This window comes from Ruegeria sp. HKCCD7251, assembly GCF_013031165.1.
Lineage (GTDB): Bacteria > Pseudomonadota > Alphaproteobacteria > Rhodobacterales > Rhodobacteraceae > Ruegeria.
Genome location: NZ_WPZC01000010.1, coordinates 1 through 115,343 on the forward strand (window position 1 = coordinate 1; position 115,343 = coordinate 115,343).

The 115,343-nt window shown below is 56.1% G+C and carries 105 protein-coding genes, 1 tRNA gene and 2 pseudogenes (1 of these 108 running past the window's edge); 56 read left to right on the forward strand and 52 right to left on the reverse strand.

Annotated features, from left to right (window positions below; genetic code table 11):
* Positions 1-292: 292 nt before the first annotated feature.
* Positions 293-535, forward strand: coding sequence for a glycine zipper 2TM domain-containing protein (locus GOX75_RS18285; protein ID WP_171125516.1), 243 nt, complete (start codon positions 293-295; stop codon positions 533-535).
* A 138-nt stretch (positions 536-673) separates the two neighbouring features.
* Here the strand turns inward: GOX75_RS18285 and GOX75_RS18290 are convergent, their stop codons facing one another.
* The 8 genes from GOX75_RS18290 to GOX75_RS18325 are packed head-to-tail and all read right to left on the reverse strand — an operon-like array spanning position 674 to position 7,962.
* Entirely contained in the window at positions 674-1,516 is an 843-nt protein-coding gene (locus GOX75_RS18290; RefSeq protein ID WP_171125519.1) for a fumarylacetoacetate hydrolase family protein, read from the reverse strand.
* An 18-nt stretch (positions 1,517-1,534) separates the two neighbouring features.
* Entirely contained in the window at positions 1,535-2,290 is a 756-nt protein-coding gene (locus tag GOX75_RS18295; protein WP_171125521.1) for an SDR family oxidoreductase, read from the reverse strand.
* 10 nt (positions 2,291-2,300) lie between these two features.
* Positions 2,301-3,803 carry an aldehyde dehydrogenase (NADP(+)) gene (locus tag GOX75_RS18300; protein WP_171125742.1) on the reverse strand — a complete coding sequence of 501 codons (1,503 nt, stop codon included), beginning with the start codon at positions 3,801-3,803 and terminating at the stop codon, positions 2,301-2,303.
* 13 nt (positions 3,804-3,816) lie between these two features.
* Complete coding sequence (locus tag GOX75_RS18305) at positions 3,817-4,929, reverse strand: fumarylacetoacetate hydrolase family protein (protein ID WP_171125524.1); 1,113 nt, start codon at positions 4,927-4,929, stop codon at positions 3,817-3,819.
* Position 4,930: 1 nt separating this feature from the next.
* On the reverse strand, positions 4,931-5,761 hold the full coding sequence (locus GOX75_RS18310; RefSeq protein WP_171125526.1) for an amidohydrolase: 831 nt from the start codon (positions 5,759-5,761) through the stop codon (positions 4,931-4,933).
* Complete coding sequence (locus GOX75_RS18315; RefSeq protein ID WP_171125527.1) at positions 5,758-6,186, reverse strand: RbsD/FucU family protein; 429 nt, start codon at positions 6,184-6,186, stop codon at positions 5,758-5,760. Before GOX75_RS18315 ends, GOX75_RS18310 begins: the two co-directional genes overlap by 4 nt.
* Complete coding sequence (locus GOX75_RS18320; RefSeq protein WP_171125530.1) at positions 6,176-7,228, reverse strand: aldo/keto reductase; 1,053 nt, start codon at positions 7,226-7,228, stop codon at positions 6,176-6,178. The genes GOX75_RS18315 and GOX75_RS18320 overlap by 11 nt, the downstream gene beginning before the upstream one ends.
* The gene (locus tag GOX75_RS18325; protein WP_254428843.1) at positions 7,225-7,962 is read right to left on the reverse strand and encodes a GntR family transcriptional regulator; all 738 of its coding nucleotides are present in this window, start codon (positions 7,960-7,962) and stop codon (positions 7,225-7,227) included. Before GOX75_RS18325 ends, GOX75_RS18320 begins: the two co-directional genes overlap by 4 nt.
* A gap of 84 nt (positions 7,963-8,046) precedes the next feature.
* Between GOX75_RS18325 and GOX75_RS18330 the strand changes: the two genes are divergently transcribed.
* The 4 genes from GOX75_RS18330 to GOX75_RS18345 are packed head-to-tail and all read left to right on the forward strand — an operon-like array spanning position 8,047 to position 13,157.
* Positions 8,047-9,600 carry a UxaA family hydrolase gene (locus tag GOX75_RS18330; RefSeq protein ID WP_171125536.1) on the forward strand — a complete coding sequence of 518 codons (1,554 nt, stop codon included), beginning with the start codon at positions 8,047-8,049 and terminating at the stop codon, positions 9,598-9,600.
* Between the two features lie 40 nt (positions 9,601-9,640).
* Positions 9,641-11,167 (forward strand): sugar ABC transporter ATP-binding protein, encoded by a 1,527-nt coding sequence (locus tag GOX75_RS18335; protein WP_171125537.1) that lies wholly within the window; start codon positions 9,641-9,643, stop codon positions 11,165-11,167.
* Positions 11,164-12,171, forward strand: coding sequence for an ABC transporter permease (locus GOX75_RS18340; RefSeq protein ID WP_171125539.1), 1,008 nt, complete (start codon positions 11,164-11,166; stop codon positions 12,169-12,171). The genes GOX75_RS18335 and GOX75_RS18340 overlap by 4 nt, the downstream gene beginning before the upstream one ends.
* 41 nt (positions 12,172-12,212) lie before the next feature.
* A complete protein-coding gene (locus GOX75_RS18345) occupies positions 12,213-13,157 on the forward strand; it encodes an ABC transporter substrate-binding protein (protein ID WP_171125541.1) in 945 nt (314 codons plus the stop codon).
* Between the two features lie 66 nt (positions 13,158-13,223).
* On the opposite strand, the gene GOX75_RS18350 is transcribed toward GOX75_RS18345, so the two are convergent.
* The 7 genes from GOX75_RS18350 to GOX75_RS18380 form a co-directional block, all read right to left on the reverse strand.
* A complete protein-coding gene (locus GOX75_RS18350; RefSeq protein ID WP_171125543.1) occupies positions 13,224-14,036 on the reverse strand; it encodes an IclR family transcriptional regulator in 813 nt (270 codons plus the stop codon).
* Positions 14,037-14,147: 111 nt separating this feature from the next.
* Entirely contained in the window at positions 14,148-15,104 is a 957-nt protein-coding gene (locus tag GOX75_RS18355; RefSeq protein ID WP_171125545.1) for a substrate-binding domain-containing protein, read from the reverse strand.
* An 82-nt stretch (positions 15,105-15,186) separates the two neighbouring features.
* On the reverse strand, positions 15,187-16,473 hold the full coding sequence (locus GOX75_RS18360) for an ABC transporter permease (protein ID WP_217354452.1): 1,287 nt from the start codon (positions 16,471-16,473) through the stop codon (positions 15,187-15,189).
* A gap of 28 nt (positions 16,474-16,501) precedes the next feature.
* Positions 16,502-18,052, reverse strand: coding sequence for a sugar ABC transporter ATP-binding protein (locus GOX75_RS18365; protein WP_171125547.1), 1,551 nt, complete (start codon positions 18,050-18,052; stop codon positions 16,502-16,504).
* A gap of 523 nt (positions 18,053-18,575) precedes the next feature.
* Positions 18,576-19,556: a GTP-binding protein gene (locus GOX75_RS18370; protein WP_171125548.1), complete on the reverse strand. Its 981-nt coding sequence runs from the start codon at positions 19,554-19,556 to the stop codon at positions 18,576-18,578.
* A 4-nt stretch (positions 19,557-19,560) separates the two neighbouring features.
* A complete protein-coding gene (gene gntH / locus GOX75_RS18375) occupies positions 19,561-21,033 on the reverse strand; it encodes a guanitoxin biosynthesis MBL fold metallo-hydrolase GntH (protein ID WP_171125551.1) in 1,473 nt (490 codons plus the stop codon).
* A 10-nt stretch (positions 21,034-21,043) separates the two neighbouring features.
* On the reverse strand, positions 21,044-21,277 hold the full coding sequence (locus tag GOX75_RS18380) for a hypothetical protein (protein ID WP_171125552.1): 234 nt from the start codon (positions 21,275-21,277) through the stop codon (positions 21,044-21,046).
* A 99-nt stretch (positions 21,278-21,376) separates the two neighbouring features.
* On the opposite strand from GOX75_RS18380, the gene GOX75_RS18385 reads away from it, so the two are divergent.
* From GOX75_RS18385 to GOX75_RS20630, 6 genes are all read left to right on the forward strand, one after another.
* Entirely contained in the window at positions 21,377-22,771 is a 1,395-nt protein-coding gene (locus GOX75_RS18385) for a hypothetical protein (protein ID WP_171125555.1), read from the forward strand.
* Between the two features lie 108 nt (positions 22,772-22,879).
* Positions 22,880-23,128, forward strand: a complete 249-nt coding sequence (locus GOX75_RS18390) for a hypothetical protein (RefSeq protein ID WP_171125556.1) — start codon at positions 22,880-22,882, stop codon at positions 23,126-23,128.
* A gap of 70 nt (positions 23,129-23,198) precedes the next feature.
* On the forward strand, positions 23,199-24,077 hold the full coding sequence (locus tag GOX75_RS18395) for a LysR family transcriptional regulator (RefSeq protein WP_171125558.1): 879 nt from the start codon (positions 23,199-23,201) through the stop codon (positions 24,075-24,077).
* A 92-nt stretch (positions 24,078-24,169) separates the two neighbouring features.
* Positions 24,170-25,132 carry an agmatinase gene (gene speB, locus GOX75_RS18400; RefSeq protein ID WP_171125560.1) on the forward strand — a complete coding sequence of 321 codons (963 nt, stop codon included), beginning with the start codon at positions 24,170-24,172 and terminating at the stop codon, positions 25,130-25,132.
* Positions 25,102-25,485, forward strand: a complete 384-nt coding sequence (locus GOX75_RS18405; RefSeq protein ID WP_171172830.1) for a hypothetical protein — start codon at positions 25,102-25,104, stop codon at positions 25,483-25,485. Before speB ends, GOX75_RS18405 begins: the two co-directional genes overlap by 31 nt.
* Before the next feature lie 237 nt (positions 25,486-25,722).
* Positions 25,723-26,034, forward strand: a complete 312-nt coding sequence (locus tag GOX75_RS20630; RefSeq protein WP_371808193.1) for a hypothetical protein — start codon at positions 25,723-25,725, stop codon at positions 26,032-26,034.
* Here GOX75_RS20630 and GOX75_RS18415 read toward each other — a convergent pair.
* The 3 genes and pseudogenes from GOX75_RS18415 to ccoG all read right to left on the reverse strand — a co-directional run.
* Positions 25,935-27,350, reverse strand: a complete 1,416-nt coding sequence (locus GOX75_RS18415; RefSeq protein WP_217351017.1) for a tetratricopeptide repeat protein — start codon at positions 27,348-27,350, stop codon at positions 25,935-25,937. The two genes, GOX75_RS20630 and GOX75_RS18415, sit on opposite strands and share 100 nt — an antisense overlap.
* Positions 27,351-27,995: 645 nt before the next feature.
* Positions 27,996-28,241 (reverse strand): HAD hydrolase-like protein, encoded by a 246-nt coding sequence (locus GOX75_RS18420; RefSeq protein WP_171125513.1) that lies wholly within the window; start codon positions 28,239-28,241, stop codon positions 27,996-27,998.
* Positions 28,187-29,065: pseudogene (ccoG, locus tag GOX75_RS18425) on the reverse strand (cytochrome c oxidase accessory protein CcoG); the annotation flags it as partial. The pseudogene ccoG and the gene GOX75_RS18420, both read right to left, overlap by 55 nt.
* 252 nt (positions 29,066-29,317) lie before the next feature.
* On the opposite strand from ccoG, the gene GOX75_RS18430 reads away from it, so the two are divergent.
* Positions 29,318-30,718 (forward strand): PLP-dependent aminotransferase family protein, encoded by a 1,401-nt coding sequence (locus GOX75_RS18430; RefSeq protein WP_171125566.1) that lies wholly within the window; start codon positions 29,318-29,320, stop codon positions 30,716-30,718.
* Positions 30,719-30,978: 260 nt separating this feature from the next.
* On the opposite strand, the gene GOX75_RS18435 is transcribed toward GOX75_RS18430, so the two are convergent.
* Together GOX75_RS18435 and GOX75_RS18440 are read right to left on the reverse strand one after the other, a co-directional pair.
* Positions 30,979-31,335 (reverse strand): DUF983 domain-containing protein, encoded by a 357-nt coding sequence (locus tag GOX75_RS18435; protein WP_171125568.1) that lies wholly within the window; start codon positions 31,333-31,335, stop codon positions 30,979-30,981.
* Positions 31,336-31,617: 282 nt separating this feature from the next.
* Positions 31,618-32,082 carry a phosphate-starvation-inducible PsiE family protein gene (locus GOX75_RS18440; protein WP_217354453.1) on the reverse strand — a complete coding sequence of 155 codons (465 nt, stop codon included), beginning with the start codon at positions 32,080-32,082 and terminating at the stop codon, positions 31,618-31,620.
* A gap of 402 nt (positions 32,083-32,484) precedes the next feature.
* Between GOX75_RS18440 and GOX75_RS18445 the strand changes: the two genes are divergently transcribed.
* Genes GOX75_RS18445 through GOX75_RS18470 form a run of 6 tightly spaced genes read left to right on the forward strand, consistent with a single transcriptional unit; the run spans position 32,485 to position 39,537 of the window.
* On the forward strand, positions 32,485-33,672 hold the full coding sequence (locus GOX75_RS18445) for an acetyl-CoA C-acyltransferase (protein WP_171125570.1): 1,188 nt from the start codon (positions 32,485-32,487) through the stop codon (positions 33,670-33,672).
* A 6-nt stretch (positions 33,673-33,678) separates the two neighbouring features.
* Positions 33,679-34,404: an IclR family transcriptional regulator gene (locus tag GOX75_RS18450; protein ID WP_171125572.1), complete on the forward strand. Its 726-nt coding sequence runs from the start codon at positions 33,679-33,681 to the stop codon at positions 34,402-34,404.
* A 19-nt stretch (positions 34,405-34,423) separates the two neighbouring features.
* Positions 34,424-36,484: a 3-hydroxyacyl-CoA dehydrogenase NAD-binding domain-containing protein gene (locus tag GOX75_RS18455; RefSeq protein WP_171125574.1), complete on the forward strand. Its 2,061-nt coding sequence runs from the start codon at positions 34,424-34,426 to the stop codon at positions 36,482-36,484.
* Positions 36,485-36,486: 2 nt separating this feature from the next.
* Positions 36,487-37,674, forward strand: a complete 1,188-nt coding sequence (locus GOX75_RS18460; RefSeq protein WP_171125576.1) for an acyl-CoA dehydrogenase family protein — start codon at positions 36,487-36,489, stop codon at positions 37,672-37,674.
* A gap of 3 nt (positions 37,675-37,677) precedes the next feature.
* Entirely contained in the window at positions 37,678-38,736 is a 1,059-nt protein-coding gene (locus GOX75_RS18465) for an acyl-CoA dehydrogenase family protein (RefSeq protein WP_171125578.1), read from the forward strand.
* A 3-nt stretch (positions 38,737-38,739) separates the two neighbouring features.
* Positions 38,740-39,537 carry an oxepin-CoA hydrolase, alternative type gene (locus GOX75_RS18470; protein ID WP_171125580.1) on the forward strand — a complete coding sequence of 266 codons (798 nt, stop codon included), beginning with the start codon at positions 38,740-38,742 and terminating at the stop codon, positions 39,535-39,537.
* Positions 39,538-39,739: 202 nt separating this feature from the next.
* Here the strand turns inward: GOX75_RS18470 and GOX75_RS18475 are convergent, their stop codons facing one another.
* The 12 genes from GOX75_RS18475 to GOX75_RS18530 all read right to left on the reverse strand — a co-directional run bounded on the left by GOX75_RS18475 (position 39,740) and on the right by GOX75_RS18530 (position 50,629).
* Positions 39,740-40,426 carry a hypothetical protein gene (locus GOX75_RS18475; protein ID WP_171125582.1) on the reverse strand — a complete coding sequence of 229 codons (687 nt, stop codon included), beginning with the start codon at positions 40,424-40,426 and terminating at the stop codon, positions 39,740-39,742.
* Positions 40,427-40,821: 395 nt separating this feature from the next.
* Positions 40,822-41,307, reverse strand: a complete 486-nt coding sequence (gene bfr / locus GOX75_RS18480; protein ID WP_171125584.1) for a bacterioferritin — start codon at positions 41,305-41,307, stop codon at positions 40,822-40,824.
* Positions 41,308-41,505: 198 nt separating this feature from the next.
* Complete coding sequence (locus tag GOX75_RS18485; RefSeq protein WP_171125586.1) at positions 41,506-41,763, reverse strand: hypothetical protein; 258 nt, start codon at positions 41,761-41,763, stop codon at positions 41,506-41,508.
* Between the two features lie 13 nt (positions 41,764-41,776).
* Entirely contained in the window at positions 41,777-42,478 is a 702-nt protein-coding gene (locus tag GOX75_RS18490; RefSeq protein WP_171125588.1) for a NapC/NirT family cytochrome c, read from the reverse strand.
* A gap of 29 nt (positions 42,479-42,507) precedes the next feature.
* Positions 42,508-42,936 (reverse strand): nitrate reductase cytochrome c-type subunit, encoded by a 429-nt coding sequence (locus GOX75_RS18495; RefSeq protein ID WP_171125590.1) that lies wholly within the window; start codon positions 42,934-42,936, stop codon positions 42,508-42,510.
* Between the two features lie 56 nt (positions 42,937-42,992).
* Positions 42,993-45,485, reverse strand: coding sequence for a nitrate reductase catalytic subunit NapA (napA, locus tag GOX75_RS18500; RefSeq protein WP_171125592.1), 2,493 nt, complete (start codon positions 45,483-45,485; stop codon positions 42,993-42,995).
* A 2-nt stretch (positions 45,486-45,487) separates the two neighbouring features.
* A complete protein-coding gene (locus GOX75_RS18505) occupies positions 45,488-45,775 on the reverse strand; it encodes a chaperone NapD (protein ID WP_171125594.1) in 288 nt (95 codons plus the stop codon).
* Complete coding sequence (napF, locus tag GOX75_RS18510; protein ID WP_171125597.1) at positions 45,772-46,287, reverse strand: ferredoxin-type protein NapF; 516 nt, start codon at positions 46,285-46,287, stop codon at positions 45,772-45,774. The genes GOX75_RS18505 and napF overlap by 4 nt, the downstream gene beginning before the upstream one ends.
* A gap of 160 nt (positions 46,288-46,447) precedes the next feature.
* Positions 46,448-47,371, reverse strand: a complete 924-nt coding sequence (locus tag GOX75_RS18515; protein ID WP_171125598.1) for a hypothetical protein — start codon at positions 47,369-47,371, stop codon at positions 46,448-46,450.
* A gap of 8 nt (positions 47,372-47,379) precedes the next feature.
* Positions 47,380-48,135: a class I SAM-dependent methyltransferase gene (locus GOX75_RS18520; RefSeq protein WP_171125600.1), complete on the reverse strand. Its 756-nt coding sequence runs from the start codon at positions 48,133-48,135 to the stop codon at positions 47,380-47,382.
* Positions 48,132-49,661: a hypothetical protein gene (locus GOX75_RS18525; RefSeq protein ID WP_171125602.1), complete on the reverse strand. Its 1,530-nt coding sequence runs from the start codon at positions 49,659-49,661 to the stop codon at positions 48,132-48,134. The genes GOX75_RS18520 and GOX75_RS18525 overlap by 4 nt, the downstream gene beginning before the upstream one ends.
* Positions 49,658-50,629 (reverse strand): glycosyltransferase family 2 protein, encoded by a 972-nt coding sequence (locus GOX75_RS18530; protein WP_171125604.1) that lies wholly within the window; start codon positions 50,627-50,629, stop codon positions 49,658-49,660. The genes GOX75_RS18525 and GOX75_RS18530 overlap by 4 nt, the downstream gene beginning before the upstream one ends.
* Before the next feature lie 684 nt (positions 50,630-51,313).
* Between GOX75_RS18530 and GOX75_RS18535 the strand changes: the two genes are divergently transcribed.
* On the forward strand, positions 51,314-52,711 hold the full coding sequence (locus GOX75_RS18535) for a pyridoxal-dependent decarboxylase (RefSeq protein WP_171125606.1): 1,398 nt from the start codon (positions 51,314-51,316) through the stop codon (positions 52,709-52,711).
* A 249-nt stretch (positions 52,712-52,960) separates the two neighbouring features.
* Here the strand turns inward: GOX75_RS18535 and GOX75_RS18540 are convergent, their stop codons facing one another.
* Entirely contained in the window at positions 52,961-53,929 is a 969-nt protein-coding gene (locus GOX75_RS18540; RefSeq protein ID WP_171125608.1) for a DUF3137 domain-containing protein, read from the reverse strand.
* A 339-nt stretch (positions 53,930-54,268) separates the two neighbouring features.
* Here GOX75_RS18540 and GOX75_RS18545 point away from each other — a divergent pair, with 339 nt between their 5' ends.
* The 8 genes from GOX75_RS18545 to GOX75_RS18580 all read left to right on the forward strand — a co-directional run bounded on the left by GOX75_RS18545 (position 54,269) and on the right by GOX75_RS18580 (position 64,151).
* A complete protein-coding gene (locus tag GOX75_RS18545; RefSeq protein WP_171125609.1) occupies positions 54,269-56,089 on the forward strand; it encodes a hypothetical protein in 1,821 nt (606 codons plus the stop codon).
* 10 nt (positions 56,090-56,099) lie between these two features.
* Complete coding sequence (locus GOX75_RS18550) at positions 56,100-57,233, forward strand: hypothetical protein (protein WP_171125611.1); 1,134 nt, start codon at positions 56,100-56,102, stop codon at positions 57,231-57,233.
* A 2-nt stretch (positions 57,234-57,235) separates the two neighbouring features.
* Positions 57,236-57,790: an RNA polymerase sigma factor gene (locus GOX75_RS18555; RefSeq protein ID WP_171125613.1), complete on the forward strand. Its 555-nt coding sequence runs from the start codon at positions 57,236-57,238 to the stop codon at positions 57,788-57,790.
* Positions 57,787-58,395 (forward strand): hypothetical protein, encoded by a 609-nt coding sequence (locus GOX75_RS18560; protein ID WP_171125615.1) that lies wholly within the window; start codon positions 57,787-57,789, stop codon positions 58,393-58,395. The genes GOX75_RS18555 and GOX75_RS18560 overlap by 4 nt, the downstream gene beginning before the upstream one ends.
* 2 nt (positions 58,396-58,397) lie before the next feature.
* Entirely contained in the window at positions 58,398-59,813 is a 1,416-nt protein-coding gene (locus tag GOX75_RS18565; RefSeq protein WP_171125617.1) for a S8 family serine peptidase, read from the forward strand.
* Positions 59,814-59,997: 184 nt separating this feature from the next.
* Positions 59,998-61,017 (forward strand): hypothetical protein, encoded by a 1,020-nt coding sequence (locus GOX75_RS18570; RefSeq protein WP_171125619.1) that lies wholly within the window; start codon positions 59,998-60,000, stop codon positions 61,015-61,017.
* A 171-nt stretch (positions 61,018-61,188) separates the two neighbouring features.
* Positions 61,189-63,432: an ATP-binding protein gene (locus GOX75_RS18575; protein ID WP_171125621.1), complete on the forward strand. Its 2,244-nt coding sequence runs from the start codon at positions 61,189-61,191 to the stop codon at positions 63,430-63,432.
* Positions 63,429-64,151: a response regulator gene (locus tag GOX75_RS18580; RefSeq protein WP_171125623.1), complete on the forward strand. Its 723-nt coding sequence runs from the start codon at positions 63,429-63,431 to the stop codon at positions 64,149-64,151. Before GOX75_RS18575 ends, GOX75_RS18580 begins: the two co-directional genes overlap by 4 nt.
* 13 nt (positions 64,152-64,164) lie before the next feature.
* Here GOX75_RS18580 and GOX75_RS20420 read toward each other — a convergent pair whose 3' ends face one another.
* Positions 64,165-65,052 carry a transporter gene (locus GOX75_RS20420; protein ID WP_371808194.1) on the reverse strand — a complete coding sequence of 296 codons (888 nt, stop codon included), beginning with the start codon at positions 65,050-65,052 and terminating at the stop codon, positions 64,165-64,167.
* Between the two features lie 56 nt (positions 65,053-65,108).
* The gene (locus GOX75_RS18590) at positions 65,109-65,426 is read right to left on the reverse strand and encodes an antibiotic biosynthesis monooxygenase (RefSeq protein WP_171125625.1); all 318 of its coding nucleotides are present in this window, start codon (positions 65,424-65,426) and stop codon (positions 65,109-65,111) included.
* A 210-nt stretch (positions 65,427-65,636) separates the two neighbouring features.
* Between GOX75_RS18590 and GOX75_RS18595 the strand changes: the two genes are divergently transcribed.
* The 7 genes and pseudogenes from GOX75_RS18595 to GOX75_RS18625 all read left to right on the forward strand — a co-directional run bounded on the left by GOX75_RS18595 (position 65,637) and on the right by GOX75_RS18625 (position 73,122).
* Entirely contained in the window at positions 65,637-67,565 is a 1,929-nt protein-coding gene (locus GOX75_RS18595) for an amidohydrolase (protein ID WP_171125627.1), read from the forward strand.
* A gap of 8 nt (positions 67,566-67,573) precedes the next feature.
* Positions 67,574-68,023, forward strand: coding sequence for a GNAT family N-acetyltransferase (locus GOX75_RS18600; protein WP_171125629.1), 450 nt, complete (start codon positions 67,574-67,576; stop codon positions 68,021-68,023).
* 35 nt (positions 68,024-68,058) lie between these two features.
* Positions 68,059-68,577: a DUF3299 domain-containing protein gene (locus GOX75_RS18605; protein ID WP_171125630.1), complete on the forward strand. Its 519-nt coding sequence runs from the start codon at positions 68,059-68,061 to the stop codon at positions 68,575-68,577.
* Between the two features lie 138 nt (positions 68,578-68,715).
* The gene (locus tag GOX75_RS18610; protein WP_217354454.1) at positions 68,716-70,644 is read left to right on the forward strand and encodes an amidohydrolase family protein; all 1,929 of its coding nucleotides are present in this window, start codon (positions 68,716-68,718) and stop codon (positions 70,642-70,644) included.
* A 188-nt stretch (positions 70,645-70,832) separates the two neighbouring features.
* Entirely contained in the window at positions 70,833-72,374 is a 1,542-nt protein-coding gene (locus tag GOX75_RS18620) for a phospholipase D family protein (protein WP_171125632.1), read from the forward strand.
* Between the two features lie 182 nt (positions 72,375-72,556).
* Positions 72,557-72,745 (forward strand): annotated as a pseudogene (locus GOX75_RS20425) (transposase); the annotation flags it as partial.
* Positions 72,746-72,828: 83 nt separating this feature from the next.
* Entirely contained in the window at positions 72,829-73,122 is a 294-nt protein-coding gene (locus GOX75_RS18625; protein ID WP_171125634.1) for an antibiotic biosynthesis monooxygenase, read from the forward strand.
* A 202-nt stretch (positions 73,123-73,324) separates the two neighbouring features.
* On the opposite strand, the gene GOX75_RS18630 is transcribed toward GOX75_RS18625, so the two are convergent.
* Both GOX75_RS18630 and GOX75_RS18635 read right to left on the reverse strand, forming a co-directional pair.
* Positions 73,325-73,401, reverse strand: a tRNA-Pro gene (locus GOX75_RS18630).
* 107 nt (positions 73,402-73,508) lie between these two features.
* Positions 73,509-74,624, reverse strand: a complete 1,116-nt coding sequence (locus GOX75_RS18635) for a class I SAM-dependent RNA methyltransferase (RefSeq protein WP_171125636.1) — start codon at positions 74,622-74,624, stop codon at positions 73,509-73,511.
* Positions 74,625-74,914: 290 nt separating this feature from the next.
* On the opposite strand from GOX75_RS18635, the gene GOX75_RS18640 reads away from it, so the two are divergent.
* The 6 genes from GOX75_RS18640 to nqrF are packed head-to-tail and all read left to right on the forward strand — an operon-like array spanning position 74,915 to position 80,775.
* Complete coding sequence (locus GOX75_RS18640) at positions 74,915-76,258, forward strand: Na(+)-translocating NADH-quinone reductase subunit A (RefSeq protein WP_171125638.1); 1,344 nt, start codon at positions 74,915-74,917, stop codon at positions 76,256-76,258.
* 5 nt (positions 76,259-76,263) lie between these two features.
* Positions 76,264-77,472: an NADH:ubiquinone reductase (Na(+)-transporting) subunit B gene (locus GOX75_RS18645; protein ID WP_171125640.1), complete on the forward strand. Its 1,209-nt coding sequence runs from the start codon at positions 76,264-76,266 to the stop codon at positions 77,470-77,472.
* Positions 77,465-78,280 (forward strand): Na(+)-translocating NADH-quinone reductase subunit C, encoded by an 816-nt coding sequence (locus GOX75_RS18650; protein ID WP_171125641.1) that lies wholly within the window; start codon positions 77,465-77,467, stop codon positions 78,278-78,280. Before GOX75_RS18645 ends, GOX75_RS18650 begins: the two co-directional genes overlap by 8 nt.
* Positions 78,280-78,933, forward strand: a complete 654-nt coding sequence (locus tag GOX75_RS18655) for an NADH:ubiquinone reductase (Na(+)-transporting) subunit D (protein WP_171125643.1) — start codon at positions 78,280-78,282, stop codon at positions 78,931-78,933. Before GOX75_RS18650 ends, GOX75_RS18655 begins: the two co-directional genes overlap by 1 nt.
* Entirely contained in the window at positions 78,933-79,541 is a 609-nt protein-coding gene (nqrE, locus tag GOX75_RS18660) for an NADH:ubiquinone reductase (Na(+)-transporting) subunit E (protein WP_050603817.1), read from the forward strand. The genes GOX75_RS18655 and nqrE overlap by 1 nt, the downstream gene beginning before the upstream one ends.
* A gap of 10 nt (positions 79,542-79,551) precedes the next feature.
* On the forward strand, positions 79,552-80,775 hold the full coding sequence (gene nqrF, locus GOX75_RS18665) for an NADH:ubiquinone reductase (Na(+)-transporting) subunit F (RefSeq protein ID WP_171125645.1): 1,224 nt from the start codon (positions 79,552-79,554) through the stop codon (positions 80,773-80,775).
* Between the two features lie 35 nt (positions 80,776-80,810).
* Here nqrF and tviB read toward each other — a convergent pair whose 3' ends face one another.
* From tviB to GOX75_RS18680, 3 genes are all read right to left on the reverse strand, one after another.
* Positions 80,811-82,094 carry a Vi polysaccharide biosynthesis UDP-N-acetylglucosamine C-6 dehydrogenase TviB gene (gene tviB, locus GOX75_RS18670; protein WP_171125647.1) on the reverse strand — a complete coding sequence of 428 codons (1,284 nt, stop codon included), beginning with the start codon at positions 82,092-82,094 and terminating at the stop codon, positions 80,811-80,813.
* A 5-nt stretch (positions 82,095-82,099) separates the two neighbouring features.
* On the reverse strand, positions 82,100-83,113 hold the full coding sequence (locus GOX75_RS18675) for an NAD-dependent epimerase/dehydratase family protein (RefSeq protein WP_171125649.1): 1,014 nt from the start codon (positions 83,111-83,113) through the stop codon (positions 82,100-82,102).
* 71 nt (positions 83,114-83,184) lie between these two features.
* Positions 83,185-83,709, reverse strand: a complete 525-nt coding sequence (locus GOX75_RS18680) for a CBS domain-containing protein (protein WP_171125651.1) — start codon at positions 83,707-83,709, stop codon at positions 83,185-83,187.
* Between the two features lie 110 nt (positions 83,710-83,819).
* Between GOX75_RS18680 and GOX75_RS18685 the strand changes: the two genes are divergently transcribed.
* The 7 genes from GOX75_RS18685 (at position 83,820) to GOX75_RS18715 (ending at position 91,188) form a co-directional block, all read left to right on the forward strand.
* Positions 83,820-84,005 (forward strand): hypothetical protein, encoded by a 186-nt coding sequence (locus GOX75_RS18685; RefSeq protein WP_171125653.1) that lies wholly within the window; start codon positions 83,820-83,822, stop codon positions 84,003-84,005.
* A 67-nt stretch (positions 84,006-84,072) separates the two neighbouring features.
* Positions 84,073-85,098: an FAD:protein FMN transferase gene (locus GOX75_RS18690; RefSeq protein WP_171125655.1), complete on the forward strand. Its 1,026-nt coding sequence runs from the start codon at positions 84,073-84,075 to the stop codon at positions 85,096-85,098.
* Between the two features lie 14 nt (positions 85,099-85,112).
* Positions 85,113-85,355 (forward strand): (Na+)-NQR maturation NqrM, encoded by a 243-nt coding sequence (gene nqrM, locus GOX75_RS18695; protein WP_170356551.1) that lies wholly within the window; start codon positions 85,113-85,115, stop codon positions 85,353-85,355.
* A gap of 65 nt (positions 85,356-85,420) precedes the next feature.
* Complete coding sequence (locus GOX75_RS18700) at positions 85,421-87,094, forward strand: sulfatase-like hydrolase/transferase (protein ID WP_171125657.1); 1,674 nt, start codon at positions 85,421-85,423, stop codon at positions 87,092-87,094.
* Positions 87,095-87,196: 102 nt separating this feature from the next.
* A complete protein-coding gene (gene gpmI / locus GOX75_RS18705; protein WP_171125659.1) occupies positions 87,197-88,714 on the forward strand; it encodes a 2,3-bisphosphoglycerate-independent phosphoglycerate mutase in 1,518 nt (505 codons plus the stop codon).
* Entirely contained in the window at positions 88,711-89,841 is a 1,131-nt protein-coding gene (locus GOX75_RS18710) for a murein hydrolase activator EnvC (RefSeq protein ID WP_171125661.1), read from the forward strand. Before gpmI ends, GOX75_RS18710 begins: the two co-directional genes overlap by 4 nt.
* A gap of 6 nt (positions 89,842-89,847) precedes the next feature.
* Positions 89,848-91,188, forward strand: a complete 1,341-nt coding sequence (locus GOX75_RS18715) for a S41 family peptidase (RefSeq protein ID WP_171125663.1) — start codon at positions 89,848-89,850, stop codon at positions 91,186-91,188.
* Positions 91,189-91,227: 39 nt separating this feature from the next.
* Here the strand turns inward: GOX75_RS18715 and GOX75_RS18720 are convergent, their stop codons facing one another.
* The 3 genes from GOX75_RS18720 to GOX75_RS18730 all read right to left on the reverse strand — a co-directional run bounded on the left by GOX75_RS18720 (position 91,228) and on the right by GOX75_RS18730 (position 93,975).
* On the reverse strand, positions 91,228-92,754 hold the full coding sequence (locus GOX75_RS18720) for an MFS transporter (RefSeq protein ID WP_171125665.1): 1,527 nt from the start codon (positions 92,752-92,754) through the stop codon (positions 91,228-91,230).
* Positions 92,755-92,842: 88 nt separating this feature from the next.
* Entirely contained in the window at positions 92,843-93,202 is a 360-nt protein-coding gene (locus GOX75_RS18725) for a hypothetical protein (RefSeq protein ID WP_171125667.1), read from the reverse strand.
* An 11-nt stretch (positions 93,203-93,213) separates the two neighbouring features.
* On the reverse strand, positions 93,214-93,975 hold the full coding sequence (locus GOX75_RS18730; protein WP_171125669.1) for a DUF6478 family protein: 762 nt from the start codon (positions 93,973-93,975) through the stop codon (positions 93,214-93,216).
* A 242-nt stretch (positions 93,976-94,217) separates the two neighbouring features.
* Between GOX75_RS18730 and GOX75_RS18735 the strand changes: the two genes are divergently transcribed.
* From GOX75_RS18735 to GOX75_RS18750, 4 genes are read left to right on the forward strand one after another with little or no spacing between them, the layout of a single operon-like run.
* A complete protein-coding gene (locus GOX75_RS18735; protein WP_171125671.1) occupies positions 94,218-97,316 on the forward strand; it encodes an ABC transporter transmembrane domain-containing protein in 3,099 nt (1,032 codons plus the stop codon).
* Positions 97,309-98,205, forward strand: coding sequence for a type II CAAX endopeptidase family protein (locus GOX75_RS18740; RefSeq protein WP_171125673.1), 897 nt, complete (start codon positions 97,309-97,311; stop codon positions 98,203-98,205). The genes GOX75_RS18735 and GOX75_RS18740 overlap by 8 nt, the downstream gene beginning before the upstream one ends.
* A gap of 59 nt (positions 98,206-98,264) precedes the next feature.
* A complete protein-coding gene (gene accD, locus GOX75_RS18745; protein WP_171125675.1) occupies positions 98,265-99,197 on the forward strand; it encodes an acetyl-CoA carboxylase, carboxyltransferase subunit beta in 933 nt (310 codons plus the stop codon).
* Complete coding sequence (locus GOX75_RS18750; protein WP_171125676.1) at positions 99,194-100,468, forward strand: folylpolyglutamate synthase/dihydrofolate synthase family protein; 1,275 nt, start codon at positions 99,194-99,196, stop codon at positions 100,466-100,468. Before accD ends, GOX75_RS18750 begins: the two co-directional genes overlap by 4 nt.
* A 64-nt stretch (positions 100,469-100,532) precedes the next feature.
* On the opposite strand, the gene zapE is transcribed toward GOX75_RS18750, so the two are convergent.
* Positions 100,533-101,591, reverse strand: coding sequence for a cell division protein ZapE (gene zapE, locus GOX75_RS18755; protein WP_171125678.1), 1,059 nt, complete (start codon positions 101,589-101,591; stop codon positions 100,533-100,535).
* A 146-nt stretch (positions 101,592-101,737) separates the two neighbouring features.
* Between zapE and GOX75_RS18760 the strand changes: the two genes are divergently transcribed.
* Entirely contained in the window at positions 101,738-102,973 is a 1,236-nt protein-coding gene (locus tag GOX75_RS18760) for an MFS transporter (protein ID WP_171125680.1), read from the forward strand.
* 1 nt (position 102,974) lies between these two features.
* On the opposite strand, the gene GOX75_RS18765 is transcribed toward GOX75_RS18760, so the two are convergent.
* The 5 genes from GOX75_RS18765 to GOX75_RS18785 all read right to left on the reverse strand — a co-directional run bounded on the left by GOX75_RS18765 (position 102,975) and on the right by GOX75_RS18785 (position 107,469).
* Positions 102,975-103,595: an HAD-IA family hydrolase gene (locus GOX75_RS18765; protein WP_171125682.1), complete on the reverse strand. Its 621-nt coding sequence runs from the start codon at positions 103,593-103,595 to the stop codon at positions 102,975-102,977.
* Between the two features lie 102 nt (positions 103,596-103,697).
* Positions 103,698-104,153: a YaiI/YqxD family protein gene (locus GOX75_RS18770; protein WP_171125684.1), complete on the reverse strand. Its 456-nt coding sequence runs from the start codon at positions 104,151-104,153 to the stop codon at positions 103,698-103,700.
* Complete coding sequence (gene sthA / locus GOX75_RS18775; RefSeq protein ID WP_171125686.1) at positions 104,150-105,598, reverse strand: Si-specific NAD(P)(+) transhydrogenase; 1,449 nt, start codon at positions 105,596-105,598, stop codon at positions 104,150-104,152. Before sthA ends, GOX75_RS18770 begins: the two co-directional genes overlap by 4 nt.
* Before the next feature lie 3 nt (positions 105,599-105,601).
* Complete coding sequence (gene fghA / locus GOX75_RS18780) at positions 105,602-106,435, reverse strand: S-formylglutathione hydrolase (protein ID WP_171125688.1); 834 nt, start codon at positions 106,433-106,435, stop codon at positions 105,602-105,604.
* 104 nt (positions 106,436-106,539) lie between these two features.
* Complete coding sequence (locus GOX75_RS18785) at positions 106,540-107,469, reverse strand: AEC family transporter (protein ID WP_171125755.1); 930 nt, start codon at positions 107,467-107,469, stop codon at positions 106,540-106,542.
* Between the two features lie 146 nt (positions 107,470-107,615).
* Between GOX75_RS18785 and GOX75_RS18790 the strand changes: the two genes are divergently transcribed.
* Both GOX75_RS18790 and GOX75_RS18795 read left to right on the forward strand, forming a co-directional pair.
* The gene (locus GOX75_RS18790; protein ID WP_171125690.1) at positions 107,616-108,233 is read left to right on the forward strand and encodes a TetR/AcrR family transcriptional regulator; all 618 of its coding nucleotides are present in this window, start codon (positions 107,616-107,618) and stop codon (positions 108,231-108,233) included.
* Between the two features lie 133 nt (positions 108,234-108,366).
* The gene (locus GOX75_RS18795; RefSeq protein ID WP_171125692.1) at positions 108,367-110,112 is read left to right on the forward strand and encodes a sugar phosphorylase; all 1,746 of its coding nucleotides are present in this window, start codon (positions 108,367-108,369) and stop codon (positions 110,110-110,112) included.
* Here the strand turns inward: GOX75_RS18795 and GOX75_RS18800 are convergent.
* Both GOX75_RS18800 and GOX75_RS18805 read right to left on the reverse strand, forming a co-directional pair.
* Positions 110,096-111,325: a glycosyl transferase gene (locus GOX75_RS18800; RefSeq protein WP_171125694.1), complete on the reverse strand. Its 1,230-nt coding sequence runs from the start codon at positions 111,323-111,325 to the stop codon at positions 110,096-110,098. The genes GOX75_RS18795 and GOX75_RS18800 overlap by 17 nt on opposite strands.
* 19 nt (positions 111,326-111,344) lie before the next feature.
* Positions 111,345-112,106: a mannosyl-3-phosphoglycerate phosphatase gene (locus tag GOX75_RS18805; protein WP_171125696.1), complete on the reverse strand. Its 762-nt coding sequence runs from the start codon at positions 112,104-112,106 to the stop codon at positions 111,345-111,347.
* 345 nt (positions 112,107-112,451) lie between these two features.
* Here GOX75_RS18805 and GOX75_RS18810 point away from each other — a divergent pair, with 345 nt between their 5' ends.
* Entirely contained in the window at positions 112,452-113,507 is a 1,056-nt protein-coding gene (locus GOX75_RS18810; RefSeq protein WP_254428844.1) for a Xaa-Pro peptidase family protein, read from the forward strand.
* 82 nt (positions 113,508-113,589) lie between these two features.
* Here the strand turns inward: GOX75_RS18810 and GOX75_RS18815 are convergent, their stop codons facing one another.
* Positions 113,590-114,267, reverse strand: coding sequence for a GntR family transcriptional regulator (locus GOX75_RS18815; RefSeq protein WP_171125757.1), 678 nt, complete (start codon positions 114,265-114,267; stop codon positions 113,590-113,592).
* Positions 114,268-114,610: 343 nt separating this feature from the next.
* Between GOX75_RS18815 and GOX75_RS18820 the strand changes: the two genes are divergently transcribed.
* Positions 114,611-115,343: the 5' portion of an SGNH/GDSL hydrolase family protein gene (locus tag GOX75_RS18820; RefSeq protein WP_171125699.1), read on the forward strand. The gene runs 131 nt beyond the window's last position; the window shows 733 of its 864 coding nt (coding positions 1-733); its start codon is at positions 114,611-114,613; its stop codon lies beyond the right edge, outside the window.

Below are 115,343 nucleotides of genomic sequence, written 5' to 3' on the forward strand. Positions count from 1 at the left end.
GAATCGCTGGGCGAGGTCGCCGAATACGCTGGGGCTTCGATCCTGAAGCGGTGAAATCCAGTCGGGGTGCGACCTTGATCCAAACTCTGTGAGAGGGGTCGCACACGCAGGACGAAAATGACGAATACCCTGAATCCTCACCCTTGCGCGCATTGAGTGAGAAGCTCAGCGCCAAGTGAGTACATTAAGATAAGATTACGGTTGCTTAATATTGCGGTTGGAGCCTTGCAGGGAAACCGCTCACGGACCACCTAATCGGGTATCCCATTGGACAAAATCAGAGGCGATCAGGATGAAAAAGGTGGTGTTGACCAGCATTGTTGGCGGATCGTTGTTCTTGGCGGCATGTGGGGCCCCAACAACGCCAACTCAGGCCCAACTACAGCATGACGCGCGCTGCGCTGCGGGTGTTCTGGGCGGTGCCGCACTTGGTGGAGTGGTTGGGAACCGGTTCGGTGGTGGAACAGGCAAGGCTTTGTCTACCGCAGCCGGCGCGGGTCTGGGGATGTATGCAGGTCAAGCGGCCTGCCACTGACCACATTTAGTCGGATGCGCCGTCTTGCTTGAATTTCCTATTTTGATTTAATCTGTGGGAACACTTGCTGGAAGGATTGCCCCGAACACATGGTTTGCGGCTCGGATGCAAAGGTGTTTTCCGGGTTCGAAAGCCGGTTTATCCGGCTGCAACGTTCTGCCGTTGAATGCCCAGCCCTTCGATCCCTAGTTCCATCTTGTCACCGGGTTTCAGATAAGTCGCAGGGTCTTGACCCATGCCAACACCCGGCGGTGTTCCGGTTGAGATGACATCCCCCGACTGCAGGGACATGAACTGCGACAGATGCGAAATAACGGTCGCGACGCCGAAATGCATCGTCTTTGTCGACCCGTCCTGATACCGATGCCCGTTGACCTCTAGGTACATCGGCAGGTTCTGCGGGTCTGGTACTTCGTCGCGTGTGACCAGCCAAGGGCCGATCGGGCCGAAAGTGTCTGCGGACTTCCCTTTGACCCACTGACCTGAACGATGCAACTGAAAGTCCCTTTCGGATAGATCATTGATCACACAATATCCGGCCACGTAATCCAGAGCTTCGGCCTCTGAGACATATTTTGCCTCTTTCCCGATGACGACGCCCAATTCCACTTCCCAATCGGTCTTGACTGAATTGCGCGGGATTTCCACGGTGTCGTTGGGTCCGATGATAGCCGATGTCGCCTTGAAAAAGATTACGGGTTCATCCGGCAATGCCATTCCGCTTTCAGCGGCGTGGTCGGCATAATTCAAGCCAATGCAGATAAACTTGCCCACGTGTCCGACGCAGGACCCGATACGTGTGTCTGCCGCAACAAGCGGCAAGTTGGCGACGTCTACAGCCCGTAAGCGGTTCAGGCTTTCGTCGATTAGAACCGGACCTGAGATATCGTCAACGATGCCTGATAGGTCGCGGATATTGCCGTCCTCGTCCAGAATGCCGGGTTTTTCTGCCCCCACAGTTCCGTGCCTCAGCAGTTTCATTTCATGGTCCCTTTCCGTTCAGATGGTCCAACCGCCGTCGACTGCGAATGGTTGTCCCGAGGTATATCTACTGGCGTCACTTGCGAGATACAGTGCAAGTTCGGCTATTTCTTCCGGTTTGCCGATCCGGCCCATCGGTTGCCGCGCGATAAAGTCAGCCATTGCTTGGTCGTAGTCACCCGACGCGCGCAAACGGTCGTGCAGGCTTGGGCTGTCGACCGTCCCCGGACAAATCGCGTTACACCGGATTTTTTGGGTTACGAAATCGGCAGCGACGGACTTGGTCAGGCCGATCACGGCCGCTTTTGATGCGCAATAGGCAAACCTGTTCGGTACGCCCTTCATGGATGATGCGACGGACGACATATTGATGATCGACCCGCCACCTTCTTTGAGCATTCCGGGCAGGGTTAGCTGGATCAGCCTGAACATTGCTTTGACGTTGAGGTCAAAACTGAAGTCCCAGTCCTTTTCGCTGCATTCCAGAATTGATCCGCTGGCAACAAAGCCTGCGCAATTAAACAGAACGTCCAGATTTGGCAGGTTGGCCGCAGCTGTTGCCACGGCTTCATTGTCCGTTACGTCCAGCTTAAGCGGCTCGATACCGGGAATGGTGCCCAATTCGGCCAGTGAAGCCTCATTGATGTCGCTGGCGATTACACGTGCCCCTTCGACCGCAAACAATTCGGCAGTTGCCCGGCCAATGCCCTGGCCCGCGGCGGTGATCAGGGCAGTTTTACCCGCAAGACGAAGGGAGGGTTGTCTGGATGTCATGCGCGGTTCCTTATAGTTGCTCGGGTAGAAGGGACGTCGGGATGTCCTGATAGCAGACGGGCCGCAAAAAGCGCCGGATGGACAACGTGCCAACCGAAGTCGCGCCAAAATTGGTTGAGGCCGGGTAGGGGCCGCCGTGAACCATGCTATCGCAAACCTCAACACCCGTGGGAAAGCTGTTGGCCAGAAGGCGTCCCGCCTTGCGTTCCAGCAAAGGCAACAGGGCACGAGCGTCCGCCATGTCGTCTTCGTCGAGGTGCAGCGTGCAGGTCAGTTGCCCTTCGATAGAGCGTGCAATCTGTTGCATTTGCGCGGTGCCCTTTACGCGCACGATAATTCCCAGTGGACCAAAGACCTCTTCCTGCAACTTGTGGTCGGATAGCCAATCCTCGCCCGAAACGGTGAACAGATAAGGGGCCGCATCGCGGGTTTCGCACGCAGTCCCGATGATTTTGGAAACCCCGGTCCCTGCCGCGACGCGGGATACACCGTCCCGGTAGGCGGCGGCGATCCCGTCGGTCAGCATGGTTTGCTCGGCCACTGCGGACAGGCCGGTTTTGGCAGCGGCCTGAAACGCATCAGCATCAGGGCCATCGACGATGACGGCAATGCCGGGATTGGTGCAGAACTGGCCGGCCCCCATGGTCAGAGACCCTGACCATGCGGTGCCGATCTCTGCCCCTCTGGCGGTGGCGGCTTGCGGCAGCACGAACATTGGATTGACCGACCCCAATTCTCCGAAGAACGGGATGGGCTCGTCACGCTGCGCACATAGATCAAACAGGGCGCGCCCTCCGGCCAGACTTCCGGTAAAGCCAACCGCACGGATCAATGGATGTTGTACCAGGCGATTGCCCACATCGCGTTTGCCGCCCTGAACCAAAGAGAACACGCCGGGATGAACGCCGGTCGCCTTGATCGCGGCGTCGATGGCCTGCGCGACGATTTCGCCGGTGCCGGGATGGGCCGAGTGTCCTTTGACGACGACGGGGCATCCTGCGGCCAACGCCGCGGCCGTGTCGCCCCCGGCAACCGAAAAGGCCAACGGAAAGTTCGACGCTCCAAATACCGCCACCGGACCCAACGGGCGCTGGATCATCCGCAGGTCCGGTCGGGGCAGGGGGGCACGGTCGGGCATCGCGGGGTCATGGCGATGGTCTAGATAATCTCCGGCCTCGATGTGATCGGCAAACAGGCGCAATTGCCCAACGGTGCGGCCACGTTCGCCCTGCAGCCGTGCTTCGGGCAGACCGGTTTCCTGTGTGCCGATTTCGGTGATGGCATCTCCGCGCGCGTCAATCTCATCTGCGATCTTGCGCAAAAGCGTGGCGCGCTCGGTGCGAGAGGACCAGCCAAAGGTGGCAAATGCGGTCTCTGCCGCTTCGACTGCGGTATCGACAAGTGCTGCCGTGCCCACAGAAAAATCATGGCTCGGCCCATGCGCGGGTTCAGAGGCAAAAGTCGTGTCTGCACTGACCCATTCGCCAGCGATCAGGTGTTTTCCGGTCAACATCATGAATTCTTTCTTACAACAGGCCGCGATGGGCCAGGTTTCGCATCAGGTGTGACGCCCCAAAAGTCCATTCGGGGCAGTCTGTCGACAGGCGCACGGTGTTCGTCAGCGCGCCCAGTTGGTCATTGGCAATGGTGACGACATCGCCAAGTTTGTGCGTGAATCCACTGCCAGGCGTGTCCCTGTCTTGGGTCGGAGCGAAGAGCGTACCGAGAAACAGCATCAGCCCATCGGGATATTGGTGGTGGCGTCCAATCGTCTGCTTCACAAGATCGGCGGGATCGCGACTGATCTGTGACATCGAGGAGCTGCCATTCAGTACAAACCCGTCCGGTCCGGTGACAGTCAGCGTCAATTCAGCCTGACGAACGTCATCCAAGGTGAATCCGTTATCAAACAACCGGATCATTGGACCGATCGCGCAAGATGCATTGTTGTCTTTGGCTTTGCTTAGCAACAGGGCCGAGCGACCTTCAACGTCACGCAGGTTGACGTCGTTACCCAAGGTCGCCCCTCTGATTTCACCGCGCGAGGTCACCGCCAGAACGACCTCTGGCTCGGGGTTGTTCCAGGTTGAAATCGGGTGGAGGCCAACATCCGCGCCATGCCCAACCGAGGACAGAACCTGCGCCTTGGAAAACACTTCTGCATCGGGGCCGATCCCAACTTCAAGATACTGGCTCCAGAGACCTTCGGCGATTAGTGCTTGCTTGACTTGTTCCGCGGCATCTGACCCGGGTACGATGTTGGACAGGCTGTCTCCGATCCGGTCTCCGATGCGCGATCTGATCGCCTCGGCCTTGGCCGGATCACCGGCGGCCTGTTCCTCGATCACGCGCTCGACCATCGACCCGGCAAATGTGACCCCGCACGCCTTTACCGCCTGCAAGTCGCATGGGGCGAGCCATTGGTGGCCTGCGTCCAGCGGGCCGACATCTTCGCCTCGAACAGTGCGCACATAATCGGCTGCATCGTCGCGTTCCAGAATATCCCGGACAGTTGGGGCGGCTTTCGACGTGATGTCGACCACATTCCCATCACGCAGAGTGACGACACAGGGGCCAATCCCGGCACGCTCGATCCGCCCGAGCCAAAGCCCGTCTAAATCCAAATTCGGTACAGTCATGTCATTCCCTGAGGTTATAGGCGCGGGCGGCATTTCCGCCCAATATTGCTTCGCGTTCTGAATCGCTGAGTTGGTTCAGCAGTACATCGGTTGTCTCAAGCCAGCGCTCATAGCTACTGGCCAAGGTGCATACCGGCCAGTCACTGCCCCAGATCAGACGCGAGGGCCCGAAAGTGTTCAGCAGGTGATCCACGTAGGGGCGCAGGTCTTCGACAGACCAGTCTGCGGCGGCTTCGGTCACAAGGCCGGACAGCTTGCACCAAGCGGCGGTCTCTTTGGCCAACGCTGCCATGTTGTCAGCCCAATCGCTTATGATTGCATCCTTGATCAACGGTTTCGACCCATGATCGATAACCACGCGCATGTTGGGCAGAAATTCAAGAAGCGTCCTGAGCGGCCCAAGGTGCTGAGGCAATGTCAGGGCGTCGAATGTCAGATCATGATGTTGCACCGCCTCAAAAGCTGGGGCCAGCGTGTCACCAAGCATCCAAAGGGGATCGTCGATATCCTGTATCATAGGGCGAAGGCCGACCAGAGCGGGGTGGGCCGCCAGTTCAGCGATCCGCGCGGGTGCTTCGGCTGCTTCAAAGTCGACCCAACCAACAACGCCTTTGATGAATGCATTCTGATCGGCCAGCGATAGAATGTATTCGGTCTCGGCCACGGTCGGCGCGGCCTGGACAAGGACAGTACCTTCGATCTTGGCGGCCTTAAGCAAGGGCAAAAGGTCGTCCGGTGCGAAGTCCCGGTAGATCGGGCCCAGTTCAGCGGTCAGCCAGCCATAGTCGCCCCGCGCCAAAGCCCAGAAATGCTGGTGCGCGTCGATCCTCATCCGATCACACCCTTTTTCAGGATGATGTTGCCATAGAGCCTGCGCTCGCCTGTCTGCACGACGGCAAAAGCTTTGGCAGCACGGTCGTAGAATGCAAACCGTTCCAAGCCCTGCACCTTGACCTGGTTATCGGCGGTCGTATCGATGATGCGCTGAAAGTCCGCGACTGCGTCAGGAACTGCTTGCGGATTACCTACAACCTGCATGGTCAACGCCGGGTCAGGAACGAAGGTGTCCAACGGCATTACGGACAACACAGCTTGCAACACTTCACTGGCCGAAGATCCATCCGCCCGAATGCAGTCAGGACCGCTGCTCGAGCCCGGGAAATTCGCATCAGCGATAACGATCTCGTCCCCGTGGCCCATAGCCCTGAGAGTATACAGCAATTCTGGTGACAGGATGGGGTCGATGTTACGCAGCATTTGCGGCCTCGCTTGGTAGCGGAGCGTCCGGCCGGATCAGACCCTCGGACCTGAGATCAGACCACAGACCCGGAGGAATCTCGCGCTCCATCAAGGCAACGTTGGATTGTACTTCGGACGCGCTGACGGCGCCGGGCACGACAGTTTTGACGCATGGATGGCCAAGTACGAATTGTAGGGCTGCAGCAATCAGCGGCGTATTGTGCGCTGTGCAGACGGCTTCGATCTTGCGAACCCGATCCAGAATGTCCTCGGGTGCGTCCGCGTAGTTGTACTTGGCACCGGGTACCGCCCCTGTGGCCAGAATGCCCGAATTATAAGGCCCCCCAAGAATGATGCCGACATCGCGCTGCGCGCAAAGCGGCAGAAAACTGTCAAGGGCTTCCTGTTCCAGCAAGGTATAGCGGCCTGCCAAAAGGAACCCGTCAAAATCCCCCAATCCAAGCAGCTTTTCGCAAACCTGCCATTCGTTTACGCCCGCGCCAATTGCTGCGATCTCACCGGCATCGCGCAGTTCTACGAGGGCTTTGTATCCGCCGCCATCGAACAGTTCGCGTACCTTTGCGTCCGACATTTCCTGGCTGCCCTGGCTGAATACACAGACATCATGAACCAACAGGATATCTGCATTTGCGACGCCGATCCGTTCGCGGCTGGCTTCATACGACCGCATTACCCCATCGTAGGTATAGTCGAACACAATCCGCTTCTGCGGCACATCGACAAAGGCTTCGGGCGTTACCTCATGTGGTTCGCAATCCAGCAGCAGGCGTCCAATTTTGGTCGAAAGCTGAATGTTCTCGCGCCCAAATCGGCCAATTGCCTCTCCAAACCGGTGTTCTGACCGGCCTAGCCCGTATTGTGGTGCGGTGTCGAAAAACCGGATGCCTGCGTCATAGGCTGCCTGCAAAGCCGCCTGTGCGTCTTCGTCCGAAACTTTGCGGTACAGATTGCCCAACGGTGCGCCGCCAAAACCCATTTGGGTCAGGGGAACGGGCCGTGTGGTGCGATTGTTCAGAAGTTCTGTCTGAGAAACGGTCATCCTGCCTCGCGATTGAGTTGTGTTGGAAGGTTAAACAAGTGTGGTTTTTGCTGTTGCAACTGCTCGATACGCGGCATCAGTTGCCCAAGATGGGCCCGCATGGCGTCTTGCGCTGCTTGCTCGTCGCGATTGCTGATCGCATCGAAAATTGCTCGGTGTTCTGCCATCGTTTCCGCGATCCGGCCCGGCGAGGGCAGCAACAGCATTCGGGCGCGACTGACCTGCAGGGACACTGTCTGCGCGACGTCCGCAAGGCGGCGGAAGCCGGTGAATTCCATCAACAGGCCGTGGAATTCTTCGTCTGCCTGATAAAACCCGGGGATATCTTCATCCTCGATCAACAGCTCTTGCAGACGCATGTTGCGGCTAATGAGTTTACGTTGTTCTTCGGTTAGGTCGCGTGCAACCTTGGCCACCGTTGCAAGCTCAAGCGCTTCACGCAGGAAGACGCCTTCGCGGATTTCGTCCATCGAAAGATACGATATGCGGGTTCCCGATTGCGGCACCACATCCACCAGCCCTTCCGAGGCCAGCCGCGCTATCGCATCGGCAACCGGCGCACGTGAAACACCCAGCCTTTCGCACACAGGTGCCTTTCTGAGGTTTGCTCCGGGCGGGAAATCCAGCGTCAGAATCGCCTGCTTCAATGAATGGTGAACCCGCTGCGTCAGCGATCCTTCGGTTGTCGTGATCTCGGGCAGCAGCGCGGCATCTATGTCTTGATGTTTATTCATGCTTGGCAAATTAACATTCTAACATGTTAGTTGACAAGTACAGATTTGGAGCTTAGCAACATTGCCCAAGCAAGCGGGGAAAAGATGCAAGCACATAGCGGCACAAATGTTTTGGAAGGGGCGACGCGTGATGTCGTGAAGCTCAACCCTCAAGACAATATCGTCATTGCTTTGCGGGACTTGGAAGCGGGTGAACAACCCGCACCTGTTCCTGTGCCGCTCGTCGCGTCAGTCGCTCGGGGCCACAAGATTGCCGTGAGTCGAATCCTAGCCGGACAGAATATCATCCGTTATGGTCAAGTCATCGGGCAGGCCAAATGCGATATCGTGCCCGGCGAGCATGTCCATGTGCACAACCTAGGCATGGGGGCGCATCAGCAGGACTATGCGTATGCCAGTGCCAATGCGCCCTTGCCGGCGTTGACTGAGGAGCGAACCTTCGACGGCTATCATCGGACCGACGGCAAGGTGGGCACCCGGAACTATATCGGCATTCTGACGACCGTGAATTGCTCGGGTTCCGTCGCGCGGTTCATCGCCGAGGCTGCGGAAAAATCCGGGCTGCTGGACAATTTCCCTAATGTTGACGGCGTGGTTCCGATCGTGCACGGGACCGGCTGTGGAATGTCTGGTAAGGACGAAGGCTATGCCACCCTGTTCAGGACGCTGGCCGGTTACGCGCAGCATCCGAATTTCGGGGGTATCCTGCTGATTGGCCTGGGATGCGAAGTCATGCAGGTGGCTGACCTTGTCGGCGGTCGCCCAATTCGCGCTGACGGTGCCTTGCGATACATGACCATTCAGAATGAGGGTGGAACGCGCCGCACTATCGAGCGGGGATTGGAAGAGCTTCGAGGAATTGCAGAGCTGGCCAATCAGGTTGAACGCGCACCAGCGCCGATCAGTGCCATCACGGTTGGAATGCAGTGCGGCGGATCGGACGGGTATTCAGGGATCACTGCGAATCCAGCATTGGGATATGCGTCAGACCTGCTTGTGCGCCATGGCGGTACGACGATCTTGTCGGAAACGTCCGAAGTCTACGGCGCGGAACATCTGCTCACTCGACGTGCAGAGACGGTCGAAGTTGGCGAAAAGCTGATCGAACGCATCCACTGGTGGGAAGATTACACCGCGCGCAACGGCGGCGAGATGGATAATAACCCAAGCCCCGGCAACAAGCGCGGCGGGCTGACGACCATTCTGGAAAAGTCGCTTGGGGCCGTTGCCAAAGGGGGTACTGCGCCTCTGCGCGATGTCTATAAATTTGGCGAGATAGTCGACAAAAACGGGTTCGTCTTCATGGATAGCCCAGGTTTTGATCCGTGTTCGGTGACTGGGCAAGTGGCCTCGGGGTCCAACCTGATTGTGTTCACGACCGGCCGTGGATCGGTGTCCGGATATCAGCCGACGCCCTGTATCAAGCTGGCAACCAATTCGGAAATGTATGTGCGCATGGCCGATGACATGGACCTGAATTGCGGCGACATCGTCACCGACGGGGTCAGTATCGAAACCAAGGGCGAGGAATTGTTCGAGATGCTGATCCGGGTTGCCTCGGGCGAGAAAACCAAAAGTGAGGAACTTGGCTTTGGGGGCGTTGAATTTGTCCCCTGGCAAATCGGCGCGGTGATGTAGTCGCGTTGGGCCCAAGGGAGAGGGTCACATGGGAGGGAAAATGAATAAACTGGTCGAAATGACGGGGATTGATAAATTCTTCCCTGGTGTGCACGCGCTGAAATCCGTGCAGTTCGATCTTGAACCGGGCGAAGTCCATGCGTTGATGGGTGAGAACGGCGCCGGAAAGAGCACGTTGATGAAGATCCTGTCAGGGATCTATCAGCGCGACGGCGGAACCCTAAAGATTGAAGGGCGTGACGTTAGTCCGACAACCCCGCGTGAGGCACAGGATCTGGGCATCGGGATAATCCATCAGGAACTGAGCCTGATGAACGACCTGACTGTCGCGCAGAATATCTTTATTGGGCGAGAACCACGCAAGAGCTTTGGCCGATTGGACGAAGCGGCTTTGAATGCGCAAACAGCCGAAATCTTCGCCTCGATGAACCTGAACCTTGATCCGAAGGCTTTGGTCGGCAGCCTGACGATTGCAAAGCAACAGATGGTCGAGATCGCCAAGGCGCTGTCGTTTCGGTCCAAGGCGCTGATCATGGACGAGCCAACGGCCGCGTTGAATGACGCCGAGATCGCTGAGTTGTTTGTGATCATCCGTCGCCTCAAAGCTGAAGGCGTGGGTGTCGTTTACATCAGTCACAAGATGGACGAGCTAAAACAGATTTCGGATCGCGTAACGGTTATGCGCGATGGCGAATACGTCGGAACGGTTGATGCTGCCGAAACCCCGATCAGTCGGATCATCGCCATGATGGTGGGGCGCGAGGTCAAGGAAGAACCGCTGGACGTCCCTGATCTGGGTGATGCCGAGATCTCCTTGCAGGTCACCGGCCTGAGCCGGGACACTGAGATTCAGGACGTCAGTTTCTCGGTCCAAAAGGGCGAGATTTTGGGTTTCGCCGGGTTGATGGGCGCAGGACGTACCGAAGTCGCGCGTGCTATTTTCGGGGCTGACGCCAAGGAAAAAGGTGAAATACGGGTACATGGTCAAGTGGTGTCGATCAAATCACCAACTGACGCCGTCAAAGCCGGGATTGGATACCTGTCAGAGGATCGAAAACACTTCGGCCTCGCCACGGGTATGAACGTGCGTGACAACATTGCGCTTGCCTCGATGGATCTGTTCACAGGCGCAGGTGGGGTTCTGAACGACAGCGAAATCGGCGACACCGCCAAAAGCTATATTCAGCAACTGGGCATTCGAACCCCCTCGGATGTTCAGGAAGTTCGCCTACTGTCGGGCGGCAACCAGCAGAAGGTGGTCATCGCCAAATGGCTGCTGCGGGACTGCGATATCCTGATCTTTGACGAACCAACACGCGGTATCGACGTCGGTGCGAAATCCGAAATTTATAAACTGCTGGAAGAATTGGCGGAACAGGGCAAGACGATCATCGTGATCTCATCGGAACTACCCGAGATCATGCGCCTCAGCCATCGCATCGCAGTGATGTGCGAAGGGCGACTGACCGGGATTCTGCCCGGCGGCAAAGACACCACTCAAGAAGACATCATGCATCTGGCGACGCAGCGCGCGGCGGCGATGCAGGTAACAGGGACAGTCCAATGACTACCGCAACAGACATAGAAAAGAAAAAACCACTCGCAGGGCTGTCCGACAGCGGCGCCTATCAAAAACTGCTCGCGTTCGCCAGCTTGATTGTCCTGCTAATCGGCTTTTCCATTGCATCGCCCAACTTCATGCAGACATCGAACATGATCGCCATTCTCCAGGCGACTTCGGTCAACGGGGTGCTGGCCGTGGCGGCTACGCTGGTCATTATCACTGGCGGGATTGACCTGTCGGTTGGCACGCTGATGACGTTTTGCGCTGTGATCGCCGGGGTGGTCCTGACCTATCTGGGCATGCCATTGCTGCTGGGGGTTGCCGCAGCCATTGCGGCAGGGGCATTCTGCGGGCTTTGTTCAGGCACTTTCGTTGCCAAGATGAAAATTCCGCCATTCATCGCCACGCTTGGGATGATGCTGATCCTCAAGGGTCTGTCGCTGGTAATTTCGGGCACGCGGCCAATCTATTTCAACGACACACCGGGCTTTGACTTGATCTCGCGCGGGTCGCTGATCGGAGAGGTCTTCCCGGCGTTACCCATCCCCAACGGCGTGCTGATCCTGTTTTTGGTGGCGATTGCAGCGTCGTACATTCTTGGGCGCACGGTTCTGGGCCGTTACACTTTTGCGCTTGGCTCGAACGAAGAAGCAGTTCGGCTTTCTGGTGTGAACACCGATATGTGGAAGATGCGCATTTATGCCCTTGCCGGGGCGATCTGCGGTATTGCCGGCATCCTGATCGCCTCACGCCTGAACTCGGCCCAACCCGCACTGGGTCTGGGATACGAACTTGAGGCCATCGCGGCCGTGGTCATCGGTGGTACATCGCTGTCGGGTGGGCGCGGCACCATCTTGGGTACGCTGATCGGCGCACTGATCATGGCAGTGCTGACCAACGGGCTGCGGGTGCTGTCCGTGGCTCAGGAATGGCAGACCGTTGTCACCGGCGCGATCATCATTCTGGCCGTCTATGCCGACATGGCGCGGCGCAAGAAATCCGGTTGAACAAGACAATGACAAAACGACAAACAGTGGAGGAGAAAAACATGTTTACACGTCGTTTCCTATTGGGTGCGCTAAGCGCGGCCACGATTGCAGGCCCGGCCTCGATGGCTGTCGCTGAGGATATCTATATCCCGCTGGTATCCAAAGGTTTCCAGCATCAGTTCTGGCAGGCGGTGAAGTCCGGTGCGGAACAGGCCGCGGACGAGTTTGACGTCACCATCACATTTGAAGGTCCGGACAATGAAACGATGGTGGACCGTCAAATCGACATGCTGGCGGCTGCGTTGGCCAACAACCCCAAGGCCATTGGCTTTGCCGCACTGGACAGCCAGGCTGCAATTCCGCTGCTGAAGCAGGCCAACGAAAAGGGTATTCCGATCATCGCTTTCGACAGTGGTGTCGACAGCGACATTCCACTTTCAACTGCGACGACGGACAACCTTGCGGCTGCCGGGCTTGCGGCTGACAAAATGGCCGAGAAAATCGGCGGCAAAGGGAAAGTCGCAGTCGTAGCACACGACCAGACAAGCCGGACAGGTATCGACCGTCGCGATGGCTTTGTGAACCGGATAGCGGAAAAATACCCGGATATCGAAGTTGTCACGGTGCAGTACGGTCAGGGTGACCACCTGAAATCGACCGAGGTGACCAAGGCGATTCTGACAGCAAACCCTGATCTGAACGGCATCTTTGGCACAAATGAAGGCTCTGCCATCGGCGTTGTAAACGGCGTTCAGGAGTTGGGCACCGAAGGTTTGGTCATTATCGGCTATGACAGCGGCAAAGCCCAGAAAGACGCAATCAAAAGCGGACTGATGGCTGGCGCAATTACTCAAAACCCAGTGGGTATCGGGTATGAGACCGTCAAAGCGGCAGTATCTGCCCTTAAAGGGGAAGAAGTACCTGCCCTGATTGATACCGGGTTTTACTACTACGATGCGTCTAACATCGACGATCCCAAGATCGCCGCTGTTCTGTACGATTAAAGACTACCACTCACGAAAATTGTCCGGCCTGCCTCTTGGGTGGGCCGGATAGCTTTTGATCCAAGGTCAAGCGAATTGATGCCAGGGGGTACGGGGCAGCGGCATTCGTGTCGCGACACTTGCCTGTAGCTGCGCCGCGGTTTGCTTGAGAGCCTCAATGACAAATTCCCGCCGGTTGTCGATCAGGGCTGATGCGAAATGGGGGATTGTCAGGGACGCGATCACCGTTTCGCCCGAGCCATGCCGGATTGGGGTCGAAATTTCATGGATAGCGTTGCTTTCAACACTTCCGAGCGAGATGTAATTCTGGTCCGCACAGACTGCAGCTTGATCGGAAAACTCCTGCAAAGCATCAGGATTTTCGTCGCCTGCTATCCGTCGGAGGTATGCCAGCCGATCTTCGTCAGAAGCCAACTCTGAAAGAAAGCACGCCCCGGCGGATGTTGAAAACACGGGCGTTGTGTAGCCGACTTGTACAGTGACGCCGTAGTTTTGAGAGGATGAAACACTGTTGATCACAATCAGATCGTCTTTGCCATTGGGCACCCAAAGGTGATTTGACAGCTCAATTTCTTCGGCTAGGCGATGCATGTAAGGTTCAGCTAGTTCAGCCAGCTTGCTGTTGTCTGTCCTGTCTCCACCCAAAAGGGCAAGCTTTCCAGTCAGCTTGAACAGATCACCCTCCTGACGGTCGATATACCCGCGTTCTTCGAGCACGATCATCATGCGGAAGATTTCATTCTTTGATCGACCAATTCCCTGCGCAAGCTGAGACAGCGTAGGGGCGGTGTCCGACAGAGACAGAAACTCAAGAATATCCAGACCTTTCTCCAGAGCAGGAGCGGAGTATTTTTGGAGTTTTGTCTTTTGTTCGGACATTCGTACCACCTTTTTTTAAGCTTTCTCAAAAAAGACAGCAGGGGCGCAAGCCCCTGCGTGTCCGACCGGCCACCCCGACAGGGAGGAGAAAGGAAACCGGTCTGATCGGTTTTAAAGCCCGTTCTTCTTCAGGACCTCACCTGCGTTATCGGCAGTGATTGCTTCGGTGCCCATGACGACCGACTTCGGTACTTCTTCGCCTTTCAGGTGTTTCAGTGCCTGACGCAGCCCTTCGGCACCGGGGGTCGGGTACAGGAAGGTGGCCGACAGCTCGCCATTGGCGACCCAGGTCACACCTTCGCCCGGCAGCGCGTCAACACCAATGAAGATGATGTCATCCGCACGACCTGCGTCTTTGGCGGCCAGATATGCACCATAGGCCATCGGGTCGTTGTGGCCGTAGACCATGGTGATGTCTTCATAGTTGCGCAGGGCGGTCGACATGATGTCATAGGCCTGATCCTGCTTCCAGTCGCCCGACTGTTGATCCAGCAGGAAGGTCACGCCGTCCTCGCCGTCGAAGGCTTCGTGGAAGCCGTTGGCGCGGTCATGCGCGGCTTGTGTTCCCAGACCACCCCAGATCTCGACGATGGTGCCTTTGGCTGCACCTGCACCGCCCAACTGGTCCAGCGCGAACTTGCCTGCCTCGCGGCCGATCAGTTCGTTGTCGCCGCCAACCCACTGAACGAATTTGTCGGTATCCACGTTGCGATCCAACACAAAGACAGGGATGCCCGCATCGGTTGCCTGCTCGACCACGCCGGTCAGACCGGCGGATTCCTTGGGCGAGATCAGGATCGCGTCCACTTCCTGACGGATAAAGTTCTCAACATCCGCAACCTGCTTTTCGGTGCGGTCATTGGCGTCTGCAATGATCAGCTCGACATTTTCGTGCAGATCCGCTTCGGCGCGTAGATCTTTGTTAAACTGAACCCGCCATGGTTCGACCGTGGTCACCTGCGAGAAGCCGATCACATAGTTATCAGCCGCCAGTACCATTGATGCCGAAAATGAAGTCGCGAGCGCGGTAGCGGCCATCAGGCCCTTGCCAAATGTTCTTCTTTTCATAGTCTACTCCTTAGTCATGATGCGGGTTTCTCCAAATTCCCGCGTTCTGATTGCTCTGACCTTGGTCCGCCAAGATTTGAGGTCAGAGCCTCCTCCCTCTGCCCAGGCGCTCTTTCGCCATGACAAAGATCTCTTCAAATCGCCCTTCCTGAAGCAGGACGGCGACCACGATAATGATGCCTTTCAGCACCAGCTGCGTGTTGCTGTCTATGTTGTTGAGTTGCAGGATGTTGCTGAGGAAACCGAAGATCAGCACGCCCACGAAGGTGCCCATGATGGCCCCACGACCACCCATCAGGCTGGTGCCACCGATCACAACGGCTGCGATTGCGTCCAGTTCCAAACCAAGCCCGGCATCGGGTTTGCCCTGGCGGAACTGAGCCACATACAGCACCCCGGCCAGCGCCGACAGACCACCCGCCAGCGCATAGGTGATGATCTTGTTGCGGCCCACATTGATGCCTGCCAGGCGCGCGGCCTCTTCATTGCCGCCGATGGCCATCAGATAGCTGCCGAAGGTTGTGAACCGCGTGATCAGGAAAAATATCAGCAGCACCGCCAGAAAGAACAAGCCCGGCACAGGCAGAACCCCCCACAACAGTTCACGCAGCACTTCGAAATTCTCGGTTGCGTTGCTGCCGGTATAGACTGGATAGACAGCGGTATCTTGCCCCGCGATCACGCGCGCCAGACCCAGCGCGCCCACCATCATCGCCAGCGTTACGATAAAGGGCTGCAGGCGACCATAGACGATCAGCGCGCCGTTCACCGTGCCCATGACGGCGCCAATACAAGGCACCACGATCAGCACAGCCAGCACTCCGAACTTTGGCATCACTTGCCCCGCCAACCAAACCATTACGCCGATGGCAATTGCAGCGGCGACCAGACGGCTCAGCATCCGCGAAGGCGCGCTTGTTGTCGCTGCGGTTTCAGAAGTGCGGTTCAGGTTGCTTTGGACGAAATAGATCAGGGCCGCGATCGTCACGAAAAGGACGATCCCCGTGGCGGGAACGCCGAAATAGCTGGCTGCTGTCCAGCCTTCCTGCGTCAGCAGCATGGCGCAGATCACCGTGCCCAAAGCCATGACAGACCCCACAGATAGATCAATGCCAGCGATGAAGATCACCATCGTCATGCCGACTGCGACAATCCCGGTGACTGACACCTGCCGCAGGATGTCTGTCAGGTTGCCCAGTGACAGAAAGATGTTGTTGCCCTTGGAAGAAAGGGGTGAGGTCAGCGCACCAAAAAGGATCAGGGCGAACAGTCCCCAATATAGTTTGGTCTTGCTCAGTAGCTGCATGAACATCGCCGCACTAGGGCGGTCTTGTTTCACTGTCGGGCTGTTGGGTTCCATAACGGTCATGTCTTTTCTCTTTTGTGGGCCGGGGCAGTTAGCGGAACTGCATCGCCAGGGCCTTGATTGAATCCACGGACATTTCTTTTCGGGAAAGCTCTCCCGCCATCTGGCCTTCGCACAGCACAATCATACGGTCACAGACGGCCATGAACTCAGACAGCTCGGAACTTGCGAACAAAACCGAGATACCCTGATCTGCCAGTCGTCCGACCAGGTCATAAATTTCGTCCTTGGCACCGATGTCGATACCGCGTGTGGGCTCATCCAGCAGGAGGACACGGGGCTGCGTTGCCAGCCATTTGCCCAGAACCACCTTCTGCTGATTGCCCCCGCTGAGTTTTCCAACCGGATGCTCGGGGCCAGTAGCCGCAACCTTGAGTGTTTCGATTGCCTGGAGGGCTTGCTTTCGCTGCTCGGCCTCGGAAAACCGCCCAAATCGGGACTGTAAAGGCATCAACGGCAATGCCACGTTTGATGAGATCGAGCGATCAAGGATCAGACCGTTGCCTTTGCGATCTTCTGTGATCAGGGCCAACCCGTTGCGCACCCCATCCTGCGGTTTAACGGGTCGAAGCTTTTGGCCTTCCAGCGTAATTTCGCCCTGGTAACTGGCGCCCCTTGCGCCGAACAATGTCTCAAGCAACTCTGTCCGACCCGCCCCCAAAAGGCCGCCGATACCCAGAATCTCTCCGCGCTTGAGATCAAATGAAACATCGTCCAGCACCTTGCGTTTTCCGTCCCAGGCCGAAAGGTTGGCAACCTGCAATACGGTTTCATCCGTTGCCGGTTTCTGGCGTTCAACTGCGTTAATCTCAACCGTGCGACCGACCATCATGCGAATTAGTTCAGCCGAGGTCGTCTCTGAGGCCAGCCGTGTTCCGATCAGGTCCCCGTCACGCAATACAGTGACCCGATCTGAGATTTCAAATACCTCATCCATACGGTGTGAGATGTAGACAACGGCAACACCTTGCAGGGCAAGGTCACGCACAACCTCCATCAGAATATCTGCCTCGGCCTGCGACAGGGCCGAGGTCGGCTCATCCATGATCAGCAACCGCGCATTCATCAGCAAGGCGCGGGCGATCTCGACAAGTTGCTGCTCGCCCACGCGCAAATCTTTGACCGGCGTGTCGATGTCCAGCGTAAAGCCAAATCGGGCCAACGCTTTCTTTGCCTTCTCTCTCAGCGCTTTGCGGTTGATGAACGCGCCGAACTTCCGGGGCTCATGCCCAAGCAGGACATTTTCGGCCACTGTCATTTCCGGAATCAGGCTCAGCTCCTGATGCATGATGACGATGCCGTGTTTTTCGGCATCGCGTGGGGCGTCGAGTTCTACCGTCTCACCATCAATCTGGAATTTTCCAAATGTTGGTTTTTGTACGCCGGAAATGATTTTGACCAGCGTGCTTTTTCCCGCGCCATTCTCACCCATGAGTGTGTGGATTTCACCGCCGTCGAAAACCAAGTCGACATCTCGAAGAACGGACACGCCCGAAAACGACATGCCAATCCCGTTGAGGGACACGGTGATCTGGCTTTCGGTTCCTTGTTGCGCACGCAGAGCAGATTCTTGCTTCGTCATCACAGCGCCTCCCTTCGCTGATCAAAACGGTTCACCGTAAAACGGTTTCATATACGAAACCACATAAGCCAGTGAAGCGTCAAGAGTTATTTCGTTCCCGGCAGGAACGCGTAAAAAAGGCCCGAACATCTTTCGATTTTCCAAGTGGGTTCAGGCTTGCTTCTTGGCCAAAACCCGACGGCGTAAATCCCCAAAAGATAAAGATTATGGCTTGGGTTTTAGCGCCAGCCATTGAGGCGTGAGCGGGATGAACCTGCGTTGACGCGCGCGCAAGCATCGACGAAACGCACCCCCTTCAAATCATCTTAAACCGTTCGATAGTGCGCGTCGGCCGACGGATTAAACTCAGACCTGTGGGCAAGAATGGTGCATGCGGCTTGGGTGTAGAGATCGTTAGGGGAGCCCCGGTGAAGGGGCTGACCCAGGAGGCGGCATTTGCTGCTGACGCATAAGCCATTTTGTCAAAAACTCAGGAACAAAGCTTTCAGCAGATGCGCGAATCGGAAGGTGCCTTCACGTGCCGCTATGCGGTTTCCAACAACGCATCGGAAAGCGCGTGTTCCGAAAGGGCGCCCGGTGCGCCAATTGCGACGAGCCTTGTCTCGGGTTTTCGGCTGCCCCACGCCCCATCCCGTGCGATGTCCATACGCTTTCCGACGACTTGTACAAGGATGCGATGATCCGGATCCTCTTGGCTGAAGACAAAACCCTTCAGGCGATAGACGTTGCCGGGAAGCTTTCGAATAGCACTTCGAAGAGATGACAGGCTTATCGGGTTTTCAACTTTCATCATGATCGTCGAAAAGCTGTCTGAATGATCAGTGTGACGACAGTCGCAGTCGGGGCCATGTTCATGATGATCAGGTATCTCTGCTTCAAGTTGTTCTGCCGCAAAGCGGCCAACGGAAAGAAGTATGTCCAGTGGGACGTTCGCATTGACGGCTTCGACAAGACGATATCGCCTGAAACGAGAGCCAAGCCAATCATGCACCTTCTGAACTGTGGCCCTGTCGACAAGATCGACCTTGTTCAAAATAACCATGTCGGAAAATGCGATCTGACGAAGCTTGAGTTCCATCTGTTCCGGCGCGGCAAATAATTGTTCCGCATCAACAAGACACATGAGGCTGTCCAGGCGGATCATGTCCTGGAACCGCTGATCCGTAAACGTCATTGCGATTGACGACGGGTCCGATACGCCACTTGCTTCAAGAACGATGTATTCCGGTTTCTCAGGCTGGGCGAGAACGGATTCCACAGTCTCAATCAGATCATCCCGGATCGAGCAGCAAACGCAGCCATTCGCCAGACTCATCACATCATCTTCAAGGCCAACAACGAGATCAGCATCGACGTTGATGGATCCAAAGTCATTCACCAGAACCGCGACCCGCAGCCCGTGATTGCCTGTCAGGATACGGTTCAAAAGTGTTGTCTTACCGGCCCCAAGAAAGCCGGTAAGGATTGTAACAGGGATTGCGGATGCCGAGCCGAATTCGATCATGTAGTTACTCCGCCTTTTTCTTGCGGTTCGGGATGACGTCATCGACCTTGATGACGAAATCGCTGGGCCATTCTGGATTGGGGGCCCGGAACACGTCGGCTGGATAGTACTCCTTGGGATCAATCTCCATATCGCGGTATTTCTGGTCCTGCTGTTCCGCCCGTGATGACCGGGGTGCCGGTGGCTTGATTTCGTCCGGCAAGGTGATCCTGCCTTCGGCTTCCATTTTGCCCAATTCGCGGAATGGCGCGACCGAGCCGGATTTTCCCGGAAGCGTTGCCTTCCGATACCAGATTGCATCCTTTGTGACGTTTACGACGGCGACATCCAACCCCCAAGCGAATAGCCCGTCATAGTGGGCTCGGATTCCCGCCAGCATCTCGGCATCAATGTCCTCGTCCTGCGTATAGTGCGTTACCATTGCAAGCCGTGGGCGCGCCTCAGCCATCATCTTACCGACCGCATAGTGCGAGGTGTGGTGGGTATCGATTGTGTAGTTGAACAGTTCTTGCGGCAGGCCGTATTTGTAGGTCATCAACTGACCGATATCCTGACCGGACATTTCGGTGACAAACACGTCGACGCCTTTGCCGTACTCAAGGCTCAGTTCATCGGGACGGCCATCGCCGGTCCAAACAAAGCTCAGGCCGTTCCAATCCAAACGATAGCCAACAGCGCCGTCCTTGGCATGACTGCGCGGCCAGGACCGAACCGTGACGCCGTCTTCGTCATAGACAATGCCGCCTTCTTGACGGAAATCGAATTCATTTACGTCGATCTCGTACCCGTCCCCGATTGGGAAAACGTCAAATGCCTCCAGATGCCATTTGAGCATCTGTTGCATGCCTTTTACCATTCCGGCAGTACCAAGTTCGGGCGTCCGACCAGAGGGGCCGTGAATGCGCAGAGGTGTGTATCCACCTGACCACGCCCGGAATGGGTAGATGTAAGGAATATCGGCGTAGTGATCGACATGCAGGTGTGTGATGAAGATGTCATTGATCAACTGACCCGGAACCTGCATCCCGATGATATTGCGAACGCAGCCCGATCCGAAATCGAAGAAGAACCGTTTTCCATTGCCCAATTCCACCATGATACATGTCCCGGCCTGATCTTCACGGGGTGGAAATGGAGTTGAACCACAGAATGAAATCCGCATCTCGTCAGGCCCGAGTTCCTCGGACAGCGGGAAATAGTTCGCGTTCGAGCCTGTCATGTATTTCGTGGGGCGAAAATACTCTGGCAAAGTGATGCCCCCGGCAGGCCTGCCGCCGTAAGGGTTCTTAAGGGTTTCACCCAGTGGTCCATTGCCTTGGTGCGCTTGCGCTTCGCCTGTACCGTAACTGACCGCTCCGGTTGCGACTGCACCTGCGGCCAACCCCTGAATAACGTGCCGCCGTGAAGGGTTTTCGATTTCGTCAGATTGCTGGTTCGGATTGTTCTTAATATCTTTGCTGTTGTCTTCTTTTGTCATGGCCATGCCCTCAATTGGAAATGCTACGAGGATCGCGCTTCACCATCCGGCGAAGCTCGTTCACGAGTTCAGATTTGATGTGGGCCCATTCCGCGCGCTCTGAGGCTGTGATGGATACGTCATCCAATTGCGTCGAAACCTTCCGTAGGTCTTCGATGACTTCTTTCAGCAACGCATCCGCTTTGATACGCCCTGAAAGCACTTCGGAAAGTTCTGGTATCTCTTCAATCAGATCCACCGCCACTGGATAAATCCCGGTTCCCACTATCTATTCTCACATCCAGATGAGTGTGGTTGACCGCATCGGCCAAGTGAGTCACCGTGAGTTGGGGGTGAGTTTGCCTTGAACACAGTCAATGATTTGCAGATAGATCAAGATGTTGGGCAGCCGTCGCCGGATCTTGTCCGCGAAGCACTCGCGCGTGTTGTATCAAGCGAAGAGTTTCAGGCTTCGCCCCGCCTCCAGCAGTTTCTTACCTACGTTGTCGAGGAAACTATCGCGGGTCGCGGCCCCCAGATTCGGGGTAAAGCAATCGCTGTCGAGGTCTATGGGCGCCGCATTGACGGTTCTGGCGGTCAAAACCTTGTTCGTGTCGAAGCCAGACGGCTGCGTCGATTACTGCGTGAGTACTATGACGACCACTGGGATGGTACCGGCGTTCAGATATTTGTCGATCCTGGCGGCTACAAACCTCGATTTTCGTACGAGGCCCCGCCTGAAGATCGCACCGAAAATGTTAGAACGCACAAAGGTGCTGCGCGGCGTTCCTGGCGCGCATTGCTTTTCGGATTTGGGGCTCTCGCTTCTGTCGCTGGCCTTGGGATTTGGCTCGGCTTGGAACGCAACGAGTCTATGCCAACATCCAATTTCAGAGAGCAAGCGGAACGAGCCGCACTTGGCGAGCAGTCTTTGACGCGATTGCAGGCGTCTAACCTTGCGGATCAGGCGCGCGGCATGTTTTTCCCCGTCTTTGACGCTGAACGTCAGCGGATCGCACTAGGAATGTTCCAGCACGCGACCGAACTCGACCCTGCGCTGTCCGACGGCTACGCCGGATCGGCGCAGGTTTTGGCGACTCTGGCATTGTTGTCACCGGATGAAGCGCAGAGAGAAGAGCTTATTGGCCAAGCTTCGAAAATGTCAGGGAAGGCGCTTGAATTATCCCCAACTGATGCGTGGGCGAATGCTGCAAATGGATGGGTATTGGCTGTAAGCGGTCAGTCAAACGACGCTTTGAAATTTGCGAAGATTTCGATCGAACTGACCCCATCGGACGGCCATGTTTTGGATCTTGTTGGAATAACGGCCATTGTTGCCAATGCACCCGAGCTTGCAGCCCAAGTCAGCAACCCCGAGAGACCCCGAACGGGATCTGGCCGATTTGGCGCAAGAAACATCTGGGGGGTCTCGCAGCTTATGCTCGGGAATTACGAAAGTGTTGTCGAAGCCTTTCAAGGCGCTCCAGCCGCCGGCGCCCCTGTCAGCGCCCCTTCATTGCTGTTTCAAGCTGTTGCGCAAAACAAATTAGGAAACTCAGAGTCTGCGCGACAACTTGTTACTGAAATGCGAAAGACGTGGCCCGAGTTTCCTTACGAACTTCTCACCAACAGAATCTTTCCAAATGCTGGTGCGACCCGAAATTCAATATTCGAAACACTAGAAGTGTATGATCAATTGGGTTGCAAGAATCCGTGTCACGGGCGCGTAAGGTCAAGCGTTAGCGTGTCCGACGAATAAGGATTGTCTGAACGGGACTTTTCATATCTGGCCGGATCTATCTGCGCCGAGATCAGCGCACCAATTGCTGCAGTTTTTGTACCCAGGGCTCGTCCTTTGGCTGCGCCAATGTCCCCAGTTCTGCCTCGCGCCATATCCGGAAATGGCCAACTCGGGCGCGACGAGCAGATCGGAGCCCTCTGCCTTGGCATCGCGCATGGCCCGTTCCAACCGGGTCTAACGGTCTTGGGGGGTGCCGCCCGCCTGCATCTGAAATGCGGTGATTTTCATGTTCGACCCCTTGTCGTGGTGCAGTTGGATCAAAAATTCAGCGTTTCCTTTCGCGACCGTATTCAGAATGCCGGATTCAACAAATAGTGCGTTGCAAACGGATACATTTCTCAGGCTCAATGAAAAGATGAAAATAACTGGCTCAGACATCCATCTTTTGACCGTATTTAACAGTGTGGTGCGCAATCGGGGTTTTTCGGCTGCGCAGGTTGAGCTTGGCATCAGCCAGCCGACGATCTCAAACCATATTACTGCGTTAGAGGAGCGTTTGGGCGTGCGCCTGTGTCAACGCGGGCGCCGCGGGTTCCTGCTGACCGAAAAGGGTCAGATGGTGCATGAGATAGGCATGGCTCTGCTTGGGTCTTTGGACGAACACTCGACCCATCTGGCCGAGTTGAAAGGCAATATGGTGGGCCGTCTGAAGCTGGCGGTGGTTGACGCCACCACAAGCGACAAAAATTTCAAGCTGCCGCAAGCTATAAAACGGTTCACCGAAGCCGCGCCCGCAGTTCGGATTGATCTTTCGATTTCCGAGCCGCAGGAGATTCTACAAGGTATTCTGGACGGTAGTTACCACATTGGGATTGGGAGTTTTGATAATGTTGGTAACGGGTTAAGTCTGACCGATTTATACGATGAAAACCACGCGCTCTATTGTGCGGGTACACATCCTCTTTTTGGCGCCCTCGCAGAAGAGATCACCGAGGATGTGATCGCACGTCAGGCCTGGGTGCATCGCGGATACTGGAATCAGCAAAGGCGGAAGACCCTGAAACCGTCCGAAAGGGACCTGTTTGTGCAGAAAATCGAAGCTCAGCTCATCTTGGTTCTGAGCGGAGCCTATGTCGGTCTGTTGCCCCTGCATCTGGCAACCCCACTGGAGCGCGAGGGCCGTGTCCGGCGTCTGCCCAATAGCCACGGCGACTTTACCTGCACCATGCAGATTGTCACCCGCTCCGGGAGCCTGCCTAACGTCAATGAGCTGTTCATTTCAATTCTCGAAGGGGTTTATAGGCCAAATTACATTGGGAAATGAAAATGTAAGAGTTTGCGCAACGGTATTTTTCGAGCGCCCGCCTCTGGTTAAGGTCTGGCGATAGTCGAAAAAACAGCGCGACGGGAACCACAATGCCAGACACCGCAAGGCCGCATTTCAATCAACCTTTGGGCGGAAATGAGATGCCGCGTTTCGGGGGTGGAACCACGATGATGCGGCTTCCGGCTCAGGATACAGCGCAGGGGCTGGATGCTTGTTTCGTTGGGATTCCAATGGATATCGGTACGTCGAACAGAACCGGTACACGTTACGGCCCACGGGCAATTCGCGCTGAAAGCTGCATGTTGCGGCCCTTTAATATGGCCACCGGCGCGGCACCTTTTGCCAATATGCAGGTGGCGGATATCGGGGACGTAGCGATCAACACCTTTGATCTGAAAAAATCCGTGGACATCATCACCGACGCCTATGATCAGATCCTCAGCCACAACACCGTGCCGATCACGCTGGGCGGTGATCACACGCTGACCTATCCTGTGCTACGCGCGATTGCCCGCAAGCACGGCCCGGTGGCCTTGATCCATGTCGATGCGCATTCAGACACGAATGACGAGATGTTCGGCGAAAAGATCGCCCATGGCACCCCCTTCCGGCGCGCGGTCGAAGATGGGTTGCTGCAAAATGAAAAAGTTTTTCAGATCGGGTTGCGCGGCACGGGTTACGCGCCCGATGATTTTGACTGGGGCCGCAAACAGGGTTTTATCGTCATTCAGGCCGAAGAATGCTGGCACAAGTCTCTAATCCCCTTGATGCAAGATATCCGTGCAAATATCGGAGATACGCCCACTTATCTGACCTTTGATATCGACAGTCTGGATCCGGCCTATGCCCCCGGCACTGGCACGGTTGAAATGGGCGGGCTGACCAATATCCAAGCGCTTGAGATCGTGCGTGGTTGTGCCGGGCTCAACCTTGTCGGAACCGATTTGGTCGAGGTCTCGCCGCAATACGATGTCAGCGGCTGCACCGCGCTGATCGGGGCCAACCTGGCCTATGAAATGCTATGTGTTTTGCCCGGAAACCAGGCCAATTAACGGCACTAATAGGAGACCGCAATGCCACAATCACCTTTCCGCGCCGCCGCTTTCTGGGTACTGCCGCCGCCCTTTCCGTGCCTACGATCGTCAGCGCCGCACAGCCGCTGAAGGTCGGAACCTATGGCGGGTTCTTCAAGGACAGCTTCAAGCAGTTCATCTTTTCTGAGTTCACCAAGGCCACAGAGATCGAGGTGAACTCGGCCGCCGTTCCCACGGGCGAAACTTGGCTGGTGCAGATCAAGAACGTCGCCCGCGCCAAGACCGCGCCTGCGGACGTCTCGCTGATGGCTGGTATTCCGCGAAGCAACGGGGCCGCCCACCGAAATCGCCCAAACTTGTGTCGGCCATGATTGGGTCGCATCCCTATATCCTGATCGCGAACTCCGAACATTCTTTGGCGGGGTTAAGCGCAGTGTCGTCCTAAGCGATTTTGCAGGGAACGTTCATCGCCCGAGAAGAGGGATTGGGCACCCGGATGCTGATGGCGCGCTATCTGGACGACATGGGAGCAGGGCAAAGCTATCGGGTTTCGGTTATGGGGTAACGAAACCATCAAACAGGCCGTGAATGCAGGGCTGGGTATTGCTATGCTGTTCAAACATACGGTTATGGAAGAGCTGAAAACCGGGCGTCTGGTCAGCCTGAACCTGAACGTTCTGCCGCTGCAGCGGCATTGGCATCTTATTCAGCCACTCAATATACCGGGCGCGCCCGCAGCAAAAACAATCTGGGGCGAGATTTGTGAAATGGAAGGTAGTTTCCTGCCCCGACAGATCAGGGGCAGGGGTCTGCCGGCTTGTCAGGCCGAGGCAAGCACGTCGGCCTTCGACGTGGCCCGAGCTGCGCCGCTGTTATCGCCTAATCCTTTCAACGCGCGCGCGACGGCTCGCCAGTTTTGAACAGACGTTGGCTTTAATCCGGCGCGCTCATTGGCCAACCCCAGCGCCAGATCATAGCGTTTGTCGCGCAAGGCGGCCTCCAGCAAGGTCCAGCCGATGATGTCCCGCTGGGCAAAGCTGCCGCCCAAGCGGTGGGTCATATAACGGACCGGCAACAAGCGTTCGACGCAAGCGGAATAATCTTCGCGCTTAAAGTCCTGAATTGCCATGCAAAAAGGCATTCCTATTTCGCGGCTCATTGCAGCGTTCGCGTCCGAGGCGCTTTCGAGATAGCGTTTGTTGGCGTGGATCAACAGGTCTTGTGCCTCTAACCGGTCGTCAGACGCAAATGTCATCATCGCGTGCACATCATTGAATGCATAAAGCGTGTCCTGGGCCGCCGGTTCCCATTTGTTGGCCAGATGCACCCAGCGGTCGCCCGAATCCTGACCGGCCAGATTCATACGCCACAGCAGGGCCGCCGCATCCAGCTCTTCGTATTTGTTGCCATCCTTCTGGCGGGAATCCAGGTGGTGATCAAAGATATCGTAGACCTGATCATATTGCTCCAGATCGAGGTGATATAGCGAGGTGTGCCACCATAGGTGGTTTGCGAAATTAGACGTGCCCCAGACGTCAGCGCGATCTTTCATGAACTTGATGCCGCAGGATTGCTGTCCGCGCATCTCCATCACATGGCTTACTGCGTGAATCGCATAGGGGTTGTCAGGCCGGATATCCAATGCCTGTCGTGCCAGATCTTCGGCATGGGTAAAGTCGCGGTTTTCTTCCAACCCAAAAGCGTAGAAGCCCAGAACAAACTCATAGCCCGGAATATCGGGATCCCACAGGTTGAAGACACGGGCGGCCACGTCGCGCTGCCCCGGGACATCGCCAAGCAAAACCATGGTGTAGTGGATCAGACCAAGCGCAAACAGATCCTTAGGGTATTGCGTCAGAACGGCCTCCCACTTCTGTAAGGCCCCAAAAAAATCACCAGCCGCCCAGGCTTTGACAGCCGCCAGGTGACCCTGCTCGCGTGTGTTGGCCTGGTCTGACAGTTGTTCCGCGCGCGTGATCGCTTCGATGAACTGCGGGTACACGCGCGTTTCCATGAACTGTGTCAGCCATCCAGCCTTGAACAGCCACCCCATGACAAAGCGGGGATGCTCGGCCAAAATCGCTTCAATGCCGGCAATTGCGTCTCCGCGGAAGGACAAGGATTGTTCAATCGCCCGTTCCAACCCCTCGATGGCCGATGCGTCGCCATAAGAAACCGGTACCCCGCGAATATCCTTTGAGGACCGCGGAGTGCCTTGCATTTGATCGAGAGCCATTTTGTCGTCCTTAGCCGCTGTCAATAAACATATCTCTTATTCGAACCGCTCGCGCTTATTGGGCAAGCGTTGTCTGCACCATTTCGGGCTGGCCTTGTCCTCGTTTATGCCACAGGCGGTACCTGACCGAGTATGAGCTTCGCTGATTTGTGAAGGGGAGTGTTAGTTTCGTGTTCAGATTGGGTCAGCGAGCGCAGATTATTGCATCACAAAAGGAATTTCGGCAGGAATCGGTTAAAATTTGAAACATGTGCCAAAAAGTCTGAAATAATTCTGAAATAATATTGACGAGAAAACACACCCCTTGGACCGCCAATAATTGACTTTGGCGGTTCAAGGGGTGAATCGACTCTGGGTGTATCAGGGCGACCGGGCGTTTTCGGAGTCGGCTAATAGTGCGTCCACAAAACCCGGCATGCCGTCGTGGTGGGAAAAGGATTGGGTATGCGGAATCAACCCGACCGGTTTCTTGCGATATCCTTCGGTGAACAGCAAAAACGGAACCTACGCACGCATTTCGGCCTCGGCATCAACCCCGCTGTCGCCGACAAAAATCTCAGGCCCCGGTGGCAGGTCTGCATAGGCCGAATACAGGGGAGCCAGGTCGGGGTTATGTACAGACGGTCTGTCCCCGGCGCACACGACCTAAAAATATTCTTCAAGATCAAGATGCTTAACGACGTCCATGCAGGGGACCGTTGGCTTGTATTTGCAAATTCCCAGGTTGTGACCTCCCTGAACCAGCGCATCCAGCGCCTGTTTGACGCCCGGATATATTAGCGTCAAATGAACGGCTTCCTGATAGCGTTCTTTGAACTTGCCCAATATCCGGTCATGATCCGCGTCATCACGTCGTTGCAGGCGTCGATGTACAAAGCGCAGGTGATGCATTCCATCTGTGATCCGTTCCTGATGTCGATTCCTTTCGGGCAGACATTCACTCAGCCCTTGCAGTCAATGCAATTGCCGGCATCCAATGTGTTGGCTTTGCCTCGCGGCTCTCCCCGCCAGTCACGATAGCCTACAACCAGAGTGTGTTCATCGATCATGGCAGCCTGAATGCGCGGCCCCGGGCAGGCATAAATGCAAATGTGCTCACGCATGAAGTCGACAAAGATGAACGTTGACAGCGTCACGAAACCGATGGTGCCGTAGGCGGCCGGGTGGGCAAAAAATGCGACCAGATCAGCCAGAAACGTTGGCGCGTTGGCGAAATAGATAATCCAAGCTCCGCCAGGCCCGACACTGATTAGCTGCCAGATGGTCCGTTTGGTCAAGCTCAACCGCCACTTCTGCAGGGTCCACGTGCTGCGATGCAGCCTGAGCCGCGCATTGCGGTCCCCTTCAATCCATCGCTCGACCAGAATGAACAGGTCGGCCCAGACAGTCTGCGGGCAAGCGTAGCCGCACCAAACGCGACCCAGCGCCGATGTGAACAGGAACAGTCCCAGACCCGCCATAATGAACAGGCTCGCGACGAAATAGAATTCGTGCGGCCAGATCTCGATCCAGAAAAAGTAAAGCCAACGGCTGGCAATATCGACCAGTGCCGCCTGATCAGACAGGTTTGGACCCCAATCCCACCTGAGCCATGGGGTGACGTAATATATGCCCAGCGTAACGATCAGGATCACCCATTTGAGGCGGCGATAATAGCCTGACACCTGACGGGGAGATATGGGTTCGCGCGGAGCACATAGTGAGGGAGACGACATCCGTTACTTCTTGATCTTGCTTGGATTGTACCCAAGTTAGGTTCTGTCGGTTTTTGCATACCGCTGTGCTGCAATCGGGTGCGAAACACTGTGCTATTGCCTTGAAAGGTTGGAATGAAACGTCGAAAGTCTTCCCGTTTTTCGTTTACTTGCGCTTCTTCCTGCCCGGCGGCCATAAGGGCGGCACAAGCGTGATTGATGCATTTCAATATGCATACAAAGGGCATATAAATGCAGACAAGGAGTGAAGCAATGAATGACAGCACGCCAAATGTCGCATGGGTTCCAGCCGTCGAAGAAGGCAACGGCCCTATGTACCTTGCGATTGCTGAAGCCATTGCGCGCGATATTCGTGCGGGCGTCCTGCGCCCCGGTCAGCGGCTTCCGCCACAGCGCGCGCTGGCCAGTGTTCTCGGCATTGATTTCACGACCGTCAGCCGGGCGTATTCGGCTGCAGGAAAAGACGGTTTGGTCGAGGGGCGCGTGGGGCAGGGCACCTACGTCAAAGAGTCCAGGCCTGCCAATCCGGTGGCTTCGGACAGCGCAAAAAACCAGACTGTCGATATGAGCATGAACGTGCCTCCCCGGTTAGAGGATGCTGGGCTGGTGCGCAGTATGTGGCAGGGCTTTGATGCGCTTCGATCCGAACATGGGGTTGAGTTTCTGATGCGCTACCAGATGCCCGGTGGCAGTCATGAAGACCAACAGGCCGCGCAGTTCTGGCTTCAGCGCCATCTGGGGCTTCAGCCGCATGATGACATCATCATTTGCAATGGTGTGCAGGGCGCAACCTGGACTATTTTGTCGCTCATACTCGAGCCGGGCGATACGATATGCTGCGAAGAATTGACTTATCCCGGCCTTCTGGCGCTTGCGCGGCACCTGAAGCTGAACGTTGTGCCGATCCCAATGGATGCGGACGGTCTGGACCCCGACGCGCTGGATGAGGTTTGCCAGACCGCGAAGCCCCGTGCCATTTACGCCACGCCGACCTTGCACAACCCGACGACGATCACAATGCCCGTCGCACGGCGCGCGCGTATTGCCGAGGTTGCCCGCAAGCACGATCTTCACATCATTGAAGACGATGCCTATGGGGTGCTTGCAAGCACGGCGCCGGATCCGCTTTGTGCCATTGCGCCAGAGCGGACGTGGTACGTATCATCCCTTTCAAAGTGTCTGGCACCGTCGCTTCGCGTTTGCTTTATGGTGCCGCCATCCGGCACGTCGAATGACAGCGTCAGGCGGGCGATGCGCGCAAATGGCAGCGTCGTATCACCGATTTCTGCAAGGTTGGCAACGAATTGGATCACCTCTGGCCTGGCCGACAAAATTTTGTCCGCGATCCGGTTTGAGACTGAACGGCGGCAGGGCGTACTGCATCAATCTCTGCCGGATATTCGTGTTCCAAAGGACGCATTTCATGTCTGGCTTCCGCTGCCGGGCGGGTGTTCCGCCACAGAGTTTGTTCTGAAGCTGCGCGGCTCGGGGCTGGGGCTTGTGCCCGGTGCAGCTTTTGCGCTTGGCAAGGCGCCAAATGCGGTCCGGGTTGCGCTTGGGTCTCCTGATACCGCGGCGAATTTGGGGACAGCACTGCGCAAACTGGTCGATGCGTTGGAAAACGCGGATCAGCACGATTGGATGGTTGTCTGAAAGTCCAAACGCTCACGGTAGATTCAGCCAGATTAAGAAAAGATGGACGTGGGTTCTGTTTCGCTTGAGGCGACAGGAAAAACCATCGCAGAACTTACTGCGACGGCTCATCTTTTTTGCTGAAATAGCCCTTGCGAGCGTCGCGTGACTGAAGGTTGAGGGAGATCATGTTGCGTAGCCGGGCTTTCCGGAAGGGAGTTGCGCAACCGACTAGGGCCTTGATCTGTCCGAAAAGCCTAGGCTTGATTGGCAAGCCTGCCTTAGAACCCGTGCATGTGTTTTGCCCACTGAAGCCCAATTAGCGCGCCCTTGAACCGTGGCAGCAAGAACAGGGATAACGCAACTGCACCGGCGGATGTCACCGTCGCCATAACCAACGGCGTAGGTTCCCAGACAGACCAGATAATATGCAGCGCAAAGCCTGCTAAGTGACCAACGATCAAAATCGTAAAATACGCAGGGCCATCATCGGCGCGCGCGTGTGTCAGATCAAGGCCGCACACAGTGCACGTATCATTCACCTTTAGGTACTTGTGAAGCACGTGCCCTTTGCCACAGTTCGGGCATTTGAGAGCAAAGCCCCTGCGCAGGGCTGATCGTGTGTCTCTTTCTTCCATTTCCGAATCCAGCCATCAAAGATAAATTCTCGGAGTGTATGGCATACAAAAGCCAAACATTGTAGCAAAATGTCACTTTTTGTATGTATATTTTGACGCATGCGTTTGCAAATGGCGGGCGACTGTAACCTGCCGTCCACTCAACACATGGCCGCAATTCGTTAAGATCGACGAGTACTACCTGACCTAAACGACGCAGCGCCCAGATTGTTGGACTGATCCGAACAAATCCGGGCGGCAATCAGTTTGTGCAGAATGCTTGTAGGGGGTGGGCGGTTCCGCTCATGGTTTCCTTGCTATGAGCCAGTACGTTACGCCCAACGCCAGACCGATCGCTGCATATCCAAGAAAGTAGTGAGGGTCCAAGCTCTTGTCGTCCAGCGTGATGATCTTTCGAGCGACCGCCATCAAGGCTGTCGCGACTACAAGCTTGATATGGATGACGTCGGCGGTCAGGTAGAGCGTGATATTTGTATAGATTTCGATCGCGATCAATACGACCAGAACAGCACTGAATACCGCCAGAAGATCGCTAACCTCCAGAATGTACAAAGGTGGTTCCATAAATTTCTGATAGGTTGTGAAACCGGCATCAATAATTGCCAACAAAATAATGCCGAGCATGAGGACAGATAACGCTCGAACGCCGTGGCGGATCATGCGGTTGCACCATCGAACGATAGCGTCCTCGTGGTTGGGATCCAGCTCTACGTGTTCTGGGACAAATTTGTTTTCACCGCCACTCATCGTCGTCTCCAATAGTAATTTTCTGTGCAAGCAACGGATATTGCACCAAATTGAATCGCTCACTTTTCTTTGATGTAATCCTCCCATGAATTGGAATTGCTTTTCCAGTCTGATCTGCCGGTCGTCAAAACAACGCGTTAGGCTGTTCTGGAAATGCCAATCCGACCCATTTGAATGGGGGTTTTGGGTGAGACTGTCGATCTTATAATTCCGCTATGCGGAACACTAAACCGCATATTGACTAACTCAGATCTTGGAGCTAGAACAACGGCGCTGCATCTGAGGAGAGTGTATTGCGCCAAACCCACCAGCTGATCGAAAAACAGGCAGCGAGCGAATTATCCCACAAGAAAGTTGGGGCTTTCGCGGACACACCGGCACAATTGATCAAAGAGGTTGAGAATGCTTGACGCATATATTTACGATGGGCTGCGCAGCCCGTTTGGTCGGCACGGCGGTGCGCTGGCATCGGTCCGGCCCGATGATCTGGCATCACAGGTTTTGGACGCGCTGGTTAAACGCAGCGCATTCGACGCGTCCGAGATCGAAGACGTCATTCTTGGCAATGTCTGCCAGTCGGGCGAAGACAGCCGCAACGTTGCCCGCTACACCGCATTACTGGCCGGTCTGCCGGTTGAGGTTGGCGGTCAGACCGTAAACCGCCTGTGTGGTTCGGGCATGTCAGCCGCTTTGGACGCCGCGCGTTCAGTTACAATTGGCGAGGCTCCTTTGTACGTCGCAGGCGGTGTCGAAAGCATGACCCGCGCCCCCTTTACCATTGCCAAGTCCGAAACCGCCTATGCAAGGCAAACACAGATCTTTGACAGTGCCATCGGTGTGCGCTTTCCAAATCCGCGCATCGCTGAGATGCATGGGGAATACCCGATGCCAGAAACCGCTGATAATCTGGCCCAGGACTATCAGATCACACGTGAGGCGTCGGATCAATTCGGATACAACTCTCAGGCCCGGTACGAGGCGGCCCGAGCGCGTGGCTTCTTTGATGCCGAGATCACCCCGATCACCATCAAGGGGCGCAAAGGGGCGACCCATGACGTTGGGCAGGACGAACATCCCCGCCCGGATACACAACTTGAGAAGATGTCGGCTTTGCGGACGATCTTCCCCGAGGGGGTGACGACTGCCGCCAATGCCTCGGGCGTTAATGATGGTGCGGCGATGCTGATAATCGGCGCCAGAACCGACCGTGCCGCGCCGCGCGCGCGGATTGTGGCCGGAGCCATCGCAGGCGTACCGCCCCGGATCATGGGAATCGGCCCGGCGTTCGCAGTCCCCAAGGCGCTGGAGCGCGCCGGTCTGACTTTGGATGACATGGACCTTATCGAGATTAACGAAGCCTTCGCGGCACAGGTTCTGGCCTGCTGCAAACACTTAGAGATTGATCCCGCTGACAGCCGCCTGAACCCCAACGGTGGTGCGATTGCGGTTGGTCACCCTCTGGGTGCGTCGGGTGCGCGGATCGTGCTGACCGCGATGCGGCATCTTGAGGAAACGGACGGGCGTTACGCCTGTCTGTCCATGTGCATCGGCGTGGGGCAGGGGATCGCCCTGATCCTGGAGCGCGTGTAAGCCCACATGTCGGACGCGGAAAGAGATCGCCGGTTTGCTTCGACCCTCGCCAAAGGGTTGCAGGTGATGCAGGCGTTCAAGCCCGGTGATGTCTCGCTGGGCAACCGCGAGTTGGCAAGGCGCACAGGAATGCCCCCATCCACCGTGGCGCGGATGACCTTCACCCTTGCCTCGATGGGGTTTTTGGAGCAGTTGCACCCGTCCGAGGCCTACCGGCTTGGGCCTTCGGCCATGGCGCTTGGATACACAGCACGCGCCGGGCTGTCCTTTCTGCCAATGGCCGAAAACGTGATGCAGCAACTGGCTGACGACACCGGTGTGTTGGTTGCGCTGTCCATGCGTCACGGCGATGCGGCCATGTTGACCCGCTGTTGGAGGCCGCGCAACGCATCGTCGCTGTGGCTGAGCGAGGGGCACCGGCTTCCGATGGAGCAAAGCGCCCCCGGTCGCGCCATTCTTGCCGCTGACCCAACGCTGGTTGCCGAAACTGAACAGGCACGGGCCGACCGCGAACATCTTGAAAGCAGAGGTTATGTAATTTCCTACGGAGGCTGGAACAGCGGCGTCAATGCTTGCGCTGTCCCGTTCCAAACCGCCCTGGGCACGCAGCCATTTGCCTTTCTGTGCGGTGCCAATGCCTCTGATCTGAATACCGAAAAACTGGAACGGGTTGTGGCGCCACGGCTGCGCGACACGGTGCAAACACTCAGGCATAGCCTTGGGTACATGTGATAGAAAGCAGGAGATTTTTATGACTGCGGTCGAAATTCGCAAAGAGGGTGAGGTCGCCCTTGTCAAGATCGACAGCCCTCCGGTCAATGCCGCCGGATATGACGTACGCGTCGGGCTGGTGAATGCAATTCAGGACGCGGCATCGGACGACGCAATCAAGGTCATCGCTCTTTTTGCTGCGGGTCGAACCTTTGTGGCCGGTGCAGACATCCGTGAGTTTGGCCAGCCGCCGAAACTGCCCGGCCTGCCCGAGGTTTGCGACCTGCTGGAGGCAAGTGCCAAGCCGATAGTCTGCGTTTTGCACGGGACGACACTGGGCGGCGGTCTTGAGATCGCTCTGAGTTGTCAGGCGCGGGTCGGCATCAAGGGCCTGAAACTGGGCCTGCCCGAGGTTAATCTGGGTTTGCTGCCCGGCGCAGGTGGGACTCAGCGTTTGCCCCGGCTTGTGGATGGTAAGACGGCTTTGACCATGATCACCTCGGGCAAGCCGATCTCGGCCGAAGCGGCACTGGAAGCTGGGCTGCTGGATGATTTGCAGGATGGTGACCCAGAGGCGGTTGCCCTGGCTGCTGGTCAGCAGGTTCTGGACGGCACACTCAAAACCCGCGTTACGGCTGAACAAGACAACCGCATCACCGCAGATGAGTTGAACACGTTCCGCGCCAAGGCAAAGGGCGAATTGGTAACCCGCGCATTGAAAGCGGCAGAGGCAAGCAGCCTTCCGCTGTCCGAAGGGTTGCAGGTAGAGCGTGACCTTTTTGTCGAAGCATTGGGCAGCAATGCTCATAAGGGCCTGAAACATGCGTTCTTTGCGGAACGCGCCGTGGCGCATATCCCCGAAGCCAAGGCGGACGCACGTGACCTGAAGTCTGGTGGTGTGATTGGTGGCGGTACCATGGGGTCGGGCATTGCAACGGCGATGTTGCTGGCCGGGATGCCTGTTACGCTGATTGAAATGGAAGAGGACCGCGTTGCTTTTGCCCGTGAGACCATCACCAAGAACCTCGACGGTGCAGTCAAACGCGGAAAACTGACCGAGGGGCAGCGGGACGCCGTTTTAGGCATGCTGACCTGCACCACCGATATGGCCGCTCTGGCGGACGCAGATGTGGTGATCGAAGCGGTATTCGAATCCATGGACGTAAAACGCGAGGTTTTCGGGAAGCTGGACCAGATCTGTAAACCGGGGGCTGTTCTGGCGACGAATACTTCGTATCTGGACGTCGATAAAATCGCGGCGACAACCAGCCGGCCTCAGGACGTGATCGGGTTGCACTTTTTCTCGCCCGCCCATGTGATGCGTTTGCTGGAAGTTGTGGTAGGTAAAGAGACCGCGCCCGAAATCGTCGCCACCAGCTTTAGGCTGGCCAAGAAACTGCGCAAAATCGCCGTGCGGTCAGAGGTTTGCGACGGCTTTATCGGCAACCGTATTCTGGCACATTACCGCAAGTCTTCCGCCTATATGCAACTGGACGGTGCGCCGTTTGAACAGATCGACGCCGCGCTTGAGGGTTTTGGCTTTGCGATGGGTCCCTTTGCTGTATCGGACTTGGCAGGGCAGGATATCGGCTGGGCCACGCGCAAGCGGCAGGCAGAGTTCCGCCCGGCCGAGGAGCGCTATGTCGAGATCGCCGACCGGGTCTGCGAGCAGGGCTGGTTTGGACGCAAGAGCGCTAAGGGTTTCTATATTTATGACGGCAAGACCCGCAGCGTGAACCCTGCCGTGGCCGAGTATGCGCAGGTCGAGCGCGAGGCCAAAGGTATCTCGCCCCGCAAATTTACCGATGCCGAGATCGTGGATTGCTATATGGCCGCGATGGTGTCCGAGGCCGCGCGAGTGGTCGAAGAAAAGATCGCCCTGCGCCCCATCGACGTGGATGCGGTTTTCCTGTTCGGTTACGGCTTTCCGCGCCACTGGGGCGGACCATTGCAATATGCAGACATCACAGGGCTGGATGTTCTGGTTCAGCGCATCGAGGAATACGCGAAAGAAGACCCGTATTACTGGCAGGTTCCAGCCCTGCTGCGTGAGCTGGCCGAGGCTGGCAAATCCTTTAACGATCTCAACAAGGAGGGCTGAGGATGGACCTGAGCTTTACCCCAGAAGAAGAGGCGTTTCGCGCCGAAGTCAAAGCGTTTCTGGCCGAAAACCTGTCCGAGGCACTGGCTGCCAAGGGTCGCAATGGTGAAGAACTGACCAAGGCGGATATGGAAGGTTGGCACGCCACGTTGCAAACACGCAATTGGCTGGCCGCTACCTGGCCAGTGGAATACGGCGGCCCCGGCTGGAGCGCGGTCGAGCGCCATATCTTCGAAGAAGAATGCGCAATGGCATTTGCCCCGCGTATCGTGGCTTTTGGCGTAAGCATGCTGGGGCCGGTTCTGTTGAAATTCGGCTCGGACGCGCAAAAGGCCGAATTTCTGCCGCGCATTCTGGACGGGACCCATTGGTGGTGTCAGGGATATTCCGAACCGGGTGCCGGGTCCGATTTGGCCAGCTTGAAAACACGCGCGGACCGTGATGGGGATCACTATGTGATCAACGGTCAAAAAACCTGGACCACGCTGGGTCAGCACGCCGATAAGATCTTTTGCCTTGTGCGCACCTCTTCCGAGGGCAAGCCGCAGGAAGGGATCAGTTTTGTGTTGGTGGATATGAACACGCCCGGTATCGAGGTTCGCCCGATCAAACTGTTGGAAGGCGGGCACGAGGTGAACGAAGTGTTCTTCACCGATGTCCGTGTGCCGGTGGCCAATCTGGTGGGCGAGGAAAACAAAGGTTGGACGATCGCCAAGTATCTGCTGACCCATGAGCGGACCAATATCGCCGGAGTGGGTTTTTCACTTCGTGACTTGGACCGGCTGAAGCGGCTGTCGAAGCAGTTGCACCGGATGGGCAAACCCTTGGCTGAAGACCCGGTTTTCGCGGCTGAGATCGCCGAGGTGGAGATTGATCTGGAAGCCATGCGGGTGATGAACCTTGCGATGTTGTCCGCGGCCAAGGAAGGCGCTGCGCCGGGGATGCAAAGCTCGATGCTTAAGATTAAGGGAACGGTCATCCGTCAGCGCATCCACGGCCTGACCAAATCCGCGTTGGGGGCCGCCGCTGCGCCATTCCCGGCCACCGAGCTGTCGGACAACGCCCGCACAGTGCCCGAAGAAGCCACCGCATCGGCGGCCACGTACTTTAATAATCGCAAACTCTCGATCTTTGGCGGATCGAACGAGATTCAGCGCAACATCATCGCCAAAGACATGTTCCGGAGCTGAGCCATGGATTTCAAACTGACCGAAGACCGGCAGATGCTGTCGGACACGTTGCGCCGCTACCTTGCGGACCAGTACAACTTTGAAACGCGCAACGGCTTGATCGAAACCGCGCCGTATCATTCCCCAGCGAAATGGGCAGAGTTGTCAGAGCTTGGCCTGATCGGCGCCTTCGTTCCCGAGGATCAGGGCGGTTTCGGCGGCGCTGGTTTCGACATCACAACCGTGTTCGAGGAACTTGGCCGCGGCCTCTGTCCTGAACCTATTCTTGCCACGCTCATGAGCGTGCGTGCCGCGGCTGATTGCGGTGCCGAGCAACTGGTCGAGGACATGATCGCAGGCACAAAACGTTTGACCTTTGCGGTGTTTGAGCCGGACGCGGACAGCTTGCCGCTGATCCGAACCAGCGCAGACAAGTCCGGCGATGGTTGGGTGCTGAATGGCCGGAAATCTGTGGTCTATGGCCTGCCGGGGGCCGATGGCGCTCTGGTCGCGGCGCGAACCGAAGCCGGGGTTGGGCTGTTTCTGGTCGATAGCCCCGAAACCATCGACTATGCCATGATCGACGGCGGTGGCGCGGGGGAGTTGATCCTCGACAGCGCGGCGGCCACCTGCATCAGCGAAGATGCCGGGAATATCATCGAAGCTGCACTTGACGCTGGCCGTCTGGCGCTGTGCGCCGAGGCTGTGGGCGTCATGGAGGTTCTGGTCGGCATGACGGTCGACTACCTCAAACAGCGCAAACAGTTCGGTCGCCCAATCGCAAGCTTTCAGGCGCTGCAACATCGCGCGGTGGATATGGCAATCGAGATCGAACAATGTCGGGCGATCACCATTCTGGCGGCAAGCAAGCTGGCAACGGATGAGGCGGGTAAATATGTCGCGATGGCCAAGAACCTGATCGGCCGCACCGGACTGCTGATTTCGGAAGAAAGCATTCAGTTGCACGGCGGCATCGGCATGACCTGGGAATATCCCGGCTCGCATTATGCCAAGCGGCTGTCGATGATCGACCACCAACTGGGCGACCGCTATGCTCAGTTGCACCGAGTGATGGCGGCCTGACTCATGAGCGAAGCTGTCTTGTTCGAGACCCAAGGGTCAACACTGATCATCACCATCAATGAGCCCGAGCGCCGCAATGTGCTGTCGCGCGCGGTCTATGAGCCTGTAGAAAAGGCCCTGAGCGATGCGGTTGCACCTGACTCCTCGGTTCGGGCCGTGGTGATCACCGGTGCCGGGCAGTTTTTCTCGGCTGGCGGCGATTTGCGTATGCTCAAGCAGCGACGCGAAATGCCTCTGCCGGACCGAGAAGAGCAGATTGAGTTTCTGCACAGCATGATCCGAACCGTCCGTGCCTGTCCGCTGCCGGTGATCGCGGCGGTAGAAGGCGGAGCTGCGGGGGCGGGGGCATCCCTTGCTTTTGCCTGTGACATGATAGTGGCCTCAGAAGGAGCTAAATTCACCCTGGCCTATGTCAACGCGGGGCTGGTCCCGGATGGAGGGGGGTCGGGTTTCCTGTCGATGAACCTGCCACGCCAGTTGGCGTCCGAAATGTGTTTGACGGGCCAGCCGGTCTTGGCCGAACGGCTGTACGCCATGGGAGTTGTAAACCGGGTTGTTGCGCCCGGCGATGCCCTGAGCGATGCGTTGGACCTGACCGAAGCGTTGTCGCGCGGCCCACGTCAGGCGCAGGCTTCTATCAAATCGCTAATTGCGGCGCCCGAACGGGAAGCATTCAACGCACATCTGCTGCGCGAGCGACGCCTTATGTCAATTGCCCTTGGCAGCGACGAAGCGCAGGAAGGTATTCGCGCGTTCGAGGAAAAACGCAAACCTGTCTTTCCTGATTCACACGGGTCTTAGGTTTGCTTGTTCCTGTTGGCCAAGGGTGGCGGAGTCCACACGCACTGACCTGCCGCCCTAACTGATTGCAGTGGCGAATATTTGGAAGTCTATCATCAGCTCCCGAGCCCGCCTGCGCGCCTGAGCGAACAAAGTTAAGGGGCGCGTTGGCCCGTACAAAGCCGGGTCTTGGTCCCTTAGCGATGTATGGTGAGCAGCGGTTCTATTCGCCTGCTGTTACGCCGTCAGAGTTCGGGCGGCCTTCGGGCAGCTCGGAAATGTTAGGCCAAAGGCTTAGTATTTGTTGAGTGGTTACCGCCCAAGAGAAGTTCAGCCAAAACACCGCTCCGAGGAATTTGGCGCCATCTTCAAATAGGATGCGATACTGGCCGAGGTAGACCTGAATTGACTTCTGAAAGAAATCTATTCCGATCGAGGTCATAAAGAACAAACCCGCGATAACAAGGTGAATACTGGCCAGCCGTCCCAGATGACGGCGGTAAAGAACGACAGTACCCGCCAGGAACAAAGCGTACCCTCCAAAGAAAAACTTTTCACCAATGGGGAGCCGCTCGTGCAGCAAGAAAAAGTCATCGAGGCAGAACGCGGTCGAAAGAAATGTCAGGGCCAACAGAAATCTTCGTGACGCCATTGTATGTGGCGAGCCACTTAATAGGGCAAAGCCAAACGCAGTTACGGTCGCGCTGGCCATCCAGAACAGAACGCCCATATTCGAAAGAAACCCTGCATAAGACGGGGCTTTGAATTGTTGCGCAGGATCGCGGGTCAGGTAGCCAAAGTCTGACCCGGTCGTCCAAGAGATGCCGAAGACGATCAACAGGCTGATCAAGCCTACGGCAATGCTGAAAGGTGCAACGTCAAAAGCCGATACTTGAGTACGGTCCTGCATCAGATCAGAGCCATCTGGAAAGGCAGGTCAAATTTCGCGTTGTCATCCGATGTGGCATCGCCTGCGAAATTTATCCCTAGGTTCTTTTCATGTTTCAGCAGGGTTAGGGGAAAGAAAAACCTTGCTCGGCGGCCATTGTGAAACTCCGACCATCCTGCAAAGGCGTATTGCCAACCCAATCTTGCAAGACCCATCATACCAAAATAACCCAATGTGATTCTGTCTAAAACTGAGACTGATTTTTCAATAGTTCGCTATTTTCGGCAATATCCCTTAGCTTGTGAAACTTCACCTTACAGTTCACCGGTCGAAACCACCCGGGCAGGGGGCTCATCCGGCAGGACGTACGAACTACGCAAAATTGAAACCGCGTAACAGATGGTACGCTAATGCGCTTACTCCGCGTCTTCCATTTTGGTTGCGTTGAGTTGAGCGAACAATTCAGGCCCAACACGGTCATACAATTCCAGTTGGGTTTCGAGAAAGTCGATATGTCCTTCTTCGTCCGACATCAGGTTTTCAAACAGGTTCATCGAGACGTAATCGCCCGCATCCTTGCAGACATCTCGGGCCTCCTTGTAAAGGGCGCGTGCGCTTCTTTCGGCGGCTAGATCGCATTCCAGTGTTTCCCGCGGATTTTCACCGATCCGCAACGGGTCGAGTTTTTGAAGATTTGGATGCCCCTCAAGGAAAATGATCCGCTCGATGAGTTTGTCGGCATGTTCCATTTCCTCGATTGACTCTTCGCGGCTTTTCTTGGCCATGCTGCCAAGACCCCAGTCGTCCTGCAATCGGTAGTGCAACCAGTATTGGCTGACTGCTGTCAACTCGTGCCGCAAAGCCTTGTTAAGGTATTCTATTACTTTCTTGTCACCCTTCATCGCGGGTCTCCCTGAATCTGTCTGAAAAATGGTTTTGAACAATTCGTCTGAGTCGAGACTGTAACATCGGGAACTGCAATCTCCAAAGCGGTGCAAACCCCGCAATTTAACTGGTCGCAGGCCCGCATCGCTGAACTTAAATTAGGCACATCTTTTGAAATACCTGTCTCAGAACCCGTCGGGCAGGTTTCGGCTGGGTCAAACTGTTGCGCCCTTGATGCGAATAGCAGTTCCCAGCATGCCTGCGCATATCCCAATGATCACAGCGATGACCAGTTCGGTCATTTCTACATTGGCAAAGGACCAGTGTGCGAAAATCAATGTCTCGATCACGCCGACAATCCCACCCATCGCAGCGCCAAGCATCAGATTTCGGGTCATCATCCCCAAAGCAAGGCCAAGGATTCCGGGCAGGCCGATAATGTTGGCTCCGATGGTTCCAAGTAATTCAAGCATGTCTTGTCCCCTCTCACTCGGCCTGCGTGGTCAGGTACGACCGGATTTCAGCGCTACTGTCAGCCAGTTGACCCTGAACGGAATTCTGTGGTGTGCCGGCAAGTGTCTCTGTAACTTCTTGGTATCGTTCAAGGTATCCGGGTGGAAGGTTATGGGCGATGCCCTGATGACAGTCGATACAGGTCATGTTGTTGTCGATCGCGCGCTGATGTTCAGACGCTGCGCGTGCTTCCTGAATCGTAAAGTCCATATAATCGAAGTTGTGACAATTGCGGCATTCGCGACTGTCCGAGGCCTTCATCTTTTTCCAGACAGCCGATGCCATACTCAGGCGGTGTTCCTCGTATTTTTCGGTTGTGCTGATGGTGCCGACCATCTCGTGATACACGTCTTTGACGGCCATGATCTTAGCTTTGATCTTGTGGTTCCATTCATGAGGGACGTGGCAGTCCGAGCAAATTGCGCGGACACCAGAGTGGTTGTTGTAATGTATCGTTTCCCGATACTCGCCCAAATTGGTTTCCATCGAATGGCACGAGGTGCAGAATTCCTCGGTGTTGGTCAGTTCCAAGGTCCAGTGGAATCCGCCCCAAAACAGGATTCCAGCAAGAAAGCCTGCCAGCAGCAAAAAACCAGAACTGAAGGCAACTGCCGGTGTCCAGATTGCGTTCCATACTCGGCCTATCCAACCGCGTTTTTCAGGGGAGTCTGCCATCTCGGTGCTCCTTTCAGATCAGCTTTGGATCAGTCGGTGGACGACGGTTGAAAGAGGTTGGTAACCAGAGGTTCCGTATCCGCTTGCGGGACGTGACACTGGTTGCAGAAATACCGGGTTCCGGCGATGTGATCCAACTCGGTCCCGTCGCGATCCAGGTAGTGCGTCATCGAAAGCGTCGGCGCATTCCGCTCACCGGCCTTTGTCCAGTCGTGGCAGGATAGGCACTGATTGGTTCGCAGATCAATCTGGTACTGCGTGATGGAATGCGGAATCAACGGCGGTTGCTGGCGGTAGTTTCGGACCATTCGGCCCTCTCGGCCTTCCCATTGAGGGCTCATGTTCACAACGCTGGGCGCATCTGGCGGGGTTCCGCGCAGGTCACGAAGTTCTTGCGCAATCGCAATACTGCCAAGCGCGATGAGAAGGGCTGCTGCGGTGGCGACTATCTTGTTCATCTTGCATGTTCCTTCTTTATTGGCTGGATGACCGCCTTGGGGCGGTCATCGCTGCTTCAGGCACGCTCGACTTTGCAGGCGCATTTTTTGAAATCTGTCTGCTTGGACAGTGGGCAGGTCGCGTCAAGCGTCAGCTTGTTCGTCAACTGGCCTTCATCGAACCAAGGCATGAAGATCAGCCCCTTGGGAACCTTGTTTCGCCCCTTGGTGGATACGCGACTTGTGACTTCACCGCGCCGCGTGGAAACTTTGATTTCCTGCCCATGTCGCAAATCGCGGGCTGCGGCGTCTTCGGGGTGCATGTAGATCACGGCCAGAGGGAAGGACCGGTGCAACTCAGGAACACGGCGTGTCATGGAGCCCGAATGCCAGTGTTCAAGGACACGACCCGTACAGAACCACAGATCGTATTCCTCATCCGGCATTTCCGGAGGTGCCTCATAGGGTGCGAAGATGATCTTGGCCTTCTTGTCGGGGAACCCGTAGAACTGAACTTCGGATCCGGCCTCGACATAGGGGTCGCTGCCTTCGCGATACCGCCACAGAGTTTCTTTTCCGTCCACGACCGGCCAGCGCAAGCCGCGCTCTTCGTGATAGCGTTCAAAGGGTGCCAAGTCGTGGCCGTGTCCACGCCCAAACTCGGCGTATTCCTCAAATAGGCCCTTCTGAACATAGAACCCAAAATGGTTTGCATCGTCATTTGGGTGCCCTGGCTGAATTTCACTAAGCGGAAACTTGTCGACATTGCCGTTATTGTAGAGAACCTCGTACAGGGTTTTCCCGGCCATTTCGGGTGCCGTGGCGACAAAGTCCTCTCCCCATGCTTCTTCGACGGTGAACCGCTTGGAAAACTCCATAAGCTGCCAGAGGTCCGACTTAGCGTCGCCGGGTGCGTGAACCTGTTGCCGCCACATCTGAGTGCGGCGCTCGGCATTGCCATAGCAGCCTTCCTTTTCAACCCACATGGCCGTCGGCAAGATCAGGTCGGCAGACATCGCCGTTACGGTCGGGTAGGGATCGGACACAGTGATAAAGTTGTCGGGATTACGGTAACCCGGCCAACCCTCTTGGTTCATGTTCGGGGCCGCCTGCATGTTATTCGTGCACTGGACCCAATAGGCGTTCAACACTCCATCGTTCAGCATCCGGTTTTGCTGAACAGCGTGGAAGCCGACCTTTTCAGGAATTGTGCCCGCGGGCACTTTCCAGATTTTTTCGGCCTTCGCGCGGTGTTCTGGGTTGGTGACCACATAGTCGGCTGGCAATCTATGCGCAAAAGTTCCCACCTCACGCGCGGTACCGCAGGCGGACGGCTGACCTGTCAGTGAGAATGGCGAGTTTCCGGGCTCGGAAATCTTTCCGGTCAGCAGGTGAACGTTATACATCAGCGAGTTCACCCATGAGCCCCGCGTATGCTGGTTGAAGCCCATCGTCCACAGGCTCATGACCTTGCGGTTTGGGTCGGCATACTGCTGCGCGAGGTGTTCAAGTTTCTCGGCCGGAACACCAGACAGCTCGGCCGTGTATTCTAGGGTGTAGGGTTTCACCGACTCTGCGTATTCGTCAAAACTGATCTCGGTCAGCTTGCCAGAGTTCGGATTGGCCGCCGCCTCTTGCAGTGGATTGTCGTCCCTCAGGCCGAAACCGATATCAGTGTCAGTTTTGGTGATATTGACATGCTTGGACAGGAATTCTTCATTTACCGCGCCCGTTTGGATGATGTGGTTGGCGATATAGTTGAGGATGGCCAGATCCGTCTGCGGATTGAATACCATCCCGTTGTCGGCCAGTTCGAAGGAGCGGTGTTCGAACGTGGAAAGTACGTGAACCTCGCAGCCTTCTTTTGTCAGGCGTGTGTCGGTCAGACGCGACCATAGGATCGGGTGCATCTCGGCCATGTTCGATCCCCAAAGAACGAAGGTGTCCGCAGCTTCCAGGTCATCGTAACAGCCCATCGGTTCGTCAATTCCGAAGGTTCTCATGAACCCAACAACAGCCGACGCCATGCAATGTCGCGCGTTGGGATCAATGTTATTTGACCGGAACCCCGCCTTCATCAGTTTGGATGCGGCATACCCTTCCCATACAGTCCATTGACCCGAGCCGAACATTCCAACGCCCTCGGGGCCTTTGTTCTTTAGGGTCTCTTTCCACTTTTCGGCCATGATGTCGAAAGCGTCGTCCCATGAGATCAGTTCGAATTCTCCATCCTTGGCGTATTTACCATCTCTCATACGCAGCATCGGCTGGGTCAGGCGATCTTCGCCGTACATGATCTTGGACAGGAAATAGCCTTTGACGCAGTTGAGGCCGCGGTTCACCTCGGCTTTCGGATCACCCTGCGTGGCGACAACACGGCCATTCTTGGTGCCAACAAGGACGGTGCATCCGGTCCCGCAAAACCGGCAGGGCGCTTTGTCCCAGCTTATGTCTGGAATGCCAATCTGCGCATTGGCCTGACCTCCGGCCAGGGGAATACCAGCGGCAGAAGCTGTTGCAGCGGCAGCAGATGCCTTAAGGAATGTTCGGCGAGATTCTGATGTAGTCATAGCTATGGCCTCCGACTGGTGGTTTGGCTTGGGGCATCAGGACGCGAAACGTTGTCCGCAATATCCTCAAAATGATGATAGGTAAGAGTGACCGAGAGCACCCCCGGGATCTGATGCAGGTCCATGATGATCTCGGATGCTAGGCGCGCGGGCGTGTCTTCGACAACAACGACGAACCGGCCTTCGGCTGTTTGCGCATGTACTTCAACGCCCGGTATCTCATTCATCACCAGCGCCGCAGCATCGGCCTGAGCCGGGGAAACATGGGTAAGGCAGCCACAAATATTCATTGAATCGGCTCCATCTGAACTTGGGTGCGCCGTTCCAGCATAATCGCATCGACAGGGCACAGCGCCACGCAGGACCCGCATCCGTTGCAGGCATCGGAATCCAGCGCGGGTTCGGCACGCCCGCCTGTCTGTAGTTTGAACCGAAGCGCATTCTGGTCGCAATTGTCTTGACAGATACGACAGCTTACACCGTTCATGGACAGGCAGCTTGAAGCCTGCACCGCAGCCCGCCAGGGCCAGTCGGCCAAGCGTTCGACATCCAAAGCATCGGTCGGGCAGGCGCGCGTGCACTCACCACAGAACGTGCAGGGGTTATCGTTTGGTTTGAAAACAGGGTAGCCGCCGGGTTCCATTGAAATCAGGTCTTCCGGGCAGGCTGACACGCATTCTGCGCATTTTGTGCAGGCATCGGCGAAACCGCTCACACAAGCACCCGGAGGTCGGACGATGTTTCCGTCCTCCCTGAGAATTTTGGCACTCAGAAACCCACGTCGGCTGGTCACTCGATCCATACTGGTTGACCTGGCTAGAGACGATTCCCTAATGCCAGTATTCCGCTTATTGTCTCAAATTGCAGCAATTTTTCACCCAAATCGCATTTCAACTACAAAAAGAGGGTCTGCGCGTTGGATTTCAGAGGATGAGCAACGACGTAAAACTTGGCAGCGGGGCTTATGCTGGCGCGCCGTTGCGCAGAACGGCTGCACACATCGCAAAGCAGACCAAATCGCCAGAGACTGTGACAAGCCGGAAAACGGCGACAGCTACGATCAGCCCGCCTGCGGGCATTACATTCGAAAGAAACAGTAGCAGTACTGCCTCGCGCGGGCCTAAACCAGCAGGTGCACCGGGTGTTACGTACCCAACCAGCCATGCACAGATGCCCGCGACAGTTGCGACAAGGAATGGGCCCTGACCCACTACCCAGACGATTGCTCCAAAAATTGCGCCGAGCCCCAGCATGAACAGCGCGCAAATCGGCACCACAATGCAAAAAGTACGGGTCAGTTCCTTGCTATTCCCCGCTATTCGCGAGGTGATGAACAAACCTGCGATCAACAAGGGAGCAGAAATGAGTGTGAGAATCCGCACTGTGTCTTCCGACCAGCCAATTGTTTGCGCGATTTGATCGACCCCCGGAGTGACGAGTGCAGCAATCAAAAGTGCCAAAACAGCGCCTGCTGGCATCGCAATTAATTCTAACAGCGTCGCCAGCCCCAATTGTTTCGCGCTTAACGGGCCGTCGCGCAGGACCATAGCGCGCCCGATCAGATGGGCCACATTACCCGGCAAATAGCGTGCAATCTGCGCCAACCCGAAAGAGCGCCACGTTCGCCGCCGGGGTTCCGCGCCGTAGACGCCAACCAGTTGGTGCCAGGTTTCGGCAGGCAGGGACAGCGTCAAAATGTAGACAAGCGTCAGGCCGAATAGTTGGACAAGTTCCGTTGAACTTGGGCGCCAATGCGAAACCTCTGTCCAATTGCGCTGAACTTCGAGCGCGATATAACCCAGTGACAAGACAAGCAACACGACCCCAGCCACACGAATTCCGCGCCTGAACCATAAGCCTGCGCGCAAGGGCGTGTTCTCTTCCATCGGCAGGCTCAGGTATGAGCCGTCAATATTGACGTCTCGTCTGAATAGGGCAGCGACGGGGTAAGCCCGGGGTAGCGATTGACGGAAAGCCCGGACTGACTGATAGCCTCGCGATATCGGGCACGCTTTGAGTTGTCGAAGACAATCATTCCACCCGGTGACAGCCGGTTTGCAGCGTGGCGCAAGCAAGCTTGGCGTGCGCGACCGTCGATAATTATCAAGTCGTATGAGCCATTCGCCTTGTCAATTTCCGATGCATAGGATGTAAAGTTCAGGCCGCGCATGTCTTGTTTCTGAGACAGGTAGATAGGGTCCGAAAGTGCGGCGTCTTTTGCGTTCGAAGCAGGTGCTAAACGCAGGTCGACCGGGCAGATATTGGTCTGACCCTGGACCCGTTCCAAAACGCGTGCGTACCAATCCGCATCATGCTCAACGCTCGTTACAGAAGCCGAGCGTCGCGCCGCCCAGATCGTGCTGGCCCCCGCGCCGTATTCAAATACACGGGCAGGTCTTGTTTTTAGGAACGCGTCGACGACTTCAATCGCATCATAGGTCCACCAGGGAACGTCCAGGGCGATCAGCCCATCTATGTCATGGATTGCCATAAGGCTTGACGCCCAATGATACCCCCTGCCGCGATGATGCCGGCGCGAGAGCCAGTCTGTGACGCTTGTTTTGTTCAGGCCCCAAGCGATGCCTCGCATCGTTGCGACGTAGCCGGATTTTGCTGCCCTCGAAAGGGTGGCGCGTGGATCGTTTGTCATACGGCGTCCTCAAGCGAAGAATGCGACCTGCAGGTTTTCGTACCTTGTTCGACGGTAAGACCAATCTGGGCCGCGCGCTTCAGGCAGGCGTCTTCGGACCACTTTTCAAAGTATTCTCCCGGCCTTTCCCTGAGCGGAGAAGCATATTTATACACCGACGCTGTCGTTGTTGCAGTTCCGACAATAAAAGCCGTCGTACCTAATCCAACGATCCAGGCTTTTGCAGCTATGCCCGGTTCGCGTCGCATACAGAAAACAGCACCCATCAGCGCCAGTGTTGCGATAACTGGCCAAAGATCCAAGCGGTATCGGAAGGTGATCGTGCCGTAGGCCAATGTCACAATAGCCGACAGCGCAACCGCAACCACAAGCCCTGCCATTTGTGTGTCGCGCCAAGCCGCGCGAATACCGAACAGCGCCAGAAGGCACCAAAGCGGCCATAGCATAACCAATCCGGTTCTTGGGCCGCCAACTCTGATATGGCCTAGAATCGGCTCCGTTACCGCCCGGTAAAGACCGAGAATCGAGTCGGACAGGCCGGTCAGGAAAGATGCTGAAGGGACGTCGAACAAGTAAAACGCTGCATTGGGAACAACGCGTAATGGGTTCAGACGACCATGCTCTTCGAAGGCTGCCGCGCGGATCGAGTCCTTGGTTTCTATTCCCCAAAAGACGTTGCCATATACAACGCGCGAGCCTTCATAGCTGCCATGGGTGATCAACGCATCCCCAAACCGCAAAGCATTTAGCCCGAGATATCCGAACCCGCCTGCGGCCAAAATCCCCATGGCGATGATCGCGGGGATGAGAAAGGCTGAACGGTCGCGCCACAAACCGTGTCCAATTGCCAAAACGACACCGGCATAAAGCCCGATTGCCACATTTGGCCGCGCGTGCACGGCGACCATCGCGCAAACGGCAAGCAAAACGACTGCCACTGACATTGGTGTCACGCCGCGCGCCGCGCGTGTCCAAACGGCAGCAAACAGCCCAGACATCGCAAACGCCACTGCAATCGGTTCGTGATAAAACGAAAGGTTGATGACCAGGGCGGGGCCTGGCCCGGCGACCCACAAGGCGGCACAAAGCGCCAGCACCAAAACGCGGCGATCCGCAGAAACTCCTGCTGTCCGGGCCAAGGTCACAAGAACATGCTGCCAGCCCAGCGTTCCGACCACGGCCCAAAACCAGATCGAAAAGCCGTTCATGGGGAAGGTCTCGAACGGCCAAGCCCAGCCAAAGGCAAAGCGTGTCAGAAGCGGCGCAACGCCATGATAGAGATAGCCCGTTCCGTCTGCGGTATAGTGACCTTCGTAGCGAAGCACGCGGGCGGGCAGATCAAACCGACCATCCAAAATCGCAGCATAATAAGCGTCATATATCTGCCAGCCAAAAGGTTTGAGGTCGAACAAGGTCCACGAAGAAATCACAAGAAAACCGAAATAGACGGACCCCAAAACTGAAATCAGCCATAGAATACGTTTGCCCCCGGCAAACGGGGCGTTTCCCGCGCCCATATCCGTCACGTCGATCCATTCCCACGATTATTTGTGTCGATACGCAGTTCCAGTTCCCGCATTCGGCTCAGGACTTGTTCCGTAAGGCGCCGGTTTGTTGCAATCGCGTCGCTGAGAAGCGCGATGATCATGGTGATATAGCCGGCCAGAATAAAAACGCCGCCCAGGATCAAGGACTGTACGCGGCCCTCTCCGTCACCGGCGAAATAGTAGAACAGAAACCGCAGAACCGGGATTGTTCCGATGATCAACATCACCAGGCCGATTGTCAAAAAGGCGCTGAGAGGTCGATACATCGTATAGCTGCGAAGGATTGTTGTCGCCTGCTTTCGCAGAAATCCACCCATCGACGTGAACAAGCGCGAGGGGCGCTCGACGGGATTCACGTTGACGGGAACGGACGCTATTTTCAGGTTTGTCTGCCCTGCGTGGATCAGGGTTTCGGTGGTATAGCTGAACTTGGTCATGACGTTGATCGTCAGGGCAGCTTCACGGGTGTATGCGCGAAATCCAGATACTGCGTCAGTGACGTCAATCCCGGCAAGCCGCCGCACGACCGACGTTCCGAACCGCTGCAACAGGCGCTTCAATGTGGAAAATTCAGCGTTCTCGCCGGGTTTGCGATCGCCGACAACAATGTCCGCTTCCTTGCGCAATATCGGCGCCACGAGATCGGGAATGGACAAACCGGAATACTGGTTATCTCCGTCGGTGTTGACGATGATATCCGCCCCGGCCTGCAGCGCGTGATCAATTCCAACCTGAAAGCTTCGGGCAAGGCCCTTGTTGCCGCGGTTTCGCAGCACATATGTCGCCCCGTTTTCGCGCGCAATCTCTGATGTTCCGTCGGTGGACCCGTCGTCGATAACCTGAACTTCAATGCTGTCTACGCCGGGAATTTCCTTTGGGATATCGGCAAGGACCGCCGGCAGGGTCTCTGCCTCGTTGTAGCAGGGAATTTGAACTATGAGTTTCAAACCGATTTACCTTCACACTAGTCACAAGAACCCGCAGAAACTGGGCTAACCGATGGAGGAGGAAGTGGTGTAAACTTCTCCATTGATTCTAAAATTCACGCCACAATCAGTAGCAGATGTCAGTCAATGCGTTAAACAAAACCGTTGTTTTGCTCATGCTGGTCGAATGACACAGGGTTGCCAATCAGCCTTTCACCTGCCCTTGCCTTCACCTGAATGGTCCGACAGTTTATTAGAACATTAGAGGCAGGCGGAGGTGCTCTGGTCTACCACTGATGTGTTAAACGCCTTCAGAACACGGACCTGTTTCCTTGCTTTGCATAAGAAACAGCCACTTTGACCTGCTTGAAATCAACCAAATGCACGCGCTGTTTATTTGGGCCAGGTGGCAACTGTGCCAGAACAGCTTCGGAAAGTGCACTGGCTCGGTCTCGGGTTCTTCCCGATTAAGCCAAGAAATGCGCCGGCGAATGCGCGATGAACGATACGGCGCTTTTGTTGGTGCCCGTGGGTTGGGCAGCTGCAAGGGCGCAATTGATATCTAAACGCCCCATTTTGGCAGTTCCGGAACGGGTCAGGCCAATATAGGCTTATAGGTCTAGGCCGAAGTCTTTCAGCTACAAATACAACGACTGCCGCAGAGGTCATGTCCAGTTGATCAGCGGGCGACACAAGGGCGAATTGATGAACTGGGATGAATTTTCGCATTGGGGGCAGCACATTTCGAAATGGGCTGCCGATTATCACCAAACCCTGTCGGATCGCCCAGTCCGGGCGCAAACAAACCCGGGGGATATTGCCGTCCAGATTGACGCGTCGCCGCCAGACTCGGGGCAGGCGATGGAAACCATCATGGCCGATTTTGAACGGATCGTCATGCCGGGAATGACCCATTGGCAGCACCCGCGTTTCTTTGCCTATTTCCCAGCCAACGCCGCGCCACCCTCGATGTTGGCCGAGATGTTGGTGACCACAATCGCAGCCCAATGCATGTTGTGGCAAACCTCGCCCGCCGCGACCGAGGTGGAAACCGTGATGGTCGATTGGTTGCGCCAGGCGCTTGGACTGCCTGTTGGCATGACAGGCGTCATTCAGGACAGTGCGTCTTCGGCCACTTTGTCGGCGGTGTTGACCATGCGAGAGCGCGCCACCGGGTTTACCGGCAACCGTGAAGGGTTGAATACTAAAGGCGCGTTGCGGATTTACTGCTCGGATCAGGTGCATTCGTCCATTGACCGGGCCTGCTGGGTTGCCGGGATCGGGCAAGACAATCTGGTCAAATTGCCGACGCTGGGGTCAACTTACGCGATTGATCCCAACGCGCTTGAGGCGGCGATCCAAAGCGACTTAGTCGCCGGGCACGTTCCGGCCGGGATCATCGCGATCACCGGGGGTACGGGTGTAGGGGCCTGCGATGATCTGATGGCCGTTGCGGATATCGCGCAGAAGCATGACCTATACACCCATCTTGACGCTGCCTGGGCCGGGTCCGCCATGATCTGCCCCGAGTTCCGTCAGGCGTTGTGGGCCGGAGCGGATCGCTATGACAGTGTTGTCTTTAACCCACATAAGTGGCTTGGCGCCCAGTTCGATTGCGCGATCCAGTTTCTGAGGGACGCAACACCGCAACTCAACACTTTGAAAATCGAACCTGAATACCTGAAGACCACAGGGGCCGAGGTCACGAACTATTCCGAATGGACCATTCCGCTGGGCCGCAGGTTCAGGGCGTTGAAAATCTGGTTCCTGCTGCGCTCTTACGGTTTGGATGGCCTGCGCGAGCGAATTCGCAACCATGTTGTTTGGGCAAATGAGCTTGCCAACACAATCGTTGCAATGGACGGGTTCGAGATCACGACGGGACCCATCCTGAGCCTGTTTTCGTTCCGCTGCCCGGGTGACGACGTGATGCAACAACGTCTGGTGGATGCGGTGAATGACGATGGTCGGATTTATCTGACGCAGGGCATGTTCGACGGCCGCAAAATCATCCGCTTTCAGGTGGGGCAATTCGATACGACGCGGAATGATGTGTTGATGGCTGCTGATGTGATCAGCGAGGTTTGGGAGGCTTTGAATTGAAGCTTGCGACCTTGACCGCGGGCGGTCACACCTATTTTAGTGCGGTCACTGGAAAATCACACGCTGGATTATCAAGGCGAGATGGCGAGTGTGATAGGTCAGGGTGGGCGCAGAGCTTCGCAATGCGGACAGGGCGTTGAGCCCGGCCAAATGCCCTCCGGGAAGTAAATTCCATGCTGATTTCAGTCCATTCGGCTCAGTCGATATTGCGTTTGCCTGAAAGCACAGGCGAAGCCAACGCCACACCCCTCAGGCGTGCAGGGCGTCAATGATCTGCCTTGGCGTCATCAGATCGCGTAAAGCGCGGTGGATGCTGTCATTAGCTTCGCTCAGGGGGGCGCTGGCGACATCAAACCCCAAAAAGCTATGCGGCAAGCTGAGTGCCAGATAGAACCGCCTGCCAGAAAAGGCCGCAGCGCAGTAATCCTTCCCCCCCTGAAACCGTCCTGCAATGTCCGTCAAGGTGTAAGCGAATTGAGGTTTAAGATACTGACCAAGTTGGGCCGGGTCGTCAGTGTAGACCTCAAAAACCTGTTCGGCATCTTCCAGACCCAAATCCCAGCGATGGGTTGGCAAGGTATTACGGGACGCCCAGGAATAAAGCTTATTCAGGGTCTCGCCAAAATCCTTGACGAACACAGTGCGTGGCATGTCGACCGGGCAGTCGATCTCAAGCACGATTCCGGCGAACAGGGTTCTGTATTTCCGGTCGTCATTGTGATCGCGATAGCTTTCAGAGCAGCTCATCTTCAGCAGCTTGTAGTTTGTATCCCGCCATGTTCCGGTGATGGCGGTATCCTCGCGTATGCGCTCGGCTTTGGGTAAAATCTGCAGGGCAACAAGACGGCCTACTGGCATAAAGTCTGCGGGAACTTGTGCGTGCAAGTCCATGTTACCCAGAAACTTGCACAAGATAGGACGCACAAAACCCGAAACGTCCTTGCTGATGCGGCTTCCGCGTTCGAGATAGATAATCAACGCTGCACCGCCACCAAACCCCAGTGGAAATATACCAAGGAGCGGGTGGACGTAATACGATGCCAAAGCAGCCAGAACGACCGAGACAGCGCCAATAAGTTTTACCCAGACCATGCTGCGCGAGATCGCGGCTTGGCGCTCTTCCTCTTTGCCGCGCAAAAAGGGGGCAATCTGCCATTCATACACTTCTGCAAACCCCGCTTCGAACGGGGCGCTTTCAACAAACTCGTATTCAGCCATCACCATGCCTTTTGCAGTCTGGTTACGTGCAGACTTTACTTTGGGCAGAGCCTTCGGAATATCCCTGCGGGTGTATCAATTGTATCCTGTCAGACACGTTGCGCGGGCACCAAAGCCTTGTGTGGCTTAGTGCGTGACCCAAGCTGATACGCAACAGCAACAATTGAGACATTACAGTGGCTTGTCTCGTTACTGCTCTCTCCTAATCCTTAGCAAAACAATATTTTAGGCAGTTTCGCCGCATAGGGCGTTGCACTGCGACAAGACGACGAGGGCGCAGTTTTGCGGCAGCAATTCAAACAGAAAGTCCGGTGTTTTTTGTGCATCGGTGGATTGGCCATGGCGACCACCCTCGCAGCCGCGCAGGATCTGATTGAAGATCTTGGGACGCTGGAAGCCGGGCAAACGCTTTACCTGCCACTCGACATTTCCAGCCTGACCGGAGAGGTGGCAATCGAAGTTGACGGCATCGACATGACCGATGTCGCGGCGGTCGAGAATGGACAGCTTGTTCTGAACATTGTAACCCCTTTGGCGGGTGAGTTCCACGATGTGACCGTCTATCTGCTTGAGGGTGACGGCTTTGTGCCGATCGCCAGTTACAGCTTCCTGACCACGGCCCCCAGCCGGTTGACGGTTTCCGTTGACGCCAGTCACGAGGCCAGCATCCAATCTCTCAACAGCGACGAAGCTGCAAACGCCTCAAGCAGCGGTTCATTTGGCGTGGAAAATGAAGAAGGTAGTTTTCGCGGACAAGTCAGTTATCTGGGCTCGACGCGCCCCGTCGAGCGGGTCACCGAAAACCCGGTAGATATTGCCGAGTATCTGTTCGAGTTCAATCGCACGCTGGGTGCCACAAACTTAACTGGGCGATTGGGCCATCAGATGCTGGACTATGATCGCGCGCTGGTAGGTGATGTATCCCGGCGTGGTCTATCGGTCGACATGGGCCTGTTAGATCAGCGCGTGGAACTGGGGGCCTTCGCGTCGCAAAGTGCCGACGCATTGGGGGCCGCCAACTTCACAGGGCTGGCGGACGAAGACAGCCGCATGCAGGGGGCAAGATTCGCGTTCCAACCTTTTGCCACGCAGGACTTCAGAGTGTCCGTGCAAACCTATACCGGCGATGGTGATCCCTATGGCGGCAGCGCGACAGGTTCCGGTCAAGGCTCGTCGCTTTCGCTGGACGGGACATTGTTGGGCGGGCGATTGTATTATGGGTCAGTTTGGTCACAGACCGATTGGGACGAAGATGACGGCGGCCCATTGCCTGAAACCAGCGCAAACGCGGTTCTGTCCCACTTAAGCTACGACGTTTTGAACACGGACGCGGGTGACCGGGCTTTAACCGTGGGTCTGGGCTATGAAAAAGTGGATCAGGACTACTTTTCGCTCGCCAATCCCGGTGTTGCAGTCGGGGCCGAAACCTGGCGACTAACGATGGACTACAGCGCCAACCGGTTCGCCCTCAATATCTTTGCCGATACCCAGAAAACCAATGTTGGGGGGCCATCCGGCTGGCCCGAAGATCGGATTTCGCAGGTCCTGACCGACCTCCGCTATGACTTACAGGGCGAGGGGTTCTGGCAGGGTACAGCCCTGCGTTTTGGGGGTGGCTACCTCGAACAGGATCGGCTGACGACCCCCAACGCGGCACCCCCGCCCGAGGATTATACCTCAACAACTTTGTATGTGGGATTCGACAAGCTGGGGGATGTCGGCAATTGGTCACTGGATTATGTCCGCATCCGTGAAGATGATCAGGGGGTGTTGGATATAGACACCGACAGCCGCAGCTTGAATGCAGCTTTCGACTATGGCGTCAACGACCGGGCCAATGTGAATGGCACTGCGGGCTACACACGTGTGGATGGCGATTTTGACACTTGGGAGCGGTACGAAGCCACTTTGGGCTTCAGTTATGCGCTGCGGCCGGATGATCTGATTTTTCGGCTGGATACCGGCATAACGCGCACTGATGAACCCTTTGCGCTGGACGGAGAGTATTATGCAACCGAACTGGCGTGGCGGTTCCACCCCACAGCCGAACTGGTTCTAAGCGCAAGCCGTGCCGACGGGCCCTATGCCAGCGAAAGCGGCGGGGACGAGGATACGCTGGTCGGCCTGACCCTGCGCGCAACAACTAATTTCTTTAGGTAGGAGGCGGAGTATGCGATTTCTGCCAACACTCATACTCAGCTTTGTCCTGTCCCTTTTGTGCGGCTTGGCTCATGCAGCGGGGCCGGTTTCCGTCAATCCTCCGACGGCACGCGTCAATGGGTCGGGTGAATCCGCAATAACCTTGAACTGGCGCGTCGGGGTAATCTCGCGAGCAGCAAGAGCCGTTACGGTCACTTCGCCCGGCGCGCAACTCAGCACCGGCGGTACCATTGGCGGCCCGCTACGCCGAACGGTGCAGCATCCAGGCGGTGGTCTGATCTTTGTAACACTGTCCGAACGGCTTGTTGTTGACCGGACAACAGCGGCGCGGATTGCGCAGGCGGGCAACGCCGTTCTGACCCGCAGCTTCACGGATTTCAACGGAACCTCAGCGCCCGCAACCTTGCGCATGCAAGCGACCAGTGGCGGTCCACTGGCCGTGCGTTTTGCTGATCTTGCCTTTGACGACGACAGTCTTTTCCGTGTGGTTCCCAGCGGCACGCAATTGGCGGCCCGGCTTGAGTTGACTACGAACGGACGCGGCATCCTTGACGGCGCGTGGGAGGTTGCCGGTCCGTCGGACGTCGCGGGTGATTTCCGTGTCGTCGGAAGAGTTCGTCAGGTTCTGGCAGGCGCGCGGCGCGCCACATTCGAGAGCCCGCCGCTGCCGGTAGATCGGCCCGGAATCTACAGGGTGCGGTTCGTACCCTCGCCCGGACAGCGAGGCAGCTTTACGCTATCCGTTCCCGATCTGCGCTATACGGTCACCGCCGTGCCCATTGAGCCGCAAACGCCGGATCCAGCCTCCAAACCGATGCTAAATCTCTCGGCGCCCCAACCGGGCGCGGGGCTTAGTGCAGCGACTGTGTTCAGTTGGCAACCGGTTCCCAACGCAAGCCTCTATCGTCTGGAATTTCTGGACTCGGGTGCTGGCGGACTTGCGCCAAAACAGATCGCCGCTTTGGATACCAGTGAACGGTCAACGCGGTTGAAGGATTTCACGCTCGATCGCTTGCGTCAGGTCAGGGTTTTGCGCTGGCGAGTTGCTGCGTTTGACTCTGCAGGGAACCTGTTGGCTGTGTCTTCGGTACGTGGCCTGAACACTACGCCAAGCCAGCAACCTGTTTTGCAGCTTAGGCAATAGCCATGAATAACGCGCAACTGAACGCCTTGCTGCAGGCCGTCGCGGGCGGGGATAAGACCGCTTTGGCCGGGTTGTACCGGGCGCTGGAAAAGCCGGTTTACAGATTTATTGCTTCAAAAATGAACGATCCATTCGAAGCGGGCGACATACTTCACGAGGTCTTTATGGAAGTCTGGCGCTCGGCCGGTAAATTCGAGGGTCGGTCTGCTGTCAAGACCTGGGTATTTGGAATTGCCTACAGGAAGACAATGGATCACTTCAGAAAACATAAACGTATCTCGCCCAGCGATGACCTGCCCGAGCAGGTCGATGAAGGGCCTGATGCCGTGGCCTGCCTTGCCGCCGCGCAAGAGGCCGAACATCTTCGGTTCTGTCTTGAGGGGCTTAAGGCCGATCACCGCAGCGCCATTGAGCTCACGTTCTACGAAGACATGAGTTACGGCGAGATTTCGCGCGTGGTTGACGCCCCTGAAAACACGATTAAGACGCGAATTTTTCACGCAAAGAAGCTTTTGTTGCGCTGCCTGTCAGGTCGAATGAAGGAGGCAGCGACATGACCGGTCCAAATAAGGATGACGATGAAATCCAGAGCCTGCTGGTGTTTCTTGCAAATGATACGTTGGAAGGTGATGAACGCCGCGCAATTGAACGCGCAGTGGCCGCAAATCCCGAATTGCAGGCGGAACTGGCTGCGTTGAAAGCGGCGCGGATTCAAATGCAAGCGACCGAAGTCGGGACCTCTCCGGGTGAGTTTGGGTTGGCAAGGCTAATGCGGGATGTAGATGCAAATCGTACCGTGACGCAGCCAAAAGCAACAAAACCTGGCCTTTGGAAAATCGCGGCCATTGCAGCAATGGCTTTGCTGGCCGTTCAGGTGACGTTGCCATATTTGAACACTGGACCAGATGTCGAGCTGGCCGATGGTGGCCCTGAATCTCTGGACGCTGGGCCAACCCTGACAGTGGTATTTGCCGCGACAGCCACCGAACAAGAAATCCGCGCCCTTTTGCTGGAACTGGAATTGACCATCGTGTCCGGGCCATCGGCTTTGGGTCTGTACTCGCTGGCCGCGAAAGACGAAGACGCCGCCGCCCGTGCATTGGAACGTCTAAACGCCGCAACGGGGATTGTGGAAAGCGTCGAAGTCGAGGGAGGGGATTGATCATGCGTATTTTCATGCTCCTTCTATTGCTTGCTTTTCCGATTGCAGCGCAGGCCGACGACTTTCGGATCATTGCCACGGGATGCGTAAAGCCCAGAGATTCCATCCGAATTGAAGCCCGCGATTTTGGTGCAAGACCCAGTGACATTCTCGCGACCAGCCGGGGCCAGACCCTGAAGATGCAGGTGCTGCGCTGGTCACCCAGCCAAGTCACGATCGCGGTGCCGCCGCGCGGGCTTCGGGCAGGTGAAACTTATCGCCTCGTCTGGGCTATCCGTGGAACAACCGGACGAGACCTTGGGCCCATCACGCTTTGCGCGCAACGCCAGCGCAATACAGAACGCGCAGCGCGTGACATGGTGCCTGCGCCGGATGGGTCACCGGAATACACGGTTCTGGTCCCAGCCCGGCAAGAGCAAGCGGCAAGGGATGTGTTGCAAGAACGCGGGGCGCAGCTTTTGCGCCGGCGAAATCTACCCCAGATGGGCCGGGTCATACTCTTTTATGCTTTCCCCCAAGTGCTGACACTTGCAGACGCGCGCGCTGCTTTGACGATCCCTTCGCCAGATGCTGACGTTGACCGCCATCATATTTACGGGTTCGCGGCCCCGCCGCGTCTCTATGCTGCCGCGATGGTAGGAGATCCTCCTGAGCAATCCTGCGCTCTTCGGCGCGCCGTGCGGGTCGGAGTAATCGACGGCCCTGTTCAGGCGGGACACCCGGCGCTTGCCGGCGTGCGCATCCAGCGTCAGTCTGTGCTGTCGCCGGGGCTCAGGCCCACGGGAACCGACCATGCTACGGCAGTCGTTGGGTTAATCGCCGGGAATGGCTCAGGCGGGATTATCGGCCTGGCACCGGGTTCAGAGATTTTTGCGGCCGAAGCGTTTGGTCGCGACAAAGGCCGTGAAGGTGCACGGTTGGAAGATATTGCCACGGGTCTGGACTGGCTACGCGCGCGCAATGTTCAGTTGGTCAATATGTCGATGTCAGGCGCGCCTAACGCGGTGTTTGCTGAATTGCTTGCCAGAGCCCGCGCGCGTGGCATGGTCGTGGTTGCAGCCGCCGGAAATAGCAGCAGCAACGCGCCGCGTTTGCCAGCGGCATCCCCCGATACCATTGCCGTGACAGCAGTGGACGCGGCCCGCCGGATTTATGGCAAGGCAAACAAGGGCCCTCATATCGAGTTTTCCGCGCCGGGGGTCGACTTATGGGTCATTACAGCGAAAGGCGGCGGTTATCGGTCTGGGACATCTTACGCCGCTCCGCTTGTGACTGCTTTGCTGGCCCGACACGCATCCCGCGGCGGGCTGTCTCTGGACAAAGCGCGACGCATCTTGCGCCAGACAGCCGTTGATCTTGGTTCATCAGGCCGAGATACGCGTTTTGGTTATGGCCTTGTGCAATCCGGCGGGTGTTGACCGCACAAGGCTCTGACAAAGTCGATACATTCCAAACATCTGCCGGACATCTGCCAGATACGTCCGAACCTTAATCTCACGCCGCAGGCGCAATTCGAACAGGCCCTCAAAAAAATTTGAACCTTTCTCGGGTGCCAAACGACAGACAGTCACAAGCAAACAGAAAGCTGAAGGAATTAAGATTATGAAGACCGTAACCAGTATCAAAACCGTAGCTCTGATCTCTGGCATTTTTGCCGCCCTGCCGCACGTGGCCTCGGCCGACAGTGGTGTGGCGACTGTTACCAACACAAACCCGACCTCGCTGAAAGTTCTCAGCAACGGTCAGAATTATACCAAGTTGGATTTGAACGGAAAATTCGTAGTAGGTGCCAATCTCAAATATGACACCGGCACCGCAGGGCGGATCAAAAAATGGACCATGGAGCCTGAAATCACCCATGGTTTCGGTATCGCGGCCAAGGTTCAGGGCACGTCGTTTTACAAGAAGACTGTCTCGTATTCGGTCGGCAATCGTCCGAAATCCATCGACTATAACTGGCCTTTCGCCCTTAGCGTCGGCACGATCGAATCCGCGGCTGTCAGCATGTGCGAAATGAAAGCAACTGTCCTGCGCAACCAGGGTAAATCGGATAAGCAAATCTTTGGCTCAAACCACGAGGTGAGCTTTAAGGTTTCGCTGAAAACCACAGTCGAAGCGTCAGGTGCCGGGTCCAATAACCAAATCTGGGAATATTCTGCACCGAAGACGGTCAAGATCGTATGCAGCAAATTCTCTGGGCCGCGCGTGCCTTTGGCCGGGGGTGGCGTCAAAGGCTATACCCAGCCGGTTTCCGTAAAGAAGGCTACGATGAAACTGACTGAAATTGCGCCGCCCAACGGGGCCTGCAAAATCAAGACCACGACCGCTATTTCCACCAATACGGCCAACGCACAGATCAAGTATCGGTTCGTGCATAACACTGGCAAGAAAAGCAACGTTTTTACCGCCAAGACAGCAGCCAACAAGATCGCCGTGGTGCAGCACACTTGGGATATTCCCAACGGCAACGGTCCGGAAAACGGTTGGGTGAAAATCGAAGGTGTCTCGCCCAAGTTCCAGTCGAACGGTGCCAAATATTCGATGAATTGCAAAAGCCCGGGTATTGGCGGCTTCAAGGTCCAGTCGGGCGGAAGCAAGCCCAAGACACTTCGACTGAACTGATTTATCTTAACGAGTGATCGGCCCCCTCTGAACGAGGGGGCCTTTTTTGTGTGCGTCCGCCAAAGCATGCATTTGGCGCAGATACAATTGATACAAACGGATTTATGTGGTGACGTCAGACAGACACGTCCTGCGGTCACATAGAAAGTTCACTATTTGAAGAGAAACCAGATGCATTCACGCGCCGCCAAGTCCCAGCCCCAAAAATCTGAAGCAACCGTCAGTTTTTTCCGTTTCGACAGGGCTGGTTTGTGCGTGGAATGGAACGGTGTCATCCCGGCTAGGCTGCCTACACCTGAAGGTTTGTCAGAACGCGCTTTTCTTGATGAGATTTTGTCCAACGCATTGAAGTTGACCGCCGAAGAAACGGTCTGTTCTGCGAGAACGGCCGCGAGCCTGTTGCTTAGTGGAAACGCCAGCGTCACGATGGAACTGCAAGGCAATCAAGTGGTGGTCGTTTCCAGCTTTGAGTGCGGCAATAACCGCGGGTATGTGCTTGCACCGCTGGGAGGTAGGGAAGACGCCGCTGCGCGACAGGTTGACACGGACACCGCACGCGACTTGCTGCACAGCGCAATTCACCCGTTGAGGGATGGCATCAGCCTGTGGGATCGGGATGGCTGCCTGATCGTCTGCAATCCCGCATTCTCGATTTTTGTTGGTCTTGCCGAGCGAGACGCGCAACCGGGCATTCGTTTCGAGAATTTTGCGCGTGCTGTTGCGGCAAGGGGACATTTTGCACCCCATTCGGACAGCAAGGACGCCCTGATACGGTTGAGCGAGCAAACGGCTGCAGAAACCAGGCTGGACACGCGCGATGGTCGTCCAGTCACCTTCTCTGGAAGGAAAAGCGATGCGGGCGAATTGTTGCTGACCCTCTCGGACCAGAGCGGACGGGATCAGATCGAGCAGGCGCAGCGCGAAGCCGACCTGCTGGTGCGCACGATTGTTGATGCCTCGCCCACGCCTTTTCTGGTCTCGCGTGTGGATGACGGCAGAATCCTCTATTGCCCTCCGGCCTCGCGGGAACGATTTGGTCAATTGGATACCACGCTGGGGTTCTTTCTAAACCCCGAGGATCGACAGGCCTATCTGGATGCGCTGTTACCCACAGGGCAGTTGGACAATTACCCCGTCCGCTTCCTTAAGCAGGATGGCAGCGTCATGCAGGGGCTGACATCGGCCCGGGTGATCGACTTCAAGGGTGAGAACGTCATCGTATCATCAACGCGGGACATGACCGATTACCTGCAGATGCAGGACGAACTGGAAAAGCAGCGCGAAATTGCCCATCAGAACGAGAAATTGTCAGCGTTGGGATCGTTGCTTGCGGGTGTGGCGCACGAGTTGAACAACCCTCTGTCCATCGTCGTCGGCTATGCGCTGATGTTGCAGGACAAGGTTGATGATCCTGTTCTGAAGCGCCGGGTGGAACGTATTGGTCAAGCCGCTGAACGCTGCACAAGGATCGTGCGGGCGTTCTTGGCCATGGCCCGCCAACGTCCGATGGAAATTGTGCAATGCGATGTCGGAACTCTTGTCGAAGCTGCGCTCGAGATTTCGGGGTACGGGTTGAAGAGTTCGGGCGCAGATGTGCGGGTCGAGCTGGATCCAAATGCGCCATGTGTTGATGCAGACCCCGATCAGATTGTTCAGGTTTTGACCAATCTTGTGGTCAACGCGGAACATGCTGTCGCGAGCTTGGGCGAACAGGGCCGCGTCACACTGCGCAGCGGGACGGAACCGAAGTCCGGTCATGTTTTCATCGAAGTCGACGACAACGGACATGGAATTGACCCCGCCATCCAGTCCCGGATTTTCGAGCCGTTCTTCACGACCAAGGTGGCGGGCGAAGGGACGGGGGTTGGACTGGCCTTTTGCCATCGCATCGTGACCAGTCATGGCGGCAGGTTGACCGTTGAAACAGCACCGGGTGAGGGTGCAAAATTTCGCATTTGCCTGAAACCAGCATCACCTGATCAGGCCGCTCCGAACGCGGAAGAAGCGCCAACCTCGAACACCTCGAGGCTGAAGGTGCTCAGCATCGACGACGAGCAAGATGTAACCGAGTTGATTTCCGATATTCTCGAGGACGCTGGATACGAAGTGACAACTTGCAACGATTCCCGGGACGCGTTGAACCTGCTGGAGCGGGACGAATACGATGTCATACTCAGCGACATGACAATGCCGGGTCTGGATGGAACGGAATTGTTGAAGTTGATTGCACAGCAAAAGCCCGAGTGCTTGAACCGCTTTGGTTTCGTGACAGGTAACGCAATGAGCCGTAAGACGATAGAGTTTCTAAATTCCAACAATTGCAGATACATGGAAAAGCCAATTGCGCCTCAGGACCTGTTAAGACTGGTCGACCAGATTTTCAGTTCGCATGAGGCAGGCGGGCCCCGGTCATGAGTAATGGAAACATCATCATCTGCGATGACGAACCGCATCTTCGGGAAATGGTCGCGGAATACCTAGCCGAACGCGGCTTTGACGTCCGTGAGGCCGAGAATGCAGACGCGCTGTTTGACTGTATCAGCGACGGCACTGCACCGGATCTGATTGTTTTGGACATCAACATGCCGGGCCAGAATGGTTTGGCTGCATTGCAACGACTGCGGCAGGAAACAGAAGTTCCGGTCATCATGTTGACCGCTGCGGCTGACGTCATCGACCGGGTCGTTGGGCTTGAGATGGGTGCGGATGACTATCTTGGTAAACCCGTTGACTTGCGCGAGTTGGAGGCGCGGATCAAAGCGGCCATTCGGCGCTGGCCCGCAGCAGGGCGTGGTGGCGAACCGGCCCCTCCTGCCAACCAATCCTGTCTTGCGGCCAAAGTGCCATTCGGAAGCTGCTGCCTGGATCTGGACGCGGCGCGTCTCTTCGACACCGAGGGGCAAGAAATTCCGGTGACTGCGATGGAATTCAACTTGCTTCGGGTTTTTGCCGAGAACCGGGGCCGTGTTCTGAACCGGGACCAGCTTTTGGAGCGGGCTCACGACCGCGGTTGGGAACCTTTCGACCGCTCAATCGACCTGCGCATATCCCGCCTGCGCCGAAAGATTGAAAGGAACCCCTCCAAACCCGAGGTTATTCGTACTGTCCGAGGTATCGGTTATATTTTCGGCTGACCGTGTCAGACTACTATCGCGGGAACAGCAAGGTCAGGATCAGACGTGCGCCCCAACCTTCAGGCCCTGCATCCGTGCTATCTGCCCAATAACGAACACCGCCACCGACGCTTATGAGTTGATCACCAACTTTGGTTACTTTCGTTGCAACCGCGTTAAGCGGAACCGACCATTGCTCAGCTTCCCAGTCATAGGTGGACTCGCTGTTAAGCGTGAATGTCCATGCATTTGGTGTCGTGTAAGACAGGAAGGGCTGTAAGAACGTCTGGTTGACGTCAGTGTCGCCGCTGATGTCCCAGATGTGGTTGGTCAACCCTCCGTATGTCCATGGGCCCTGTTGCTTAAGGGCTACTGCCGTTAGGCCTGCGCCCCATTCCCCAAGACCCAATGTGTCATCCGTGGATGTTGGCAGCAAAAATACCGGGCCAGCCCCCCATATCCATCCCCCAGCAGTTGGTCGTTTTGGGGAAATAAAGAAACTTTGGACCGTATCACCCAATCCAAATTCGCTTCCTGCGCCAGTTGGGATGCCATCGGTGGAGACAACCGGCAAGATCGTTCGAGAGATCAAATTCAAACCTTCAGTCAAATCAAAGGGAATGACGGGTTGAATATTCAGGGTCCAGCGGGACCCGTCATCATCTGGCCCGATGTTCTCATCATAATTCAGTTGGAACGGAACACTGATTAGTGCCGCGACAGGGTTCGCCAACTGCTTGGCCAGATCTTCAGCTTCTGACTGCGCCTGCGCAGCGCCTGTTCCAATGAATGCCGAAATTAATGCCAATCCAATAAATCTCAGGAATTGCAAATATCTCATCCTTCTTAAAATACAAAGACTTCGAGCGAGTGTTGGAAAATGCCAACTATTGCGTATTTGGCATACAATAGCTTCAGCCACACGGGTCTCAAAACGAAACCTATGAAAATTAGGCAAGATCTTGCGACCAACGTGTCTCAGTAACCACGGTGCTCAATTTCCTCATAATGCGCGCTGGTCAAATCCCAGCGGCTGAGGACCTTTTGCGCCTCAGCCGGAACATAGCAACGCTCATAATCCTCGCCCTGAAAATCAATGACGTTTTGCAGGCTGTCGAAGGTCATGATGGTAATAAATTCGACCTCTTGCCCAAGATCCCGGCGCAAAAGCTCGATTTTGCGATAGCCCGGGATGTTCTTGGCCTCGATGCCGGGAAACACCGTGTCGTTCAGCAGGGCCTGATAAGTATCAGCATTTTCGTGCGTCGTGTAACCGTGCCAAATGCGTTTGATCATCCTTAACCCTTTCGCGAAACCGCCCTAACCTTAATCGTGCATATCGCAAACAACGATACCTTGGCAGCCGGACGCAGCGTCGACCACTCAGGAGGTTACAAGGGCACATGATGACGAATAAGTCCTGAAAACCGAAGAAGAATTTAGTTGATTGAATCACCGCGCGGGTGGAAGATCGACCCAGTGTTTTCTCTTGATCGAGGTAATGCCATGAATTTTTCAAAACTGTTTTCCGTACTGTCACTCACCCTTCTACCAATTGACGCCCTTGCACAATCCTCTGCGCTGCAAGACGCGTACCAGCAATTTCCAGAATTCCCGGCAACCACCGTTTACGTCGGGAAAGAGATCGTCACGATGAACCCGGACGCGCCCGTGGCAGAAGCGGTGGCTGTCAAAGATGGCCGCATAGTGGATGTGGGGGCCTTGGCTGATATCGAGCAGCGCCTTCCCGAAGGTAGCTATGCAATTGATCGTGGATTCGAGGACAAGGTGATTGTCCCGGGCTTTATCGAACAACATCTCCACCCGCTGCTTGGGGCGTTGGTGATGATGTCTGATGCCATTATCTCAATCGAAGACTGGGAAACCCCGAACGGTTTTGCACCCCTTGCTATTGATCAGGAGGCATTCAGGAGCCGACTAGTCGAAGCAGTCGAAAGCTTTGATACCAGTCTGGGTCGCCCAATGATGGTCTGGGGGTATCACTCGACTTGGCACGGCGACATGAGCCGCGCGATCCTTGACGAGCTGGTGCCAGATGTTCCGGTTGCTGTTTGGCAACGCTCCACCCACGAGATGTACTTCAACACACTGGCGCTCGAGCAGTTGGACATTACCGACGACTATATTCAAAGCTGGCCAAGTCAGCTGGCTATATCGCAGGCTGATCTTGAGAATGGACATTTTCTGGAGGCCGCCTTCTGGGAACACGTCTTCTTTGAGAAGTTTGCGCCCGCTTTTGCATCAATCGACCGGGTAATGGACGCACTGGAATACACGCAGGATTATTACCACAGCAACGGCATCACGACTCTGGCCGAGCCCGCAGGCCCCGTAGATCAAAACGCGCAAGCCTTGGTGGCAAAAGCGTTTGGGCCGGATGACACGCCGTTCAACTTCTACTTTATTCCTGACGGACGCACGCTGGGCGGGATGTTCCTCGAGTCCGAGGGCCCCGAACGTATGCTGGCCGAAACCGAAGCTATGCTGAGTTGGAGCGAGGGCAGAACCCAATTCCTGCCCAAGCAGATCAAGCTACTTCTGGACGGTGCCATTTATAGCCAGTTGATGATCATGCGCGACGGATACACGGATGGTCACAAAGGCCAGTGGATCATGACGCCCGAGTTCTTCGAGGACGTGTTCGATGTGTATTGGGACGCCGGATATCAGATCCATATTCATAACTTGGGCGACGGGGGTCTGGATATCGTTCTCGACACGTTGGACGCCGCCATGCAGCGCAACCCGCGCGACGACCATCGGACAGTGATGGTGCATTTTGGGTATGCCCAACCGGACCAGATCGTCCGCATCAAGGATCTTGGGGCGCTTGTGAGTGCGAATGCAGTTTATACGCCGACTTTGGCTGACAAATATGCAGCCGAAGGCGTCGGACGCGAACGGACGGAACGCATGGTGCCTTTGGCCGATGCCGTGAATGCAGGTATTTCCATCTCACTGCATTCTGATATGCCGATGGCACCTGCCGTACCGCTCAAGTTCATGTGGGCCGCCGTCAACCGCGTGGCAACAAGTGGCTGGGTGCCGGGACCGGACCAGAAGATCAGCGCGGAAGACGCGCTCAAAGGTATAACGATCGGGGCGGCATATTCATTGCGATTGGAAGATGAGATCGGTTCGATCGAAACCGGCAAACTTGCGAATTTCACGATCCTTGAAGACAATCCTTTGACAGTCGACCCCATGAAACTGCAAGAGATTGGCGTTTGGGGCACGGTCCTGCAAGGCCGGGTACAACCGGTACCGGTAGACAGCGACCCTGATGACAGGGCAGGTATCAAACTGGAAAACGACGATCAAATACTTGAAGCCGCGCTGCGCCATGCACGCAACAAGGCGCATTACCACGATCACTCACCCAAGAAACTCAAGGGCATTCCGGCTTTCAACTGAATGAGCACATGCAAGAAACCACGACCATACGTCCCATCGCCGAGGCGGATTACGAGGTCTGGTGTCAACTCTGGCGCCAGTACCTTGCATTTTATGAAACTTCGCTGGGCGACGAGATTTATCGCACCTCATTTTCCCGGATGATGTCGGGCAACCCCGGTGAGTTTCAGGGTTTGTTGGCTCAGGTCCAGGGTAAGCCTGTGGGCCTGGCCCACTATTTGTTCCACCGATCCATGTGGAGCGTGGAAAATACCTGCTACCTGATGGATCTTTTTGTCGACCCGCACACACGGGGGACTGGCGTCGGTCGCGCTTTGATCGACGCAGTTCACAGCAAAGCCGCCGAGAACGGCATCACGACTACATACTGGATGACGCAGGAGTTCAACTATAAGGGACGAATGCTCTATGATCAGGTCGCCGAGAAGACGCCATTTTTGGTTTACGAAAAGCATTGATCTGAAATCGTGGCAAAGGGGGATGAGATTAAACCATGACCCAAACCCGAAGAGATTTTTTGATTGCCACGGCCCTAAGTGCCAGAAGCGTGCTGAGCCCCGCTGGCGTGCTTGCACTGGACGCTGAACCCACACAACTAGGCTGGAAAGATCTTGCACCGGGGGCCGAGACTACGGTCGTTCAGCGCCTTCGAAATGGCGGCATTGTTCAACATGGTGAATTGTCAGAACCCGTTGACGCCGAAAAGGGCGCGCAACTGACCACTCAATACAACGGCCTGCGGGTTCGCCTGCCCGGATATCTCGTGCCTTTGAAATTTGAAGAAAACAAAGTTTTGTCCGCTCTTCTTGTGCCATATGTCGGGGCATGTATTCATGTGCCACCGCCGCCCCCAAACCAATTGGTTCTTCTTTCGCCCGAAACGCCCTATGAAACAGATACGCTGTTTGAACCCGTTTGGGCGCTCGGAGTGTTCTCAACCAACCAATCCGAGACCCATCTGGCTAAAGTTGGCTACGAGATCACAGCAGCGGAAATTTCGCCATACTCCTGATGTTCTGGCAACCCTGGAACAATGTTGAAGACTCAGTCCTTGTGATCGCTTAAGAATTCATTATGCAACTTAAGGTAGTTGCGGCAAAATCCACCTCAAAGATTTGAATATATACTTTACTGAACAAGAGGGACGACGATGTTCAAGACCCTGACCAAGATTGCACTCGCCTCGGGAATTTCGGCAATTGGCCTGTCGTTACCGCTGGTCGCGGCGGAGAGTGACACCACCATCTTCACCGCAGACAAAATCATCACCATGGAAAAACCGCTGCCCGAGGCCAAGGCGGTGGCCGTATCGGATGGTCGAATAGTCTCGGTCGGGACGTTGGAAACGCTGGTCGACTATGTAAAGGCTGGGGCGGTTATCGACACCACCTTCGCCGACAAAATCCTTATGCCGGGCTTGGTCGACCCTCATGTTCATCCGTCGCTGCCTGCGATTTTGACACAATATCCCTACATCGCTCCGGATAACTGGAGCCTTCCAACTGGTGAGTTCCCCGGCGAAACCACACCCGAGGGCTATGTGAACCGCCTAAAGGAACTGGTGGCTGAATATGAGGCATCGGGGGACACTGAAATCCCCTTCATCACTTGGGGCTACCATCCGCTATGGCATGGCGAGTTGTATCGCGATGATCTGACCGGACTTTTTCCTGATACCCCAGTGATCTTGTGGCATCGCTCGTTCCATGAGCATTTCTTAAACGACGCGGCCATCGAGTTGCTTGGGCTGACGGAAGAAGATGCGCAGATCTTCCCCGAAGAGTCCGACTGGGAACGCGGCCACTGGTGGGAGAACGGGCTGGTCGGAATTTTCCCGAAGATGCCCTTCATTCTGGAAGAATCCCGCTACTCGCAAGGCATGGAGACCTTTTTTGAGATCGTCCATCAGGCTGGCGTCACAAGCGTGATGGATATGGGCATCGGCTTGTTCGGTGATCCAGTTGGCGAGACAAATCTGATCCGCAAAGTGTCCGAGCAAACCGGAGCCCCGGTGCGTGTCGTCCTGACGCCGATCATCACGGATTTCACGGCGCGTGGGAAATCGCCCCAAGAGGCTCTGGCCGAAATCCGCGAGTGGGAGAAGGGAAACACCGACAGGGTCAAGTTCGACAACCACTTCAAGCTGATGATGGATGGTGCGATCTACAGCGGCCTCTCGCAATACGGGTTCCCAGGCTACAAGGACGGGCATCAAGGCCAGTGGATGAACGAGCCTGAGGATATTTTGGAATGGGCCCGGTTCTTTTGGAACGAAGGGTTCCAGTTGCACGCCCACACCAACGGCGACGGGTCCGCAAGCCTACTGATCGAGATCGTACGCGACCTGCAGGAGGAAAAACCGCGTTTTGACCACCGCACGACGCTTGAACATTTTGCTTATGCCACGCGGGACCAGATGCGGCAGATGAAGGCGCTGGGTATGGTGGTGTCGGCCAACCCTTACTACCAATACATCCTTGCTGACGTGTACGCGGATGTGTGGTTGGGGGCAGACGTGGCGCGCTTTATGGTTCCCTTGGGTAGTGCTGCGGACGAGGGGTTGGTAATCGGGTTACATTCCGATAGCCCAATGGCACCTCTCAGCCCGCTAACGCTGGCACAAAATGCGATGGAACGCGTGTCGATCAACGGCAATAACAATGCCGGGTCAGAACGACTGGACATAGATCAGGCCCTGCGCGCAATCACCATTGATGCCGCGTGGTTCATGCGAATGGAGGACGAGATCGGTTCGATCCGCGCAGGCAAGAAGGCAGATTTTGTTGTGCTTGAGCAAAACCCGTATGAGGTCCAGACTGCAGACTTGTCCAAGATCGGAATATGGGGAACGGTTTTCGAAGGCCAAAAATACCCGATTGTAAAGGAAGCCAGCATGAAGCCAAACAACGACCTTGTGAAAGTCCCAAACCCATCGGCTGTGTTCTGTGAAGAAAGCGGGGGGACCTATGAAATCCGCGATGGTGCTAATGGTGGAAAGACCGGGATTTGTATTCTTCCATCAGGTGAAGAAGTCGACGCTTGGGAGTTTTTCCGAGAGAACGCGCCGACTGAAGGATAATATCAACATTTAGAAGTTGGCGCTGAGGGAAAGCCATTCCCGCGATTTAACTGCCCAGATACCCGGTTCGTCGCACGGAGCCTGAGTTCGATCGCGCGACGCCCAAGTCTAACCTCTTGATAAATGAGCCGTCGATAGATCATGTTAACGAACAAGGCCTATCTGATGTACTGAACACGGAGCCCTGAATGCGGCTGATCAGGATTTTGTTGACTGTAGTGGTGGTGATCACAATCGCCGTGGTCGGGCTAAAGCTGGCATTTCCACTTCCTGAGAAAAACTATTCTGAGCAAACTCTCAAACAAGATCCCGACTGGGACGGACCTTTAGGCGCCACTATTAAACAAGCGATCGAACGAAACCCCGGCCTTGACGGGGTGCGGCCTTTGGGCAATGGACGCGCCGCCTTTGCGGCCAGGGCTATATTCGCAAGGCAAGCGACGTCTTCTATCGACGCTCAGTACTACATTTGGCAGGACGATGTTACTGGTCTGATGCTTCTTGATGAGCTTAGGGCCGCAGCCGAGCGTGGCGTGCGGGTCAGATTGCTGGTCGATGATAACGGCATCTCGGGGTTGGATGGCTTGCTTGCTGAACTGGATGCTCTGCCCAACGCGCATGTGCGCATTTTTAATCCCTTTACGCTGAGAAACCCCAAACTTCTGTCTTATGCATTCGACTTCAGTCGCTTGAACCGTCGGATGCATAACAAATCAATGACTGTGGATGGGGTCGCCACGATAGTCGGAGGCCGCAATATCGGTGACATCTATTTCGATTATGGGGCTGGCACGCACTATCTGGATGTAGATACGATCGCCATTGGCCCAATTGTCGATGAGGTGTCGCAGTCATTCGACGCGTATTGGAACAGCTCATCATCCTATGACGCGGCCTTGTTTCTGGAGCCCACCGCGGGAAAAAGCCTGCAATCCAAGGCGGATGCCGCACGAAAAACCGCTGTTGGTGCAGGCTATCAAAAAGCGATCCAAGACAATGAACTTGCGGACCGGATAGCTGCGCGTGATCTGAAGGTCGAGTGGAGCGAAGTTACCCTTTTCGTGGACGACCCAGCCAAAGGGTTGGGCCAAGCAGACAGTGAAAATCTGATCGTCGAGCAACTGATAGCATTCGCCAACGACTCTCAAACCTCACTGGACCTTGTTTCAGCATATTTCATTCCCGGCAAACGCGGTGCCGAAGTTTTGGAAGGACTAGCCAGGTCTGGGGTTAAAGTCCGTGTCTTGACCAACTCATTGGACGCGACCGACGTTATGCCGGTTCATGCGGCCTATATGCGCTACAGGGAAGATTTGCTGAATAGCGGCGTAGAACTTTTGGAGCTTCGGGCTTTAAGGCAGGAACATCGCGAACGAAGCCTGCCAGAAATGCTGGCGGGGTCGGCATCAGGATTACATGCAAAGGTATTTGGATCGGATGGCAAACGTGTCTTTATTGGTTCATACAACCTCGATCCCAGATCCGCGCGATTGAACACTGAAATGGGGCTCATGATCGAAAGCGCGGCGATCGCTGAATCACTGGCCGAGAAATTGGCTAACACCGATTTTTCGTATCGCGTTGAGTTGAATGAAGACGATGAGATTGTCTGGCTGCAAGAAGAACAAGACGGGACGGTCACCGTTTACACCGCGGACCCGGAAACCAGCGGCTTCCAACGCGCCCTAACGGCGGTCGTAAGGTGGCTGCCCGTTGAGTGGATGCTTTGACCCCGCTGTTGAAGCTGGCCTGAACCTTCTTCCAAGCCAGCCCCGAAGGTTTTACTGAAGATAATTTGGGCCACGAACGCCTTGGGCTCAGGACCCATTGAATTCCGTTTGGCTGAGTGATTCATCGCGTTCAAAACGAGCGGTGAACATGCCTGATGTTTTTTTGATTATGAGACGAGCAGATGTCGCGCCTTGAGCCTTTCTTGCCAAGGTCCAAGGGCAAACCTTACGTCGATCACTGGCGTGTCTTGAGTTGGATTATCTTTATCAATCACAATGGGTTACGGTGATGAAATGCGCCAAGGGAATACGGACTACACTCGGCACTCTATAATCCTTGGAAGCGATGGGGTGACAAAGGGATACGCGCAGTCAGGACATTCACAGGCTCTGATGGTATTATTTTATCCGACGCATTTATGCTGGCCAGTAATTCTCTGAGGGAGGAAACGGCATGATAATGCGCATTTTTCAAGTCCAGATAAAAGAAGGTAAGGAAGACGAATTTACGGAATTCTTCCACAAAATCGCAATTCCAATGATGAAAGAAACTGCAGGGATTGTTCAGGTTTTACCGGGTGCTCCGCACAGCGAAAGCCCAAGAGAATTCAGTTTCGTGATGGTCTGGAAAGATTTGGCCTCGCTTAAGAAGTTTGTTGGCGAAGACTATAGCTCTCCGCATATTGATCCAGCCGAAGCCGAGTTGGTCGAAAGCAGGTTAATCAAGCACTACGAACTGGTTGAGTGAGCTGTAGGTCAAACGATCCAATAAAACGGGCCGCAATCGCCGCCTGCACAGACCCTCCGACCAATTCAAACCGACCGCAGAGTTTTTTAGATGCAAACCTTACCGACAAAATGAGCGGGTGAGGGAATAGGGATTCCCAAAAATGTTAGGAAAAATCGATGCTTTGGGAAGGCGCTAAATCAATACAGGCAATTGATTTTATTGGTCGGAGTGAGAGGATTCGAACCTCCGACCCCTGCCTCCCGAAGACAGTGCTCTACCAGGCTGAGCTACACTCCGACCGTGGCGGGGGGTCTATACCCGGCGATTTGGATGCGCAAGGGGGATTTTGTGCGTCGCGCACCGAAATGGCTGAGGACGACTTGAACACAGTAGTTTGCTCCATGTCAGGCCAAGGGCTTTGTTTGATAAAGCCAGATTTTGGTGCCGCCGTGATCCACCACCGGTCCCGCAGGTAAAAAGGGTAGACGAGTCGAGCGCGCCAACGAGGCATTACTTGTGACCAATCCGACTCTCCAGCCGACGAACTTTGAGGTCAGGACCTTGCCCAGCGTCCCATAGACGGAACGCAGACGTTTTTCTTCACCAATCCTTGCACCATAAGGGGGGTTGATGATTACGAGCCCAGCTTGGTCCGTCGGGGGTTTGATGTCGCTGACAGATCTCGTTTGAAATCTGGTTACACTGGCGACGCCTGCACATTCGGCGTTAGAAGTCGAAGCGTCGACGGCTCCTGCGTTTCGGTCCGAGCCGAAAAACATGACATCTGCTTCTGAGGGCGCATGTTGGGCCCGCATGTCGGCCCAGATGGCGGGATCAAAAGTCTTGAGACTTTCGAACGCGAATGAGCGCGATCGACCCGGGTTCAGGTTCAAAGCAATTTCCGCCGCTTCGATCACAAAGGTTCCCGATCCGCACATTGGGTCAAGTACCGGCTCAGTTCCGTCGAACCCACATTCGCGCAGCAACATAGAGGCCATTGTCTCGCGCATTGGTGCCTTTGCGACCGCAGGTTTATGACCGCGCTTGTGCAGAGGGTCTCCGGATGTGTCTACAGAAAACGTGCAGATATCTTTTTCGATACGCAACAATATGCGCAAACTGGCTTCAGGTGACACCTGAACGCCAAAAGTTTCGGTAATCGCACGCTCGATCCTCTGGCGCGCGGCACCGGCGTGATAAATTCGGGACTTGCGGCTGGTTGCCTCAACCCGGACAGGAACATCGGGGCGCAGAAACTGAGACCAGGGAAATTTACGCGCCCTTTTGTCAAGTTGGGCCAAATGCACAGCAGGAAAGCTACCCAACCTGACCAGAACCTTGTTTGCGCCACGAAGACACAGGTTCGCACGCCACACCTCGGACCATGTCCCTCGGCAAATCACCCCGCCAGGAACGGCGGTGACATCGGCGAATCCCTTCTGTTGCGCTTCGGCACGAAGCGGTGCTTCAAGGCCGGGCGTGGCCACCAAAAAAATCTCTAGTGTGTCAGCGTGTTCCATTCTGGGTGCTTACACCGGAAGCATTCCGGGCGCGATACGCAATTTAAGAAGGCTTAAAATAAGGCTGTTCTTCCGAAAGTGAAATTCCGATGCCGATTTTAGCCGTAACGGGTTTGCGTTTGTCAGCATCCGCGCGTAAAGGGTCCGTGATCGAAAGGAAGCCATAGATCAGGACTGAGCGCCGCGCGCTTTTTTTTGCTCCAAGGCTCCCACGTTCACAGCGTTTTGTGCCACTATGTGAGTGCCAAAACGGAGTGGTGCAGCAACAAGGCTTGGAAGACCGTAGCGACATGCAAACTTTCAAACTGAAAAAGGGGTTGGAATTGCCGGTGCAGGGCGCCCCGGAGCAGACAATTCAACCCGGTCCGGAATTTTCGACCGTTGGGGTTCTGGGTGGTGACTATCTTGGCCTGAAACCACGGATGCTGGTTCAGGAAGGCGATGAGGTACAACGGGGGACGCCGCTGTTCAGCCACAAGGACATGCCCGAAGCGATGATGGTTGCGCCTCTGACCGGGAAGGTCGTCGCGGTCAACCGTGGCGCGCGTCGTGTTTTGCAGAGCGTCGTGATCGAGGTGTCAGACCCAAACGATGTGGGTTTGGATTTCTCGGCGACGGGTAACTCGGACAGCGCCGAAGGTGTTATTGCCAAGCTGTGCACCTCTGGTCTTTGGACAGCTTTCCGCACGCGCCCCTATTCGAAAATGCCTGCACCGGGCTCTAAGCCTGCGGCGATCTTTGTCACCGCAATGGACAGTGAGCCCCTTTCCGGTGACGCGGCCGTCATCATAAACGACGCGGGCGAGGCATTTGTCGAGGGGCTGAAGGCGGTATCGCTTCTGACGGATGGCAAAACGTATCTGTGTCAACAGGAAGGGGATTCGCTGCCGGGGTCTGATCTTGCGGATGTCGAAGCGGCAGCATTTTCCGGCCCGCATCCGGCTGGTCTGGCTGGGACTCATATCCACTTTCTGGAACCTCTGGCCGGCGAAAAGCAGGTTTGGACGATCGGATATCAGGATGTAATCGCGATTGGCCGGCTGATGCAGACAGGACATCTGGACCCGAATGTTGTGATTGCCCTGTCGGGCCCCGGTGCACGCCACCCACGCTTGATCCGAACGGTCATGGGCGCGTCGACAGATGACCTGACCCGGGACGAGATCGAAATTGACGGCACCGCGCGGATTATTTCGGGCTCGATCCTCTCGGGAAAACTAGCAGACGGCCCCACCGCGTATCTTGGCCGTTTTGCGCGCCAGATTTCGATCATCCGCGAAGACCCTGACCAGATTCCGATGGGTTGGATACGCCCAATGCCGTCAAAATACGCCGTTCAACCGGTTCTGGGTTCTGCCTTTGCCAAAAAGCTGTTTGCATTTACGTCCAATCTGAATGGCGGCCGCCGTGCAATGGTTCCAACGGGCACGTTCGAAGAACTGATGCCGCAGGATTATCTGCCGACACAGTTGCTGCGGGCGCTGTTGGTCATGGATACGGATACGGCCCAAGCGCTTGGGGCGCTGGAACTTGACGAAGAAGATCTGGGCCTGGTCGGTTTTGCCTGCCCAGCAAAATATGAATATGGGCTGGCGCTGCGCGACTGCCTGACCAAGATTGAAAAGGAGGGCTGATCCACATGGGTTTGCGCAGCTTCTTCGATCGGATCGAGCCGAACTTTACCAAGGGCGGCAAGTACGAGAAGTATTTCCCCATCTACGAGATGGTCGAAAGCTTCATCTACACTCCGAAAACCGTCACCACCGTTGCCCCACACGCACGGTCCTACGTGGATATGAAGCGGATCATGACCTATGTCGTGATCGCCACTATCCCCTGTATCCTGTGGGGGATGTGGAACACGGGCTATCAGGCAAACTCGGCCATTGCCACGCTGGGGCCGGATGCCGCGACCGGCTGGCGTATTGCTTTGCTGCAGATGTTCGGCATTTCGTTGGATCCGTCCAGCCTGTTTGCCAATGTGTTGCACGGGTTGCTTTATTTCTTGCCGATCTACATCACGACACTGGTCGCGGGCGGTATTTTCGAGGTCATCTTTGCCACCGTGCGCGGGCATGAGGTTAACGAGGGCTTCCTTGTCACATCGATGCTCTACACGCTGATCCTGCCCGCATCGACACCGCTGTGGCAGGTGGCTTTGGGCATCATCTTCGGCGTTGTCATCGGCAAGGAAGTGTTTGGCGGCACCGGTAAGAACTTCCTCAACCCCGCACTGGTGGGGCGGGCGTTCTTGTATTTCGCCTATCCTGCGCAAATGTCGGGGGATTCAGTCTGGACCCCGGTCGACGGTTTTTCCGGGGCGACCGCGCTGGGTATCACCGCAGCCGAAGGCGTTCAGGCGCTGGCGGCTGATGGGATTACCTGGGCCAATGCGTTCTTCGGAACAATTCAAGGCAGCTTTGGTGAGACATCGACGCTGGCGTGTATGATTGGTTTGGCCTTCCTGTTGATGACAAGGATTGCCAATTATCGCCTGATCCTCGGCTGCCTGGCGGGCACGATCGGCTTTACCCTGCTGCTGAACCTGATCGGGTCGGACACCAACCCCATGTTCGCGATGCCCTGGTACTGGCACATCGTTCTGGGCGGGTACGCCTTTGGTCTGGCCTTCATGGTTACAGAACCCGTTTCCGCCAGCCACACCAATATGGGCCGTTACATCTATGGCGCCTTGATCGGTGTCATGGTTGTGATGATCCGCGTGATCAATCCGGCTTTCCCCGAGGGCATGATGCTGGCCATCTTGTTCGGCAACGTCTTTGCACCGCTGATCGACTATTTCGTCGTTCAGGCAAACATCAAACGGAGGGCGCGTCGCCATGTCTGATACGCAATCCCCAGAACCGAAAGGCGCGATTGCCAAGTTCCTTGCGGCCTCGCCTGATTCAGTTGGCAAAACGATCTTTGTCGCGGTTGCCGTATGTCTGGTGGCCTCAATGGTTGTGTCTGCGGCGGCAGTCAGCCTGCGTCCTGTGCAGGAAGCGAACGCGCTGAAAGACAAGCAGGTCAACGTGCTGCAGGTCGCAGGCGTCTATGAGCCGGGCGTCGACGTTTCCGAGGCATTTGCCGCGTTTGAACCACATGTGCTTGAACTGTCGACCGGTCAGTTCGTGGACGATCAGTTCGATGCCACCACGTTCGATGACATCGCTGCGGCCAGTGATCCTGACCTCAGCATCGCGCTGGACAATGACCCCGCAGGCATCGGACGCCAATCCAAATACCGCGTGATTTACCTGTTGCGGGACGATTCCGGTGAACTGGACAAGGTGATCCTGCCGCTGCATGGATATGGCCTTTGGTCCACACTTTTTGGCTTTATCGCGTTGGAGAATAACGGCAACGATATCTTCGGCCTACAGTTCTATCAGCATGGTGAAACGCCGGGCCTTGGGGCCGAGGTAGATAACCCGCGCTGGAGGGCGCTGTGGAACGGCAAGAAGCTGCGCGATGATGCGGGTGAGCTTCAGATTACCGTCGCGAAGTCGCAGCCTGCCGCTGGCCCTGATTTTTATGTGGATGCACTGGCAGGGGCAACGCTGACCTCGGTGGGTGTTGATAACCTTGTAAGGTTCTGGATGGGGGATGCGGGCTACGCTCCGTTCCTGGCCAAACTGCAAGCAGGAGAAATCTGATGTCTCAGACCAAAAAAGAGATGCTGGTCGACCCGCTTGTCGACAACAACCCGATTACGCTGCAGGTGCTGGGCATCTGTTCGGCGCTGGCGGTGACCTCGTCGCTGCAGGTATCCTTCGTGATGGCGCTGGCGGTGACGTTCGTGACCTCGTTCTCGTCCTTCTTCATCTCGTGCCTGCGCAACCAGATCCCCGGCTCGATCCGTATCATCGTGCAGATGGTGATCATCGCCTCGCTGGTGATCCTGGTGGATCAGGTGCTGAAAGCCTATGCGTTCGAAATTTCGAAAACACTGTCGGTTTTCGTGGGTCTGATCATCACCAACTGTATCGTGATGGGCCGGGCCGAGGCATTTGCGATGAAGAACCCGCCCGTCGCGTCGTTCATTGACGGTATGGGCAACGGTATGGGCTATGGCCTGATCCTGCTGCTGGTCGGTTTCATTCGTGAACTGTTTGGCGCCGGGTCTCTGTTTGGCATCACCATTCTGGAGACCGTGAACAACGGTGGCTGGTACGTGCCCAACGGCATGCTGCTGCTGCCGCCGTCAGCGTTCTTCATCATCGGTCTGATCATCTGGGCCTTCCGCACATGGAAGCCGAACCAGGTGGAAGAGCGTGAATACAAAATTCAGCAGGTAGAGGCCCACTGATGGAAGGTCTGATCTCACTGGCTGTAAAGGCCATTTTTGTCGAAAACCTCGCGCTCAGCTTCTTTCTGGGGATGTGTACCTTCATCGCCGTGTCCAAGAAGATCTCGACCGCGCTGGGTCTGGGCATCTCGGTTATGGTGGTGCAGGCCATCACCGTGCCCGCCAACAACCTGCTGCTGAACTATCTGCTGAAACCGGGCGCGCTGGCCTGGGCAGGCTTCCCGGATGTGGACCTGACCTTCCTTGGCCTGATCTCATATATTGGCGTGATTGCGGCGATGGTTCAGATCCTTGAGATGGTTTTGGACAAGTATTTCCCGCCGCTTTACAACGCGCTGGGGATCTTCCTGCCCTTGATCACGGTGAACTGCGCGATCCTGGGTGGTTCGCTGTTCATGGTGGAGCGCGACTATAACTTTGCCGAGGCGGCGACCTATGGTCTGTCCTCCGGCTTTGGCTGGGCGCTGGCGATCACCGCGATGGCGGGCGTGCGCGAAAAGCTGAAATACTCGGACATTCCCGACGGCCTTCAGGGTCTGGGGATCACCTTCATCACCGCAGGTCTGATGGCGATGGCCTTCATGTCCTTCTCGGGCGTGAAACTGTAAGGAGGGCGCAATGGAAACTTTTAGCTTAGGCGTAGCCCTTTTCACCGTAATCGTCATCGCGCTGGTGACAATCATTCTGGCCGCGCGCTCTAAACTGGTGTCGACCGGGGACGTGAACATCACCATCAACGGTGAGAAAACCATCTCGGTCCCCGCCGGTGGCAAACTTCTGCAAACCCTTGCGGCCGAGAAATTGTTCGTACCCTCCGCCTGCGGCGGCGGCGGTACCTGTGCGCAGTGCCGGGTGCGGGTGCATTCGGGCGGCGGTTCGATCCTGCCGACCGAAGAAAGCCATATCACCAAGCGCGAGGCCGCCTGTGGCGACCGCCTGTCCTGTCAGGTTGCGGTCAAGCAGGACATGGATATCGAAGTCCCAGAAGAGGTCTTTGGCGTCAAGAAATGGGAATGCACCGTTCGCTCGAATGAAAACGTGGCGACCTTCATCAAGGCACTGACACTGGACCTGCCCGAGGGTGAAGATGTGAACTTCCGCGCAGGTGGTTACATCCAGATCGAAGCCCCCGCGCATGCGTTGAAATACACCGATTTCGACGTGGAAGAGGAATACCGCGAGGATTGGGACAAGTTCAATCTTTGGCAATACGAATCCGTCGTGGCCGAACCGATCGAGCGCGCCTATTCGATGGCCAACTACCCGGACGAAAAGGGCATGATCATGCTGAACGTCCGCGTGGCTTCGCCGCCTCCGGGTTCGGATGGTATCCCGCCGGGTCAGATGTCATCGTACATCTTCAACCTGAAACCGGGCGACAAGGTCACGATCTCGGGTCCGTTTGGCGAGTTTTTCGCCCGCGACACACAGAAAGAGATGGTCTTTATCGGCGGTGGTGCAGGCATGGCCCCCATGCGCAGCCACATCTTCGATCAACTCAAGCGTCTGGAAAACCGCGACCGCAAGATCAGCTTCTGGTATGGCGCGCGGTCGAAAAAAGAGATGTTCTTTGTCGAGGATTTCGACCAACTGGCCGCAGAGTTCGACAATTTCGATTGGCACGTCGCCCTGTCGGACGCGCAGCCCGAGGACGATTGGAAAGGCTATACCGGATTCATCCACAACGTGCTGTTCGATGAATATCTCAAAAACCACCCCGCGCCCGAGGATTGCGAGTTCTACATGTGTGGCCCGCCGATCATGAACCAGTCGGTCATCAACATGCTGCTGGATCTGGGTGTGGATCGCGAAGACATCATGCTGGACGATTTCGGCGGATAAGACAGAAAAACCGGCGCTTCCGAGCGCCGGTTTTTTTACAGCCGCAGGTCGCTGGCCTCGGGCGGCAGGCAGGATTTGACGTCGAACAACACGCTTTGATCCTTGCCAAGGGCGCGTATCTTAGCGGGTTCGAGCGTCAGAAATTCCCGATGTGCAACGGCCAGAACGATGCCGTCGTAACCCCCAGTTTCCGGCTGCTTGATCAATGAAATTCCGTATTCAGCCTGCGCGGCGGCAGGATCGGCGTGGGGATCATAGACATCGACCGTGACGCCATAGTCCTGCAGTTCGTGAATGATATCGACAACGCGGGTATTGCGCAGATCGGGGCAGTTTTCCTTGAAAGTCAGCCCCATCACCAGCACACGGGCAGCGGCAACATTGATCCCGTCGCGCATCATCCGTTTGACCAGTTGCGAGACCACATAGCCGCCCATGCTGTCATTCAACCGTCGCCCAGCCAGAATGATCTGCGGGTGATGGCCCACGGCCTCGGCCTTGTGAGTCAGATAATAGGGGTCAACGCCGATACAATGCCCGCCAACCAAACCGGGGCGGAAAGGTAGAAAGTTCCACTTGGTTCCCGCTGCGCGCAGAACCGCTTCCGTGTCGATATCCATCCGGCCAAAGATCATCGCCAGTTCGTTGACCAGCGCGATGTTCAGGTCGCGCTGCGTGTTCTCGATCACCTTGGCAGCCTCGGCCACGCGAATGCTTTCAGCCTTATGGGTGCCTGCCGAAATGATGCGAGCGTAAAGCGCGTCCACCAGATCGGCCACCTTGGAGGTCGAGCCGGATGTAACCTTGCAGATGTCCGCGATCCGGTGCGTCTTGTCGCCGGGGTTGATCCGCTCGGGGCTGTAACCGGCAAAAAAATCACGATTGAAGGTCAGACCGGACACGCGCTCAAGAACCGGTACGCAGTCTTCCTCGGTGGCTCCGGGGTATACCGTGGATTCATAGATCACCAGATCACCGGGTTTCAACACGTGGCCAACGGTTTCCGACGCGCGCAGCAAAGGCGTCAGATCAGGCTGCTTACCAGCGGTGATCGGTGTGGGGACGGTGACGATATAGGTATCGCAGGCCGCAATCTCTGACGGATCAGAGGTGAACGTCAGGCCAGTTGCGGCTTTTAGGTCATCGGGTTCAACCTCTTGCGTGGAATCGTGCCCGGCACGCAACGCGTCTATTCGGTCGGGGTTAATATCAAACCCAACCACCGGAGCTATCTTCCCGAACGCCACGGCCAGAGGCAGGCCAACATAGCCCAGTCCGATCACGGCAATTCTGCGCGAGTTTGGATCGGTTTCAAACATATGCGTCATTTTCCATGATAGTCGCGGAACCATTCGACAAAGCGTGCAATCCCGTCTTTGAAATCTGTTTGTGGCCGATAGCCCGTCAATTCCTGCAACAGATCGTTGTTCGCCCACGTTGCTGGCACATCCCCCATTTGCATGGGCATGTAGTTGCGGATGGCTTTCTTTCCGACGGCTTCTTCGATGGCTACGATAAAATCCATCAGCCGCACCTTGTCGCCATTGCCGATATTGACCACACGCCACGGCGCGGCGGGGGACAGGCTGTCGCCCTCGGCGATATCGTCGGCACTATCCGGCCGCACAGGCGGCACGTCGATCAACAGCCGAATACCCCGCACCAGATCGTCTACATAGGTAAAGTCACGATACATGTCACCGTGGTTGTAAATGTCGATGGGGCGGTCGTCCAAAATCGCGTCCACGAATTTGTACAAAGCCAGATCCGGACGCCCCCAAGAACCATATACCGTGAAAAACCGGAACATGGTCGTCGGTAGGTTCCATAGATGCGCGTAGGAATGACCCATCGCCTCGTTTGCCTTCTTGGTGGCGGCATAGATCGTCAACGGCGTGTCGGCCTTTTCAACCTCGGTAAAGGGCATCTCTTCGTTCGCGCCATAGACAGACGACGTCGACGCCATCAGCAGGTGTTCGACTTTGTGTTCGCGCGCCACCTCCATGACGTTGAACGTGCCCACAACATTCGAGTTGATATAGCTTCGCGGATCCTCGAGACTGTAGCGCACCCCGGCTTGAGCGGCGAGGTGCACGATGATTTCCGGCTGAAACTCGTCCGCGACCTGCACAAGACGGTCGTGGTTTTCCAGCAAATCCTCGGTGGCCGAAAAACCCGGCGTCTGCAACAGCATCTGGTGGCGTCGCTGTTTGAGTGTCACGTCGTAGTAATCGGTCATCCCGTCATAGCCGTGCACCCGAAACCCTTCGGACAACAGCAGCTTTGCCAGATGGAAACCGATGAAACCCGCCGTACCGGTGACCAGAACCCGTTTCATGCAACCCTCGAACCTATCGCAGACTTTTTCGCATCAGGGATACTGTCACTGGCCCAAGGTCAAGGGGTTTCTCAGCCCACGATCATTTGCTTCATGCGCAACGCTTCGTATTCCAGCTCTTTCAAGCGAAAATGGACAACGTCGCCAATGGTAATGACACCGCGCAGATTTCCATCACTCAGAACTGGCATGTGGCGGAATCTGCCTTCGGTCATGGTTTTCAGTACATCGTTCAACAAATCTTCTGGCGCGCAGGTTTTGACCTCGCGGGTCATCAGGTCTTCGACCGATTGCGGAAGTGTCTGACCGGGGGTGTCTGCCATCCGGCGCACAATGTCGCGCTCGGACAGAATACCGTGCAGTTTCCCGTTCTGATCGGTCACAACGACAGCCCCGATCCGCTTTTCCTTGAGGATGTTTACAACCGAGTGGATCGTATCGTTCGGCCGCACTGCAAAAACCGCGTCGCCTTTGCCTTCCATCAATTTCGCAACTGTAGTCTGGGAATGGGAAAGGTTGGATTCCACGGACTGGCTACGCGTCGCGGTTTCGGCCTTGTCGCCGCGCGTTGGGGGCTGATAAGAGCTTGGTGCCATGGGAAATCTCCTCTTCTTTTGTAGTTCACCTTAGCGCAGCTTTGCGACCTGTATAAGGTTCAATTGCCCCAAGCGTGAAAAACCGCCTAACACACAGGATATTCGACCTTTTGTCTGACCTTTACCTGACCCCCCCTGTTGCCGCATTGATCTTCTTCGTTGTGGTCGTATGCGGCCACAATTTCCGCATGACATGGAAAAAGCAGGCCCCGGGTTGGCAAAAGAAGGCTTGGCTGTTTGGAGTTCCGGCAGGAATTGGCCTGCTTGTGCTGGGGTTCATGCCCTTGAAAATGTAAGGCTGGTTTGACTCTGGCAAAGGCCACTGGCATACGCCGATCACGCTTTTCCACAGGAGATTCCCGCATGCGTCTTTTGCCTATTCTGGCTGTTGCGACACTCGTATCCGGCTGTTTGTTCGACAAAGAGCCGGACGTCGTGCGTTTGTCTGGCGAGACGATGGGAACGACCTTCAACATCACAGCAATTGGCGACGATGTCGACGAAGAAGCCCTTGCCGTAGCGGTTGAGGAAACCTTGGCAGACGTAAATGCCAAGATGTCCAATTGGGACGAAAATTCTGAAGTTTCCAAGTTTTCCAAGTCGCAGAGCACCGAGCCGACGCAGGTTTCAGATGAATTTGCCCTGGTCATCGCGGCGGCCAATGACGTCCACGAAAAATCTGGCGGTACATTCGATGTAACGCTTGGACCTCTGATTGAACTCTGGGGATTCGGACCGCGTAAACCCGAAGACCCTGTTCCCTCGGACGAAGACATTCAGGCCGCATTGAACAGTGTCGGGCAGGCGCGTCTTTTGACATTGGATCGTGAGGCCGGGACTTTGGTCAAGTCGGATGCCGGGGTCGGGATCAACTTGTCGGCCATAGCAAAAGGTTACGGGATTGATGCCGTTGCAGGCACCCTGCGGGATGCGGGGATTGAGGATTACATGGTCGAGATCGGCGGCGATCTGGTCACCATGGGTGAAAACGATAAGGGCGAGGCTTGGCGGATCGGGATCGAGAAACCCGAAGCAGGGGCGCAGAACCTGCAGTTGATCGTGCAATTGGACGATCTGGGCATGGCGACGTCCGGCGACTACAAGAATTTCTTCGAACAGGACGGTGTGCGCTATTCGCATATCATCGACCCGACCACAGGGCGGCCGATCACGCATCGTACCACATCGGTGACCGTACTGGCCGAAAACGCGATGATGGCGGATGCGTGGGCGACGGCGATGCTGGCGCTGGGTCAGGAAAAAGGTATGGAACTGGCCGAGAAGCATAAACTTGCCGTGTATTTCATCTCGCGGGATGTGACAGGCGGCGAAGATGCCTATATTACAGTACATAGCACCGCGTTCAAAGACGCTTTGGGCACCAACTGAAAGCAGGAACAGATATGAGCACCTTTATTCTGGCATTTATCCTGTTGGCCCTTGTGATGGTGGGCATGTCACTGGGTGTCATGTTGATGGGGAAGACCATCAAAGGTAGCTGCGGCGGCCTGAACGCAATCTCGGGTGCTGATAAATGCGTGGTTTGCCAGAAAGACGTCGACCCAAACAGCCCGCTGCGCGATCAATTGCAATGCAAGCGCGCCAAGAAAATGCTGGAACAGATGGAACGCGAAGCGCAGGTGTGATTTGCGCTTAACCGACGGGCAGGGGTTAGCTAATCTGCGACCCTGACGATCGGGGAGGCATCGCGTTGGCCAAAGCTAAAAACATTCTGTTCATAATGTTTGACCAGCTCCGCTGGGATTACCTGAGTTGCTACGGCCACCTACACTTACACACCCCAAATATTGACCGATTGGCAGCGCGTGGGGTGCGTTTTGATCGCGCCTATATCCAGTCGCCGATCTGCGGGTCGTCGCGCATGTCCACCTATACCGGGCGCTATGTGCATTCGCACGGTGCGTCCTGGAACGGCATTCCGCTCAAGGTAGGTGAAATGACAATGGGGGATCATCTGCGCAAAGCCGGGATGGAGTGTTGCCTGGTCGGGAAGACTCATATGCGGGCAGATGCCGATGGCATGGCGCGGCTGGGTCTGGAGCCTGACAGCCTGATCGGCGCGCGCGTAGCAGAATGCGGCTTCGATGTGTTTGAACGCGACGACGGGATGCTTCCAGAAGGGCCGGATGGGTATTACGACCCTGACGGCGCGAAGGAATACAACAAGTTTCTGACCGCCAAGGGTTATGAGAGTGACAATCCCTGGCATGACTTTGCCAATTCCGGTTTGGATGCGGACGGCAATGTCTTGTCGGGCTGGTTTCTGAAAAACTCGACCGAGCCCGCCAACATCGCCGAGGAAGACAGCGAAACGCCGTACCTGACCGGACGGGGGATCGAGTTCATGAGATCTCATGCCGGTCCGTGGTGTTGTCACCTGAGCTTCATCAAACCCCACTGGCCATACATTGTGCCGGAACCTTACGCCTCGATGTATGGGCCTGAACATATGCTGCCCGTTGTCCGCGCTGAAACCGAGCGGCAGAACGCCCATCCGATCCTCAGGGCCTTTATGGACACCAAGGTGGGGCAGGCTTTTTCCCGCGAAGACGTTCGGGACGCCGTGATCCCGGCCTATATGGGATTGATCAAACAGGCGGACGATCAAATGGGCCGCTTGTTTGAGTGGATGGAAGAGACCGGTCGGATGGACGATACCATGATCGTTCTGACCTCGGACCACGGAGACTTTCTGGGCGATCACTGGATGGGGGAAAAGACGTTCTTCCATGATGCCTCGACCAAGGTTCCCCTGATCATTTACGACCCTTCGCCCGAAGCCGACAGCACGCGCGGAACGGTTTGTGATGCTCTGGTCGAATCGATCGACCTTGCCCCAACTTTCGTTGACGTAACTGGCCAAGAAATTGCGTATCACATTCTGGAAGGGCATTCCCTGTTGCCGATCCTACACGGTCTGCGCACGGAAACACCTCGGGATGTAGTGATCTGCGAATACGACTATTCTGCGTCTCCGATTGCGGACAAGCTGAACGCGTCAGTTCGGGATGCCGTGATGTTCATGGTCGCCAACAAAAAGTGGAAACTGATCCACTGCGAAGGCGGGCATCGCCCATTACTGTTTGATCTGGAGAATGACCCGAATGAACTGAACGATTTGGGTGGCTCTGCGGATCATGAAGACGTTATCGCGGACATGTATTCGCATCTTTTCAGATGGACACGTCGCCAGTCGCAGCGCACCACCCGGTCCGAGCAACAGTTGATCGAAATGCGCACCAAAAGCCGAGGGCGCGGAGTCGTGGTCGGGGTCTACGATGAAAACGACGCTCCGCTGGAACTGACGGTGAAGTACCGGAGCCGGACAGCACGGCCTTACCGAGAGCTCACCAGCAAAGACTAGCCCGCTGTATGAATTCTTAGGCTTAACGGAATAAAGGCGGTTCACCCGCCGCAGGCCAGACGATACAAGACCAACCAAGAGCAGATAATCCGGAGAGCCGAAATGACCGCCCCCAAACCAGTTGTCCTGTGTATTCTTGATGGTTGGGGTCTGTCAGAGGACACGACCGCCAATGCACCCTTGCTGGCGAACACGCCAACCTTTGACAAGATCATGGCGAACGGGCCGCACGCGACCTTGATCACGCATGGCCCGGATGTTGGGCTGCCCAGTGGTCAGATGGGCAATTCCGAAGTTGGCCATACCAATATCGGCGCCGGGCGCGTTGTGGCGATGGATCTGGGGCAGATTGATCTGGCGATTGAAGATGGCTCGTTCTTCGAAAACGAGGCGCTGCAAGCCTTCATCACCAAGGTGAAAGCGTCAGGTGGCACGGCACACCTGATGGGTCTGGTTTCGGACGGGGGCGTACACGGGCACCTGAACCATATAGTCGCCGCGGCAAAGGCGATCACGGATGCCGGAGTTCCGGTGGCTTTGCACGCTGTAACCGACGGCCGCGATGTGGCCCCAAAATCTGCGTTTACCTACGTTGCAGAACTGGAAGGCCGGTTGCCGGAAGGTGCACGTATTGTGACAGTCAGCGGGCGCTATTTTGCGATGGACCGCGACAACCGCTGGGAACGCGTCAGCGAAGCATACGGCGCGATGATCAAAGGGCAGGGGCGAGCGGCAGCCACAGCGCATGGCGCGATTGACCACGCATACAACCAGTCAGAAACCGACGAGTTCATTGTGCCGACGGTGTTGGCTGAATTCGATGGCGTAAAAGACGGAGATGGGTTCTTCTGCTTGAACTTCCGCGCTGACCGCGCGCGCGAAATATTGCGCGCCATCGGGGAACCCGGCTTTGGTGACTTTGAAACGGGGCCGCGCCCGCAGCTATCCGCGCTTTTGGGCATGGTCGAATATTCCGACGGCCACAACGCCTATATGACCACCGTCTTCCCTAAGCGCGATATCGTAAACACGCTGGGCGAATGGGTGGCCAAACAGGGACTGCGCCAGTTCCGTCTGGCAGAAACCGAAAAATACCCGCACGTCACCTTTTTCCTGAATGGTGGCAAGGAAACCCCGGAATCGGGCGAGGATCGCTTTATGCCCAAATCGCCCAAAGTCGCGACCTATGACCTACAGCCCGAAATGTCTTCTGCAGACGTCACAGCCAAATTCGTTGAAGCAATTGAAGAAGGTTATGACCTGATTGTCACAAACTATGCCAACCCGGATATGGTTGGACACACAGGCGATCTACAGGCCGCGATCAAGGCATGCGAAGCGGTGGATCAGGGGCTCGCACAGGTAGCTGCGGCGCTTGAAAGGGCGGGCGGGGCGATGATCGTGACGGCTGATCACGGAAACTGCGAGGTGATGGTCGACCCAGAAACCGGTGGACCCCACACTGCTCACACGCTGAACCCGGTGCCGGTTGCTTTGATTGGCGGCCCATCCGGTGCGTCGCTGCGGGATGGGCGTTTGTCTGATCTAGCACCCACGCTTCTAGCCCTGATGAATATTGACCAGCCGCCAGAGATGACCGGGCAGAGTTTGTTGTCATGACGCTTCGCGCGCTTATTCTGGCGATGGCTCTCACGTCGCCTGCCAGCGCACAGACTGATCCGTCGACGGCTGCGCTGAACGCCGCGCGCAAACTTGAACAGGCGTCAATTGCACTGACCGAAGCTGACAGTGCCCGAGATCGCGTACGCGCACTGACTGCGACAATACAGGCCTATGAAGCCGGGCTTTCAGCAATGCGGGACGGTTTGCGCCGGGCCGCCACGCGTGAGGCCCAATTGACCGCCGAACTGCACGCACGCGAAGAGGATGTGGCCCAGCTATTGGGTGTCCTTCAAACCATTGAGACAACCGCGCCGCCGGTTCTCATGCTGCACCCGTCTGGCCCGTTGGGGTCGGCGCGCGCCGGGATGATGCTGTCCGAAGTCACTCCGGCCTTGAATGCCCGCGCACAGGCATTGGCCGAAAACCTGCATGAGGTTCAGACGCTGCGCCTTTTGCAGCAGAACGCGTCTGAAACCCTGACCGAAGGGTTGGTTGGGGTGCAGACCGCGCGCACCAAGTTGAGCGAAGCGATCTCTGATAGAACGGACTTTCCCCGCAGATTTGTAGAAGACCCGATCCGCACCGCCATTCTGATTTCCTCGACCGAAACTCTGGAAGGGTTTGCCAGCGGATTGTCGGAAATATCGGAAGGTGAAATCGCGCAGACCGATGCGAATGTTTCAAACCGACAAGGCCAGATCGCTCTGCCAGCGCGGGGTGTCATTTTGCACCACGCCAACGAATCTGATGCTGCAGGTGTCACCCGACCAGGTATCGTCCTGGCAACCCGGCCACGCGCGATTGTCACGTCGCCAACTGCCGCAACCATTCGATATCGCGGGCCTTTGTTGGAACTTGGCAACCTGATAATTCTTGAACCTCAGCCGGGACTGCTGTTCGTTTTTGCAGGCTTGCAGGAGGTTTATGGCGAGACCGGACAAGTGATCCCCGAGGGCACTCCGGTCGGGTTGATGCCCGGGGAAACACCAGAAATAGGCGCTATTTTGTCAACAAGCGGTGATGGCACTGGAACTGAGCGGTCAGAAACGCTCTATATAGAGGTAAGACAAGATAACAGCCCCGTGGACCCGGAATCTTGGTTTCGGACCGACAAGGATGGATAAACGAGTATGAAGAAATTTGTGATGGCCGGTTTGGCCGGAACCCTGGCAGGTATCGTCGCAACGACACAGATTGCCGGTCCCCTGCTTGCTCAAGAGGCCGAAAACAAGGCCAGCGTGTATGAGCAACTGGACCTGTTTGGCGATATTTTTGAACGCATTCGCGCGCAATATGTCGAAGAGGTTGAGCCCGAAGAACTGATTGAAGCCGCGATTGACGGGATGCTGACATCGCTGGACCCGCATTCAAGCTATCTGTCGCCTGATGACGCCGAGCAGATGCGCGTCCAAACCCGGGGTGAGTTCGGTGGGTTGGGCATCGAGGTCACACAGGAAGAAGGCTTTGTAAAAGTCGTCTCACCCATCGACGGTACTCCGGCGGATGAGGCGGGGATCGAGGCAGGAGACTTCATCACGCATGTTGATGGCGAAAGCATCTTGGGGCTGACGCTGGATAAGGCCGTTGACCTGATGCGCGGCCCTGTCGGGTCCGAGATTATCATCACGGTCGTCCGGGAAGGTGAAACTGATCCTTTTGACGTCACCATCATCCGCGACACGATCAAGCTGACTGCTGTGCGCGCCCGGACCGAAGGCACAAGCGTCGTGCTGCGTGTAACCACTTTCAACGACCAGACCTTCCCCAATCTGGAAGAAGGATTGAATGAGCAGATCGCCGAAATCGGCGGTATCGACAAGGTCAACGGCGTTGTCCTCGACCTCAGGAACAACCCGGGCGGGCTGTTGACGCAGGCGATCAAAGTGTCTGATGCCTTCCTGAACGAAGGCGAGATTGTCTCGACCCGCGGCCGTGACGCAAATGATGGCGAGCGGTTTAATGCAACGCCGGGCGATCTGGCCGAAGGCAAGCCAATTGTCGTGCTGATCAATGGTGGATCTGCATCAGCGTCCGAGATCGTCGCAGGTGCGCTTCAGGATCACCGCCGTGCGATTGTTGTTGGGACTAAGAGCTTTGGTAAAGGGTCGGTACAGACCGTCATGCCTCTGCGGGGCGACGGCGCAATGCGCCTGACCACGTCGCGCTACTATACCCCGTCGGGCCGCTCGATTCAGGCGCTTGGTGTCAGCCCGGACATCATCGTCGAGCAACCGCGTTCGGCGCCAGAAACAGAAGAAGACGAAAGCGATGCGCGCACCCGGTCCGAGGCTGATCTGCGTGGCAGCCTGAACAATGACAGTCTGAGCGAAGATGAGATTCGCCAGATAGAGGAAGATCGCGCCAAGGCCGAGGAAACGGCTGAACTACGGGAAGAGGATTATCAACTGGCCTATGCCATTGACATTCTCAAGGGTCTTTCAGCGTTTAGTCCAAATGGGCCATCCCAATAAGATACCAGGGCCGCCAACTGGCGGCCCTTTTTCTTTCCCTCAGCTTTCGACGCTGCGCAGCTTGTCTTCGTCTAGCATCATCGCCAGAACGACACCCACCGAAACAGATATGGCGGCAAAGACAAACGCCATGTTCATACCGGTGTCGAACGCTGCAGCGATTGCGGACTTAACGCTTTCCGCTTCTGCCGAACTGAGCTTGGACATGACCGCCTTTGCTGAGTCCGTTGTCAGGGTTCCCCCGTTAATGGCCCTTTGATCCGCCTCTGACATGTTGATGCCGTCCTCGGAAAGCCTTTTGCCAAGACTGGACAGGCTGGTGACATACATGATCGCCGTTGCACAGGCGACCGAGATCGCCCCATAGACCAGGTGGGTCATAAAGCTTAATCCGCCTACCAGCCCCGCGCGTTCAGGCTTGACGGCGCAGACAGCGGCCGTGCCGGAGGGCCCGACAGTAAGCGTGGCACCCAAGCCAATCATCGCCATGCCGGGCAAAATCTGGAAATAGCCAAGGCCACTGGGCATCACGACGATACTGACTGCACCCACGGTTGCGATGAGATAGCCCCAGAGCAGCAGGCGTTTGGGGCCAAAGTCATTATAAAGCGTACCCGAAACGATCGACCCGACGGCCAACAAAACGGTCAGCGGGGCAAGGCCAAGCGCCGAATGAAACACCGACCAGCCCAGAACCTTTTGCATATATTGCGGGAAATACAGCAATCCGACAAAGGCCGCCGATACATTGAACATGTTAAGGCCCAGCGTAATTCGGAACTCGCGGTTCTGCATCATTTGCGGCATCAGCAACGGCTCTTTCACACGCTTTTCGACCATCGGGAAAAAGAAAAACAAGACGGCGCTGACGAAGAACAGCATTAGTAACGGGACTGACGTCCATCCCCAATCGGCACCCACGTCCAGCCCGTAGAGCAGTAACAAAACCGCAAAGGACAGAAGGCCCATACCAGCGAAATCCAGGTGCTCGCCCTTTTTGTGCTGAGTTTCACGCTCCATCAAAACAAGAGCTGTCACCATCGAAATGGTCGAGAAGACGACATTTGCCAGAAAGAACATCCTCCAGTCACCAAAGCTGACGGCCATGCCGCTGATCATCGGACCGAAGACATTGCCGGTGGTTACGCCGGCAAGGATCAGACCCATGATCATGGCTCTGTGTTCTGGTTTGGAAACCTTGGTGGCACCGAAGGCCAAAGTGCAGGGCCACACGCATCCTGCGCCGATCCCCTGCAAGGCACGTGACGCGATCAGAAAATCCAGGCTTGGCGAAACAAAACACATGACCGAGGAAAACAGAAAGATTGAAAGGCCAATCAGCATCATCCTGCGATGGCCAAACATATCCCCCATGCGGCCACCCGCGACCATGGTCATGGCAAAAAACAGGGCATAGATATTCAGCACCCACTGAGTGCTGGTGATATCAGCGTCAAAGCTGTTTTCGATCGCGGGTACCAATATCAAGGCACCCGTAAAGTCGATGCCGATGCCGAACCCTGTCACCATCAGCGCGATAACCTTGATTATGCTGGCTCGGTCCATGAACGCACCCTGTTCCCGAAAAATGCATCTATGATGCATGGAAACAAGCCGAAAGATAGGGTTATGCGGTCTCCAGGGGGTCGATTGCCTAGTCGCCCGACGTCTGTACCCGGCGGAAAGCGCGCTTCAACATATCCAGTTCGGCGCGCAGCAAGTTGATCTCGGCTCTTATGTCGTCAGCCGCCGCCGTTCCAGCGATCACAGTGAAATCAGCAAGTTTCTGTGACGTTTCCCGGTCCACGATTAGAAAACTGTGGACCCCGTCGGACAAGGCTGCGGTGGGGACTTCTACGCTCAGAGCCCATCCGCCTTTGGTCGGAGACAAGGCAACACCATCCAGTTCTTGCCCCAGATACCGAACTTCGATCCGAGGTTCCGTTTCTGCTGAAAGGTGCCCGTGCCAGATGCCGTTTTCCAGTCGGATGGGCGTCAGAATAGGGGGTGTCATATCCAAGTAACTCACAAATCGGCACGGAAGTGGCGGCAGAAGGTCAGGTCGCGCAGAATGATGCGGTTCATTGCGGGATTGTCCATGATCAAGTCCAGCCAAACCTTATCAATGCGCCGTTCATTCAAAGGTAAATGCGCAAGATCGAAATCTGCCACGCTGGAGGTGTGGGATATGTCAAGCGGACGCAGGACCTGATCGGTATTTGGGCCGTGCTGGATATTCAGCCGCGCCATGATGCTTGATGGGCGCTCTGCCTCGGCATGCACGTCAACCCGCACCAGATGTTGTTTGCTGAATCCTTGCGTGGCCTCAACAGGCAAATCAACGGTCAGGGACAGAAATGATCCGGTGAACCCGAATACTTCAAGGCTCAGTCCAAATGCGGCAAGGTCGGCGTCCCGCGTGTTTCGCGTTTGTCGGATTCCAATCTCGGACAAACGGCAGTCATGAAACAAAGACACATGCTGATCCACCGTGACTTTACGAGGGGCCGATGCCACACCGGAACGCGGCAGCGGTCCCCGCCAAAGATCCGGCCGCCAGTACCAATCTGTTCCCAGCGGCTTAGGAAACTGAGACGAGCCAATCAGCGGGCGCATCAGTTGACCGTCTGCTTCGTGAATCAAGTGGTCGAGGTGACCGCGCAGCCTGCGCGCCTCGTCTCGTTGTGCGCGCAAAGTCGCGGGCGCGGCGTCTGATGCAGACTGTGCAGCCTGACGCCAACGCGCAAGAACTTTGCGGTGTATATAGCGATCCAGAAGTCTGCCCATAATCCTATCGCCTGAAGGTACTTCTCTTTAGTCAAAGACAGCGATCAGGATAAAGCGGAATTCGAACAAACAGGATTAATTTTCGCGAAACGCCATTACGCTTTGGGCTGGGCAGTCCGGTGGCGTTCTGATACGTCAGGCGGCGTTCTTGCAATCAACCGGGTCTATGCGTACCGTCCGGCACCTGATTGCTGTGGATCATCCGAAAAACTGCATACCAATTTTTGATACAAGGCCGGGGCATGGAACCCACTCTTTTTTCATTCATCTGGAAATATTCAAAGAAACAACAGCTTGTGTTGCTGGTTCTGACTGTATTCTCGTTTCCGTTTCTTTATGCCTCGCTCGAACTGCCAAAGCAGATCATCAACGATGCCATCGGTGCGCCCAGTGATAGCGTGACGGTAATGGGCGTGACGTTCACGCAGGTGCAGTATCTTCTGATCCTCTGCGTTGCGTTTCTGGCGACCGTGATTGCCAGCGGATTGATGAAGATGCGGATCAACACAATGAAGGGCGTGCTGGCCGAACGGATGCTGCGCCGCCTGCGCTTTACGCTGATCCATCGTACCATGCGGTTTCCCAAGTCCTATTTTGCCACCACCAGTCAGGGTGAGTTGGTATCCATGATCACATCCGAGGCCGAGCCGATGGGCGGGCTGATGGGCGACGCCATCGCACAGCCGGTGTTTCAGTTTGGTCAGATGATGACTATTGTCACTTTTCTGTTCATGCAAAGCGTCTGGTTTGGTTTGGCCAGTATCGCACTGATCCCGCTGCAGGCCTGGCTGATCCCTAAGCTACAGCGGCAGATCAACCTTCTGAACAAAGATCGCATTCAGGAAGTGCGCAGACTGAGTTCCGAGATCGGCGAAAGCGCGGCAGGGATCAGTGATCTTCGCACCAATGGCGGTTGGCGGTATCGCCTGGCACAGTTCAGTCACCGTTTGGGAACCTTGTTCGAAATCCGTTTCAAGATCTACAACAAGAAGTTCTTCATGAAGTTCCTCAACAACCTGATCACGCAGATCACGCCGTTCCTGTTCTATTCAGTAGGCGGGTATCTTGCGATCAAGGGCGAGGTGACTGTGGGCGCGCTTGTCGCCGCATTGGGTGCTTACAAGGATCTCAGCGGCCCGTGGAAAGACCTGCTGACCTATTACAATCAGGTGCAGGACATGTCGCTGCGGTGGGAAGTTGTGACCGAGCGTTTTGCGCCTGACAACATGATCCCCGAAGAGTTGTTTTTGGGCGAACCCGAGACCATTCCTCATCTCACGGGCGCGATTCAGCTTCAGAACATCACCGTTCGCGATGGTGACGGAAAGACGGTCCTGGAAGACATCGACTTGACCATACCCAAGGGTGCCCGTGTGGCCATCAAGTCATCAAACGCGGCCGAACGCAGCGCTTTGGCACAATTGCTGACCCGGGAAATTTTGCCGGTTCAGGGGGGCGTCGTCATAGCAGGGCACGATCTTCAGGGCTTGCATCAGGCTGTGATCGCGGCGCGGATCGGATATGCATATTCTCGCCCTTACCTGTTTGATGGCACGCTGGGGGACAACCTGCTTATGCCGCTGCGAACCCATCCTCAGCATGAGGAAGACGCAAAAAAGGCCCCTAGCCGATGGCAGATCGAAGCGGAACGCGCCGGAAACCCAGTGGATTCCTTGTCTGATGACTGGATTGATCCCGGACTGGCCGGTCTGGAAGATGCCGAAGAAATCCGCGATTGGTGGTTCCAACTTGTTGAAGCGATGGGCATTGACGAGTTCATGTTCCGCCGCACGTTGCGCAGCCAGTTCGACCCGGTTCAGCACCCGACACTTGCGCGTGACATCGTGGGTTTGCGCGACGTTGTTGCCGAGCGGCTTAGGGACAGAGGGTTGGATCGCTATGTTTACCGGTTCGACCCGGATCGGTTCAATCCAGCCGTTCCCTTGGGCGGCAACCTGCTTTATGCGGCTCCGTCGCGGGACATTTCTCCGGATATTCTGGCCGGTGACGGACGGTTCATGTCCATGCTGCGCGCGCATGAGTTGGACGATGACGCGATGGGTATCTCAAGCGCGGTTCTCAAGACACTGAACCGCACGTTTGGGCGCGACGGGACAGACCACCCGCTGTTCCTGCGCCTTGGTATGACCAAGGAGATGTACTATCGGCTGCTGGATATCGAGGAACGGCGCATTGCTAAGGGCGACGACGCGATCAGCGAACGCGAGCGCGCATTGCTGCTAACGGTCCCTTTCCTGTTGACGGCCGAGCAGATCGGCCCGGATTTCCCGGATGAATACAAAGAAAAGATCCTTTCGATCCGAAGCAATCAGGCTGAACGGCTGCGAACATCAATGGATGGCATGTTCATCCCCGTAGACCCTGATGCCTATATCGGGCGCATGACGGCTATGGAGAATGCTCTGTTTGGTCGGATTTCACTGACGGCAGGGGCCCATGCGGATGAGATCGAGGATGTTGTTGCGGAAACCATGAACGAGGCCGGTTTACGTCGCCGAGCAGCCGCCATCATCTATGACCTGCCATCCGGCTTGGGTGGAAACAACTTGCCGACGGTCTTCCAGGAAAGGGCCGCCTTCTCGCGTGCGGGGATCAAGCGCCCCGATGTGCTGATCCTCGACAAGGCGCTGGCCAGCCACGATTCCGAAAGCCGCCTGCGCACGCGACTGAAGCTGCGCGAGTTGTTGCCGGATTCGATCATGATCTTCATGGAGGACAGCTTTGCCCATCCCGAAGCCTATGACCTGTTCGTCGAGATCAAAGATGGGCGCATCGACGGTGTCTCGAAAGCGACCGCCGAGGAAGACGCCAGCGTTGTCGGCGATCTGGGCCGCAAGCTGAAGATCATTTCATCGACCGAACTGTTCGCCGGAATAGATGCCAAAAACCAGCGCCTGTTGGCGTTTTCGGCGCAATGGTATGATGTGGCAGCCGGGCAGGTGATATTCTCTCACGGGCAAGCGCCGGATGCGGCGTATCTTTGCATTTCCGGTGAGGCCAGTCTTGAATGGCCCGAAGACGGCGGCGGTTCCCGTCCGATTTCAACGGTCGGGCCGGGCCGGTTGATCGGCGATCTTTCAATCATAACCAATGATCCAAGGCAGTTGAATCTGGTCGCGGTCAGCGACTGTTCGTTCCTTCGAATCGGTGCGGAGGAACTTCGCGCTGTCGTCGAAAGCGATGCAGGTGTGGCCGTTCAATTGCTTGAAACCGTTGCGGGTTATCTGAATTCTCTGGCAGATCAAATAAACGCCACCAAAGATTCAACCGAATTCTGGGAAGAGTTTGACCTAGCAGAAGGTGAAAGTGACCGTGTCTGAACCCCGCCCAGCGTACTACGCCGCACATGAAGGTCTGGTTGCCGAAGCGCGCCCAAAGCCCGAGCTTTGGCGCCTGCTTGTCGGCTTGGGCTTGGTCGCTGTTGTGGTCACCGTAATGAACCTCGTTCTATTCAGCGTGGTTGTGGGCTTTGGGTCAAATGCGGTGGCCGAAGGGTTTTTGACAGGGTCTACACCGCTGGCGATGATTATTTTATTGTCTAGTTTTGGCTTCGTCACGCTAGGCGTCAGGATGGCGGTTCGGCGGCTTCAAAATAGGTCGCTGGGTTCTGTTCTTGGCTCATTTCGAAGAAGTGCGCGCCAATTCTGGGTTGTGTTTCGCGCGCTGCTGATCCTTGGTTTGGTGATCGCAGTCCTGCCACCCTATGACATGGGGGCTCCGTTGACCCCTAATCTGGGTCTCTCCACGTGGTTAATGCTGTTGCCGCTGTCGCTGCTAGCGGTACTGATTCAAACCAGCGCCGAGGAAGTGCTGTTTCGCGGGTACATACAACAAAGCCTTGCAGCTCGGTTCCAGTCCCCCATCATTTGGATGGGACTACCGTCCCTGTTATTTGCCCTCGGCCACTACGCGCCGGCTGCTGCAGGGGACAATGCGGGGCTGATCGCGTTGTGGTCTTGCATGTTCGGCCTGCTTGCGGCTGACCTCACGGCGCGGTCCGGCACACTGGGTCCGGCTATCGCCTTGCATTTCTTCAATAACCTTATTGCGCTGCTGCTGATCTCGTTGCCAGACAACTTGAGCGGCCTGGCCCTTTTCATTCTGCCCTATGACATGTCCGACACGGATATGGTGCGCGGATGGTTATATGTAGACTTCGCCGTCATGATCGTCGGCTGGCTGACAGCACGCCTTGCGCTCAGGCGTTGATTGCATTTCTTTCCGCAGCGTCTTATTTGACCTCCAAGCCGCACTAGCAAGGTTCCGATATGAACTGGATCACAAATTACGTCCGCCCCCGGATCAACTCGATCTTCTCGCGTCGGGAAGTGCCCGAAAACCTTTGGCACAAATGCAACGAATGCGGGACGATGCTGTTTCACCGCGAGCTGGCGGAAAACCAAAATGTCTGTACCCAGTGCGACCATCACATGGCGATCACGCCGCGGGACCGGTTCAAGCATCTTTTTGATGGCGGAATCTTCACCGAGGTAGACGTTCCCGCCCCCAAAGACGACCCGCTGCAGTTTCGGGATCAGAAAAAATATCCCGATCGCATGAAGGCGGCCCAGAAAAAGACGGGCGAAAAAGAAGCGATGCTTGTTGCCAAGGGTGAAATCGGACGCACGCCGATTATTGCCGCCGCACAAGACTTTTCCTTCATGGGTGGGTCGATGGGCATGTATGTCGGCAACGCCATCATTGCCGCCGCGCAAGAGGCCGTAAAACTCAAGCGCCCGCTGATCCTGTTCTCGGCTGCGGGTGGCGCACGGATGCAGGAAGGCATACTAAGCCTGATGCAAATGCCGCGTACAACGGTGGCAGTCGAAATGCTCAAGGAAGCCAACCTGCCTTACATTGTCGTGCTGACCCATCCGACGACCGGCGGGGTTACGGCATCATATGCGATGCTGGGCGACGTGCATATCTCAGAACCCAACGCTCTGATCTGTTTTGCCGGGCCGCGCGTTATTGAACAAACAATTCGCGAAAAGCTGCCCGAAGGGTTCCAGCGCGCGGAATACCTTTTGGATCATGGGATGTTGGACCGGGTAACCAAGCGTACAGAAATGCGTGAGGAACTGATCACCATCACGCGGATGTTGATGAATCAACCTCCTGCGGTCAAAGGTGACCTTCCAGCCCCCAAACCTGAAGAAGCACAGCCCGGCAATCCGGCTGACACTGCACAAGAGAAATGACCCCTCAGTCGTCGGACCTCATCCTCGAACGGATGATGGCGCTTCACCCCAAGATCATTGACCTGACCTTGGACCGCGTATGGCGTTTGCTGGTCGCATTGGACTATCCGCAGGAAAAACTACCGCCCGTCATCCATATTGCCGGAACAAATGGCAAGGGGTCGACCCTGGCCATGATCCGCGCCGGGTTGGAAGGGGCAGGTCTTAAGGCCCATGCCTATACCTCACCTCACCTGGCACGGTTTCACGAACGCATCCGCCTCGCCGGAGAATTGATTTCTGAACCTGCACTTACCGAAGTACTGGACGAGTGTTACGCCGCGAATAACGGCGATACCATCACGTATTTTGAAATAACAACCTGCGCCGCGCTGCTAGCATTTGCACGCACGCCTGCGGATTACACCCTGCTCGAAGTCGGATTGGGTGGACGTCTGGACGCGACAAACGTCGTGCACAATCCTGCGGTCACAGTAATCACCCCTGTATCCATCGACCATGAACAGTTTCTGGGGAATACCCTTGGAAAAATAGCGGCCGAGAAGGCGGGCATCATCAAACCCGGGGTCCCTTGTATCGTTGGGCCGCAACAAGATGAAGCGCTGGAGGTGATTGAATACACCGCCGCTCGCCTTGGCGCACCCCTGTTGATTCATGGCCAGCACTGGCATGTCGTCGAAGAAAACGGGCGTCTCGTGTATCAGGACGAAACAGGTCTCCGTGACCTGCCACTGCCGAACCTCCTGGGCGCGCACCAGATTCAGAACGCAGGCGCGGCCCTTGCCGTCATGCGTCATTTGGATCTGGGGGACGACGCGTATGAGGCCGCAGTAACAAAGGCCGAATGGCCCGCACGGATGCAACGGTTAAAGTCGGGTCCCTTGGTCGAGCAAGCCCAAGATGCTGAACTATGGCTGGATGGCGGTCACAACGCCGCCGCGGGTGTTGCGCTTGCGGATGTGCTTGCGAAACTTCCGTCACGCCCAACGCATATGATCTGCGGCATGCTGAACACAAAAGATGTAACCGGGTACCTAAAGCCCTTGGCCAATCAGTGCCAAAGCCTGACGGCCGTTTCAATTCCGGGCGAGGCCGCAACTCTTAGCGCGGATGAAACCGCCGCCGCCGCCGCCCAGGTAGGACTGGCATCGACCACTGCAGACAGCGTCACAGATGCCCTTCAGTCCATTGTCGGCAATGATCCTCAGGCTCGCGTCCTGATCTGCGGTTCCCTCTATCTGGCTGGGAACGTCCTGCGCGAAAACGCCTGATACTTCACCTGGCCTAAAAATATCCCGGGGGAGGCGCGGCTTGCCGCGGCGGGGGCAGAGCCCCCTAATTCCCCCAATCCTGATCATGCATTTCCCGCAGACGTGACGAGGTACGCTCAAATTCAAAGGTGCCTTCACCTTCGACATACAGCATCTCCGGCTCAGCCGCTGCCGAGCAGATCAGCCGCACTTTGGCCTCGTACAACGCATCAATCAACGTCACAAAGCGCTTGGCTTCGTTAAAGTTGTTCCGCGACAGACGGGGGATATCCTCTAGCACCAGAACCTTGACCGCCTCTGCGATGGCAAGATAATCCGCAGGTCCCAGCATCCGGCCGCAAAGATCATAGAAGCTGGCCCGCGCAACGCCATTCCGAAACTCAGGTAACTCGACCGCACGGCCATTGACCTGCAGTATCAGCGGATCTGCAACGCCGCCGGACAGGTCGTTCCAGACCGAGCTGATGTTCTGCCGTGCTTCAGGTCCAATGGGTGAGAAATAGACAGGCGCACCTTCCAAACGGTTTTGGCGATAATCCGTTGGCGAGATCAGCTCCCACACCTGCAGCTGTTCCTTGATATGGGCAATGAATGGCAGGAAGAGTTGCCGGTTCAAACCATCCTTGTACAAGTCGTCAGGGTGACGGTTCGACGTCGTGATCACGACAACCCCACCTGCGTGCAGCAGATCGAACAGACGCCCAACGATCATGGCATCCGTGATATCCGTGATCTGCATTTCATCAAATGCCAGCAACCGAACCGACTTGACGACGGCGTCCGCAACTGGGGCCAAGGCATCTTCAACACCATCGTTTCTGGCCTTGTGCATACCGGCATGAATTTCCTGCATGAAGGCATGAAAATGCACGCGCCTAGCCGGAATGCCGTCAAGAGCGTCGACGAACATGTCCATCAACATGGACTTGCCGCGCCCAACGCCGCCCCACAGATACAATCCTTTAGGCGGCGGGGGTGGCTTGCGAAACAAACCGCGCTTTACCGGTTTCGCCAACGTTGAGCGGATGCGTTCAAAATGCGGTAGAACTGCCTCTTGCGCGTCATCCCGTGTGAGGGTTCCATCTGCGACGCGAGCCTCATAAAGCGAAATCAAATCCGTCATAGCCCGAGGCATACCCTCTGCATCGCGCATTGAAAAGCAGCCAGACCTGCCCTGCATCAATTTTGCTTATCTACGGCCCCAAAACTTCTGAATTGACCGGACTAATTTTTGATTTAGCGTCTGCCTTCCAATGTCATGAGGTTTCAATGCCCCAGCCACCGCGCCTTCTGAATCCTATCCTGATCGTCGGTTGTATTATCGTGACGGTCAGTTTCGCCGTGCGCGCGTCATTTGGTGTGTTCCAGATCCCGATTGAACAAGAGTTCGGATGGCTGCGCACAGATTTTTCGATGGCTATCGCGATTCAGAATCTGGCATGGGGATTCGGACAGCCCATATTTGGCGCTATTGCGGAAAAAACCGGCGACCGGCGTGCCATCGTGTTGGGGGCACTGACTTATGCCGCTGGTATGGTGCTGTCGGCGTGGTCGGTGACGCCGCTCGAACATCAGATGTATGCTTGGCTTGTTGGGTTCGGCATTGCCGGGACGGGATTTGGCCTTGTGCTTGCCGTCGTTGGTCGCGCCTCTTCGGATGAAAACCGGTCAATGTCTCTTGCCTTGGTAACCGCCGCCGGCAGTTGTGGGCAGATAATTGGTGCTCCGGCAGCCGAATGGATGCTGACATTTCTTCCTTGGCAGCAAGTATTTATCGTCTTCGCCATCGCGATTCTTGCGTTGATTTTGACGCTGCCTTTCATGCGGGCACCGCAAACGGTGTCGAAGGCAGAATTACAGGAAAGCATGGGGGAAATATTGGGGCGGGCCCTTCGCGATCCTTCCTACACCCTCATTTTTCTTGGGTTCTTTAGCTGCGGGTATCAGCTTGGGTTTGTGACAGCCCATTTCCCTGCCTTCGTGACCGAGATGTGCGGCCCGATCATGTCGGGGGGTATTTTACATTCCATTGGCATCACAACGACATCGGCGCTGGGGGCCGTGTCCATCTCTTTGATTGGTCTGGCGAATATCGGAGGGACCTTGCTGGCGGGATGGGCCGGAAGTCGCTATCCTAAGAAATACCTTCTGGCGTCCGTCTACACCGCGCGAACTTTTGCGGCCGCAGCCTTCATTATCTTTCCGATCACACCACTTTCCGTGGTTGTCTTTTCGTTGGTCATGGGTTCGCTTTGGCTCGCAACCGTGCCGCTGACCTCGGGTCTGGTCGCGCATCTTTATGGTTTGCGCTACATGGGCACCCTTTACGGGATTATCTTTTTCAGCCACCAGCTTGGCAGTTTTCTGGGTATTTGGCTTGGGGGACGCCTTTATGATCAATATGGCGATTACACGCTGGTTTGGTGGATTGGGGTCGCAATCGGGGCATTCAGCGCAATCGTTCACCTGCCTATACGTGAAAACAGGGATGCAGTCCCCGCCTGAGCTAGACGGCTTCTTCGGGCTTCAACAGCCCTTCTTTGACAAGGCGGTCAGCCCACCCCTGCGCGCCCTCAAAGTGGTGCGTCTGCCATCCACGTGAATGCGCCGTTTCAATGTTTTCAAGGCGATCGTCGGTGAACAACAAAGTATCGGGTGAAAGGCCGCAGTCTTCTTCGACCATTTGGTAGATAGGGACGTGCGGTTTGACCTCTTGCAGCCTTCCCGAAACATAGTGCCTGTCGAACTCGTTCAGAAATGGGTAGACCGTTGTCGCATAGTCAAAATTCTGTACTCCAAAATTGGTCAGAGCAAAAACTGGCACGCCTTTTCCCCGCAAAGCACGCTGTAAACGGACCGAATGCGGAATTTCGGGCGCGGCCAGTTCGATCCACTTATCGTGCCACATCCGAATTTCTTCGCGCCACTTGGGGTATTTCTCGGCCCAGTCATAGATCGTGTCCGTGAAGTGATGTCCTTGATCCACAAGGTCGTTCATTCCATGTAGATCGACTTCTTCAAACATGGCCCGGCGACGGTCTTCGCCGATCACCTTGTCGTAGTAACGTTCGGGCTGCCATTCGATAAGGACATTTCCGATGTCAAAAACTACGGCTTCAACCGCCATGGGCACACCTGTTCTGAAGGTTTACGTCGGCGCCGACTGAATCAAGCCAGGCGCCGATTGACAAGACCCAACCGCAGCGCAAAACGCCCCCCGGCGCGAGGACTATGCTTTTTGCGCTGCCCTCAATTCCCGTTCCAGCGCGTCCAGAAACCGCGATCTGTCGGCTTTGCCAAAGGGTTTGCCGCCACCGCCAGCACCAAGCGGATTGGCGGCGCGAAGGTCTGCCATCAGGTCACGCATAGCCAGTTGTTGTCCAATATTGGCTGCGGTGAACGCTTCGCCGTTGGGGCGTAATACGCGCGCGCCAGCCTCAACACATTTCGCGGCAAGCGGGATATCGGACGTGACAACCACATCGCCTGCGCCACAACGTTCAGCGATCCACTTATCGGCCTCATCCGCACCCTCAGATACGATAACAATTTGCACCAGTGGATTGGCCGAAGGCCGCAAGCCACCATTGGAGACAAGAGCCATCTGTACCTTGTGCCGCGTAGCGACGCGTTCAGCCTCGGCTTTAACCGGACAGGCGTCGGCGTCGATGAACAGCGTCGTCACGCCTTCTTCGCCTTTTTTTCGGCTGATGTCTTGCGCACCTTGAACTCATCCGGAATGGGCATTCGGTTGAAAGCATCCAGACCTGCGATTTTGTACGCCTCGGCCAGCGTCGGATAGTTGAACGTATTCTGTACGAAATAGTCCACCGTTCCCTTCAGGTTCAGCACCGCCTGCGCGATGTGGATCAGTTCGGTCGCGCCTTCGCCGACAATCTGCACGCCAAGAACCCGCCGGGTTTTTAGCGAGAACAGCATCTTCAGCATACCATGTTCCAAGCCCATGATATGCCCGCGAGAGGTTTCGCGGAATCGTGCCACGCCGACCTCGTATGGGATGCCGCGCTCCTGCAGTTCTTCCTCGGACATGCCGCAGGTGGAAATCTCGGGCACCGAATAGATGCCATAGGGATACCACGGGCTTTCCGGAAGAGTAGGGGTCTCCAAGGCGTGACACGCGGCGACGCGGCCCTGCTGCAGCGATGTCGATGCCAGCGAAGGATGCCCGATCACGTCGCCCGTCGCATAGATATGCGGCACGGCAGTCTGATAGGTTTTGCGGTCCACATTGATCCGGTTGCGGTGGTCTGTCTCAAGCCCCACAGCAGACAAGTTCAGGGCCGAAGTCGCACCCATTCGGCCAGCCGCAAATAGCAGCATCTCGGACCGCACGTGACGCCCATTGGCCAATGTCACCTCGACATGGCCGCCTGCGTCTTCGATCTTTTCGACCGCAGAACCCAGACGCAGGTCCACGCCGTTCTCGCGGATCTGGTGAGTGAAATCGTGGATCAGGCGGCTGTCGATGAAATCCAGAAACGTGTCGCGCGGTTCGATCAGCGTAACCCGCACGTCCAGCGCCGAAAACATGGTGGCATATTCCACCCCAATCACACCCGCGCCAATCACGCAAAGCGACCTTGGGATTTCGGCCATTTCAAGAAAGTCATCCCCATCGACCACGGTCTTGCCATTAAATGGCACATAGTCGGGGCGGTAAGTTTTGGTCCCGGTCGCGATCAGAAACTTTGCGGCGGTCAGGCGGGTCGTGTCACCAGCGTCGGTCGCAACCTCAACCTCATGCGGGCCGACAAATCGCGCCAGCCCATTCAGGGTTTCCACATGGTTTCGGTTGAACTGATGTTCCAGAACGTCAACTTCATGATCCAGCGTCATGTGCAGACGCGCCTTGAGGTCGTCGGCGCGGATCTGATCCTTCACCCGGTACGAGCGGCCATAAAAGCTGCGCTCGCGCCAGCCCGACAGGTTCAGAACCGTTTCACGCAGGGTTTTTGACGGGATCGTACCGGTATGTACTGACACGCCGCCGAACCGATCCTTTCGGTCGATCACCAGCACCCGGCGTTTCAGCTTACCCGCCTGAATCGCTGCCGACCGCCCCGAGGGGCCAGACCCGATGATGATCAGGTCGTAATCAAAGTCGCTCATGCCTCAGTCTCCGTACAGCGCCTCTGCGTGAAAGGTGATGTGATCTTCCATGAAGGTCGATACAAAGAAATACGAATGATCATAGCCCGGCTGAAGGCGATAGGTGGCCTGCTGGCGACGCTCTGCAATGGCTTCTGCCAGCGCCTCGGGGCGCAGCAGGTCGATGAACTGGTCACTGGCCCCGGTGTCGATCAGGACAGGTCCGTCAAAACCCTTTTCCTTCATCATCAGCGAGGCATCATGCTTGGCCCAGGCGCCCTCATCATCCCCTAGATAGGCGGCCAGTTGTTTGCGGCCCCAATCCGCCCCCGTCGGATTCGAGATCGGCGCAAAGGCCGAAACTGAACGGTACCGCCCCGGCAAGTTCATCGCCAGCGTCAGCGCACCATGGCCACCCATGGAATGCCCAGTGATGGCCTGACGATCCATATCAATCGCGAAATGCTCTGCCAGCAGCGCGGGCAGTTCCTCGGCCACATAATCCCACATCTTGAAGTGGGGGGCCCATGGGGTTTGCGTCGCGTTGACATAAAACCCGGCGCCCTGACCCAGATCGTAATCCTCGTGATCAACCACGCCTTCACCGCGCGGCGAAGTATCGGGAAACACGACCGCAATTCCCTGTTCAGCCGCCCACGACTGCGCCCCGGCCTTCGTCATTGCGTTTTCATGGGTGCATGTAAGCCCGGACAGATACCACAGTACAGGGACGGGTCCGTCTTTTGCTTCGGCGGGCAAGAACAAGCCAAAGGTCATGTCGCAGTTACACGCGGAGGAGGTATGGCGATAGACGCCTTGCACGCCCCCGAAACAGGCGTTTTCCGAAAGGGTTTCCATCTGGCTCGTGTCCTTACGTTAGGTTCGGGCCATGGCTACCCTTACCAAACCGCTGCGTAAAGCCTGTGCGCGACGGTTAAGGGGATAATTCGAAGCGCAGAAACCTAAAGCGTTCCCACCCACGCAATCACGACGGGTACAGTCAGAATACTTGCGGCAGTAGAAAGAAGGATTGCCGCCGATGCTCTATGCGGCGCAACGCCGTAATGTGCGGCAAGCATATAAACGTTTCCCGCAACCGGCAGAGCGGCCGCAGCGATGGCTATTGACGCAGGAAATGTCGCGACGGGGATCACCCAAATCAGGACGATTGCGACACAGGCAGGATGTACCACCAGTTTGCAAAAGCTGAGCCAACCCGCGATTTGCACGCGTTCCGCCGACTTGCTGGCCAATGACGCGCCAATTGCAAACAGGGCTCCGGGCGTCGCGGCACCACCCAAAATTGCCAGAAAGTCGTTCAGTGGTACTGGGACCGGGACTTGAAACGCAGACCACAGCATCCCGGCCGAGATCGAAACGATCATGGGGTTCTTTATCAGCCCAACAGCAATCAACCGAAACGTAGACGGGGTCAGCCGCCCATCCCGCCCTCCGTTGATCAAGATGACGATCAACGACGAAAAGACGACAAGATCCACTGTGAGGACCAACATAACCGGCCCGATTGCGGCCTCGGTGAACAGAAGCGCCAGCATCGGCAGGCCCAAAAAGCCAACATTGCCAATGGCTGCGCACTGCGCTTCGACGGCCGAAGTGGGGATGTCCAGACCTCTGATCCAGGCAACGAATGTTGCCAGCGCATAGACGGCGAAGGTGCCCAGAAGGTATCCCAGCACCAACTTCGCATTGAAGATTTCAGCAAACGGAAGCGTGGCGGCAAATCGAAACAGCATCGCCGACAACGCAAAATAGAAGACAAATTTTGTTAGATACGCTGTTGCATCTTCCGAGAAAAAACGGCTGCGCCCGGCCCAATATCCAAGGCCTATGATCGCAAAGAAAGGAAGTGTGCGCAGAAAGATATCGACCATGGCCAGAGTGTTAGCACGGTTTGAACTGGCGGCAAGCCCGCTTGCCCAAAGCGGGTCCGGTAGTTCACCCAAGGGAGTTTCTGCGAGAATCGTTGAATCTGAACTGAACGGTTTATAAACTTGGAACCTGCAGCCAAGGAGAAACAATGCCCGAGTCAGCCACCATCCTGCGTACAGGTCGCAAATTCGATCAAGTGGTACGCGGTGCCCGTGAAGTATTCATGGCGGATGGTTTCGAAGGCGCAAGTGTGGACGATATCGCACGCGCGGCTGGTGTCTCAAAGGCGACCTTGTACAGCTACTTTCCTGACAAACGCCTTTTGTTCATGGAAGTTGCTCACACCGAATGCAGCCGGATGGCTGAAAACGTCTTGTCGATGATCGACGATTCCAAACCAGTGCGCGAGGTGCTGACTGTAGCTGCAACCCAACTAACTACTTTTCTGGTGTCCGAGTTTGCGCAGCAGGTTTTCCGCATTTGCGTGGCCGAACGCGACAGGTTCCCGGAATTGGGTCAAGCATTTTATGAGGCCGGTCCGCAAAACGGCGTCCGGCACTTGGTGGAATACTTTAGGAAGGCCGTTAATCAAGGCGAGCTTGCCATCGACGATTTGCAGATCGCCGCAGAACAATTCTCAGAGCTTTGTAAAGTGCGCATCTGGGCCCGTGCCGCATTTGGCATTCAGAATAGCTTTTCCCAGTCTGAAATCGACGAAGTGGCGCGGCAGGCAGTTGATATGTTCATGACCCGCTACGCTGTGTGAGCCTTCTGTTACCGGTTACATGTCCAAAAAATGTGCAAGGTGGTGCAGGTTGAGTCAAAGAACCGCCGTTCGGTTTGACAGGCTGACCGTTCTGGAAAACCATCAGGCGGATGCAGCGAAGGGCCTGTGACTCTTGACCAGTGATAATACCAGCTTCTCCCGACGCCTGATTGACCTGCTTGTTCAGATCTACCCTGACCATGATCAATCGGAATTGGCGCGACAGGTATCCGATGCCTTTTGGCCGTCCAATACGCACAGGCGCAAACAAGGCCGCAAGCCCGGCAATAAGTTGTGGTCAGAGAACGACAGCGTCCTGATAACCTATGGTAACTCGATTGAAGATCAGGCGCACAAACCCCTGGACCTGTTACACGATTTTCTCGTTCGACACCTGACCGGGGTGGTCAACGGCGTTCACATCTTGCCGTTTTTTCCCTTCACTTCGGACGACGGGTTCGCTGTTTCCGATTACTATAGCGTCAGCACTCAGCTTGGTGACTGGACGGATATCACGCGTATCGCGGACGATTTTCATCTGATGTCCGATCTCGTGTTGAATCATGTCTCAAGCCAGGGCGCGTGGTTCACCAACTACCTTCAGGGCAAATCCCCGCACGACCGGTTCTTTTTTGAAGCGTCACCCGAAGATGATCTGTCCGAGGTTGTGCGCCCCCGCACCACGCCGTTGCTGCGGCAAGTGGATACCAGCGAGGGTGAGAAATACGTCTGGTGCACGTTCAGCCACGATCAGGTCGATCTGGATTTCTCGAACCCCGAGGTTTTGGTCGAGATGTTGCGGATTATCCGTCTGCATATCGACAAAGGCGTGCGGATATTGCGACTGGATGCGGTGGCTTTCATCTGGAAGGAAATCGGCACCAACTGCATTCACTTGCCACAAGCCCATGCGATCGTGCAGCTTCTCAGGTTGCTGTGCGACTATGCAACTGAAACACTTGTACTGCTGACCGAAACAAACGTCCCGCGGACCGAGAATCTGAGTTACTTCGGCAACCGGAACGAGGCGCACGCCGTTTACAATTTCCCGCTGCCCCCTTTGATCCTGCACGCAATGCAGTCAGGCACAGCGCAATATCTGAGCGAATGGCAAGCCGCGATGCCTCCGGCCCAGTTGGGCTGCGCGTATCTGAATTTCACCGCCAGCCACGATGGGATCGGGATGCGTCCGGCCGAGGGATTGCTGCCGCCCGACGAAAAAGAGCGCATGATCGACACGGTGCGCCGCATTGGCGGGCTGGTTTCGATGCGCGCGCTGCCTGATGGGCGCGAAGAACCCTATGAGTTGAACTGCGGCTATTTCGAAGCCATGGCCGAGACATTTCAAGGCCCCGATCAATACCATCTGGCGCGGTTCATCTGTTCACAGACCATCGTGATGTCTTTGGAAGGGATACCGGCCTTTTACATCCATTCCCTGCTGGCCACACCCAATGATCACGAGGCTGTTGCGCGGCGGGGCATGAACCGGGCAATCAACCGGCATCGCTGGCATTACCCTGACCTGCTGGCAAGGCTGGCCGATCCGGGGTCAAATCAGGCGCTGGTGCTGTCCGAATTGTCCAAACGTCTGCGCCTGCGGGCGCAACAGGCGGCCTTTCACCCGAACGCCACGCAATTCACCCTGCGGTTGGATGATCGCGTCTTTGGCATCTGGCGGCAAAGTCTGGATCGCAGCCAGTCGATCTTTGCGCTGCATAATGTCTCGGCCGAGCTGGTCCACGTCAGCCCTGCCGAGATCAACATGATTGCCGAGGAAACCTGGACGGACGCCCTGACTGGAGAAATCCTGGCCACCAACGGCCCCGATATTGTGCTGGCCCCGTATCAGTGCCGCTGGATCACGAACGCGGGCTGAATTCGTCCAGGTCGTCGGACACCGCCGCCTTGAGGCGCAGCAGGAATTCAGGATCAGCCGAATGGACCCTGTTCCATGTGGGAATGAACGGCGTCTCGTGCGGGTTGTCCAGAAACACCTGCCCGGCGCGAATGATATTTTCGGCGAACAGTTCGATGGATTTCTCTTCCTTGTGGCGGTCCAATTCCAACCCATTCATCTTGGCGTCGGTGTAATACCCTTCGAGCAAGTCCAGCGCCGAGCGGTAATAGGTCGCCTTGAGTGTACGGAAGGTATTGGGCGTGAACACCGTGCCGTCGGCGGCCAGTTTGCGGAAGATCGCCTTGCAGATATCGGTGGACATGCGCGACAGGCCACGATTTGCGTCCTCGGGGGACAGCTCCTGATGTTTGTGGTCATAATTGTCGGCAATTTCGACCTGACAGACGGATTTCGGGGCCAGATTTCGCCACGCTTCGGACAGCACTCCGATCTCAAGCCCCCAGTCGGAAGGAATGCGCAAATCGGGCAGGGTAGGGGTGCGAATTGCAAACTCACCCGACAGTGGATAGCGGAAGCTACGCAGATAATCGAGGTAATCCCGGTCCCCGATTACCTTTTTCAACGCGATCAGCAGCGGACTGACCAGAAGACGCGTCACACGACCGTTCAGCTTGCCGGACCCGATACGGGGGTAAAACCCTTTGGCCATCTGAAACGGAAAGGTCGGGTTGACCACCGGATAAACCAGCCGATCCAGCATCTCGCGGTTATACGTGACAATGTCGCAATCGTGAATCGCCATAACGGAACTGTCCGCGCAGGCCAGAAGATAGCCGATACAAGACCAGACATTCTTACCCTTGCCGGGTTCCTGCGGCGCAAGGCCCAAGGCTTTCAGATGTTCCTGAAGATGCGTCAGACGAGGGCTGTCATTCCAGATAACAGCGTGGTTTTGCAGCAAGTCGGCAAAGAACGCACGGGCTTTGCGGTACTGTTCTTCATCCGCTTGGTCCAGGCCGATGATGACGCGGTGAAGATACGGGACCTGCGACAGTTCCTTGAGGATACCAGCGAGGGCCGGCCCCTCCAGCTCGGAATAAAGACACGGAAGGATCAGGGTGATCTTGCGGGTCTGTGCAAAGACCGAAATCTCATGTGACAGGTGACCACTGGGTCTGCTGCGCAAATTGTGCAGCGTCGTTATATTTCCGTTCTGATGGAAGTCTGCCATGTCGTTCGCCTTGTTTTTGTCAGAACTCTGCAGTCAGGGTCAGGATGGCCTCCGACCAACCTTGGGGACCGTTGCTGTCTGTCCTGAATATGCGTGGTTCGATATGAGGTGGAAAAGGCGGAATGCCCGGCCCATCCGGATTTGCAACCACGACGCCTTGATCCGCAGCCATTAGCATTTCGATGTCATTTGGCGCGTCACCCAAGGCGATTGATCGGCTTGGTCTTAGCTGCTGAACAACTTCCCTTAAGGCGTCCGCCTTGGTTTTTCCGAAGGATACGGTCAGGAACCGCCCCCCGCGACGGGCAAAAAGACTCATGTTGCGCGCTTGTGCTACGAAGTGGTCTAACTCGGCCTCCGTGCCCATCCACAGCCCGGGCTCGCTGAATTTCCGCGTTCGAGCACGGGCGGCTTGAACGGGGTTGAGCCCCGTCGCATCTGCCACATCCTGATCGGACATATCGCCAAACCCGACAAATCCCGTGGGCAGTTGGGAAAGCGCCGTGCGCAAGTCCTGATAATGGTCACCTTCAATATCGGGCGCATCGGGCCATAGGATACCCGCCCCATTTTCGACAATTGCCGGCATTCGCGTAACACCAAGTTCCTGCTGCAGCGGTGCAATCTCTGCCGCTGTTTTGCTGCTGGCCAATACAAGCCCCGCGCCGATTTCCGACAAGCGTTGAAGTCCCGGCTGAGCAGCCGCCCAACTATAATTGTGATGATCCAACAGCGTCCCGTCGAGATCAGAGAAAACCAGCAATTTTGGGTCGGCGGTCATGGGGAAGGGCGATCAATTCGTTCTCTCATTGAGTGGAAGTAAAAATCCGTGACCATCGGAAGTAAATCCATTCTGGCCAAATGCGCGTCAAACCCAAATCTTACGCCCAATATTTGGGCAATTGCGTGGCGGTCGCTATCTGGCTCGGTATTGAGTTTTGACCATGGGCACTTTGGGCACGGGTCCAAAACACACCCTCTGGGCAGTTACATCTTCCATGGTGTAAGTGTCCCAACAGTTGCAGATTATTGGCAAGGGCTGCCCGATACGGCGGCTCGGCCTTACTATCTTGGGAGGTCGGCGCACATGCCGAATTTGTCGGAATACAGTAAACTGGCAAGGGAAATGTCAGTAGATGCCATTGCCCTTGTACCGGGCCCTAATTTCACCCGCGCATTGGGCAAACCTTTCATGAGCCACGAACGGCCCTTTGTGGTCATTATCCCGGCTGAGGGCACACCGGCTGCGATTGTGCCCAATCTGGAACTGGGAACGTGGGAATTGGTCGGTTTTGAGGGGGCCGTCTTCGACTGGATGGACCAAAAGGGCTATGACAGCGCCTTTGCTTCATTGGCCGCTCATATGCCCCTGAGGTCACTTGCCGTTGAAGGGCAAGTGATGCGGGTTTTCGTGTCCAAGGCCCTGACCAATGCGATGCCCGACTTGCAAATCGTAGATGCCGAGCGCGAGATTTCCGGTTTGCGGATCATCAAGACCGACGCCGATATTGCCGCTTTGCAGGCTGCTATTGATATCTCGGAACGCGCGCTGGAACGTGTGATTTCAGAGGTTCGCGTCGGGCAAACCGAGAAACAGATCGAACAGGCGTTGATCCAGGCGCTGTTTGCTGAAGGCGCCGCGTCGTTGGCTTTTGCACCGATTGTCGCCGCCGGAGACAACTCGGCTCAACCACACGGCAAAGCCCGCGCGGATTATCAGATCAAACCCGGCGATGCGCTGCTCTTCGACTTTGGCGCGCGCAAAAACGGTTTTGCGGCGGATATCACGCGTACATTCTTTGTTGGCGAGGTTTCGGACGAGGGTAGGGCAGTTTACGACACAGTCCTTCGCGCGAACCTCGAAGGGTTCAAGGCCTGTTGCCCCGGCGCGAGCGCCCATGACATCGACGACGCAGTTACAAATGTGCTCGAGGCTTCGCCCTATGCCAACCGGATTCGCACCAAGACGGGTCATGGTCTGGGTCGCGACGTGCACGAAGCGCCATATATCATGCGCGGGAACCACCAGAAAATCCTGCCGGGCATGGTTTGGACCAACGAACCGGGCCTGTATGATCTGGGCAATTTTGGTGTTCGGATCGAAGATGATGTTCTTGTGACCGAGGATGGTTGTCGGTCGCTGACCAGTTTTCCCAAAGATCTTACAATCATAGGCCGCTGACACTTGACTGGTTCACGAAACGTGTTGGAATGACGGGTCGCTCCAAGTGGCCCGTCAGTGTCCTGTGAGCTGACTATTCAGATTAACTTTCGGCTTTGCGGGTCGCGATGACCATAGCCAGCAACTGTTCCTTGGTGCGCTGGATGTGGTTCGTCAGCAGCGCGCAAGCAGCCTCTGCATTGCGCGACCGCGCCAGTGCCAACAACTGACGGTGCTCCGCTTTGGCTGGCTCTCGCTGTTCCATCACACTCAGGTGCATCCGCACATAACGGTCAGATTGCAGATTGACCCGTTGCAGGAATTCGTTGGTAATCCCGCGCTCAGCGGCGGAATATAACGCCCTGTGATACTCGTAGTTCAGACTGCCCCACCGCCCGACGTCATATGTTTCATAGGACTTTTCCATTTTGTTCAACAACTCTTCGCAGATGACGAAATCCGCCTCTGTCATCTGGGGGATCGCCCGTTTGAAAAGGTCGACTTCCAACAGGATTCTAAGGTCGAAAATCTCTCCGATTTCCGAAAGGGAATGAGTTGTTACACAGGCCCCCCGATTGTTAGTCAGTTGGACCAGGCCCTCGGCATCCAGCCGCTTGAGCGCCTCACGTATCGGCATGCGGGATACGTCATATTCCTCTGCCAACGCTTCTTGCCGAATGGTTTCACCTTCCACCATCTCTCCGCTCAGGATACGCTCGCGCAGGTCGTTTGTGATGACATCAGGCAAACTTTGGCGATGAATCGCGCGGGTTTTTGGCATTGGGATGGTCTCTGGCATTTCCACTTTGTATCCAAAATACGAAAGGACGCCACAATATCCAATAGCCTTTAGTTTCATTGCCTTTGTTATCGAGCGGCTTTGCCCAGAAGCATTGGTAACCATAGAGTTGCAGGCCTTCGTGAATGGCATGGAATATGGGCATGTCCCTTAATCCGACCAATCGGACACCCACCTCCCCCCTCATAGAACCCCAGCCAGATCATCACGGCAGGCGCAGTGGAAATAACCAGGTATTGATTGGTATTACACTGCACAATCCCGCATTCTGGCGCGAATGACCGGGCATGGTCCGGCTGCGGGAACGACTGTTGAAGGTGATTGTGTGACTTTGTTCAGAACATCAGTATTCGGACTTTGGCTGGCCGCCGTTTCAGCCCTAAGCGCACAGCCCGCGGCGGCGCAACCGGATATTCTGATCCTAGGGGACAGCCAGATTTCGTTCGGGGCTGGCAAAGAGTACCTGAGGTTCTTCGATGAGCTGGCGGATCGGTGCAGGATGACGCCTGAACGCAAAAGGGCACTGGGTAATCTCGGCAACCGCGAGACTGCCGCGATTGGCGTCCGCTCGACATCCTTGCAGTCATGGACAACGCCCAAGGGGGCCGCAAAAGGTGCGATTTGCGATGTCGACAAGAAATTCGGGGTCAATGCCGGGGCCTATGGTATCGAAGGCAACCCTGACCGGGTGTTCATTCAGATCGGCAAAGACAACGCCTATCAGTTCTGCAAACCCAATCAGACCGCGTTTCAGGCGATGTTTGACGACGGGTATTACAGCCCCGAATTGCTGGTTCTGACCTTTCTGGGCAATTCATCCGATCGCTGGGCGAATTCTCCTGATTTGGCCCAACAGGATGCCCGCCGCACGCTGGAACAAATTCCGGACGACATTCCATGTATCTTCATCTCAAGCGTGCCGGTCTATCTGAAAAAGACCAACGACAAACGAATGAAGGCCCAAACCGCGATAGCCCGCGCCTTGCGGCAGGCGGGAACGCAATGTGCCGTGGTTGAAGGGTTCAACCGCAAGACACGCGCCGTGATTGAAGGTCAGC

Coding starts and splice junctions, on each gene's coding strand:
- GOX75_RS18285 (WP_171125516.1), top strand. CDS start 293: ATGAAAAAGGTGGTGTTGACCAGCATTGTTGGCGGATCGTTGTTCTTG.
- GOX75_RS18290 (WP_171125519.1), bottom strand. CDS start 1,516: ATGAAACTGCTGAGGCACGGAACTGTGGGGGCAGAAAAACCCGGCATT.
- GOX75_RS18295 (WP_171125521.1), bottom strand. CDS start 2,290: ATGACATCCAGACAACCCTCCCTTCGTCTTGCGGGTAAAACTGCCCTG.
- GOX75_RS18300 (WP_171125742.1), bottom strand. CDS start 3,803: ATGTTGACCGGAAAACACCTGATCGCTGGCGAATGGGTCAGTGCAGAC.
- GOX75_RS18305 (WP_171125524.1), bottom strand. CDS start 4,929: ATGACTGTACCGAATTTGGATTTAGACGGGCTTTGGCTCGGGCGGATC.
- GOX75_RS18310 (WP_171125526.1), bottom strand. CDS start 5,761: ATGAGGATCGACGCGCACCAGCATTTCTGGGCTTTGGCGCGGGGCGAC.
- GOX75_RS18315 (WP_171125527.1), bottom strand. CDS start 6,186: ATGCTGCGTAACATCGACCCCATCCTGTCACCAGAATTGCTGTATACT.
- GOX75_RS18320 (WP_171125530.1), bottom strand. CDS start 7,228: ATGACCGTTTCTCAGACAGAACTTCTGAACAATCGCACCACACGGCCC.
- GOX75_RS18325 (WP_254428843.1), bottom strand. CDS start 7,962: ATGAATAAACATCAAGACATAGATGCCGCGCTGCTGCCCGAGATCACG.
- GOX75_RS18330 (WP_171125536.1), top strand. CDS start 8,047: ATGCAAGCACATAGCGGCACAAATGTTTTGGAAGGGGCGACGCGTGAT.
- GOX75_RS18335 (WP_171125537.1), top strand. CDS start 9,641: ATGAATAAACTGGTCGAAATGACGGGGATTGATAAATTCTTCCCTGGT.
- GOX75_RS18340 (WP_171125539.1), top strand. CDS start 11,164: ATGACTACCGCAACAGACATAGAAAAGAAAAAACCACTCGCAGGGCTG.
- GOX75_RS18345 (WP_171125541.1), top strand. CDS start 12,213: ATGTTTACACGTCGTTTCCTATTGGGTGCGCTAAGCGCGGCCACGATT.
- GOX75_RS18350 (WP_171125543.1), bottom strand. CDS start 14,036: ATGTCCGAACAAAAGACAAAACTCCAAAAATACTCCGCTCCTGCTCTG.
- GOX75_RS18355 (WP_171125545.1), bottom strand. CDS start 15,104: ATGAAAAGAAGAACATTTGGCAAGGGCCTGATGGCCGCTACCGCGCTC.
- GOX75_RS18360 (WP_217354452.1), bottom strand. CDS start 16,473: ATGACCGTTATGGAACCCAACAGCCCGACAGTGAAACAAGACCGCCCT.
- GOX75_RS18365 (WP_171125547.1), bottom strand. CDS start 18,052: ATGACGAAGCAAGAATCTGCTCTGCGTGCGCAACAAGGAACCGAAAGC.
- GOX75_RS18370 (WP_171125548.1), bottom strand. CDS start 19,556: ATGATCGAATTCGGCTCGGCATCCGCAATCCCTGTTACAATCCTTACC.
- gntH (WP_171125551.1), bottom strand. CDS start 21,033: ATGACAAAAGAAGACAACAGCAAAGATATTAAGAACAATCCGAACCAG.
- GOX75_RS18390 (WP_171125556.1), top strand. CDS start 22,880: ATGTCCCCAGTTCTGCCTCGCGCCATATCCGGAAATGGCCAACTCGGG.
- speB (WP_171125560.1), top strand. CDS start 24,170: ATGCCAGACACCGCAAGGCCGCATTTCAATCAACCTTTGGGCGGAAAT.
- GOX75_RS18405 (WP_171172830.1), top strand. CDS start 25,102: ATGTGTTTTGCCCGGAAACCAGGCCAATTAACGGCACTAATAGGAGAC.
- GOX75_RS20630 (WP_371808193.1), top strand. CDS start 25,723: ATGCTGTTCAAACATACGGTTATGGAAGAGCTGAAAACCGGGCGTCTG.
- GOX75_RS18415 (WP_217351017.1), bottom strand. CDS start 27,350: ATGGCTCTCGATCAAATGCAAGGCACTCCGCGGTCCTCAAAGGATATT.
- GOX75_RS18420 (WP_171125513.1), bottom strand. CDS start 28,241: ATGCATCACCTGCGCTTTGTACATCGACGCCTGCAACGACGTGATGAC.
- GOX75_RS18430 (WP_171125566.1), top strand. CDS start 29,318: ATGAATGACAGCACGCCAAATGTCGCATGGGTTCCAGCCGTCGAAGAA.
- GOX75_RS18435 (WP_171125568.1), bottom strand. CDS start 31,335: ATGGAAGAAAGAGACACACGATCAGCCCTGCGCAGGGGCTTTGCTCTC.
- GOX75_RS18440 (WP_217354453.1), bottom strand. CDS start 32,082: ATGAGTGGCGGTGAAAACAAATTTGTCCCAGAACACGTAGAGCTGGAT.
- GOX75_RS18445 (WP_171125570.1), top strand. CDS start 32,485: ATGCTTGACGCATATATTTACGATGGGCTGCGCAGCCCGTTTGGTCGG.
- GOX75_RS18450 (WP_171125572.1), top strand. CDS start 33,679: ATGTCGGACGCGGAAAGAGATCGCCGGTTTGCTTCGACCCTCGCCAAA.
- GOX75_RS18455 (WP_171125574.1), top strand. CDS start 34,424: ATGACTGCGGTCGAAATTCGCAAAGAGGGTGAGGTCGCCCTTGTCAAG.
- GOX75_RS18460 (WP_171125576.1), top strand. CDS start 36,487: ATGGACCTGAGCTTTACCCCAGAAGAAGAGGCGTTTCGCGCCGAAGTC.
- GOX75_RS18465 (WP_171125578.1), top strand. CDS start 37,678: ATGGATTTCAAACTGACCGAAGACCGGCAGATGCTGTCGGACACGTTG.
- GOX75_RS18470 (WP_171125580.1), top strand. CDS start 38,740: ATGAGCGAAGCTGTCTTGTTCGAGACCCAAGGGTCAACACTGATCATC.
- GOX75_RS18475 (WP_171125582.1), bottom strand. CDS start 40,426: ATGCAGGACCGTACTCAAGTATCGGCTTTTGACGTTGCACCTTTCAGC.
- bfr (WP_171125584.1), bottom strand. CDS start 41,307: ATGAAGGGTGACAAGAAAGTAATAGAATACCTTAACAAGGCTTTGCGG.
- GOX75_RS18485 (WP_171125586.1), bottom strand. CDS start 41,763: ATGCTTGAATTACTTGGAACCATCGGAGCCAACATTATCGGCCTGCCC.
- GOX75_RS18490 (WP_171125588.1), bottom strand. CDS start 42,478: ATGGCAGACTCCCCTGAAAAACGCGGTTGGATAGGCCGAGTATGGAAC.
- GOX75_RS18495 (WP_171125590.1), bottom strand. CDS start 42,936: ATGAACAAGATAGTCGCCACCGCAGCAGCCCTTCTCATCGCGCTTGGC.
- napA (WP_171125592.1), bottom strand. CDS start 45,485: ATGACTACATCAGAATCTCGCCGAACATTCCTTAAGGCATCTGCTGCC.
- GOX75_RS18505 (WP_171125594.1), bottom strand. CDS start 45,775: ATGAATATTTGTGGCTGCCTTACCCATGTTTCCCCGGCTCAGGCCGAT.
- napF (WP_171125597.1), bottom strand. CDS start 46,287: ATGGATCGAGTGACCAGCCGACGTGGGTTTCTGAGTGCCAAAATTCTC.
- GOX75_RS18515 (WP_171125598.1), bottom strand. CDS start 47,371: ATGGAAGAGAACACGCCCTTGCGCGCAGGCTTATGGTTCAGGCGCGGA.
- GOX75_RS18520 (WP_171125600.1), bottom strand. CDS start 48,135: ATGACAAACGATCCACGCGCCACCCTTTCGAGGGCAGCAAAATCCGGC.
- GOX75_RS18535 (WP_171125606.1), top strand. CDS start 51,314: ATGAACTGGGATGAATTTTCGCATTGGGGGCAGCACATTTCGAAATGG.
- GOX75_RS18540 (WP_171125608.1), bottom strand. CDS start 53,929: ATGGCTGAATACGAGTTTGTTGAAAGCGCCCCGTTCGAAGCGGGGTTT.
- GOX75_RS18545 (WP_171125609.1), top strand. CDS start 54,269: ATGGCGACCACCCTCGCAGCCGCGCAGGATCTGATTGAAGATCTTGGG.
- GOX75_RS18550 (WP_171125611.1), top strand. CDS start 56,100: ATGCGATTTCTGCCAACACTCATACTCAGCTTTGTCCTGTCCCTTTTG.
- GOX75_RS18555 (WP_171125613.1), top strand. CDS start 57,236: ATGAATAACGCGCAACTGAACGCCTTGCTGCAGGCCGTCGCGGGCGGG.
- GOX75_RS18560 (WP_171125615.1), top strand. CDS start 57,787: ATGACCGGTCCAAATAAGGATGACGATGAAATCCAGAGCCTGCTGGTG.
- GOX75_RS18565 (WP_171125617.1), top strand. CDS start 58,398: ATGCGTATTTTCATGCTCCTTCTATTGCTTGCTTTTCCGATTGCAGCG.
- GOX75_RS18570 (WP_171125619.1), top strand. CDS start 59,998: ATGAAGACCGTAACCAGTATCAAAACCGTAGCTCTGATCTCTGGCATT.
- GOX75_RS18575 (WP_171125621.1), top strand. CDS start 61,189: ATGCATTCACGCGCCGCCAAGTCCCAGCCCCAAAAATCTGAAGCAACC.
- GOX75_RS18580 (WP_171125623.1), top strand. CDS start 63,429: ATGAGTAATGGAAACATCATCATCTGCGATGACGAACCGCATCTTCGG.
- GOX75_RS18590 (WP_171125625.1), bottom strand. CDS start 65,426: ATGATCAAACGCATTTGGCACGGTTACACGACGCACGAAAATGCTGAT.
- GOX75_RS18595 (WP_171125627.1), top strand. CDS start 65,637: ATGAATTTTTCAAAACTGTTTTCCGTACTGTCACTCACCCTTCTACCA.
- GOX75_RS18600 (WP_171125629.1), top strand. CDS start 67,574: ATGCAAGAAACCACGACCATACGTCCCATCGCCGAGGCGGATTACGAG.
- GOX75_RS18605 (WP_171125630.1), top strand. CDS start 68,059: ATGACCCAAACCCGAAGAGATTTTTTGATTGCCACGGCCCTAAGTGCC.
- GOX75_RS18610 (WP_217354454.1), top strand. CDS start 68,716: ATGTTCAAGACCCTGACCAAGATTGCACTCGCCTCGGGAATTTCGGCA.
- GOX75_RS18620 (WP_171125632.1), top strand. CDS start 70,833: ATGCGGCTGATCAGGATTTTGTTGACTGTAGTGGTGGTGATCACAATC.
- GOX75_RS18625 (WP_171125634.1), top strand. CDS start 72,829: ATGATAATGCGCATTTTTCAAGTCCAGATAAAAGAAGGTAAGGAAGAC.
- GOX75_RS18635 (WP_171125636.1), bottom strand. CDS start 74,624: ATGGAACACGCTGACACACTAGAGATTTTTTTGGTGGCCACGCCCGGC.
- GOX75_RS18640 (WP_171125638.1), top strand. CDS start 74,915: ATGCAAACTTTCAAACTGAAAAAGGGGTTGGAATTGCCGGTGCAGGGC.
- GOX75_RS18645 (WP_171125640.1), top strand. CDS start 76,264: ATGGGTTTGCGCAGCTTCTTCGATCGGATCGAGCCGAACTTTACCAAG.
- GOX75_RS18650 (WP_171125641.1), top strand. CDS start 77,465: ATGTCTGATACGCAATCCCCAGAACCGAAAGGCGCGATTGCCAAGTTC.
- GOX75_RS18655 (WP_171125643.1), top strand. CDS start 78,280: ATGTCTCAGACCAAAAAAGAGATGCTGGTCGACCCGCTTGTCGACAAC.
- nqrE (WP_050603817.1), top strand. CDS start 78,933: ATGGAAGGTCTGATCTCACTGGCTGTAAAGGCCATTTTTGTCGAAAAC.
- nqrF (WP_171125645.1), top strand. CDS start 79,552: ATGGAAACTTTTAGCTTAGGCGTAGCCCTTTTCACCGTAATCGTCATC.
- tviB (WP_171125647.1), bottom strand. CDS start 82,094: ATGTTTGAAACCGATCCAAACTCGCGCAGAATTGCCGTGATCGGACTG.
- GOX75_RS18675 (WP_171125649.1), bottom strand. CDS start 83,113: ATGAAACGGGTTCTGGTCACCGGTACGGCGGGTTTCATCGGTTTCCAT.
- GOX75_RS18680 (WP_171125651.1), bottom strand. CDS start 83,709: ATGGCACCAAGCTCTTATCAGCCCCCAACGCGCGGCGACAAGGCCGAA.
- GOX75_RS18690 (WP_171125655.1), top strand. CDS start 84,073: ATGCGTCTTTTGCCTATTCTGGCTGTTGCGACACTCGTATCCGGCTGT.
- nqrM (WP_170356551.1), top strand. CDS start 85,113: ATGAGCACCTTTATTCTGGCATTTATCCTGTTGGCCCTTGTGATGGTG.
- gpmI (WP_171125659.1), top strand. CDS start 87,197: ATGACCGCCCCCAAACCAGTTGTCCTGTGTATTCTTGATGGTTGGGGT.
- GOX75_RS18710 (WP_171125661.1), top strand. CDS start 88,711: ATGACGCTTCGCGCGCTTATTCTGGCGATGGCTCTCACGTCGCCTGCC.
- GOX75_RS18715 (WP_171125663.1), top strand. CDS start 89,848: ATGAAGAAATTTGTGATGGCCGGTTTGGCCGGAACCCTGGCAGGTATC.
- GOX75_RS18720 (WP_171125665.1), bottom strand. CDS start 92,754: ATGGACCGAGCCAGCATAATCAAGGTTATCGCGCTGATGGTGACAGGG.
- GOX75_RS18725 (WP_171125667.1), bottom strand. CDS start 93,202: ATGACACCCCCTATTCTGACGCCCATCCGACTGGAAAACGGCATCTGG.
- GOX75_RS18730 (WP_171125669.1), bottom strand. CDS start 93,975: ATGGGCAGACTTCTGGATCGCTATATACACCGCAAAGTTCTTGCGCGT.
- GOX75_RS18735 (WP_171125671.1), top strand. CDS start 94,218: ATGGAACCCACTCTTTTTTCATTCATCTGGAAATATTCAAAGAAACAA.
- accD (WP_171125675.1), top strand. CDS start 98,265: ATGAACTGGATCACAAATTACGTCCGCCCCCGGATCAACTCGATCTTC.
- GOX75_RS18750 (WP_171125676.1), top strand. CDS start 99,194: ATGACCCCTCAGTCGTCGGACCTCATCCTCGAACGGATGATGGCGCTT.
- zapE (WP_171125678.1), bottom strand. CDS start 101,591: ATGACGGATTTGATTTCGCTTTATGAGGCTCGCGTCGCAGATGGAACC.
- GOX75_RS18760 (WP_171125680.1), top strand. CDS start 101,738: ATGCCCCAGCCACCGCGCCTTCTGAATCCTATCCTGATCGTCGGTTGT.
- GOX75_RS18765 (WP_171125682.1), bottom strand. CDS start 103,595: ATGGCGGTTGAAGCCGTAGTTTTTGACATCGGAAATGTCCTTATCGAA.
- sthA (WP_171125686.1), bottom strand. CDS start 105,598: ATGAGCGACTTTGATTACGACCTGATCATCATCGGGTCTGGCCCCTCG.
- fghA (WP_171125688.1), bottom strand. CDS start 106,435: ATGGAAACCCTTTCGGAAAACGCCTGTTTCGGGGGCGTGCAAGGCGTC.
- GOX75_RS18785 (WP_171125755.1), bottom strand. CDS start 107,469: ATGGTCGATATCTTTCTGCGCACACTTCCTTTCTTTGCGATCATAGGC.
- GOX75_RS18790 (WP_171125690.1), top strand. CDS start 107,616: ATGCCCGAGTCAGCCACCATCCTGCGTACAGGTCGCAAATTCGATCAA.
- GOX75_RS18800 (WP_171125694.1), bottom strand. CDS start 111,325: ATGGCAGACTTCCATCAGAACGGAAATATAACGACGCTGCACAATTTG.
- GOX75_RS18805 (WP_171125696.1), bottom strand. CDS start 112,106: ATGACCGCCGACCCAAAATTGCTGGTTTTCTCTGATCTCGACGGGACG.
- GOX75_RS18810 (WP_254428844.1), top strand. CDS start 112,452: ATGTCAGTAGATGCCATTGCCCTTGTACCGGGCCCTAATTTCACCCGC.
- GOX75_RS18815 (WP_171125757.1), bottom strand. CDS start 114,267: ATGCCAAAAACCCGCGCGATTCATCGCCAAAGTTTGCCTGATGTCATC.